Below are 113,185 nucleotides of genomic sequence, written 5' to 3'. Positions count from 1 at the left end.
CGGTCGTTGTCCTTGAGGATGGTTTCCACGGTCTGCCCGGTCTGGTCGGCGGTCAGTTCGGCCATGACCTTCTTCATGTGCAGGATCAGCTCGGCCTGGATCTTGATGTCCGACGCCGTGCCGCCGATGCCGCCGGAAGGCTGGTGCATGAGGATGCGGGCGTTGGGGGTGGCATAGCGCTTGCCCTTGGTGCCGGAGGAGAGCAGGAACTGGCCCATGGACGCGGCGAGGCCGGTGGCAACCGTGACAACATCGTTCGGGATGAACTGCATGGTGTCGTAGATAGCCATGCCGGCGGTGACGGAGCCGCCGGGTGAGTTGATGTAAAGGTAGATGTCCCTTTCAGGATTCTCCGCCGAGAGCAGCAGCAGCTGGGAGCAGATCGCGTTGGCGTTATCGTCGCGGACCTCGGAGCCGAGCCAGATGATGCGCTCTTTCAGCAGGCGGTTGTAAATGTAGTTATCCTGGGCTGCCGGATCGACCGTGGCCATCCGGGGTGCCCCTGCTTGCTGTGACATATGTACTTACCTCTCGCTGGCGACGGTGACGCCACTGGACGACATCACTGAACTTTCCTACAGCGACACTAACCGTTTTCACGCCCGCTTTGTTCGCTGGCGCCGGGCTGTTCGCTGACGGCGCACGATTGCCGGAACCCCTCGCGCCGGGTCCCGGATGCGGGGCGTTCGTGGCCCCCGAACCGACCGTGCCGGCCGGGCGTGGCCGCAGGCGGGGACTTAAAGCGGTCGGCCCCCGGATCGGTGATCCGGGGGCCGACTGTTCTACGTCTCAGGGACTGCTAGAACTTCACTGCTGCGGGGTCATCGCTCGGCGTGGCCTCGATGGTGGCTTCTTCCGAAGCTGCTTCGTCCTCAACGGTCTCGGCGGCCGGGGCAGCCTCGTCGCCGGGGCGGACGAAGTCGCTCAGGTCAACCTTGTTGCCCTCGGAGTCGGTGACCTCGGCCTGGCCCAGCACAACGGCCAGTGCCTTGCGGCGGCGGACCTCGGAAACCATCATGGGCACCTGGCCGCTCTGATCGATGATCTGGGCGAACTGGTTCGGGTCCATGCCGTACTGGCTGGCGGTGGTGACGATGTAGTCGATCAGCTCATTCTGGCTGACGTTGACTTCTTCCTTCTCAGCGATGGCGTCGAGGATGATCTCGTTCTGGAAGGCGCGCTCGGTGTTGGCCTTAACCTCGGCGCGGTGTTCCTCGGTGTCGTGCTCGCCTTCACCGTGGGCGTTTTCGGCGCTGAAGTGCTGCTCAAGCTGCTCTTCGACGATCGACGCCGGGACGGGAACCTCGACGAGCTCAACGAGCTTGTCCAGGACCTTGTCGCGGGCTTCGACGCCCTGGTCAACAACCTTGGACTCGGCGGCCTGCTTGGCAAGGTCCTCACGGAGCTCGGCCAGGGTGTCGAATTCGCTGGCGAGCTGGGCGAAGTCGTCGTCGGCGACGGGGAGCTCGCGCTCCTTAACGGCCTTGACGGTGACCTTGACCTGGGCGGACTCGCCGGCGTGCTCGCCGCCGACCAGCGTGGTGTCAAAGATGGCGTCTTCGTCGGCGCTGAGGCCGGTGACGGCCTCGTCGAGGCCTTCGAGCATGGTGCCGGCGCCAACCTGGTAGGACAGGCCGGAGGCGGAGTCAACATCGGCGCCGTCGATCGAGGCTGCGATGTCGATGGTCAGGAAGTCGCCGTCGGCGGCCGGGCGGTCCACGGACTTCAGCGTGCCGAAGCGGCCGCGGAGTTCGTCCAGGGCCTTGTCGACGTCGGCGTCCGAGGACTCGGCGGCAGCGACCTCAACCTTGATGCCGGCGTAGTCGGGCAGTTCGATCTCGGGGCGGATGTCAACCTCGGCGTGGAACTTGAGTTCGCCGTCGGTGGCGGACGGGTCCGGAACCTCGGTGATCTCGACCTCGGGACGGCTCAGGGGGCGGATGCCGGTTTCCTGCACGGCGGCCTGGTACCAGCCGTTGAGGCCTTCGTTGATGGCCGTCTCCAGGACGTAGCCGCGGCCAACGCGCTGGTCAATGAGCTTGGAGGGGACCTTGCCCTTCCGGAAACCGGGGACCTGGATCTGCGAAGCAACAGTCTTGTATGCCTCTGCGATGCTGGGCTTCAATTCCTCAAAAGGGACCTCAACATTGAGCTTGACCCGCGTGGGGGTGAGGTTCTCGACAGCGCTCTTCACAGTCTAAGTACTCCTGGTGTGGGGGGTATGGGGTTCTGCATTGCCACGTGCTGGCAGTGCTTGCAGAGTCGGGGTGACAGGATTTGAACCTGCGACTTCCTGCTCCCAAAGCAGGCGCTCTAGCCAAGCTGAGCTACACCCCGTAAGTGCACAGAACAGTCTACGGTCATACTGTGCTGATTTGCACATTTGACACCGGGGCCCTGAATTGGGTTTAGTTGTATCCGGCTTGAACAGCCGCCCGGAAGTTTTACTGGAGTTCCAGTGAGATCCCGGGGACGTAGCTTAATGGTAAAGCCTCAGTCTTCCAAACTGATTACGCGGGTTCGATTCCCGTCGTCCCCTCGGAATTATGACGAAACAAAGCCCCTCCGCGGAGGGGCTTTTTTCATGCCTTGGCCGTCGATTGCTCCACAGCTGCCCTTCTGGAGGCTCAAAAGGGCTGTTGCGGAGCAATGGATGCGGCCGGGCAGGCGTACCGGCTCAGGCCTGCTGGCAGGCGGGGCACCAGTAGAGCTTCCGGGCGCCGAGCTCGGTCAGCGCCACCGGCGTTCCGCAGTCGCGGCAGTCGAGTCCGTGCCGCCGGTAGACGAAGTGCGCCTCCTCCGGGGCGGGTAGAACGCCGCGGGCTTCGCCGGCTCCGGCCCCGTTCCAGTACTGCGGCGTCGTGGTGATAATCCGTCCGTCCCGGACGCCGTCGGACATCATGGCCGCGGTGTCGTCCCAGAGCCGGCGGGCCGCGTCCGGTGACAGTTCGGCGCCGGGCAGCCAGGGGTTGAGCCGTTGCCGGAACAGCAGTTCGGCCCGGTAGACGTTCCCGACGCCGGCGATCACCTTTTGGTCCATCAGCAGGGCAGCCAGCGGTGTTCGTTTGCCCGCCACGGTGGCGGTGAAGGCGTCCCGGTCGCCCGGAAGGTTCCGCAACGGGTCCGGGCCGAGCCGCGCCAGTACGGCCGCCGCTTCCACGTCCGTGATCGCCTCGCAGGTGGTCGCACCGCGGAGATCGGCCCAGCCGTGCACGCCGGCGAGCCGGACGCGGACGGCACCGACCGGCGCGGGCGGGCCCACGTACGCGGCGGGACCGGCCGCATCACCGTCGGCGTAGACTTCCCGCTCCCCCACTTTCCGGGGCGCGCCGATGCTGGACGCGCCGCGGAAGGTGGCGTCGCCGCCGAAATCCCAGGCGCCATAGAGCCCCAGGTGGACGTGCAGGAGAAGCCCGTGGCCGAACTCCAGGAAGAGGTGCTTCCCGTGCGCCACGGAGCCGGCGAGGGTGTGGCCGTCCAGCAGCGCCGCGCCCTGGGCAAACCGGCCCTGCGGACTGGAGACCGCGAGCCGCTCCCCCGCGAAAACGTCCCCGAACTGGCGGGCCAGCCGGTGGACGGAATGCCCCTCCGGCACTAGTCGATAACCTCGCCGGTGCGCTCGTACGTGGCGATCTTGCCGATCCGGCGGACGTGGCGCTCATCGTTGCTGAAGGGTTCGGCCAGGAACGCCTCGATGATTTCCGTGGCTTCGTCGACGCTGTGCTGGCGGCCGCCGACGGCTACGACGTTGGCGTCGTTGTGCTCGCGCGCCAGCTGGGCGGTGGACAGGTTCCAGGCCAGCGCGGCACGGACGCCCTTGACCTTGTTGGCGGCGATCTGCTCGCCGTTGCCCGAGCCGCCGAGGACGATGCCGAGGGCGTGGGTTCCGGCTTCCTGGTCCGCGACGACGGCGAGTGCGGCGTTGATGCAGAACGACGGGTAGTCATCCAGGGCGTCGTAGACCTTGGGTCCATGGTCCACCACCTCGTAGCCCTTGGCGCTGAGGTGGCTGACCAGGTGGGCGCTGAGCTCCATTCCGGCGTGGTCGGTGGCAATGTGCACGCGGGGCAGGTCAGAAATGGTCACGGCTGTTCCGTTCGGTTGCGGCGCCGGGCGGCGGCCGGGGGCGGTTGGGGTCTGGTCCAAGCGTACTAGGCCGGGTCTTCCGGGGCGGTGCCGCAGCCGGCCGGACACCGCACTGGGTGGTCGTGTTACACGGACCGGTCACGCCGTCGTACTCCACCGTCGTACTCCACCGTCGTACTCGACTGTCGATCTACACCGTGGATCTGCACCGCCGCGCCACACCGCCGTGCTACACCGCGGGGGTCCCGCCGTTCCGCCGGGCCCTGTCCGCCACCCGGGACAGTGTTTGGGCGATGTTGTCCGCCGCGGTGGCGCTGCCGCCGCTCACCGCCAGGCGGCGCCCGTCCGAGCGGTCGATGACCACCGCGGGGCCGCTGCTGACCAGCATCGCCGTGGTGTTGCCGTGGATCCGGTAGCCCCACCCGCCATAGTCCGCCGCCGTGACGTCCCTGGGCGTGGCGGCGTCGATGGCCGCGGCCGGAACCTCCATGACCCGGACGAACCCTGCCGCGAAGACGTGCAGGCCGCCGCGGTCAACCCGGATCCGGGCCACCAGGAACGCCGCGGCCACCAGGGCCGCCGCCACCAGGAGGACTGACAGCCACGGCACGGCAATGGTCAGGAGGGCGGCCGGCAGAAGCGTTGCGATGCCGAGCATGACGAAGATCGAGCTGCGGGCGTGGACCCAGAGGCTGACCCGGTCCCGGGCCAAATCAGGATCCTGTTCGCGCTCGAGCGCCTGCCGGACGGCGAGGTCGTCATCGACGGACCAGCGCTCGTCGGCTTTGAAGACGAAACCCATGACGATGCCCAGGCCGAGGGCCGCGCCGCTGCCGAGTGCCAGGACCGAGGCGTCCACATGCGATCCCCGCGCATCGGGCAGGCCCAGCTGGCCCACGAGCACGGCGGCGAGGACCGTGGTGACGAAGAGGCTCATGGACAGGCCGGCGCCCATCATGATGCGGCGCATCATTGCGGGGCGGGACAGCGGCACGGCCTGCAGCAGCACGGCCCAGCCGATGACCACGATCAGCGACGCCCCGGCTCCCACGACCGTGCCGAACGGCGCGAAGTCGGCGGCACCGGCGGCGGTCCAGCGGACGGCGAGCGGCTCGGGCAGATCCCGGCGCACCAGAAGCGCACAGACCACGAATCCTGCCGCCAGCATCAGGGGGAAACCGATGGCAAAGCGCAGCGCCCTGGCATCGACTGAGTCACGGATCTTTCCCATGCTCCAACGCTACCGCGGACGCACCTTGAGGGATCTGGGGACGTGCGCGCAGGTCAGGACGTGGCCGCCCCAACCGCACCCATCTGACACGAATGGCCGCTAAGGGCAGCGGCTGAGGGGCCATTTGTGGCAAATCGTAGACTGGGCAGACTGGGTGCAGAGGCCTTGGGCCGGACATTGTGATCGGGCTAACTTGCCAAGGGCGGCTGACGTGAAAGAATAATTTCACAGTATTGCCGGCGGCTGCGGCCGGCCGGCAGTATCCATCTTCTTCTGGAGGCCCCTTTGCCCGGTATGAACCTGACCCGCGCCGAAGCCCGCGAGCGCGCCGCCCTGATCGACGTCGATTCCTACGAGGTCAGCCTGGCCCTGACCCGCGGCGAGAAGGTCTTCGGCTCCACCACGGCCGTGAAGTTCCGCGCCAAGCCCGGCTCGTCGACCTTCATCGACGCCGTGACCCACGCCGTGCAGAGCGTGAGCCTCAACGGCCGCGAACTGGATCCGGCCGAGGTCTCCGACGGCGTCCGGATCCAGCTCCCGGACCTGGCGGCCGAGAACCACCTGATCGTGGTCGCCGACGCCCCGTACATGAACACCGGCGAAGGCCTGCACCGGTTCGTGGATCCGGTGGACAACGAGGTCTACCTGTACACCCAGTTCGAGGTCCCGGATTCGCGGCGCATGTTCGCCGTCTTCGAACAGCCCGACCTGAAGGCCAGCTTCACGTTCACCGTCACCGCACCCTCGCACTGGGATGTCGTGTCCAACTCCCCCACCCCGGTGCCGGTGGAGACCATCCCGGGCGCGGATGGGGGCGCCCGCTCCGTCTGGGAGTTCACGGCGACTCCGCGGCTGTCCTCCTATGTCACCGCACTGATCGCCGGGCCGTACCAGTCGGTGCGCAGCGAGGTCACGTCGGCGGCGGGCAAGGTCACCCCGCTGGGCATCTTCGCCCGCAAGTCGCTTATGCAGTACCTCGATGCGGACAACATCTTCGAGCTCACCCGGCAGGGCTTCGAGTTCTTCGAGGCCCAGTTCGGCTGCCCGTACCCGTTCGAGAAGTACGACCAGCTCTTCGTGCCGGAGTTCAACGCCGGCGCCATGGAGAACGCCGGGGCCGTCACCATCCTGGAAGGCTACGTCTTCCGCGGCAAGGTCACCGACGCCCAGGTGGAACGCCGCGCCATCACCGTGCTGCACGAGCTCGCGCACATGTGGTTCGGCGACCTCGTCACCATGCGCTGGTGGAACGACCTCTGGCTCAACGAGTCCTTCGCCGAATACATGTCCCACCTGGCCGCCGTGGAGAACACCGAGTTCGGCCACGCCTGGACCACGTTCGCCTCCGTGGAGAAGTCTTGGGCCTACCGGCAGGACCAGCTGCCCACCACGCACCCGATCTTCGCCGAGATCAACGACCTCCAGGACGTCGAGGTGAACTTCGACGGGATCACCTACGCCAAGGGCGCCTCGGTGCTGCGCCAACTCGTCGCCTGGGTGGGCCCGGAGCAATTCATGTCCGGGGTGCGGGAGTACTTCAGCAAGCACGCCTGGCAGAACACCGAGCTCAGCGACCTCATGGCCGAACTCGAGAAGGCCAGCGGCCGCGACCTGGAACGGTGGGGGCAGCTCTGGCTGGAGACCGCCGGCGTCAACACCCTGACACCGGAGATCTCGGCGGCCGCGGACGGCACCATCGAGTCGTTCGCCATCGTGCAGTCGGCGATCGAGAGCGAGCCGACCCTGCGCCCGCACCGCCTCGCCGTCGGCTTCTACAACCTCAACGGCGCCGGGAAGCTGGAGCGGGTGCACCGCGAGGAGCTCGACGTCGACGGCGAGCGCACTGTGGTTCCGGCCCTGGCCGGCCTTGCCCAGCCTGACCTGGTCCTGCTCAACGACGACGACCTCGCCTATGCCAAGGTCCGTCTGGACCCGAAGTCCCTCGCCACCGCAACGGCGCACCTGAAGGACTTCAGCCAGAGCCTCCCCCGCACGCTCGTGTGGGGCTCAGCCTGGGACGCGGCGCGCGACGGCGAATCCCCGGCCCGCGGGTACGTGGAGCTGATCCTCGCCAACATCGCCGAGGAATCCGATTCCTCCGTGATCCTGGTCCAGCTCCGGCAGCTGGCCACCACGCTGACCTTCTACGTGGCCGAGGAACACCAGGAGGCCACGGCCGTGGCCGCTGCCGACAAGCTCTGGGAGCTCGCCTCGGCGGTGCCTGCCGGCTCGGATGCCCAGCTGCAGTTCGTGAAGTCCTACGCCCTGCTGGCCCGCAGCGCCGGGCAGCTGGACACGGTGTCCGGGCTGCTGGACGGCTCGCTCACCCTCGACGGGCTGAGCGTGGACCAGGACCTGCGGTGGGAGCTGCTGGCCTCCCTCGTGGCAGGCGGCCGCGCCGGGCAGGAGCGGATCGACGAGGAACTGGAGCACGACAACACCTCCAACGGCCAGAACGCGGCGGCCCTGGCCAAGGCCGCCATCCCCACCCCGGAGGCCAAGGCCGAGGCCTGGGAATCGATTGTGGTCAAGGGCGATCTCTCCAACGCCCTGCAGGGCTCCGCGGTGACCGGCTTCACCCGTGTCCTGGACACGTCCCTGCTCGAGCCGTACGCCGAGAAGTACTTCGAGGCCGTCCCGGGCATCATGGCCAGCCGCACCCACGCGCTGGCCTCGCAGATCGTCGTCGGGCTCTACCCGGCCCAGCTGACCACGCAGGCCACGGTGGACCGCACGGATGAGTTCCTGGCCTCGCTGCCCGAGGGCAGTTCGGCGCTGCGCCGGATGATGCTGGAGAACCGTGACGGCGTTGACCGTGCCCTGCGGGCCCGCCAGGCCGACGTCGGCTAACGACCCCGGCACCGGACCCCCGGCAAGCCTGGAACCCCGGCACCGCCCCTGTGCGGCGCCGGGGTTCCGTCGTTCTAGGCTGGAGTCATGAACCTTGACGAACACCGCTATTCGTTGACCGTCCGCTGGACCGGGAACCTCGGGGCCGGGACGTCCACGTACCGCGGTTACTCACGCGACCACGACGTCGAGATCCCCGGCTTGCCGGTGTTGTACGGCTCGGCCGATCCGACCTTCCACGGGGACCGCGGGCGTTACAACCCCGAACAGCTGCTCCTGGCCGCCCTCTCGCAGTGCCACATGCTTTCCTTCCTGCACGTGGCCGTGAAGCACGGCGTCGTGGTGACGGCGTACGAGGACCGGGCCGAGGGCCTGATGCGGACCAACCGGGACGGCAGCGGGCAGTTCGAATCCGTCACGCTGAAGCCCCGGGTGACGGTGGCGGAACCGGCGGCACCGGATGTTCTCGAGGAACTCCACGTCGAGGCCAACAAGGTCTGTTTCATCGCGCGCAGCGTCAACTTCCCGGTGCTGCACGAGCCGACGGCTGTGGTGGAGGGCCAGGCGGACTGAATAATTCAGGCGGCGCCGTCAGCCGGGCCGGACGAGGCCCCTGACCGGTACGCGGAAACGATCCGGCGCTCCGCCTCCGGGCTCATCCCGGCCTTGCGTTCCCGGCCAAGTCCGCGGCGGCGTTCATCCGCCAGGGTGTCCCGCAGTGTGTCCATCCAGGGCCGCAGCCGCAGCCCGGCGGCCCGGGCGGCGTCATTGCTGCGGGTCGCGAAGCCCTCGTGGCCGGGCGGCAGCCACAGCGGCAGCGAGTCCGGACCGGCCCAGTAGTTCGCGCCGTGCGACGCCAGCCAGTCCTCGGGGACGACAACAACCTCGGAGTCGGCGTCGGCGAGCTGGCGCGCTTCCCCCAAGTAGGCGGCAAACGGCACCGGCTCACCGACGGCGTTCAGCGCCCCGGTGGTGCCGTTTTCAGCGGCGGTGAGGATCCAGGCTGCGAGGTCGCGGACATCGATGACCTGGGTGGCGTCGGCGGGGATGTCCGGGACAAGGACGGGATCATTGTCCCGGGCAAAACGGGCCGGCCAATACCCGTAGCGGTCGGAGCCGTCCCCGGGTCCGCCGATCAGGCCGGCGCGGCAGAGGTGCGCCTTGTCCCCTGCCAGTTCCCGGGTCAGGTGTTCGATCGCGGACTTGGCTTCGCCGTAGTTTTCCATGGTCAGCTCCGTGCCCGGAGCAAGCGGCGGGAGCACCTGGGCGTCCTCGGCCTCGCCGGCCACGGAATGGTCCGCATAGACCGAACAGCTGGAGATGAAGGTCCAGTGCCGGGCCGAGCCGGCCAGCGCCTCCAGTGCCTCCCGTGCCTGGTCAGGGTCCCGCGAGACGTCGACGACGGCGTCCCACCGGCCGCCGTCGGCGGCTGCCTCGTAGGCGGCTTTCCCCTGCGAGCGGTCAGCGCGCAGCCAGGTGGCGCCGTCGGGCGGTGCGGACGCGGTGCCGCGGGCCAGGCAGGTGACGTCGTGGCCGGCGGCCAGGGCCTGCCGGGATATTTCTGCTGACAGGAAGACCGTTCCGCCGAGGACCAGGATGCGCATGGGGCCACGCTACGGCGCTACTGTTGAAGTAGACCAGAGTGTTATGCGCCCGGCGAACGCCGGGCGCCCGTCCGGACGACCAGCCCTGCTGCCGCCCGGCAGCACGGCCGCAGTAAACAAGGAGTTTCCCCCGCCGATGATCAGCCTGACCACCATCGAACCCATCACCGCGCCGGATATCTCGGCCGTCAACCTGCCAGGCGGCCTCATCAGCCTGGGCATCGGCGTCGCCGTGTGGTTGGTGGCATCCTTCGTGATCACCGGAATCACCAAACGGGTTGCGGCGGGCAGCACACTGTTCAAGAAGTCACACTTCCGCTGGGTGGCTCCGGCGTTCCGCGCCCTGGACCACGAACGCCGCGTCCAGCGGGCAGAGACAATCGGTGCACTGCTCCGCAGCGTGGTCGGCGTCCTGATCGCCGTCCTCACCATCGTGTACGTGCTCAAGTACCTGAACGTGGACGTGGCACCCATCCTGACGAGCGTCGGAATCCTCGGTGTGGCCATCGGCTTTGGCGCCCAGCAGTTGATCCGCGACTTCCTCGCCGGCATCTTCATTACCTTCGAGGACCAGTACGGCATTGGCGACATCATCGAGACTTCCGAGGTGGTGGGCACGGTCGAGGCCATGAACCTGCGGATTACCCGGGTCCGGGCCGACGACGGCACCATCTGGTACCTGCGCAACGGCGAAATCCTGCGCGTGGGCAACCGTTCCCAGGGCACGTACATTCCGCCCGAGGCGTCCCCGGCGGACGAGGCCGACAGCGCACCTCAGCAGAAGGCCGGAGAATAGTGAAATGACGATTCCCAGCGCCAGCGAACCCAGCCAGCCCAGGCAGCTGCTGCAGAACGATCCGTTCAGCCAGCCCGGCTACACGGACAACTTCTATGACGCCGTGGGCGGCCACGAGACTTTTGTGAAGCTCATCGATGTTTTCTACGACGGCGTCGCAACAGATCCGCTGTTGCGCGCCATGTACCCGGAAGAGGACCTTGGCCCGGCCAAGCGCCGCTTCCTGATGTTCCTGGAACAGTACTGGGGCGGGCCGACGACGTACGGCGAGGAGCGCGGGCATCCGCGGCTGCGGATGCGCCACATGCCGTTCCGGGTGACGCCGGAGGCCAAGGAACGCTGGCTGTTACACATGCGCGCCGCGGTGGATGCCCTGGAACTGCCGCCGTTGTACGAGGGGACGCTCTGGGACTACATGGAGCGGGCCGCCCTGTCCATGGTGAACAGCCCGTCGGAGGCCTAAGCGCGGAGGCCTGAGCGCGGAGGACTGGGCGCGGAGGGTGCCGGAAGCGTCCTAGAGACCGGTACCGGTCCGGACCAGCACGTGGCCGCGGGGGCCGCTGAGCCGGAACCAGCGCCCGGCCCGGTAGAGCCGTTGCTCGCCCTCTGCCAGGAAGCCCAGGGTGAGCGCGGCGAACGCGGCCCCGGCCGGCAGGCCGCCGGCGTCGGGCAGTTCCCGGCCCCAGACCGTTGCCCTGGCGTTGTTGACGATCAGCGCGCCGGGCTTGTCCGGGATGATCGCGGCGATCTCCCTGATGCCGGCCTCGGCTGCGGTCCGCAGGGCGGCGTCCTCGACGGTGCCGAGCAGTTCCCAGCCGGCCCGCGGCGCGCCGATCCCGGCCCACGACTCGCTGACGGTCACCGGCGGGACGGGAAGTTCGACGTCGTCCTCCCCCGCCCGCGCCAAACGGTCCAGGACCGCGGACAGCGGCACCGTCACGTCAGTGTCCGCCGGCTGTGCCAGCGCCATGGTCCGCAGGCCCAGGATGGTGGGGGTGGATTCGCCCAGGAGCCGGGGCCGCAGCACGCAGACGTAGGCGGCCAGGACCGGGCCCGTGGCCTGAAGCCGGATGGCGCCGTCGTCAATGGACTTGGCGCGGGTGGCGAAGGTGCGCAGGTCGTCGAGGTCGCGGGGATCGGTGAACTGCAGGGGCTGGGTTAGGACATCAGACACACTACTGACTCTACCGGCTGCGCTTCTTTGGAGCGGCGCCGGGCGCCGTCTAGAGTCAAACCATGACTGAAGCCGAAGCCGGACTGTTGGGGCTCCCGACCCAGGACCCCACCTCCTCGCTCATCCAACTCCTCAACCTCGGCGAGCTCGAGGGCGCCCGGACGGACGAGGACATCTTCATGGGTCCCTCCCAGCAGCAGCCCCAGCAGCGCGTCTTTGGCGGCCAGGTGCTGGCGCAGTCCCTGATAGCAGGCAGCCGCACCGTCGATCCGGACCGCAGCGTGCACTCCATGCACGGTTACTTCCTCCGGCCAGGAGACGCCAACAAGCCGATCACATTCGGCGTGCAGCGCCTGCGCGACGGCCGGTCCTTCTCGGCCCGCCGGGTCCACGCCTATCAGGAGGGCATGCCCATCCTGTCGATGATCGCGTCCTTCCAGGCCGAAGACGAGGGGATCGAGCACCAGTCCGAGATGCCCGCCGGGATCCCGGACCCCGAATCGCTGCCCAGCACCGCCGACCTGCTGGGGAAGTTCGACCACCCCGTGGCCCGGCACTGGGCCTACGAGCGGCCGTTCGACATCCGCCACGTCGATCCGGCGCTGTATGTCTCGGCCAACGGACCCCGGGAAGCCCGGAACGCCGTGTGGATGAAGACCTTCGGTCCCATGCCCGACGACGCCGGCCTGCACCGGGCCGCGCTGGCCTACGCGAGCGACTACACCTTGCTCGAATCCATCCTCCGCAAGCACGGGATGAGCTGGATTACGCCGGGGATGTCCGTGGCGAGCCTGGACCACGCCATGTGGTGGCACCGGCCGGTCAGGGTCGACGAATGGCTCCTGTATGTCCAGGAATCGCCCAGCGCGCAGGGCGCACGGGGCCTGGCGACGGGCAGGATCTTCAGCCGGGACGGCCGGCACGTGGCGACGGTGGCCCAGGAAGGCATGATCCGCGTCCCGAACGACTTCGGGGACACCGGCCTCAAGAACACGCAGAAGGGCGGCGTGCAGGCCGCCGTCTAATCGCGGGCGGTGCAGCACCGGCTCCGCGAGGCCGGGGGCTGCTGACACTACCCTTCGGCGGGTGGCATACGGCGCCCGCGGCCCACATCGTCCTCGGCACACAAAAAGCCGGCTCCCCTTTGAACAGGTTCAGGGGGAGCCGGCTTTTTTGTGGCGCTGTAGGCCGTGCGGGCTTAGTCGCGGGTGAGGCGGCGGTGGGTTACCCGGTGCGGCTTGGCCGCGTCCGGGCCCAGGCGCTCCACCTTGTTCTCCTCGTAGGACTCGAAGTTGCCCTCGAACCAGTACCACTTGGAGGGGTTCTCCTCGTCGCCTTCGTAGGCGAGGATGTGGGTGGCCACCCGGTCCAGGAACCAGCGGTCGTGCGAGACGACGACGGCGCAGCCCGGGAATTCGAGCAGGGCGTTCTCGAGGCTGCTGAGGGTTTCGACGTCGAGGTCGTTGGTCGGTTCGTCGAGGAGCAGCAGGTTGCCACCCTGTTTGAGGGTCAGTGCAAGGTTGAGGCGGTTGCGCTCACCGCCGGAGAGCACCCCGGCCTTCTTCTGCTGGTCCGGGCCCTTGAAGCCGAAGGCGGCCACGTAGGCGCGGGACGGCATTTCGACGTGGCCGACCTGGATGTAGTCGAGGCCGTCGGACACGACTTCCCACAAGGTCTTGTTCGGGTCGATGCCGCCACGGCTCTGGTCGGCGTAGGAGATCTTGACGGAATCGCCGATCTTCAGTTCGCCGCCGTCGAGCGGCTCCAGGCCCACGATGGTCTTGAAGAGCGTGGACTTGCCGACGCCGTTGGGTCCGATGACGCCGACGATGCCGTTGCGGGGCAGGCTGAAGGACAGTCCGTCGATCAGGGTGCGGTCATCGAAGCCCTTCTGGAGGCCCTTGGCCTCCAGCACGAGCCCGCCCAGGCGCGGTCCCGGCGGGATCTGGATCTCTTCAAAGTCGAGCTTGCGGGTGCGGTCCGCCTCGGCGGCCATTTCCTCGTAGCGGGCCAGGCGGGCCTTCGACTTGGTCTGGCGCCCCTTGGCGTTGGACCGGACCCATTCGAGTTCCTCGGTCAGGCGCTTGGCCTGCTTGGCGTCCTTCTTGCCCTGGACTTCAAGGCGGGCGCGCTTCTTTTCCAGGTACGTGGAGTAGTTGCCCTCGTACGGGTACAGGTGGCCGCGGTCCACTTCGGCGATCCACTCGGCCACGTGGTCGAGGAAGTACCGGTCGTGGGTGACGGCAAGGACGGCACCGGAGTAGCTGGAGAGGTGCTGTTCCAGCCACAGCACGCTCTCGGCGTCCAGGTGGTTGGTGGGCTCGTCGAGCAGGAGCAGGTCCGGCTTCTGCAGCAGGAGCTTGCACAGCGCGACGCGGCGCCGCTCACCACCGGAGAGCAGGGTGACGTCGGCGTCGGCGGGCGGGCAGCGCAGTGCGTCCATGGCCTGTTCCAGCTGGGAGTCGATGTCCCAGGCGTCGGCCGCGTCGATCGCTTCCTGCAGCTGTCCCATTTCCTCGAGGAGGGCATCGTAGTCAGCGTCGGGGCTGGCCATTTCCTCGGAGATCGCGTTGAAGCGCTGGATCTTGCCGTAGATTTCGCCAACGCCTTCCTGGACGTTGCCCAGGACGGTCTTGTCTTCGTTCAGCGGCGGCTCCTGCAACAGGATGCCTACCGTGTAGCCGGGGCTGAGCCGGGCCTCACCGTTGGAGGGAGTGTCCAGGCCAGCCATGATCTTGAGAATGGTGGACTTACCGGCACCATTCGGGCCGACAACGCCAATCTTGGCCCCCGGGAAGAAGGACATGCTCACGTCATCGAGGATGAGTTTTTCGCCGACAGCCTTACGGGCCTTGGTCATTGTGTAGATAAATTCCGCCATGCCTACAAATCTAGTGGTTCGGCCGGGATAACTCACATTCCGTGAGCCCGGATCGGCCACTTGACGGCCGCCCTGTCGGCCGCCGACGGTTCTGCTCAGTCCCGGACGCCCACGAGGCAGCCGCCGGAGTCCAGGCCCGGCAGCACAGTGACGGCGACGGTGCCGGCGCGGATCTGGGCCACGATGCAGTTGCTGCCGTCGCGCACGGCGGCCTCGACGGCGTCGGCAGCCAGGCCGGTGGGCGTCCGCCCGGCGGTGACTTCCACGGCGTCGGCCGGAATCCCTGCGTTAACCAACGACGCGCGGATGTCCGCCGTTTCGGGCCGGCCCCCGCCGCCGACCACGGCGTCCAGGGCCGTCTCGACCGTGGATTTAGTGGTGGATTTAGTGGCGGATTCCCTGTCGGGTTTCATGCCGGGTTTCATATCGGGGCTGGCTGTCCCGGCCCCGCCGGCGGTCGGCCCAACCAGGTCGGGGGACACTGCCGGCGCCCGGGACACTGCGGAAGGTGTGCCTTCAGAATCCGCGGCTCCAGCGGCCCGGGCCCCGCTGCTACCGGCCGGCGTCGCACAGGCCGAGGCCGACAGCAGGAGCACCAAGGTGACGGCGGCCGCAACGGCCCAGCCGCCGCGACGGGCAGCCCCGCCCGCACTGGAGGTGGGCGCCGCCCGTCCCGCAGCGATTCTGGCGTGTTGCATCCGGCAATTCTGCCACGCGGTGGCGTCCCGTTCCGGTGTTCCGGTGCCCAATCCCGGCCTCCACGGCGCTGCCAGCCGGTCCTGCGGCATTCAGGCTGCGGCGCCTTTCAGTTCTCCGGTTTCCTGGTCCACCTCCTCTTCCTCACCGCTCTCGTCATCGATGAATGTCGCGTGCAGGTCGGCGCCGCCGTCGCCGTCCGCGCCGGCATCCCCTGGCTGGCTCTGCGGTCCGCCGCCGTCCCCGTCCCCAATGCCAGGCGCGCCGGGGGAACCTGTTCCGGCAGTCGTCTGGCTGCCGGCCCCGGCTGAGCGGGTGAAGTTGGCAGAGCCCCACATGAGGTCGTGGCCGACTGACTCCGCATTAATTTCGGCGTCGTGGTAGACCCTGCCGTCCTTCTCCCAGCTCCGCATCTTCAGCCTGCCAACCACGATGACCCGCTGGCCCTTCTTGATGCTGCAGCCGATGTTGCCGGCCAGTTGCCGGTATCCCTGGACGGTAAACCAGTTGGTGTTGCCATCCACCCAAGTGCTGGAGCCGCGGTCGTAGCGGCGCTCGGTGGCGCCGAGCCGGAAGGACGCCGTGGCCACGCCGCCGGGCGTGGTCGCGCTTCTGATCTCCGAGGCCACGAAGCCACGGACCGTAATGTTGTCGCTCATTCTCATGTCCTGTCTCGAATTGTCGTGCCCAGCCGGGCAGTTCCAGCATCCCGCCGCCGGCCACGGCCGGGGAGTGCCCGGCTGTGCCATGTGGAAAACCGGCTGCCGGCAACGGCGTGCGGGCCGTGTTGGGGACTAGTACGGTCCGGCAGGAGCGGCCACCGGCCGCCGTTGACCCGCACCGGCCGTCCGGCACTGTAAACTTTTTGAGGCGTCACCGGCAGCAGCCGGTGGGCACCAGCGCGCCCCAGTAGCTCAGGGGATAGAGCAGCGGCCTTCTAATCCGCCGGTCGGGGGTTCGATTCCCTCCTGGGGCACAAGAGAGCGGCTCTGACCTGCGACAACGCACGGTCAGGGCCGCTTCTTGTTTCAACTCATATTTCAAACAGAGCATCAGATCCACTTGTTGTGCTTGAACGTCAGGAACAGGATCCCGCCCATGCCGATCATGAGCGCGAGGGCCATCGGGTAGCCGAAGATCCAGTCGAGTTCGGGCATGTCGCGGAAGTTCATGCCGTAAATCGACGCGATCAGCGTCGGCGCGAACAGGATGGCAGCCCACGACGAGATCCGCTTGACCTGCTCGTTTTGGGCGAAGCTCGACTCCGTCAGGAGCCGCATTTCGTCGTTCTGCCGCTGGGCTACCAGGGCTGCGTTGACGGCCAGCGCATTCTGCAACAGTGCCCGGAAGGCAGTTACCCGCTCCCCCAGCCGGATGGCGTGGTCCAGGACGTCGCGGAAATGGTCCTGCAGTTCGGGGTCCGGCACCCCGTCTGGTCCGCTGCCCATAAGGCTCTGCAGGATTCCGGCCAGCGGGGCCGTGGCACGCTGGAACGTGATGACCTGCCGGGAGAGTTCATAGATTCTGCGCGATACGCCGGGATCGGCAGCGAACAGGTCGTCTTCGATTTCATCGATGTCGTTTTCCAGGCCTGCGGCCACCGGCTCGTACTCGTCCACCACCTGGTCCAGAATCGCGTACAACACCGCATCCGGTCCGAGCGCCAGGAACTCCGGCTCGGACTCCATCCGCCGGCGCACCCGGGCCAGGTCGGGAGACTCCGCCCGGCGGACAGTCACCACGAAGTCCGGGCCGGAGAACACATGGATCTCGCCGAACTCGACCTTCTCCACATCGTCCAGGTACCGCGCGGGCCGCAGCACCAGGAACAACGTCTCGCCATAGTGTTCAAGCTTGGCCCGCTGGTGGCCGGCGAGCGCGTCCTCCACGGCCAGGTGGCTCAGGTCAAATTCCTCGGCCACTGAGCGCAGCTCCTCGGCTTCGGGCCGGTAGAGCCCAATCCAGGCCATGCCCTGGCGCTGCCGCAGCAGAAAGTACGTCTCCTCGAGTCCTTCCGGGTCGGCGGTCCGGTGGCCGTCCACATAGACGGCGTTGTCAATGATCGTCACGGCCGCGCCTCCTCTTCAAGGCATTCGCTTTGCTGTGACGTTATACCGTCCCCCGGCCGGTGCCAACAGCCCGCATTGCCCCGCGCCCGCCGCTGCTTCCGGGAAGAACCCCGGAAGATTGCCGGAAAGATTGCCGGAAAAATTGCCGCCCACCGGTGGCAGCCAAAGACCACAAAAGCAAAGAAGTCGGTGTGCGGGGGATCGACCGGACCGTGCCGCACTACCCGGAGCCCCGCCAGCCCTCAGCACGCTTAGTATTGACTTGACGGGCAGGCCGGCAGCGAAAGCCTGTGCACCCTGCCCGCAATCGAAAGGTACGGCCGCCATGACCGAAACACCCCAAAGATTCAACCCCACCAATCCAGACGACGCTCCCGCCACCCGGTACGCGGAGGCAGCTGACGCCACAACCGGCCCATTGCCCGCCGAGCAGGTCTCCGGCGCCGGTGGCCTGGCGGGCAGCACCGATGTGGCCGCCACGACGGCGGGACGCGCCGAACCCTCCCGTGCCGAGGCATCCACGGAACCGGCTCCCGCACCCGCACCGGAAACGCGCCAGGTCACCCGTGCCGGAATGGTCTGGGCCGCGGTTGCCTGCGCACTGGTGGTGCTGATCCTGCTGATCGCGTTCATCCTGCAGAACCAGGAATACGTGCAGGTGAAGTTCTTTGGCCTCGAAGGCTCGGTCCCGCTCGGCATCGCGTTGTTCATCGCGGCAGTCGGCGGCGGAGTGCTGGTCGCCATCGCCGGAGCCGCCCGCATCATCCAGCTCCGGCTCGCCGCGCACCGTGTCCGACGCCAGGCGAGCCCGGGCACCCGCACTCGCTGACGCTGACGCCGACGCCGACGCCGACGCCGCCAGGCGCTACCCTCTTTTCCATGCGCGAAGCAGAACTCCGGACCCAGGCAGCCATCACCACCGCCGCGGCGGACTGGCCCGACGTCGAGCGTCTCTTCGGCGTCCGCGGCGAACCCTCACGCTGCTGGTGCCGGTTCTTCGCCTTGACCGGCCCCCAGTGGTCCGCCTCCACCCCGGATGAGCGGAAGAACCAGTTACGCGAAAAGTTCGGCGGCGGCCAGCCGGAGCCAGGGGTCCTGGCCTTCCGCGACGGGAATCCCGTGGGCTGGTGCGCCGTCGAGCCCCGCGGGTGCTACCTAAGGATCCTGCGCTCGAAGGTGCTGGCGTCGGCCCCCGACGCCGCCAAGGATCCCGGCGGGCACGAGGTATGGTCCGTCAGTTGCTTTGTGGTCTCCCCCGGCCACCGGCGGACCGGCGTGGCGCGAGCGCTGCTTGCCGCCGCCGTCGAACATGCCCTCGCGCACGGCGCAACCGTAGTGGAGGGATATCCGGTCGACCCCGCGCAACGGCCCAAGGCCGGCCCGGCGGATCTCTACCACGGCACCCTGGGGCTCTTTTTGGCCGCCGGCTTCACAGTGGCCAGCAATCCAGTGGTCAGCAATCCGGTGGTCAGCGGCGCGGTGCCGGGACGCGCCGTCGTCCGCCTGACGGTGCCCCCGCCCGGCGGGGGCCGCGGGCGCTAGGGCAGGGTCAGGATCACCGGCCCGTCGGCGGTGATGGCCACGGTGTGCTCGCTGTGCGCGGCGCGTCGGCCGTTTGCTGAGCGGAGGGTCCATTCGTCGTCGTCATGGTAGTAGTCGTCCTTGCGGCCGAGAATCAGCATCGGCTCGATGGCGATGACCAGGCCCTCGGTCAGTTTGATGCCGCGGCCGGGACGTCCGTCGTTGGGCACGGGCGGCTCGGCGTGCATGGTCCGGCCGATGCCGTGGCCGCCGTGGTCGGCGAGCAGCCCGTAGCCTGCCCGGCGCGCCGCCCCGCCGATCGCGTAGGCGAGGTCGCCCATCTTGTTCCCGATCCTTGCCGCGTCGATCCCCCTCGCCAGGGCGGCGTCCGTGGCGTCGATGAGGGCCTGGTCCACCGGGTCCGCGGTCCCCACGATGAAGCTGATGGCCGCATCGCCGCACCATCCGGCCAGGAAGGCGCCGCAGTCCACGCTCAGGAGGTCCCCGTCCTGGAGCCGGTACTCGTTGGGGATCCCGTGCACGACGGCGTCGTTGACGGATGTGCAGATGACCCCGGGAAACGGCACTGATGCCCAGCGCGGCCGGTAGTTCAGGAACGCCGGGGTGGCTCCGGCGTCGGCGATTGACGCTGCGGCGACATCGTCCAGCTCCTTGAGCGAAACGCCGACGGCGGCCGCTTCCCGGACCCGGGAGAGGGTGGTGGCGACCACCCGGCCGGCCTCGCGCATCAGTGCGATCTCTTCGGGACTCTTGATCATGGACATGGCATTCCCTTCCGACGCGGAGCCGCGGCTTGCTGGCTTCAACTCTAAAGCCCGCCGCGGCATGTCTACAGTGGCCTCATGACCACCACGGAACTGCTTGACGCGATCCGCGGCAGCCTTCAGGCTGCTGCCGATCCCGGCCGCGCCGCGGGGGCACAGGCTTACATGAAATCGCAGATGCCGTCCCTGGGCGTGAGGGTTCCCGAAGTCCGCGGCATAGTCAGGGCCGCGGCCGCGGACCACCCGCCGGCCAGCCTGGCGGAACTGCAGTCCACGGTGCTCGCGCTGTGGCGCAACGCCGGCCACCGTGAGGAACGCTACGCCGCGATCGAGCTCACGGGGCTCAAGCCCGCTGCCGGGCAACTGAGCATGCTGGCCATTTATGAGGAAATCATCCGCACCGGAGCCTGGTGGGACCTGGTGGACGGGGTGGCGCACCGGTTGGGCGCCCTGTTGCAGGCCCACCGGGCGGAACTGACGCCGGTGCTGGAATGCTGGAGCCGGGATGAGGACTTCTGGGTCCGGCGGGCCGCCATCACCGCACAGCTGGGGGCGAAGGCCGCCACGGACACGGCCCTCCTGGCCGCTGTGATCGAGGCCAACCTCGACGATCAGGAGTTCTTCATCCGCAAGGCGATCGGGTGGGCGCTGCGCCAATACGCCAGGACGGATCCGGCCTGGGTGCTGGCGTTTGTGCGGCGGCATGCCGACGAGCTCAGTGCGCTCTCGCGCAAGGAAGCGCTCAGGAACCTGCCGGCTAGATGATCGGCCGCGTGGTGACCGGCTCGTCCGACTTGGTGAACAGCAGCTTGGTCTTCGGGTCCAGGAAGATCAGGTACAGCGCGAACAGCAACGCGATGATCGCCGCGGCGTTGCGGGCCAGCGCCAGGGCCAGGCCCAGGTCCGCGGTCTGCAGGTACGGGAAGACATCGAGCTGGTCCGAGATCGCGTAGACCATGAAGAAGGACACGATGAAGTAGAGCGCCTTGACCTGCCAGTCGTCGCGGATGCCCGTGACGGCGAAAAGCGGGATGAGCCAGACGATGTACCAGGACTGGATCATCGGGGACAGCAGCACGACGGCGGCGAACGCCAGGGTGAGCCGGCGCATCAGGCGGTCGTAGTCGCCGCGGAAGATCTGCCAGGCGACGATCCCGACGGCGAGCAGCTTGCCGGCGTCGAACGCCCACTTGGCCAGTCCCCAGCCGTCGAGCCCGAAGGCGTTGGAGATGGAGGCCACGATCAGGCCCACCAGGCCGACGGGCGCGTACCAGATCCAGATGCTGCCCGGGGCGGACAGCCCGTTGATCCAGCCGAAGCCGAAGCCATTGACCCGGCTCATGAGATACAGCAGGGCCAGGCTGAGGCCGGCCGTGAGGGCCCAGAAGACGAACTTACGCGGCCAGCTGGCACCCTTGCCCGCCCAGAGCAGGCCAATGAACGGCAGGAAGACCACCGTGATGGGTTTGACGGAGATGGAGAGCGTGACCAGCACGATTCCGAGGACGACCCGGCGCGTGGCGCAGTAATAGAGGCCGGCCAGCGCCAGGCCGATCATGAGGGCGTCGTTGTGGACGCTGGCGATGAAGTTGGTGAGGAACAGCGGGTTGGCCGCCGTCAGCCACAGTGCCCGGTTCGGGTTCACGCCGTGCAGCTCGGCCAGTTTGGGCACGTAGATCACGCAGAGGACCACGCCCACCAGGGCCGCGATCCGGAACAGCATGATGCTGCCTTCGGGGTGCACGTTGGTGGCCCAGACCACGAACTGTTCGATCCATAGGAACAGCTGCCCGTACGGGACGGGGGCCTCGGTCCACATTCTGTCGGCGCCCAGCTGGAAGTAGTTGGACAGCGCCGAAATGCCATTTTCGTAGGGGTTGAAGCCCTCCACCATGAGCCGGCCCTGGCCGATGTACGCGTAGACGTCGCGGCTGAACAGCGGCACAGAGAACATCAGCGGCAGCCCCCACGCCACCGTCGCCTGGAGCGTGGCCTTGCGGGCACCGGCCCCCCAGACCCGGACGCGCTGGCCGAGCCGCAGCCAGGCGCGGACCAGCAGCATGCCGCCGAAGGCCAGCAGGACAATGCAGAGGGCGACGCCCCAGGCCTCGGTGCGCATCCAGATAAACAGCGGGACGCGGCGGAGTTCGGACGCGGGGGCAAGCCACCCGACGCCGATCGAACCGATCGTCATGAACAGGGAGCCCAGGAACCCGGCAAGGATCGGGGACCGCGGGTTGTCGACGTCGCCGACGGCCCCTTCCGACTCAGGGGAGGCCGCAGTCCGGGTGAGCGCAGTCCGGGCAGACGCAGAGGGGCGGGACGTGGACGGGCTGGACGTACCGGCAGCCGTTTCCCCCGCCGCAGGCACAGGCGCCGTCATGTCAGGATCGTCCAATCTGTTGTGGGCCACAATTCCGCCCACAGCCGGCCGCATTGTCCGGCCCGGGGCGCCGCGTTGAAGAAAGAAGTGCCGAAATAATTCGGCGGCCGCGTATTCGAAATCCTAGCACCGGACGGCTCTGTGGCGTCGGAACGGTAGGCTGGGCGGGTGCCTATTACTAACGAACGCATCGTCTGGATCGACTGCGAAATGACCGGCCTGGACACCAAGAATGATGCCCTGATCGAGGTGGCCGCCCTGGTCACCGATTCGGAGCTCAACATCCTGGGGGACGGGGTCGACGTCGTGATCAAGCCCGACGACGCCGCGCTGGCCCAGATGAACGACTTTGTCCGCGACATGCACACGCGCTCCGGCCTGCTGGCGGAGCTTCCGCACGGCAAGACGATGGCCGAAGCGCAGGCAGCCGTGCTCGCCTACATCAAGAAATGGGTGCCGGACCCGCGGAAGGCCCCGCTCGGCGGCAACTCGGTGGGCACCGACCGCGTGTTCCTTGTCCGCGACATGCCCGACGTGGTGGAGCACCTGCACTACCGGGTGATCGACGTCAGCACCATCAAGGAACTCTCCCGCCGCTGGTTTGCCCGGGCCTACTTCCAGTCCCCCGCCAAGCTGGGCGGCCACCGGGCACTCGGCGACATCAAGGACTCCATCGACGAACTCCGGTATTACCGCGAGGCCGTGTTTGTCCCCGCGCCGGGCCCGGACAGTGCCACGGCGCAGCGGATCGCCAAGCGCGTCATGGGCGGCGAAGCAGCCGAGCCCACCCCGGCCGGCTAGCGGCCACACACCCTCCCCCCTCGCTGCGGGGCCGATGAAACGTCGCCGGGGACGTGGCGCAGAAAGTAATCTGCGCCACGTTTCGCGGAAATTTTGGCGAAAATCGCAAAAGTGGCAAAACCACCCCCAAACAGCAGGTAAGCTATTTGTCGTTGCCTTTCCAGCCAGCCGGTTCGCCGGAGGGCCTGATATGGCACATGGTGGGCGTAGCTCAGTTGGCAGAGCGCCTGGTTGTGGTCCAGGAGGTCGCGGGTTCAACCCCCGTCGCTCACCCTCATGAAGGACGGCAGTGATTGTCCGACCTTTTCCAAAGGCCGCACCGGTTATCCGGTGCGGCCTTTGTTGTCTGTATGGGAAGGAATCGCAGTGAAGCGCAAGCTCTTTGAAGAAGACCACGAGATGTTCCGTGAGATGGCCGCCGAGTTCAATGCGCGCGCGGTCGCTCCCCACTACACCCAGTGGGACGAGGACCACATGATGTCCCGGGAACTGTGGTCCGCGGCCGGCGAGCAGGGCCTGCTGGGCCTGGCCGTGCCGGAAGAGTTCGGCGGCATGGGGATGTCCGATTACCGCTTCCGGACAGTGCTCGACGAAGAATTCGCCAGGAGCAACCACCTCGCGGTCGGCCTGGCCTTCCACCTGCACGATGACATGGTCCTCCCCCACCTGCTGGCCTACGGCTCCGATGACCTCAAAGCCCGCTGGCTCCCGGGCATGGTCTCCGGCGAAAAGGTCACGTCGGTCGCCTGGACCGAACCGGGGGCCGGCTCCGACCTGCGCGGCATCCGCACCAAGGCAGTCCGCGACGGCGACGACTGGCTGATCACGGGCCAGAAAACGTTCATCGGCAACGGCATCTCCGGCGACGCCTCCCTGGTCCTGGCCCGCACCGACGGCGGCACCGGACGCGGAAACCGCGACTCGTTCTCGCTTTTCATGGTCCAGAAGGGCGAGGGCTACAACACCGGCAAGCAGCTGGACAAGATGGGCCTCAAAGCCTCCGACACGGCCGAGCTGTTCTTCGACAACGTCCGTGTCCCGCACGCCGACCTCGTCGGCGAGGAGGGCAAGGGCCTGCAGTACGCGGCCGAACAGCTCCCCCAGGGCCGGCTGGCCATCGCCGTGGCAAGCTCCGCCGTCGTGCGCGCCACCTACGAGGCGACTGTCCGCTATACGAAGGACCGCAACGCGTTCGGCGAGCGGATCATCGATTTCCAGAACAGCCGCTTCGAACTTGCCGACATCCTCACGGAGGTCGAGGTCACCGAAGCGTACGTGGACCAGGCCATCCTGGCGTTCAACGCCGGAGAGCTCGACGCCGCAGGCGCTGCCCGTGCCAAACTGTGGGCGTCCGAGCGCGCCAAGTCCGTCACGGACCGCTGCCTGCAGCTGCACGGCGGCTACGGCTACATCATGGAATACCCGGTGGCCCAGGCCTACCTCGCCGCCCGGCTGCTGACGATCTTCGGCGGCACCAACGAAATCATGCGCGACGTCGTCGGCCGCACCATCGCCGGCTGAGACGCCGCGACTCCACCAGCACCCGAGGAACTTTTCTGATATGACCGTCCTGCCCATCACGATCTGGGGCGAGCCCGTGCTGCACCGCCGGGCCGCGGAAGTCGAAGTCTTCGACGACGAGCTCCGCACCCTGATCGCCGACATGTTCGAGACCAACGACGCCGCCAACGGCGTCGGGCTGGCGGCTCCCCAGGTGGGGGTCGGCAAGCGGCTCTTCGTGTACAAGTACGACAACGACGACGGCGCCCCGCCCACCGGGGTCGTGGTCAACCCTGTCCTGACACTTTCCAAGGTCTCCGGCGCCCTCCCGGACCCCGACGAGGAAGAGGAGGGCTGCCTGTCCTTCCCCGGCGGCCAGTATCCGCTCAAGCGGGCCGAATGGGCGAGGGTCCAGGGCTTCGACGGGGACGGGAAGCCGGTGGAATTCGAGGCGACCGGCTGGTTCGCCCGGGTCATCCAGCATGAGTACGACCACCTCGACGGCAAGCTCTACGTCAACCGGTTGATTGACCGCTATTCGCGCCGGGCCATGAAGCAGGCCAAGCGCAGCGGCTGGGGCGTTCCCGGCCTGACCTGGATGCCGGGAGTGGACCCGGACCCGTTCGGCCACTGACGGCCACTGACGGCTGGATGCTGGCGGGGCTGGTGGAAGACCGGCGGGCTGGCGCCCGGCCGGGGTCAGCTCCCCGGGGTCCGGTCGACGGCGGCCAGGATGGCGGCGCCGAGCTCGGCCGGCTTGGTGAACTGCGGCCAGTGGCCGGTGGGCAGGTCCACATAGTCGACCTCGCGGATCCGTCCGAGCTCGGCCACGTACGGGTGGCCGCCGGCGATCATTTCCGTCAGCATCGCGGACGGGAATTCGCAGGCGATGACGGTGACCGGGACCTCGTAGCGGCGTTCATCCGTGAGCTGCTGCCGGTCCTGGGCCACGCCGCGGGGCTGCGGGATGGCACGGGCACGGAACATGGCGCGCAGCTCGTCGGTCAGGTCGGTGAGGTCCTCGTCCTCGAAGAGCTCCCACGGCGGCAGCGGCACGTCGTCGCCGTCGGCCGGAAGTTCGTCATTGATGACCCCGCCCTCCCCCAGTGGTCCGCTGTCCACGTAGATTGCCCGGGCCACCCGGTCCGGGCGGGCATCGACGGCGCCGTGGATGATGGCTCCGCCGCCGGAGTGGCCCACCAGGACCACGGGTGCGTCGAAGGAATCGATCTTCGCCACGACGGCGTCGATGTGCGTGCGCAGGCCGATGCCGGCGCGCGGCGCACCGGCCGACTCCAGTCCCGGCAAGGTCAGCGGGTAGACCTTGTGCCCGGCCGCGGCCAGCGGCGGGGTGACGTCCGCCCACGACGAGGCGTCCAACCAGAATCCGGGTACGAGGATAATGTCCATGCCGGTACCCTACCGGTGGAGTTCCAGCTCCACCACCTGATAGGGGTCCTCGCCCGGGACGAGGTTGTGCATGGTGATGCGTCCGCCCGGGCCATCCGCCGGGTGCAGGTGGATCTGCCAGCCCCAGTCCGGGCCGGGCGGCGCCGGATAGGAGCCGTCGAGCCGGAGGACACCGTCGGCGCCCACCGTGCCGGAAAACTGCATCAGCGCCTTGCCCGTGTGCCAGGAGTCCGCCCACACCGCGGTGGCGGGATCCGCGTCGGACGCCCCGCCGGCCAGGAGCAACAGGCCTTCCTGCGGGTTCTCACCGTCTGACCAGGTGTAGGCGACACTCGCGAAGTGCGCCGCGGTCACCTTCACCGTGGCGGTGGCCGCCGAACCCTTGTACTCGTCTGTGGGCATGAGCCGCAAGCGGTTTTGTCCCTGCCAGGTGCCAAGGAACGGCGTCATGTATTTCACAATGTCCATGCTGCAGTCTACTGAGCCAATCGATCCCGCTCAGTCCCCCGGCGGCTTTTCCAGGCTTGCCGCGAAATCCGGGACATAGCGGAACAGTTCCCGCGGCGGACGCGTGTAGTTGACGGCTTTCGGCCGCTCCGGCAGGGTCACCGGCTCTGTCCGTACTTCTTGGTAGTCGATGCTGGAGAGCAGGTGGGCGATGAGGTTGATCCTTGCCCGGCGTTTATCTTCGGCTTCCACCACGTACCAGGGTGATTCCGCGGTGTCCGTCTGCACGAACATGTCGTCCTTGGCCCGCGAGTAGTCTTCCCACCGCAGGATTGCCTCCCGGTCCATCGGGGAGAGCTTCCATTGCCGCATGGGATCATCCAGTCGGGATTTGAACCGCCGTTCCTGTTCCGCATGGCTGATCGAGAACCAGTACTTGAAGAGCAGGATCCCGTCCTGGATGAGGAGCCGTTCAAAAACCGGGCACTGGGCCATGAAGCGTTTGTGCTCTGCCGGGGTGCAAAAGCCCATCACGTGTTCGACGCCGGCACGGTTGTACCAGGAGCGGTCCATCAGGACGATTTCCCCGGCGGCGGGCAGATGCGCCACATAGCGCTGGAAGTACCATTCACCACGTTCGCGCTCCGTCGGTGCCGGCAATGCGACTATCCGGGCAAACCGCGGATTCAGGAACTCGGTGACCCTTTTGATCGCACTCCCCTTGCCCGCTGCATCCCGCCCCTCGAAGATAATGAGGACCCGCGCCCCGGTGCTCTGGACCCACTCCTGGAGCGCAACCAGTTCTGCCTGGAGCCGCAGGAGCTCGGCCTCGTAGATTCCGGCGTCGAGCCGCGGCGGCCGCCGTGCAGAGCCCTTCTTGTGGCCGGTGTGCCCCTTGCCTGAATCGTCCGTGCGATGTGCCATGGTTTCCGTTCCAGCATTCCGGCGCGCGCGGTTTGTCCCGCCGCGCCCATTCTCGCCGGGCAGGAGAACGGCTGCAAGGGCCCTCCAGCCCGGAAGCCGCGACGGGTCCTCACCGCGGCACGATCGTCTGCTGCCCGGGGCACAAGGTCAGGATCCGTTTCATCGCTTCCTTCTCTGCGGCAGTGACCCAGAGCCGGTAGGCCGCCTTGACCGAGATTTGGCGGGCCACATAGTGGCAGCGGAAAGCCTTGTTCGGCGGCAGCCAGGTGGCGGCGTCTGAGGCGCTCTTGTCCTGGTTGGCGGGACCGTCGACGGCGATCAGGTTGAGGGGATCGTTGGCCAGGTGTGCGCGCTGCTGCGCTGTGAGCTGCTGGGCGCCCTTTTGCCACGCGTCCCCCAGCGCCACGACGTGGTCGATCTGCACCGCGGCACTGGTTTCGGCGCCGCGCCGGAACGCGATCATGCGGCCGGTGTACGGTTCCTGGAACGTGCCGCCGGCCACCTGGCACCGGGAGCCGCTGGCGAATTCGGCGGCCGCCAGGTCGCGGCGGAGGATGTCGTTGCGCGTATCGCAGCCGTTGCGGTCGACGTCGAGCCACGCCTGGCCGAAGGCGCCCCGGTCATAGTTGTTCTTTGCCGCCCGTCCCTTGACCGCGAGGGTGTCGAGCACTCCGGCAGCGCTTCCCTCCGGCACGGCCCGGACGGCGTCCACTGCGTTCATCCACCCGGCGGCGACCACGGGGGCCGCACTGGGGCCGGCGATCTGCGGCTCCGCGGCAACAAACTGGCCGGCCGTGAAGAACCAGGCGAGGCCGCCGAGGACGGCCAGGCCTGCTGCGGCCAGGAGAATCCAGGCCTGGCGGGAGTGGCGGCGGGCGCGGCGGAATTCCATCCAGGTGACGGTCATGTGGGCGGCCGCTCGCGGCGTTCTGGCTGCACGCCCTGAGCCTACGTGGACGGACCGCCACCGGGGCGGTTGTCCACAGTGTTGGGGACCGGTGGCGGAACGCCGGGGCCTATTGCTCCCGTGTGACCCGTTTCAGGTCTTCGTTGGCCAGATCCAGAAGGCCCTGGAGCTGGGTCACCCGGTCCTCGTTGACTTCACCGGACTGGCGTTTGACCAGGGCGTCGTCCAGCAGCCGCTTCGCTTCTTTCGCGTTGCTCCGCGCGACGTCCAGCGCGTGTTCCAGGGTGGTCTCGTGTTCAACAGCCGGGTTCGGTTCCATGGCTCCATTGTGGGTCCCTTTCCCGGCCGATTCCAGTGCATCGGCCGGGAAAGGAGGAACCAGTCCCGGTCAGGGACCTTGGCCCGGGTTAGACCTCGACGGGCAGGCCGGCGGCCTCGAGGATGGACGCGGCGTCCTTGGCGGGGAAGGACGGCGGGTTGACCCCGGCCATTTCCTCCATGACGCGGACCACCTGGCAGCTGTAGCCGAACTCGTTGTCGTACCAGACGTACAGGACGAGGTTCTTGTCGTTGGAGATCGTGGCCAGTCCGTCGACGATGCCAGCCCGGCGTGAGCCGACGAAGTCTGTGGAGACAACCTCGGGCGAATCGATGTAGTCGATCTGCTTGCGCAGCTCGGAGTGCAGCGACATTTCCCGCAGGTAGTCGTTGACCTCGTCCTTGGTGGTGCCGTTCTCCAGGTTCAGGTTCAGGATGGCCAGCGAGACGTCCGGGGTGGGGACGCGGATGGAGCTGCCCGTGAGCTTGCCGAGCAGTTCCGGCAAAGCCTTGGCGACGGCCTTGGCGGCACCTGTCTCGGTGATCACCATGTTCAGCGCGGCCGAGCGTCCACGGCGGTCACCCTTGTGGAAGTTGTCGATCAGGTTCTGGTCGTTCGTGAAGGAGTGGACCGTCTCCACGTGGCCGTGGACCACGCCGTAGCGGTCGTTGATCGCCTTGAGCACAGGGGTGATGGCGTTCGTGGTGCAGGACGCCGCCGAGACGATCGTGTCCGAGTCGGCGATGGTGCCGTGGTTGATGCCGTGCACAATGTTCTTCAGATCGCCCTTGCCCGGTGCGGTGAGGAGAACGCGGGCAACACCCTTGCTCAGCAGGTGCTGGGACAGGCCCTCGGCGTCGCGCCAGCGGCCCGTGTTGTCCACGACGAGCGCGTCGTGGATGCCGTAGGCGGTGTAGTCCACCGTAGAGGGGTTGTCCGAGTAGATGACCTGGATCTGGACGCCGTTGGCCGTGATGGTGTCGTTTTCGAGGTCAACCTTGATGGTGCCTTCGAACGAGCCGTGGACGGAGTCGCGGCGCAGCAGGCTCGCGCGCTTGCTGAGGTCGTTATCAGAACCGCGGCGGACCACGATGGCGCGCAGGCGCAGGCCGTGGCCGCCGCCCGCCTTTTCGATCAGGAGCCGGGCCAGGAGCCGGCCGATGCGGCCGAAGCCGTAGAGGACGACGTCGGTGCTGGTGCGGTCGTCGCCGCCGCGCTTGCCGACAACCTCGGCGAGTTCGGCGCGGAGGAACTCATCCAGGCTGGCGCCGTCGCCCTCGGCGCGGTACTTCTCGGTGAGGCGGGCAATGTCGATCGCCGCGGCGCCGAGGTCCAGCTTGGTCAGGGCCTCCAGCAGCGGGGCCGTCTCCTCGAGGCGCAGTTCTTCCTTGCTCATCCGGCGGGCGAAGCGGTGGGCCTTGAGGATATTCATGGTGGACTTGTTGATCAGGCTGCGTCCGTGGATGGAGGTCACCACGTTGTTCTCGCGGTACAGCCGGCCGATCACGGGGATCATCGCCTCGGCGAGCGCCTCACGGCCCATCCACGTATCAAGACAAGAATCTGACGTCTGGCTCACAGAACTACCTTCCTAGAATCCACCCCCTACGTCCTCGTAGGGGGAAGTCGGCCGCCGGAGGGTGTCCGGTACCGGGCACCGGCGGGGATTCGGTCCACCCCGGGCGCCTCATCGAGCGCAAAGAAAAACCGCCGGCTGCGAACGCAGACCCGGCGGCAGAACTTCTACGTTCACCATCAATTCTACGGGCGGCCAGGCCGGGTGGGGTGCCTGGTGCGCGTGAATTGACTCACACACCGTCCGGGGCCATAGAGGAGCCGGCCAAACCACTCACTCCGGGCGCCAGCCGGGCTGCGTCCTCCAGGATCATGTCGACGGCCTTTTCCGCGATCATGATGGTCGGCGCCTGCGTGTTGGCACTGACCAGGCGGGGCATGACCGAGGAGTCAACGACCCGCAGCCCCTCCAGCCCGTAGACCTTCAGCCGGGGCGAGACGACCGAATCGTCTGTGGTCCCCATGGCGCACGTGCCGACCGGATGGTAGGAGGTCCGTCCGTAGGAGCGCACGAAATTCACGTATTCGTCGCGGGTTGCCACGCGGGAGCCGTCGCCGATGTGCTCCTTCTTGATGAACGCCGCCATCGATGACTGCTCCATGATCTGCCGGCTCTGCTGCACGCCGACGATCGTCATCTCCAGGTCATAGTCGTCCGCGAGGAAATTCGGATCGATGAGCGGCGACTGTGTGGGGTCTGAGGATGCGACCCGAACTGTCCCCCGGCTGCGGGGGCGCAGGAAATAGGAGTTCAGCGTCATGCCGAAGCCGGGCTGCAGCGACGCTATGCCCGGCTCCGACCTCGCTGCGGGCAGGAAGTGGAACTGCAGGTCCGGGGATTTCTCATCTGTGTTGGCGTAACTGAACCCACCCGCTTCGACGAGGTTGGATGCGAACGGTCCCGAACGGAAAGCCAGATACTCGAGGCCCGCCAGGACGGTCGCCGGGCGTACCCGATTGAACCGGTCCAGGCTGTGGTCATCGGTGAGTTCGTAGATGATGTCAAGGTCAAGGTGGTCCTGCAGGTTCTTCCCGACCCCGGGCAGGGCGTGGACCACGTCGATGCCGGCGGCAGCAAGGTCTGCCGGGTCGCCAATGCCTGAAAGCTGCAACAACTTGGGCGAACCAAACGCTCCGCTAGCGATCAGCACCTCGCGCCGGGCACCGTAGGTTCGCGCGACTCCGCCTTCAATCGTCTGGATGCCGACGGCGCGGCCGTTCTTGATGACCACCTTGGAGACGGTCACGTTGACGCGCACCGTGAGATTGGGCCGCTTGCGCGCGGGTTTCAAATAGGCGACGGCTGCGCTGCACCGGCGGCCGTTCCTGGTGGTGGTCTGGTAGAAGCCAACGCCGAGCTGCTTCGCCCCGTTAAAATCGCTGTTGTAGGGCAGCCCGAACTCCTGGCCCGCCTGCACGAAGGCCGCCGAGAGCGTGTGCGGACGACGGAGGTCAGAGACGCCGAGGGGCCCTTGGGTTCCATGGTGCGGTCCTGAGAGTCTGGTGTTTGATTCCGAGCGGATGAAATACTTGGACACCTCGGCGGCGGACCAGCCCTCGCATCCGTAGTCCGCGACCCACCCGTCGTAGTCCCCAGCCACGCCCCGGGTGAAGACCTGGGAGTTGATGGAGCCGCCGCCGCCGAGTCCCCGGCCCTGAGGAAGCGCGATGCTGCGGCCGTTGCTGTGTTTTTGCGGAACACTGTTGTAAGCCCACTGATACGGGCCCCCCTTGAGCCTCGGGAAGCCCGCGGGCATGTGAATGAACGGATGGCGGTCGGATCTTCCTGCCTCGAGCAGGAGCACGCGTATCGAAGGGTCTTCGCTAAGTCTGCCGGCCAGGACGCTGCCGCCTGTGCCACCACCGGCGATGACATAGTCGTATGCTGCGTCATCCGGCACTATGACTCCTCAACCATCGCATGCACCGTTACCTGAAGCGTTCATTGAAGTGTCGGGGCCCGCCGGGATGATGTCAAGCATGCCTCAAGGTTTTCCCAAGCTTGCAACCGTGCACGCACGAGCCCGGCGGCCGGCACCGGTGACGGCCGGATCCTGCTCCGGGCAGGGCAGGGTAACCCGGCGGTTTGGGTGGATGGGTTGACCGATACGCCGGGTTCTGAGGGAATCGGCGCTCATGCTGGGCAGTGGGCTAGGTCAGGGGCAAATCAGGGGCATCCAAGCGCACCAGACCATCGGTCAGTGCAGCTGCTTTCGTGTCGTCGTCAGGCCACAGGTGGGCATAGGTTTTGAGAGTCTCGGTGGCGTCCTTGTGCCCCAGGCGGTGGGCCACAGCCACAGGGGACATGCCCCCGGCGATCAGCTGTGAGGCGTGATAGTGCCTGAGCTCGTGCCACCCCGTTCCGGCGCCCGGGACGATGTCACGGATGTGCCGCCACGCCTCCCCCGCCGTGTGCCGGGTGATGGCACGACCGTCCGAATGGAACACCAAGCCGCCCACACCTTGCGGGCCCTCCCGGAGTTCCTTGATGACCTGTATGGAGTGGTCCCCGATGTGGATGCGCCGGCGGCTGGCCTTCGTCTTGGGCGGCCCCCAGGAGGGATCGCTCGAGTTGTTCCCGATCAGTTGCCTGTCGATGCTGATCATGGCGTTGTCGAAGTCGACCCGGTCCCAGGTGAGGCCGCGCAGCTCGGAGGACCGTAGACCGGTGGCCGCGCAGAAGACGACCATCGGACGGTATGGCTTCCAGATCTCCTTGGCGAGCCGCTGCACCGTCGCCGTCTTGAGAGGGATCACTGCCTCGTCCTCGATCGTTGGCAAGCGGATCGAAAGGCAAGGGCTCTTCTGCAGGTTGCCGTCCAACACTGCAGCCTTGAACATGGCGGCGAGGTAGCCGTAGGTGACCTTGACTGTTGACGGGGCCAGGGTCTCCGCCCACTCCCCCACCGCAGCCTGCACATCCTCCCGGTGCACGGCGTCCAGCGTCATGTGCCCGAGGGTGGGGATGATGTAGAGCTTCAGCTTGGCCGCCACCTGCTCCTTCGATGACGCCCGGTGATGCAGCTGAGCGCCCTGCCACTTCTCCGCGTAGTCCGAGAGCAGTACCTTCTTCCGCAGACGCACGTACGTGCCACGGTTTATCGACGACACCTGTTCGGCGAGGAAGTCCTCGGCCGCGGCCTTCGTGGCGAAGCTCTGCCGCTGCTTCGTGCCGGCGGGGGGCGTCCACTCTGCCCGCCACCGCAAACCCTTCCCATAAAAAGGGGTGCGCGACTTGTCCTTCCGGATCCATCTGGCATTCCAGGGTCTTGCGGCTCGGACGTGATGTGTACGTGCCGGCAAGGATCCTGTCGACTCTCGTGTAGGCGCTGGGTGAACCGCGAGCTCCTAGAGCATTACGAAGAGATCTTCGCGGGGCGAGAGTCTGTTGGCGTGATCAGCAGTCATAAGGCATTGGGCTCACTAATGAAGCAGCGATTCCGCATCGGCGATGTGGTCGAGCACGTGCTGCCGATGCAGGCCGTTTTCCTGAAGGCCGCGGAGCGTAAGAATTCTCAGCACTACCCGGACGTGTTCCAAAAGGTCGTTGACACTATCGAGCCAATCAAGCCGGGTATGCCCTACCTGGTGTCCGGGGGGCTCTTGGCAAAGTATTACTGCCACGTCATCAAGTCACGCGGAGGCGTCGCCATCGACACTGGGTCCGTCCCGGAAATCTGGCTGAACATCCCGAACCGCGGGCTGCCCCAGGACTACATCGACCAGTGGAAATGGGTTTAGACCTCGGCATGACCTTAATCGGATAAGCCCCCATCCTCCTACAGGGAGGATGGGGGCCGTTTTTGTCGTCTCAAACTTAGGGGTGAACGTTCTCCGCGGCCGTGAAGAATTCCTCGAGGTCAGCCCTGAACATGAGGGGAAGCATTCGGTCAACGGTCCGGTCCGGCCAATCCCACCAGGCAATGGCCAAGAGCCGCTCGATGGTTTCGGGAGGGAATCGGTACCGGATGATTCTGGCGGGGTTGCCTCCGACGATTGCGTACGGAGGGACGTCCTTTGTGACCACCGCGTGGGCCGCGATGACGGCGCCGTGGCCGATCGTGACCCCCGATGTGATGAAAGCGGACGTGCCTATCCAAACATCGCTGCCGATGACGACGTCGCCGCGAGAGTCATGGTCAATCAGCCCAGTGGCAGAGGGCCACCACCTATCCAACGTTGGGAAGGGGTAGGAGGAAACAGTGTCAATCCTGTGGTTGCCCAGGGCGATCCCGACACCGGATGCGATCGAACAGAACTTGCCAATCTTGAGGTGTGCCGTCCGTTCGAAGACAGACACATTGCCGTAGGTGTGATCGCCGATATCCCACCCGTGTTCGGCGATATCGTTCGCTAGCAAGGTCCTACTCAACCGGGGTGGGCGCCCCCGGTTCTCCCAGGACACGGAAGCGAGGGTGAACATGACGTTCGGGTTGATAAGCGACCGCCCCTGAAAAACTGGCTCCTCGCCCGCGGCTGAGATGCGTTCTAGTCGTCCGGTCACGCGGCCGGTTGCGTCGGCGAAGCACACGGAGTTTCCCTCGATGACCCACTGATTTTCGTTGCGGTGGTTGTATCCCTCGAGACTGCCGTCCGACTTGAGCCTGAGTGCACTGCTCAGTTGGCGCTCGTTGGACCGGAAGTCCCAAATCCCCTCGATGAGCTCTGTGGCGAACTGCTGCGCTCTTTCCTCTGTCGCGTCCGTGTCGGAGGCGCGGCTGAGGGCGGGCGTTTGTGCTGAAGCGGGCATGCTGGAATCCTACATGCCCTAGACCACGGGGCCGGCCGCATACCGGTAAGATTTCTACTTTGCAACTTGCAGCAAACCACATGGAACGAGAATTTTTATGCGCCTTAAGATTGTGCCGATTCGGGAACTGGCGTCCCAGAACGGACTAATAGCGTCTGAGATATTTCCGCCACAGCGAAGTGCGCGAGAAAGCACGGTCGAATTCACCAACATCGACGAGGTCGATTTCCCCCGCAGGGACGTCGTAAAGAAGAACTATGCGGGAGTCGCCGTTGACTACGCATCAACGATTCATGCGGTGCTGGACAACGCCTACATCCTTGACGACGGTGTCATTATCTATGGCGGAGCGATCGTAGCCGAGACCCTCCCGGCCTCCGTCCAAAGGAATCTCAACAAATACAACCACCTGACCCCTGCGGGCGACGGCGAGTGGGACGTGGACCTGTCGGGCGCGGTTCAATGCGACGACCTGCCAAAGTACTCAATTGCCCGCTACGGCGTCGAGTACTACGGTCACTGGCTGACAGAGGTCCTGCCTCGTCTCCGTGAGCTGCGGTACTCGGCCAGCATCCTGGGCTCCGATGTGCTTCTTCCGAAGTCGGTAAATCCGGGGGTCCCGAACGGCATGTGGCCAACCATGAAGGCATCGGCCGCCGCCGTTGGTGTTGATCTCAGTGACGCCACCGTAATCCCTGCCGGGGGAATGAGGGTGAAGAGTCTTCACTACATCAGCCCGATGGGGCACTGGGGCTCCATTCGCCGCGAAGCGACTCGTACGTTCAATGAGATCCTGGAGCGCGCACCGAAGCCAAGTGGTCCGAGGCGCCTGTATGTGACGCGCAACGATACCGGCAATCGACGCCTGGAAAACGAAGACCAGATCTTTTCGCTGCTGCAGCAGCATGGCTTCGAGATGTTCCGCCCATCTGATCATTCATTCATGGACCAGGTTTCAGCATTCGCCTCCGCTGACGCCATTGCCGGGCCTCTGGGATCAGCGCTGACCAACACGGTCTTCGCACCTGACTCCGCCAAAATTCTGCCCCTGATCCCCGAACTGTGGGACGACCTGTTCTTCTTCGACCTCGCATGTTTGAAGGGCCAGCCCTGGTTCGAACTCCGCGGCCCGGTCACCACCCAAACGCATCCTCTGTATCAGCGAAATGATTTCCGGGTGGACCCGGTCGCCATGGGAGAACTCCTCGACCGGGTCTTCGGCTAGACACGGCAAGGCCCCACGCGCCTTTCCGGCGCCGGTGGGGCCTTGTTGCTGTTTCCGGGCAATTCCCTAAACAGCCAGAGCACTATTCAGGGTTGGTGACGGCGGTGGGGCGGCGCGCTCGTCCGGATACGATTTGCCCATGGCATCGTTCACCCTCGACGGAGCAACCTACGAAATAATACCTCCGCCCGGATCCCGGTCACCCTCCGCAGGAAACGCGGTCGTGGGAGCACGGGAGCTATCCGAAGGTCATGGCTGGCATCCCGCTGGCCGGCGGCTCCACGGTGGACGTGTACGCCGTCGCCGAGCGCTGGAACCCGTCGTATGTCCTTGTAGCCTGGGCCGACGGCGCCGGGCACAAACACTGGGCATAGGTGCCCGCCGGCAACATCCGCCGAGTCACAGACTCAGAATGGGACATCGAAGAATACCGCCGATGCCCTGACAAGCTCTGTGGCATCCGTTGGAGCCACCGCCTCCCCGGGTTCCTGCCAGCGTAGGCCCGACTGGCGCCAATCCGGCTGGCAGTCCGGACGATCAAGCGACGGGCTTCGGCTCAGGTAGCACCAGCTTCCCTGATGAGAGCGCGGCCAACGTGCCCGGATTGACAGTCATCGTGAGGACGCCGCCGTAGTTGCTGACCGCCTTTTGGCGGCAGGGTGCGATGAGTAGCCGCATTGTGTAGGAGCCGTTGAGCATTGTCGCCGTGCTCGGGGTCCAGTGCGGCATGGCCCACGGAATGAGTTGCACCCGGGCTTCCAGCGTGGGCCCTACTTGCCTGATATAGGCGATGTCTGCTTCGGCGTAGACCGCGTAGACCTTCCCGTCGGGTGTCCCGAAGACCGTCGCGTGCCAGATCAATCCCGCGCCGATAACTGTGTAGCTGAACGTCGAACCGGTCTTTTTGTAGAGCCGGACCTCACTATCGGGTGCAGGGAACCTTACCGTGGCGTAGGCGTTGGCTGCCGTGTCCACGCATGCACCGGTGACGACGATCCCGGCTCCTCCGGTCAGCACTTTCACGGCGGCATTGCCGGGCGTCACTGGCAACGTAACTGCGGTACCCGTGCCGTCTAGCCAGGTCACGCCCTTGTCTTCGCTGTAGAGGTAGCAGAGGTCGCGGCTGGACTCGGGGTCGATGGTATCCCGCCACGTCCACCACATATGTACGCGCCCCGTCGATTCGTCATAGACAATGCGAGACGGGTAGGCCGACATATCTTTCGTACCGGGCCCGGACCAGTCGTGACCTTTCAGGATCATGCCCTCACGCGTCCATGTTTTGGTTGTCGTGGAATACCGGTTCAGCATGAGGTCGCCATCCGAGCTTGTCCCAGCGCGGTAGAAGAATAGGAGGTTCCCGTCGAGGGTTTGCACAAATCGAGGGTATGTGACTTCGGTTTCGTCGGACCCCACCATGCCCGGGTTTTCCCAGCCCGTGATTTCATTCGGGACCGTGGAACGGATGTACCTCAACGGAACACGGTGGTGGTTGCCGGAAATGTGGATGTACCCGGCCCCGTCGAGCATGATCGCGAGGTTGTTGTGCTCATCGGCCGGCGCCGGGGCCACGAGCGGGTTGCCGGGCAGGGTGCCGAGGTTGAAGACCTGCCAGGTGGAGTCACCGTATTTCATCTTCGCTACGTAGGGGTTCATGTCGGCGCCCCAGAAAACCGCGTAGATCCAATCGCCAGGAACGCGCACAACGGAGTCCTGGTTGGTGACGTTGCTGTTGATCGGCACTATGTCGGTGAGCGCTATAGGGAACTGGTCGAACCGCATGAGCGTTGAATTTACCGCAACCGGCCAGGTGAAGGTGGCTTCCGCCGCTTTGGATGCGTGCGCGGCGCCGAGCGCGATAATCCCGGCGGCCGGCATAAGCAGTACGGAGCGGCGGGTAACTGACCCGCCCTGCTGAGAGGGTGTAGTAGGCCGCATCATGACGAAACGCTAGTCGCTCGACCTTTGGTTTTTCTTGGAAGACCTCGGCAGAAGTCCTATTGACGCCACTCACACGGCCATTAACTCAGCGCGTCCGCGGTAGCAGGTAGCTGTCAGGGGCAACTGAGGGGCAAACAGCCCAACCAGACCCCATCAAATGCCGTCAAATTGGATCGAAAGGGGGCGGCCAATAACCCTCAAAATAACCAAAAAATGGCTAAATCATGCGGGAAACGGCGGTTTGAGTGGATGGGTTGACCGATACGCCGGGTTCTGTGTTCCCGCGCTGTTGCCGGCGCGGGAGTAGCGGCCATCCATCTACGGACGCCGTTGCCGACGCCCTCCAGCGGCCTACCCGGACACTCGGGCGAGCAGCCCTCGAACGTGTCCTGTCTGGCCTTGCTCCGGGTGGGGTTTACCTAGCCTTCCCGGTCACCCGGGAAGCTGGTGGTCTCTTACACCACCGTTTCACCCTTACCTGCCCTGCAGCCTGTGCAAGCACACGCCGCACGCAGGCGGTCTGTTCTCTGTGGCACTGGCCTGCGGGTTACCCCGAGTGGGCGTTACCCACCACCCTGCTCTGCGGAGCCCGGACGTTCCTCGAGCCACTTGCGTGACGCGCGGCCGCCTGGTCAACCCATCCGTTGTCCATTCTACGGTCACGGCGAACGCATCCGGTGACAGGTCCGCACCGCGGCCATTTGGGGCGGCCCGTGGGAGAATTGGAGCAGGATTCCTGCTAGTCAAGGAAGAGATCCCAATGAACTGGATCGCCATCATCATTTGGCTGCTCGCGGTCATCCTGGTGGTGATTATCGCCAAGATGTCGATCAAGATTGTGCGCCAGTACGAACTAGGCGTCCTGTTCCGGCTGGGCCGGGTGGTCGCGGTCCGGGTCCCCGGGTTGCGGTTCATCATCCCGGTGGTGGACCGGCTTCAGCTGGTGAGCCTGCGGATCGTGACGATGCCGATCCAGTCGCAGGGCATCATCACTCAGGACAACGTCAGCGTCGACATCTCGGCGGTGGCCTATTACCGGGTGATCGACGCTGTGAAGTCCGTTGTGGCAATCGAAGACGTAGCGGCGGCCATCAACCAAATCGCCCAGACCACTCTGCGCAAGGTCGTGGGCCGGCACAGCTTGGACCAGACGCTGTCCGAGACCGAGCACATCAACAGTGACATCCGGAAAATCCTGGACGCCCTGACCCTGGAGTGGGGTGTCGAAGTAACCCTCGTTGAACTCAAGGACATCCAGCTTCCGGAGAGCATGAAGCGGGCGATGGCCCGCCAGGCGGAGGCCGAGCGGGAGAAGCGGGCCAAGATCATCGCGGCCGAAGGAGAGGCGATCGCCGCCGTGGCGCTCGGCGCGGCATCTGACACCATGATGGCCCACCCGGTCGCCCTGCAGCTGCGGAATCTCCAGTCCCTCGTGGAGATCGGGGTGGACAAGAACTCAACCGTCGTCTTCCCGGCGCCCCTGATGAGCACCATCGCCGAACTGGCCGCCTTCCTGGCCCGCGAGGACCATGTGGCCAGGACAACGATGTCGGCGCCTGCACCCGCAGCGACACCGGCGGAATCACCGGCGTCACCGATCAAGGCCGCGTAGCGCGTGAACCTGGGAGTAGCGCCCCGGACCGGCGCGCCTATTATCGAGGGATGGACGAGTCTGCCCTGACCCGGCGCCGCCTGCTGGGGCTGGCAGGGATCGGTTTGGGCGCCTCCGCCCTCGCGGCGTGCACGGGCGGGCTCGCGCCCACCGAAACGTCCCGGCCGGCAAGCCCCGCGCCAGCGAGCCCCACGAGCCCGACGACACCGCCCGCCCCCGCCGGCCCGCTGACGGTCCGGACCAGCACGGGTTCGTTCGTCTCGGCTTACCGCCCGGGGACCGCGAGCCACTGGTCGCTGGCGACGCCGGAGCTGCCGCCCGGCGGCGCGCCGCCCGAACTGCCCCTGGCCGTGTTTCTTCACGGACTGGGCGGCAGCCACACGGCTCTGCTGGAGGACCTGGCGGCCCACGAGGCCCTGCAACGGCACCTCGACGCCGGCGGCGCGTCCTTCGCGATCGCGGCCGTGGACGGCGGAAACACCTGGTGGCACCCGCGCGCCGACGGCAGTGACACGCAGTCGATGCTGGTGAGGGAATTTGTACCGTTCCTCGGCGGCCAGGGCTTCGACCTTGGCAGGATCGGCCTCGTCGGCCTCTCGATGGGGGGTTTCGGTGCCCTGCTGCTCGCCTCGCAGGGCCGGCTACCCGGGGTCCGGGCCGTCGCGGCCATGAGTCCTGCGGTCTGGGACCATTACGATCCGCGCCAGGATACCGCGTTCGACGGTCCGGACGACTTCGCCGCCCACGACGTCTTCGCACTCCGGCCCCGGCTCGCAGCTCTGCCCAAACGGATCGACTGCGGCACCGGGGACGAGCTTGCCGCCACTGTTCGCCACTACCGGGCGGGACTCCCGGGCGAAATCGAGGGCGGCTTCCAGCCAGGCGGCCACGACTACGGCTACTGGCGCACCATCCTGCCCGGCGTCGTGTCCTTTCTCGGCTACAACCTCGCCTGAACCGCCGCCAATCGCCGACCCCCGGGCCCTGGACGGCCGTCCCGGGAAGGCAGCCGCCGGTAAGATCGTACGGTGCTAATTCTGCTGCCGCCCTCCGAGGGCAAGACTCCCGCGACCGGCGGGGACGCCGCCGACTGGGCCGCGTTGAGCTTTCCAGCCCTCAACAGCTCCCGCGCCAAGGTCCTCGAGGCGCTCGGTACTGTCAGCGCCCACGAGGACGCCCTGGCGCTGCTGGGCGTCGGCGCTTCCCTGAGTGCCGACGTCGAACGCAACACACGGCTGCACGCAGAACCTGCCGCCCCGGCCCACCAGGTGTATTCCGGGGTGCTCTTTGACGCCCTCGGCTACAACTCGCTGACCCCGGCGCAGCGAAAGAAGGCCGACGAATCGGTGCTGGTGGTCTCCGCCCTGTGGGGCGCCATCCGCTTCGCGGACCGTGTGCCGGCCTACCGGCTGTCGATGGGGACTTCGCTGCCCGACGTCGGACGGCTTGCCTCCTTCTGGAAGCCGCAACTGGGCGACGCGCTGGCCGCGGCCGCCGCGGGCCAGCTGCTGGTGGACTGCCGGTCCAGCACCTATGCCGCGGCCTGGACTCCCCCGCCGGAACAGACGGTGGCCGTGAACGTCTTCACCGAGACCGCCGGGGTGCGCAAGGTGGTCAGCCACTTTGCCAAGCACACCCGGGGCGAGCTGGCACGCCATTTGCTCAGCCGCCGGGGCAAGGCGCCCCAAACCCCCGCACAGCTGCAGAAGGCGGCGGCGGAGAAATGGGTTGCCGAACTCGTTGCGGGCACGGCCCGGAAGCCGCACACCCTGAACATCATCCTGCCGGGCTAGGAACTGCTCAGGCCCAGTCGGCCGAGCGGACCAGGATGCAGCCGGAGTCGGGGCAGAACACGATGTCGTCCTCGGCCGCGGCCTTGATCTCGGCCAGGTCGCCCGGGCTCAGGTGCATGCCCGAGCCTTCCGAGGTGCCGTGGAACAGCCGGGCGGCGCCGACGCCACGCTTGGCCAGGGTCTTCTCATAGACGGCGAGCATTCCGGCGTCGAGTCCGGCGGCGAACTCGGCACGCTGCCCTCGCACCACCGTGGCTTCGGCGGCGATCTCGGCCAGCTGCTCGTCCAGCTCGGCACGGATGGAGCCGAAGGAGCCCTGGATGTCGTCCACGATCTGCTGCTGGGCCGCCTGGCGGGCGCGGAGCGAGTCGAGCCGTTCGAGGACTTCGAGCTCGACGTCCTCGAGGTCCGAGCGGCGCTTGTTCAGGGAGACGAGGTCCCGCTGCAGGGCCACGAGGTCCTTGGACAGCCCCGTGCCGCTGTTGAGCCTGGCCTCGTCGCGTTCGATCCGGGAGGCAACCTGCTCGACGTCGGCCTCTGAGCGCTTGAGTTCCAGTTCAGCGTCGTGGACGGCCACCTTGGCGGCACCGAGCTCACCGTTGGCCACGCTGAGGGCGGCTTCCAGGTCCGTGATGCGGGAATCGCTTTCAAGGCTTCGCCGGCGGTTGGACAAGGACTTGAGCTTGGCATCGAGTCCCTGCAATTCGAGCAACTTCAACTGTTCCGCCGGTGCTGCCTTGGCCACTATTTACCTCCGCTAAATCCAATCCGGCCGAAGCCGGGCACCGTCCCGGCGCTCCTTAGACTCTAGCGCCTAGCGTACTCCCCGGCCTCGCTACACTCACCCGGGGCCCCTCGCAGGCCAGGCTTAGCCTGGAGTCAGAATGAAGTCCCACGGGTCGCTGTTGGTGGCACTGACCCGGATCTCGACGTCGTGGCCCTGGTCGGTGAGCACATTGCCCAGCGCTTCGGCGGCCGCAGGCAACCACAGCCATTCACTGGCGAAGTGGGAAACGTCGATCAGGTACGGCCGGTCGTTGACCGCCGCCTCCCGGGCTTCCGATGCCGGGTGGTGCCGCAGGTCCGCCGTGACGTAGACGTCCGCGTTGCTGGCCCGGACCTCGCCGAAGAGGGAATCGCCGGCGCCGCCGCAGACAGCCACCCGCCGGATCAGCCCGTCCCGGTCCCCCGAGACCCGGACGCCGCCGGCCACCGAGGGCAGGATGCCGTACACGCGGGCCGCGAAATCACCCAGCGTCAGGACCTCTTCAAGGTCGCCGACGCGGCCGATGCCTTCCTCGGGGAGCCCGTTCGCTGCGGGCGTCAGCGGGGCCACGTTCTGCAGGCCCAGCGCGTCGGCCAGGACGTCGGAAACTCCCCCGACGGCGGAATCACCGTTGGTGTGTACGGTCAGCAGCGCGGTCCCGGACTCGATGAGGCGGTGCACGGCCTTGCCCTTGGCCGTGTTCGCGGCAACGGACGTCACGCCCTTGAGCAGCAGCGGATGGTGCGTGATGAGCAGCTCGGCACCGAAGTCGATGGCCTCCTCGATCACGTCAAGGGTCGGATCGACCGCGAACATGACCCGGTGCACCTCGGCGTTCGGGTGGCCGGCCACCAGGCCCACCTCGTCCCAGTCCTCGGCGAGGGATTCGGGCCAGAGCTCCTCCACTGCCAGCTGGATCAGGCCCAGCGTCGCGGCGCCCGTGGCCTCCCCGGTGCCGCTATCGCCGTCGACGGCGGCAGCAGGGCGGTCGGATTCCGCTGAAACATCGGTGTTCACAGGTTCCATACCCCCATTTTTACCCTATCCGCGGGCGGCCCGGTCACTCGTAACACTCTCGTAAGGTGGGTGGGGAATCATCGGGGCCCTCGAACCATTGAAGAGATCATGAGAACTTTTGTCCTCGGCGGAGGCTGCTTTTGGTGCCTCGACGCCGTCTACCAGAAAACCAAGGGTGTCAGCTCCGTCGTGTCCGGCTACACCGGAGGCCATGACCGCAGCCCCGACTACTACTCTGTTTGCTCCGGGACCACAGGCCACGCCGAGGTAGTGGCGGTGACATTCGACGAGGACATCATTCCCGCCGAGGTCATCCTGGACATGTTCTTCGCCCTCCACGACCCCACCACGTTGAACCGGCAGGGCTACGACGTCGGGACCCAGTACCGTTCCTCAATGTTCTACGAGACCACCGAGGAGAAGATCCTGTTCGAGGAGGCGATCGAGCGGAACCAGGCCCTGTGGCGGCACCCGATCGTCACCGAGGTCAGCCGTCTGCCGCAGTTCCATGTGGCCGAGGAAATCCACCAGGACTACTTCGCCAAATACCCGGAGCAGGGCTACTGCCAGGTCATCATTAACCCGAAGCTGGCCAAGGCGAGGAAATATTACTCTGCATGGCTTAATGCTTAGCTAGGGCCTGTTGGCGCTCGTTAGGCTGACCTCAGTCAACCCTCTTCAAAGACAGGCATACATATATGGCACCGATCTATGACGATGTAACCGCGCTGGTAGGCGGAACTCCGCTGGTCCGGCTGAACCGGCTGACCGAAGGCCTTGACGCCACCGTGGCCGTCAAGCTGGAGTTCTACAACCCGGCCAACAGCGTCAAGGACCGGATCGGCGTCGCGATTGTTGACGCTGCCGAGAAGTCCGGTGCCCTCAAGCCCGGCGGCACCATCGTCGAAGGCACGTCCGGCAACACCGGAATCGCCCTGGCCATGGTGGGCGCGGCCCGCGGCTACAAGGTCATCCTGACCATGCCGGAGACCATGTCCACCGAGCGCCGGGTCATGCTGCGCGCGTACGGCGCCGAGATTGTCCTGACCCCCGGCTCCGAGGGCATGCGCGGCGCCGTGGAGAAGGCCCAGGAGATCGTGGCCAACACGGAGAACTCCATCTGGGCCCAGCAGTTCGCCAACGAGGCCAACCCGGAGATCCACCGCCGCACCACGGCCGAGGAAGTCTGGGCCGACACCAACGGCAAGGTGGACATCTTCGTCGCCGGCGTCGGCACCGGCGGCACCGTCACCGGCGTCGGACAGGTCCTGAAGGAACGCAAGCCGGAGGTCCAGATCGTCGCCGTCGAGCCTAAGGACTCCGCCATCCTCAACGGCGGCGCCCCGGGCCCGCACAAGATCCAGGGCCTCGGCGCGAACTTCATTCCCGACATCCTGGACACCAGCGTCTACGACGAGGTCATCGACGCCACGCTGGAAGATTCCGTCCGGGTGGCACGCGATCTCGGCATCAAGGAAGGCATCCTGGGCGGCATCTCCTCTGGCGCCATCGTCTGGGCGGCCCTGGAGCTCGCCAAGCGGCCGGAGAACGCCGGTAAACTCATTGTTGCCGTGGTGTGCGACTTTGGTGAGCGCTACATCTCCACCGTGCTGTACGACGACATCCGCGGCTAAGTCCGCTGACCCACGATTGCCCAGAAAGGTCTTTGTGAGCTTCTTCGCAAGACTGAAGGAAGACCTCGACGCCGCCCGGTCCCACGACCCGGCGGCTCGAGGTTCTTTTGAGAACTTCTTCGCCTATTCCGGCCTGCACGCGATCTGGTTCCACCGCCTGACGCACCGGCTGTGGCAAAACCCCGCCCTGCGCTTCCCGGCGCGGCTCATCTCCCAGCTCGCCCGGTTCCTGACCGGCATCGAGATCCACCCCGGCGCGACCATCGGCCGGCGCTTCTTCATCGACCACGGCATGGGCGTGGTCATCGGCGAGACGGCCGAGATCGGCGAGGACGTCATGATCTACCACGGCGTGACCCTCGGCGGCCGCTCGCTCGCCAAGATCAAACGCCACCCCACCATCGAGGACCGCGTGGTGATCGGCGCGGGCGCCAAGATCCTGGGCCCCATCACTATCGGCCGGGACAGCGCCGTCGGCGCCAACGCCGTGGTGGTCAAGGACGCCCCGGCCGAATCAATCGTCACCGGCGTGCCGGCCACCTGGCGGCACCGCGACGCGCAGCGCGAGACCAAGCCCGCCGTCGACCCGGCCGAATACCTGATCGAATACCGGATCTAGTCCGGCTCCAGAGCGGCTCCAGACGGAACCGGGTATCTCTAGGCAGCCCTGCCCGGGAACCGCTTGTAGATGTTCCACAGGACGGCGTCGAACGCCCGGTCCGGCAGCAGGTGGCGCAGCAGCAGGATCCCGCGGGCGCTGGCACCCACGGGGTACCGGGTCCTGGGCCGCCGGGCGGTCGCTGCGTGCAGGATCGCCTCGGCCACGAGCTCCGGCCGCGACGACGTTGCGGGGTTGTCCGTCGTGCCCAGCGCCGCCGCCACCACCTTCGCCTGGGCCGAATAAGGGCCGTTTCCGGAGCTGGACAGCAGCCCCTGCGCCGCAATGGCGCCCCACTCGGACTGGGTCCCGGCCGGCTCGATGATGGCCACATCGATGCCGTGCGGCTTGAGCTCGATCCGCAGCGAATCGCTCAGGCCTTCCACGGCGAACTTGGTGGCGTGGTACCAGGCGCCGAGCGGCTCGTACATTTTGCCGCCGATGGATGAGATGTTGATGATCCGGCCCGCGCGTGCGGCCCGCATGGCCGGGATCACGAGCTGCGTCATGCGCGCCAGGCCGAAGACGTTCACGTCGAACTGCCGCCGGCCCTCGGCCAGTTCCACCTCCTCGAGCGATCCGTACGTCCCGTAGCCGGCGTTGTTGACCAGGACGTCGATCCGGCCGTGCGCGGCCAGCACGTCCCCGACGGCGGCGCTCATCGAGGCCTCATCGGTCACGTCCAGGGCCACCACCTTGACCCCGGACGCCTTCAGCGGTTCCATTAGCTCCACCCGGCGGGCCCCGGCATAGACGGTGAAACCGGCCGAGGCAAGCTTTTTCGCGGTTTCGAAACCGATCCCGGTGGAGGCACCGGTGACAAACGCTACGGGCTGGGGCATGGGCTGAACTCCTTGGGCGCTGAACTCCTGGGGCAGGAGCAGCCGGAAACACGGACGGCCGGCGCCTCCCAGAGTAACTGGAAAGTGCCGGCCGTCGCGTCGGAACCGGGGTGGGTCAGTGGGTGTCGACTGCCTCGATCTCGGACTTGTCCTCGCCCCAGAGGGTGTGGAACGTGCCCTCGGCGTCGACGCGGCCGTAGGTGTGCGCCCCAAAGAGGTCGCGCTGGCCCTGGATGACGGCGGCCGGCAGGCGCTTGCGGCGCAGGCCGTCGTAGTAGGCCAGCGAGGAGGAGAACACCGGCACCGGGATGCCGAGCTGCACCGCGGTGGACACCACGCGGCGCCAGGCCGGGAGGACCTCGGCGATCGCCTTGGTGAACGCCGGGGCGAAGAGCAGGTTGGCCGGCTTCTCCGCGGCGGCGTAGGCCTTGGTGATCTCCTTGAGCAGCTCCGCGCGGATGATGCAGCCGCCGCGCCACAGCGAAGCGATTTCATCCAGCTTCAGGTCCCAGCCGTATTCCTTGGCCGCGGAGGTGAGCATGTCCAGGCCCTGGGCGTAGGAGACCAGCTTGGAGGCGTAGAGCGCCTGGCGGACGTCCTCGACGAAGCTCTCGGGGACCTCGACGGCGGCCTCGCCGCCGGCCAGCAGCTCCTGGGCCAGCACGCGCTGCTCGGCCTGGGAGGACAGGGCCCGGGCGAAGACGGACTCGGCGATGCCCGACGTCGGCGAGCCGAGTTCGAGCGCGGAGATGACCGTCCAGCGGCCGGTGCCCTTCTGGCCGGCGGCATCCACCACGACGTCGACGAACGGCTTGCCGGTCTTCGCGTCGACGTGGCCGAGGACCTCGGCGGAGATTTCGATCAGGAAGGAAGCGAGGTCGCCCTTGTTCCACTCTTCGAAGATCTTGGCCTGCTCGGCCGGTTCGATCCCGGCGCCGGAGCGCAGGAGGTCGAAGGCCTCGCCGATGACCTGCATGTCGGCGTATTCGATGCCGTTGTGGACCATCTTGACGAAGTGGCCGGCGCCGTCGGTGCCGATCCAGGCGCAGCAGGGCTGGCCGTCGACGTGGGCGGCGATCTTTTCCAGCAGCGGGCCGAGGGCGTCGTAGGACTCCTTGGAACCGCCCGGCATGATCGAGGGGCCGTTGAGGGCGCCTTCCTCGCCACCGGAGACGCCGATGCCGACGAAGTGCAGGTCCTTCTTGGCGAGCGCAGCCTCGCGGCGGCGGGTGTCCTCGTAGTGCGAGTTGCCGGCGTCGATGATGATGTCGCCCGCTTCCAGCAGCGGCTCGAGCTGCTCAATCACGGAGTCGACCGGCTTGCCGGCCTTGACCATGATCAGCACGCGGCGCGGCTTCTCCAGCGAATCAACGAGTTCCTGGAGGGTCTCGGTGCGGACGAAGTCGCCCTCATCGCCATACTTGGCGAGCAGGGTGTCTGTCTTTTCCACGGACCGGTTGTGCAGGGCAACGGTGAAGCCGTTCCGGGCCAGGTTGCGTGCGAGGTTGGCCCCCATCACCGCGAGGCCGGTAACACCGATGTGTGCTGACATCAAAACTCCAATTCATTTCTGTACACAATGATTTCTGTAGACCACGTGTACGGCGATTCGTCTCAGACGTTCATCTAGGACCCTGCGGGTTGCGCCGCGGAGGGCGGAACCCGCTCTTAAGGATTGTGGCTGTCCTTAAACCATATGTATTTCCGCGGGCTGCGGGAAAGCCGCGCCCACGGAGCGGAATACTGCGCGTCATAAACAGTCTATGATCACCGGCGTCCGCCCCTCCGGTCAGCCCGGACCAGGCCCACCGCATTATGCTTACGACTATGTCAACCAGCCTCCACCACCGTGCCATTGAGCACCTCGGGACCCGGATCGTGGCCGGCGAGCTTCCGCCCGGGCACGTCATGCTCGCCGAGCACCTTGAGGACGAACTCAAGGTCTCCCGCTCGGTGGTCCGGGAGGCGGTCCGGGTCCTCCAGTCCCTGGGCCTGGTGGAGACCATCAAGCGCGTCGGCATCCGCGTGCTGCCCTCGAACCGGTGGAACCCCTTCGACCCGCTCGTGATCCGCTGGCGGCTGGCCGGCGAGGGCCGCGGCGCCCAGCTGCGCTCCCTGGCCGAGCTCCGCACCGCCGTCGAGCCGGTGGCCGCCGAGCTGGCCGCGGCCAACGCCCCCGAGGAGCTCCGCCGCGAACTCGTGGAGATCTCGCACGCCATGCGCGACGCCGGACAGGCCGGGGACGTGCCCCGGTTCCTCGAGCTGGACATCCTGTTCCATTCCCTGCTGCTGACCGGCTCCGGCAACGAGATGTTCGCCAACATGGTGGGCCAGGTGACCGAGACGCTGACCGGCCGCACCATCCACGGCCTGATGCCGGACCACCCGCGCGAGACCGCGCTGCGGTGGCACGTCGAGGTCGCCGAGGCCATCGCCGCCGGGGATGCCGCCGCCGCCCGCGAGGCCTCGAACCGGATCATGCGCGAGACCATCTCGGAAATGGAGCCGAGTTGGAAGAACCAGCCGCGGGTGTTTGTCCCGGTCGAGCGCCACTAAGCCACTGGCCGTCCGGGCGCCGGCGGCGGCGCCCCTCACGCCGGGACCGGCCTGAAGTCCAGCAGCACCTTCCCGGAAACGGCCGCGTTCCTGGCGACCTCGAACGCTTCCAGTCCGCGGTCCAGCCCAAAGGTGTGGGTCACCACGGGATCCACCCGCAGGGAGCCGTCGGCGAGCGCTGTTAGGACGTCGTCCATTTCGTCATTGAAGCGGAAGGAGCCCAGCAGCTCCAGCTCGCGCGTGATGGCCAGGGAGATCAGGACCGGCTGCGGGCCTGAAGGCAGCAGGCCCACCATGACCACCCTGCCGCCACGGACCGCGCCCTGGATGGCCGAGGCCAGGCCGTGGTGGCTGCCCGAGGACTCGATGACGACGTCCGCTTCAACCGCGGCGATCGCCCCGGCGTCGTCCCCCTTGAGGACCATGTCGGCTCCCACGGCACGGGCTATCTCCAGCGGCCGCTCGTGCATGTCCACGGCCACGATCCGGCCGGCGCCGGCGCGTTTGAGGACGGCGACGGCGAGGGCCCCGATGGGGCCGCTGCCGATCACCAGCGCCGTCTTTCCCGCCACGACCCCGGCGCGCGAGACGGCGTGCCAGGCGACGCTGGCCGGTTCCGCCAGGGCCGCGGTCCGCAGCTCCAGCCCGGCCGGCAGCGGCCGGAGCATCCGGGCCGGCAGCGCGGCGAAGCGGCTGAACGCCCCGTCCGTGTGGGGAAACCGTGCGGCGCTGCCCAGGTAGGTGCAGCCCGGTGACAGGTTGGGACGCTCTGCCGGGTACCGGGCGCCGCCCGGGCCCGGCGTGGCGGGATGCACCGCGACGGCCGTGCCGGGCGCGGGCCCCGAGCCGTCAGCGGCCGCGCGGATCACGGTCCCCACGATCTCGTGGCCCAGGACCATGGGAGCCTTGAGGACGGATTCGCCCGCGGCGCCGTGCAGCCAGTAGTGCAGGTCGGAGCCGCAGATGCCGCCGAAGGCCACGTCGACGACGGCTTCATCGGGCGCCGGTGCGGGCACGGGGATGTCCTCGATCCGCAGGTCGCCCGCCGCGTGGGCCACCACCGCCGCGGCCGTGGCCGGAAGTTCTGCCACCGCGCCCATCAGACCACCACTGTCATTCCGCCGTCGATGAAGATGGTCTGGCCGTTGACGAAGTCCGACCCGTCGGAGGCCAGCCACACGGCGGGTCCGGCCAGGTCCTGCACGGTCCCCCAGCGGTGCGCGGGGGTCCGGCCCAGGATCCAGGCGTTGAACTGCTCATCGTCGACGAGGTTTTGCGTCATCTCGGTGTGGATGTAGCCGGGCGCGATCCCGTTGATCTGCAGGCCCGAGGCGGCCCATTCCGCGGTCATGGCCCGGGTCAGGTTCCGCAGTCCGCCCTTCGCCGCAATGTAGGGGGCGATCGTGGGCCGGGCAAGGTCGGTCTGGACCGAGCAGATGTTGATGATCTTGCCCCGGCCTCGCGGGATCATGTGCCGGGCCGCTTCCCGCCCCACCAGGAACGCGCTGGTCAGGTCCGTGGCGATGACCCGTTCCCAGTCGGCCACGTCGAGCTCAAGCATCGGGACCCGGTGCTGGATGCCGGCGTTGTTGACCAGGATGGCCAGCGGGCCCACGTTCTCCTCCACCCAGGCGATCCCCCGGGCGGCTCCGGTGTCGCTGGTGACGTCGAAGGCGCAGCTGTGCACCCGGCCCGGCGCGTAGTCCGCGGCCATCGCGGACTCGGCGGCCTTGAGCCGCTCGGGGTTGATGCCGTTGAGCACCACGGTGGCGCCGGCGTCGGCCAGCGCCCGGGCCAGGGCGTTGCCGATCCCCCGGCTCGAACCGGTCACCAGGGCCACACGCCCGGTCAGGTCAAAAAGTCCACTCATGGTTCACTGATCCTCATTTGGTCTTTGCTGCTGGAATGGCTGTCGTGTTGGTTGTGGTGTTGCCTGTCGTGGTGGCGCTCCCGCTGCCGGTGCCGCTGAGATTGGCGATGGCCTGCCGCACCACGGCGAGGTCCCGGTCCCCCAGCCCCTGGCGCTTGAGTTCCGCGTAGAGCTCGACGCCGGCGGCCGCCATCGGTACCGCGGCACCGGCCGCTGCGGCGCTTTCGAGCACGAAGGAGAGGTCCTTGTGCATGAACTTGGCGGGTCCGGTGGGCTCGTAGTCCTTGGCGGCGAGCCGTGGCCCCACGATGTCCAGGACCCGGCTGCCGGCCAGTCCGCCCGCGAGCACCTCGAAGAGGGCCGGCACTTCCATGCCGGAGCGTTCGGCGAGCTCCGCGGCCTCGGCGAGCGCCGCCGTCGTCGTTCCCACGATCAGCTGGTTGCACGCCTTGGCGAGCGACCCCGATCCCAGCGGTCCGAGCCGCCGCACCGTGCTGCCCATCGCGCCGAAGAGCGGCTGAAGCCGGCGGAAGTCATCTTCGCTGGCGCCCGCCATGATGGCGAGGGTCCCGTCCCCCGCGCCCTGGGTCCCGCCGCTGACGGGCGCATCGACGACGACGGCGTTGCCTCCGCTTGCCTCCGCGACCCGCGCCCCGAAGTCCCGCACGCCGGACGGCGAGACGCTGCTCATAACCACGACGGCGGTTCCGGGCGCGGGCGGGCTGGCACCCCAGCCGGCCAGGAGCGCGGCACTCGCCTCCTCAATGTCGGACAGATCCGGCAGCATGAAGACAATGACGGGCTGGTCGCGGAGCGCCTCGACCCGGGCCACGCGCGAGCCGCCCAGGGCCTCGAAGGCGTCCAGCGCCGCCGGCGAACGATTCCAGGCGGTGACGGTCCATCCTGCCGCGAGGAGGTTGGCGGCCATCGGCGCGCCCATCAGTCCGAGGCCGACAAACCCGGCCTCCCTGCGGTCCAGCTCCATGCGTTGCCTCACTTCGTCGTGGTTAATCTTGAAATTCTGTTCAGCATCCTAGCCTCCATTCAGTATGATGAACACTATGACGACCAAAACCACCGTCGCGATCGCCGTCCCGCTCGAAGCAGAGCTGGTGGACCGCATCCGCGCCGTAGATCCGTCCGTGACCGTCCTCTACGACCCCGAGCTCTTGCCGCCGGAACGTTTTCCCGCCGACCATTCGGGTGACCCGGATTTCCGCCGGACGCCGGAGCAGGAAGTGCGGTACTGGGACATGCTCAACAAGGCCCAGGTCCTGTACGGGCTCCCCAACGAAAGCCCGGCAGGCCTCGCCCGGATCGCCGGCAGCAATCCCCGGCTCGAGTGGATCCATGCCATGGCGGCCGGCGCCGGCGGTGCCGTGAAGGCATCGGGGCTGGATGCCGCGACGCTGCAGAAGTTCAAGGTCACCACCTCGGCCGGGGTGCACGCCCTGCCGCTCGCCGAGTTCGCCGCCCTGGGCATCCTCAACGGCTTCAAGCGCAGCGCCGAGCTGGCCCAGGACCAGGCGGCCAAGCTCTGGCCCGAGCTCCGCACCCCCACCCGCCTGGTCAACGGCTCCCGCCTGGTGGTCACCGGACTGGGCGAAATCGGGCTCGAGACCGCACGGATCGCCCGCGCCCTGGGCATGAGCGTCAGCGGGACCAAGCGCACCGTGGAGGCCATCGACGGGATCGAGACCGTCACTGGCAACGACGGCCTCGCCGGCCTGCTGGGCAGCGCAGACGCCGTCGTCAATACCCTGCCCGGCACGCCGTACACCGAGAAACTCTTCAGCCGCGACGTCTTCGCCGCCATGAAGCCCGGAACGGTCTTCGTCAACGTGGGCCGCGGCACCGTGGTGGATGAAGAGGCGCTCCTGGAGGCACTGGGCAACGGCCAAGTCTCCTATGCCTGCCTGGACGTCTTCGCCGTGGAGCCACTGCCGCAGGACAGCCCGCTGTGGTCCCACCCCAGGGTGATGGTGTCCCCGCACACCTCGGCGCTCAGCGCCGCCGAAAACCGGCTGATCACCGAACGCTTCTGCAGCAACCTGCGGACCTACCTCGACGGCGGCGAACTCCCCCACCTGGTGGACACGGTGCACTTCTACTGAGTCCACCCTTACCCAGCCCTGCGGCCAGCGCCGCAGCGACACAAGGGCGGCCCCGCCGGAAACGGCTGGGCCGCCCTTGGCGTTGGGCGACGCGGGTTCGGCTCGGCGACGCGCATATCGGCGGGTTCGGCCCCCGTCCCAGAAACGGCCGTGGCCCCTTCCTGGGTGGAAGGGGCCACGGCCTGGGGTGCCGCGGACGGCGGGTCTTGAGCCGGATGCCGGCTAGTGCGCATCCTCCGTCAGGAGAAGGTCGCGTCCCACCGTCTCGGGCGTGAAGAAGGTGGTGACGAATGAGATCAGCGCCAGGACCAGCGAGTAGATGGCGAGCACCAGCCAGGAATGGTCCGTGGCGGCCAGCAGTGCGGCGCCGACCAGCGGGACGAGCCCGCCGGCCAGGACGGCGGAGAGCTCCCGGCTCATGGCCACGCCGGTGAAGCGGTACTGCGAGCCGAAGAGTTCAGGCAACAGCGGGCACTGCGGTCCGAGCATGGACTGGACGCCGAGGGCGATGCCCACCACCATGACAATCCAGACCAGCGTGACATTGCCCAGCGTCACCAGGTAGAACGCCGGCAGCGCGATGAGCGCCTGGAACAGCGCGCCGTAGCGGTAGACGGGCACCCGGCCGAACCGGTCGGACAGCGCGCCGAACGTGATCACCATGACCGCCGCGAAGCCCGCGGCGATGAGCAGGCCGACCGGACCGATGAACTTGTCGCCGGGAAAAACGCCGTCCTTGGCCGCCAGGAACGCGATGAGCAGTGCCGAGTAGATCGAGGAATTGCCGTTTTCGCCCATCCGCAGGCCGATGCCGATCAGCACGTTCTTCTTCGAGTGCTTCCACAGCTGGCCGATGGGGTTCTTGACCACATTCTTGTGCTTTTCCAGTTCCTGGAAGACGGGCGTTTCCTTCAGGCGGAGCCGAATGAAGATGGCCACCACAACCAGGAGCACGCTGGCCAGGAAGGGCACCCGCCACAGCCAGCCTTCCAGGACGGCCTTGTCGGCCATGGCAATGAGCGCAAACGTTCCGGCGCCGAGCAGGGTGCCCAGCTGGATGCCGACGAACGGGAGCGAAGCGAAGAAGCCACGACGGCGGCGCGGCGCGACTTCGGAGATCAGCGTGGTGGCGCCGGCCTGTTCGGCGCCGGCACCCAGTCCCTGCAGGATGCGCAGCGTCACCAGGAGCACAGCGCCCAGCATGCCAGCCTGTTCGTATGTCGGCAGCAGGCCGATGGCGAAGCTGGCGGTCCCCATCAGGCCGATGGTGAGGATCAGGACCATCTTGCGGCCGAACCGGTCGCCGATGTAGCCGAAAACCATCCCTCCGAACGGCCGGGCCGCGAAGCCCACGCCGTACGTGGCAAAGGATGCGATCAGGGCCCCGTCCTCGCCGAGCGGCTTGAAGAACAGCGGGCCGAAGATCAGGGCCGAGGCCAGGCCGTAGATGTAGAAGTCGTAGTACTCCAGCGCGGAGCCCACGGAGCTGGCAAGCGTTGCCCGTCGCAGCTGTTCCGGATCGACGACGGCGCCGTCCGCTTCAGCGAGCGGTGTATTAGTACTAGTTGTCACAAGCACTCCCTCAAGAACACTCCAGACCCCCGTTGGTCTGGTGGGTGTGAGCAACCCCTAAAGGAGTCGATCACTATGCTGAACAGAGTACAGCATAGTGATCGCCTAGCCAATGAATAATCAGATTTATTCCGGGGGCCTCCCGGGCCGTCCCGCGACAGGGTCCCTAGCCCATGGGATTGCCGAGGGAACGGGCGAGGTCCTGGAGTTCCTTGACCATCATGGCGCCCTGCTCGTTCGAGTAAGTCGCCTTCAGCGCGGTGACCGAAAGGCCGAGGCTGGGCCCGTGGGCGCCCCGGGTCGGGACGGCAACGGCCAGGCACACGACGCCGGTGGTGGATTCCTCGTCCTCGAACGCGTACCCCTGCTCCCGGATGAGCGTGAGCTGCGCCTTCAGTTCGGCTCCCGTGCGCAGCGACTTCGGCGTCAGGACCGGAAGGGCAGCGTCGTCGGGAAACATCTCGTCGACGTCATGGTCATGCAGCCGCGCGATCAGGGCCTTGCCCACGGCACAGAGGGACACGGGCATCTTGTCGCCGATGTTGGACGTCAGGCGAACCGCCGGGTGCCCTTCGTAGCGGGCGAGGTAGATGACATTGGTTCCGTCCAGCATGGCGATCCGGACCGTTTCCCCCGAGAGCGTCGGGGCCTGTTCACAAAATCGGTAGAACTCCTGGACCTCGTCGAGCCGGCTGAGGTAGGCAGCGCCGAGCTCAACCAATTTCCGGCCGAGGGTGAACTCCGCACCCTGGCGGTTGATCAGCCTCGCCTCCTCGAGCGCGAGCAGGAGGTTGGAAGTGGAGGACTTCGGGATTCCCAGTTCCCTGGCCAGATCACTGAGCGTGAGCCGACCCGTCGCGGAAGCCGCCAAGGCTTCCAGCACGGCGGCGGCACGGGTGACAGCCGGTGCGGGTGACGCGCTCCCCAATCCGTCGGAGGGTCGGGAAACTCGGGAATCGGCCATGATTCTCCTTCAGGTATCGCGCGCCAGTCGCCGCGCCACTCGTTCGAATGCCGTCCAGTCAGCTGAACAGTAACCATCATAATGTCTGGCACCGTGAACCGGGACCCGGCCGGGGCCCGCACACCCGCCTCCATACTCCCCTGTCAGCGGTCCTCGCCGGGGACCGCCGGCCCGTCAGGCGGCAGACACCACGGGATTCGTCAGCTCGCCGATGCCGGCGATGTGGCACGTGACGGAGTCGCCGGGGACGATCGGCGCGCACTCAGCGGGGAAACCCGTCAGCACCAGGTCGCCCGGGTGAAGGGTCATGAAGGAGGTGAGGTAGGTGAGGATTTCCTCCACCTTCCAGCCAAGGTCGGCGGAGCTGGCTGCCTGGAGATCCTGCCCGTTGTGCCTGATGCCGATCGCCAGGTCTTCAGCCCTCAGGTCTGTGACGATCCAAGGCCCCACGGGCGTGAACGTGTCCTGGCTCTTGGCGCTGATCCACAGCTCGTCGGAATCCTGCAGGTTCCTGGCGGAGACGTCGTTTCCGATCGTGTAGCCCAGGACTGCGCCCATGGCGTTCCCGGGCGTCAGTGCGCGGGCCCTGCGTCCGATGACGACTGTCAGTTCGGCCTCCGGCTCGACGCGGCCCACACCCGGCCGGAGCTCAACGGCGTCCCCCGGGCCGACCACGCTGGTGGCCGCCTTGTGGAAGGCCTGCGGCGGAAGTCCGCGGCCCGCGGCACCCGTATTGTGCGCCATGCCCAGGACGTTGGCCGGGACACACGGCGCGAGGAACGTGAAGGACGATTCCTCCACCGTCGCGCCCACTTCCCAACCGCTGCGGGGCAGGCTGCCGGCATTGGCAGCGGAACCGGGGAATGGAGAGGTGGTCACCGTCCACACCTTGCCGGCCGCACTGCCAAAGTCCGCTGCGTCGTTGGCGACGAAGAAGTTTTCGTCCCCGGCAGCAGGGGAAAGGGGGCGGACTCTGGCGATTCGGCGGGCACTCGTGGCGGTCATGAAAACATCCTAGGCGGCGGGGGTCCGGGGCCCTCGATTAGGCCATCGACTGGCGTAATTCTGGCGCACAGAAACACCGCCGGTGTTTCACATTTCCAATCGTTCACGGTATATTCATTACAAGCCTTCCACCGCGGCATCCCCCAATAGTCGCGGTGGAAGGCTTTTCCAATGCCCGGGTGATTACAGTGTCCGGGGCCCCATTATGAGCGGGCCTGATTCGCCGATCGATGCCCGCGCCGGCACCTACGCGGCGTCCGCAACGGCCCCCCGCAGCCGCCAGCCCCCGCCGAGGCCGTCCCGGATCAGTTCCATGGTGGTCAGGGCCGAACCGCGGTTGCGGCCGAGCCTTGCCTGGACCTGCCACACCTCGACGTCCACGCGACTCAGGCCCTTGGGCATCCGGCGCTCGGCTTCCCACCAGCTGACCCGCTCGAACCAGCGCACGGGCTCGGCCCCGATCAACCATTCCCTGCCGCCGCGGACGACGGCCAGGGGCCGCCCGTCCGGGCCTGTTTTCACCATCACGTGCTCCATGCCCGTCACAGTAGGGCGGAGCCCTGACATTTTCGGATCGAAGACATGTCGGGCCCGCCCGGGCGGCCTCCGGTCGTTAGTCGGCGGCGTGCACCGCAACGGTCTTTAGTCGGCGGCGTGTACGGCCACGACGCGCGGCTGGCGCAGGCGGATGAAAACGTCTGCGGGCTGACGGTTCTTGCCCCTCAGCGTAATGCCGGAGATGCTGACGCCCTCCGGCAGCAGAAAGCTTTGGCGCACGACGCCGTGCGCACTCTTCGACCACGCCTGCCGGCTTAGTCCGTAGGTGGAGCTATGCCGGAGACCGAGCTCCTCGGGATCAATGTCTTCGACTCCGTGAAGCTGGTAGGAGACGACAGCAAATCCGCCTTGGAGCCTGCTGGCCGATTCGTACTCGAACTCGAACTCGACCAACCCCGCCTTGACCGCCGAATTCAACGGAAACGTAATCGCCGTCTCCTGGGTCAGGCGCAGGGGTTCCGCGCCCGGCGCGGAATGCTCGTGCGGCACAGGTTCGCCGCGGACGATGTCCTCGATGAGACTCGGCCATTTTTCCGCCGAAATGTCGGCCGACCGCACCGCCGGAAGCCTGTCCAGCCGCGCCAGGGAAGCTGCAACGCGCTCATGCGGGGTCTCGTTCAATGTCGAGTCCTGATCGCCGTGACGGACTTGGAAGAACATGTGCTCCCGGGAGTCAAGGATGGTCGGCATCACCTGGTCTACACCGTGGTGCGGACCGGGCGTAACGATCGAGAGGCTGCGCTGGCGCGGGTCGAACGCTGACACGAAGGCCATCCCCTGGGCGGACTTCGGGTGGTAGAACTCCCGGAGGTTTACCAACTCATGTTCGCCCCTGTAGGCCGTCAGGCCGAGTCCGAATGAGATGGCCATCCCCACATGGTTCAGGGTCCGGTACACCTCAAGTTGGGTCAGGTAGTCGACGGCGAGCAGGTCGTCGTCGTCGAGGCGGAACCACGCGACCGGCTGCACGCCGGCGTCGGCGTCAAACTTACTGGCAAGGTCCTGCTCAATCAGGGGCTTGACTTCTTCGATGCCTGTTCCCCGCACGACGTCGTTCCATTCCACCGGAACCAGAAACGGATACCTGGCCGCGGCCGCGAACAAAATTTCCTGATGCCGCTTCGGGAGCAACTCGGAATACATCACGAAGTGTTTGTAGTCATGGTTTTCCGCCATCGCGGAAAGGGCAGGCACGGCCTTCTCGAAGAACATCTCAGCTCGAAGACTAAGGCGCTTTTCGGAGAACAAGTACTGCATGTAGTCCTCCGGGGTCTTGAAGACGCCGCTCCGAGACGTTTTCCAAGAGTGCGATCCGGGAGAGAAAAGGCTGTAGCGCGTGACGCCGTAAAACATGGTTGTCCCCAATGGTCCTTCGATACTGAACAAATCACTTAACCCTACTCTGCGGGGTTCCCCAAGACGAGGTGAGCGCCCTTCGCCCCAGGTCACCAATGTCAGACATTTCGCGGCAGATGGTGACGTTCGACGGGTGCCGGCACACGCGGCGCCCTGCGAAGGGCCAAGGGGAATCCAAGATGGCTGAATCGAACGCTCAGAAACTGGAAAAGGCGAAGCCAGTTGTGCTGGATTCGATCGTAAAGGGCGTGTCGACCAATCAGTCGCAGGCTGTGCAGCGGCTGGCCAACGCCTATGCCCTCCTCGAAGGGACCGTAGGGCTCATCAGCGGCCCCGAAAAGCGCCCGAACGGGTCACCTGGAAGCACAAAACCCCGCCCTTGCGGACCATGAGGTCCGGAATGACGGGGTTTTCTGTGGTGGGTCCTACCGGGATCGAACCGATGACATCCACGGTGTAAACGTGGCGCTCTACCAGCTGAGCTAAAGACCCAAACCGCGGTTTCCGCGCTTGAGCGCTTCAACCAACGAACAGTTACTGTACCGGATGTCACCGGCCCAGCGCCAATCGGCCCGGCCGTCGCTACAAGGGCGGCAGCTCGGCGGCGAGCCAAGTCAAGGCCCCGCTGACGCCTGCCTCCAGCTTGATGGTGGCAAGGCCGTCGCCGCGGGTCGGTCCCCTGTTGATGATGACGACGGCTTTGCCCTGCTTCGACGCGTGGCGGACAAAACGCAGGCCGCTCATCACGGTGAGTGAGGAGCCGGCCACCAGGAGCGCCCGGGCGGCGTCGACCATGGCGTAGGAGCGCTCCACCCGGTCCTTGGGCACGTTTTCCCCGAAGTACACGAAGTCCGGTTTCAGGGTGCCGCCGCAGGCGAAGCAGCGGGCGACGACGAACGACTCAATCAGTCGGGTGTCCTCGACGGCGGCATCGGCGTCCGGCGCCATGTCAACCACCCCGGCGGCCTGCGCCCGTTCGAGGAACCCGGGGTTGAGTTCCTCCAGGACACCCGCCAGCATCCGGCGGCTGAACCGCCGGTGGCAGTCCAGGCACACCACCTGGTCGAACCGGCCGTGCAGGTCCACCACGTTGACGCTGCCGGCGTCCTCGTGGAGCCGGTCCACGTTCTGGGTGATGAGTCCGGTGAGCAGCCCCTGCTGCTCCAGCCGGGCTACCGCGGCGTGGCCCGCGTTGGGATCCGCCCTGCGCAGGTGTGACCAGCCGATGTGGTTGCGGGCCCAGTAGCGCTGCCGGTTTCCCGGCTCGCCGATGAATTCCTGGTAGGTCATAGGGGTCCGCGGCGCGGCGCCGGGCCCGCGGTAGTCCGGGATCCCTGAATCCGTACTCAGGCCGGCGCCGGTCAGCACGGCAAACTGGCCCCCGGACAGGAGTCCGTGGATGTCCTGCAGGGCCTCGAGTTCGGTGCGCTGGAGCTCCGCGGCGGTCCCGGCGGCCGTGACCGGCGGGAGACTGGCAAACCCGGTCATGCCGATTCCTGGCCGCCGCTGCCTCACCGGGTCAGTTCCCGCCGAGTCCTGCGAGGGCAGCCCGGTATTCGGCGAAGTCCCGGGCCTGGCCGCGGGGATTCACCACGACGTAGCGGACGATTCCCGCCGCGTCGATGATGAAGGTGCCGCGCAGCGCCATGCCGCTGTCAGGGTCGAACACGCCATAAGCCGAGGCCACGGCGCCGTGCGGCCAAAAGTCGGCGAGCAGGTCGAAGCCGTAGCCTTCCTTTTCGGCATAGGCCCGCTGGGCGAACTTGCTGTCCACCGAGACCGCCAGCACGACGGCATCGGCAGCCTCGAACAGTGCCAGGTTGTCCCGGATTTCGCACAGTTCCCCGGTACAGATGCCGGAGAACGCGAACGGGTAGAAGACCATGACGACATTGCGGCCGCGGAGGTCCGAGAGGCGCACCGGTTCGCCGAATTGATTGGCGAGCTCGAAATCCGGTGCGGGATCGCCGACGCCGGGTACCCCGCCGGGAACAGGACGCACGGCGGCGGGCAGCGCAGCGGCAGACACCGCAGAGGCCTCGTGCTGGACCGCCTGGGTCACTTGTTCTTCCGCGTGACCAACCGGGTGGCGCTCCAGTCCTTCGAGACGCCGGCGGAGGTGGTGTAGTGAAGACCTGCAGTGGGCGCGGCGTCCTGGATGTCCGCGGGCGAGACGTAGCCGTCCCGGCCGGACTTGGGGGTCAGGACCCAGACCACGCCACCCTCGGTGAGAGTGGTCAGCGAGTCGACCAGCGTGTCCACAAGGTCTCCGTCACCTGCCCGCCACCAGAGAATGGCGGCGTCGACCACCTCGTGATCGTCCTCATCGAGAAGCTCAGAGCCCGTGAGATCTTCGATATCGTCCCGCAAGTCGAAGTCGACATCGTCGTCATAACCGAATTCCTGAATCAGGTCCCCGTCTTTGAAACCCAGTTTCTCCGCCACATTTACCGAAGTGGCGGCGTCGGCCTCGCTCACGTGTTGCTCCTATGCTTTTTGAATTGCTTCATGTTTTCAATGGCACTAGTGATTTCCATTACTCCAAGCCAACACCCTTTGAGCTCTCGCTTCAAGCTGTTGGCACCGCGATCCGCCATATTCTGCGTCACACGAGGCGATCCGGAGGCTGCAGGGCAGCGCTTCGTCACACAACCAGTATGCCCGTGAAATACGGCGGCGGGTCCATACGGCGGCTACGCATCCACCAGTCCGCACGGCTAGAGTGGCTGATGACGACTACGCCTGCGCGGGCAACCGCCCGGCTGATACAGGCAGGCGTACCGTGATTGGACCTTGCCCGGCGCATACGACCGGGCTGTTGTAACCGATATGTCGCACACGTCGCGTTCACGCCAGGCAGTCACCCTGCCCGGAGCTGAGGGTGCCGATAGATGCGCTCAAAGAGAGGTTGGACGTGGCTGCAGGAGAAGATACCTCCCATATCCTCAGCGGGTTGACAAACCAGCTGCCTGATCGTGATCCGGAAGAGACCGCCGAATGGCTGGAGTCCCTGGATACCCTGATTCAGGAACAAGGCACCGAACGTGCCCAGTACATTATGCGCAGCCTGCTCCAGCGGGCCGGCGCGCAGAGCGTGGGTGTTCCGATGGTCACCACCACGGACTACGTCAACACCATCCCGGTCGACCAGGAAGCGGCATTCCCTGGCGATGAAGAGATCGAACGCAAGTACCGTGCCTGGCTGCGCTGGAATGCCGCCGTGATGGTGCACCGGGCACAGCGGGCGGACATCGGCGTCGGCGGCCACATCTCCACCTACGCCGGTGCCGCGACCCTGTACGAGGTCGGTTTCAACCACTTCTTCCGCGGCAAGGACCACCCTGGCGGCGGCGACCAGGTCTTCTTCCAGGGCCACGCCTCCCCCGGCATGTACGCCCGCGCCTTCATGGAGGGCCGGCTCTCCGAGGAGGACCTGGACGGGTTCCGCCAGGAGAAGTCCAAGGAAGGGCACGCCCTGTCCTCCTATCCGCACCCGCGCCTGATGCCGGAGTTCTGGGAATTCCCCACCGTCTCGATGGGCATCGGCCCGATGAACGCCATCTACCAGGCCCAGTCCAACCGGTACCTGCACAACCGCGGCATCAAGGACACCTCGGACCAGCAGGTCTGGGCATTCCTGGGCGACGGCGAAATGGACGAGCCCGAGTCCCGCGGCCTGCTGCAGCTCGCGGCCAACGACAAGCTCGACAACCTCAACTTCGTCATCAACTGCAACCTCCAGCGCCTCGACGGTCCCGTCCGCGGCAACGGCAAGATCATGCAGGAACTCGAAGCGTTCTTCCGCGGTGCCGGCTGGAACGTCATCAAGGTCGTCTGGGGCCGCGAGTGGGATGACCTGCTGGCCAAGGACGAGGACGGCTCGCTCGTCAAGATCATGAACGAGACCGTCGACGGCGACTACCAGACGTACAAGGCCGAATCCGGCGCGTTCGTCCGCGAGCACTTCTTCGGCAAGACCCCGCAGACCAAGGAAATGGTCCAGGACCTGACCGACGACCAGATCTGGAACCTCAAGCGCGGCGGGCACGACTACAACAAGGTCTACGCCGCGTACAAGGCCGCGACCGAGTTCAAGGGCAAGCCCACGGTCATCCTGGCGCACACGGTCAAGGGCTACGGCCTGGGCACCCACTTCGAGGGCCGCAACGCGACCCACCAGATGAAGAAGCTCACCCTCGCGGACCTCAAGGCCTTCCGCGACCACCTGCGCATCCCGATCACGGACGAGCAGCTCGAAGCGGACCTCTACCGGCCGCCGTACTACCACCCCGGCATGGACTCCCCGGAGATCCAGTACCTGATGGACCGCCGCAAGCAGCTTGGCGGCTTCGTCCCCGAGCGGCGCTCCAAGCACGCCGACGTCACCCTCCCGGATGAGAAGGTCTACGAAGTCGCCAACCGCGGCTCCGGCAAGCAGCACGCCGCCACCACCATGGCATTTGTCCGGCTGCTCAAGGACCTCATGCGGGACAAGGAGTTCGGAAAGCGGATTGTGCCGATCATCCCCGATGAGGCCCGCACGTTCGGCATGGACGCGTTCTTCCCGACGGCGAAGATCTACAACCCGAACGGCCAGAACTACCTCTCCGTGGACCGCGAGCTCGTCCTGGCGTACAAGGAGTCCATCTCCGGCCAGATCGTGCACGCCGGCATCAACGAGGCCGGGTCCGTGGCAGCCTTCACCGCCGCCGGTACGTCGTACGCCACGCACGGCGAGCCGCTCATCCCGGTCTACGTCTTCTACTCGATGTTCGGGTTCCAGCGCACGGGCGATTCCTTCTGGGCAGCCGCCGACCAGATGACCCGCGGGTTCATCATCGGCGCCACGGCAGGGCGCACCACGCTGACCGGTGAAGGCCTGCAGCACGCCGACGGGCACTCCCCCATGCTGGCGGCAACCAACCCCGCCGTCGTCACCTACGACCCGGCATACGGTTACGAGATGGGCGTCATCATGCGTGACGGCCTGAACCGGATGTACGGTCCCGGCGAAGCCGGAAAAGAAATTGAGGACAACGACCCGTCGCGGAACGTGATGTACTACATCACGGTCTACAACGAGCCGATCGTGCAGCCGCCGGCACCGGCGGAACTCGACGTCGAGGGCATCATCAAGGGCATCTACCTGCTGGCGCCGGCCAAGATTGACGGCCCGCGCACGCAGATCCTGGCCTCGGGCGTGTCTGTTCCCTGGGCCCTCGAAGCCCAGCGGGTCCTCGCCGAGGACTGGGGCGTCTCAGCGGACGTCTGGTCCGTTACCTCCTGGACCGAACTGCGCCGCGACGCCATGGCCGCCGAGGAAGATTCCTTCCTCAACCCCGGCCAGCCCGCCCGCGTCCCGTTCGTCACCCAGCAGCTCGCCGGTGCCACCGGGCCGATCGTTGCGGTCACCGACTACATGAAGGCCGTACCGGACCAGATCCGGCAGTTCCTCCCGAACGAGTTCGCCTCGCTCGGCGCGGACGGCTTCGGCTTCTCCGACACCCGTGCCGCGGCACGCCGCTTCTTCAAGAACGACATCCACTCCATCGTGGTCCGTTCCCTGCAGATGCTGGCCCGCCGCGGCGAGGTCGACGCCCAGGCGCCGGCCCAGGCGATCGAGAAGTACCGTCTCCTGAACGTGAACGCCGGCACCACCGGCAACGCGGGCGGCGACTCCTAACCGCGCTCCGGCGCAAGGGCGAATCTCCGACGGCGGCTCCCACCGAAAGGTGGGGGCCGCCGTCGGGCGTTTAACCGCCCCGCCTGCCTTGTTTCGCGCGCCTTGGACTGCTGCGGGACGCTGTGATGCAGGACAAGGGCAGTTGTAGCCTTCGCACAAATGGAGCTTGGGCGGCCCGCCCCGTATGCTCAATGCATGGCAGAGCCGATCACCACTCCCGAAAAACGCAAGCCGAGCTCGAGGGCGATGACTCCGGAGAAAGCCGAAACCCTCAAGAAGCTCCGGGCCAGCGTGGGCCAGTTGTCGACGACGACGCTGCGCCAGTTGGAGAAGTCCCTGCCGTGGTACGGCCGGCTGAACTCGGATGAACGTTCCGCCCTGGGCATGGTGGCCCAGAACGGCATCGCGGCTTTCGTCACCTGGTACGAGCGGCCGAGTTCGCCGTCGTGGATCCTCTCCGACGTCTTCGGCACCGCCCCCACCGAACTGACCCGCTCCATCAGCCTGCAGAAGGCGCTCCAGCTGATCCGGATCGTGGTCGAAGTCGTCGAGGACCAGGTCCCGGTGATCGCCCCGGAAGCGGACCAGGGGGCCCTCCGGGAAGCCGTGCTGCGCTACTCGCGGGAGGTCGCGTTCGCGGCCGCCGACGTTTACGCCCGCGCCGCGGAATCCCGCGGCTCCTGGGATACCCGGCTGGAGGCCCTGATTGTCGATGCCATCCTCCGCGGCGAAAACACCGACGCGCTGCGGTCCAGGATCGCGGCCCTGGGCTGGAAAGCACAGGAGCGCTTCACCGTCATGGTCGGGAATTCCCCGTCCGAACCAAGCGCCAGCTACGTCAGCGAACTGCGGCGCACCGCCGGGCGCTTCGCCGAGGACGCCCTCGTGGGAATCCAGGGCGACCGGCTCATCCTGATCCTCGGCGGGGTCCACGACCGGGAGACCGCGTACCTGAAGCTCAGCGAACTCTTTGCCCCCGGCCCGGTGGTCTACGGCCCGGAGGCCGGGTCCCTCCTCGAGGCCAGCGGCTCCGCCCAGTCGGCCTTTGCCGGCCTCACCGCGGCCCGTGCATGGCCGTCCGCGCCGCGCCCGGTGGCGGCCGATGACCTGCTCCCCGAGCGGGTGATCTCCGGCGACGACGCCGCCCGCCGCTCGCTGGTCAAGAACATCTACCGCCCCCTGCTCGCCGCCTCCAACGGGCTGGTGGAGACCCTCGGCACGTACCTGGAACTGGGCCATTCGCTTGAGGCCACGGCCCGGGAACTCTTCGTCCACGCCAACACGGTGCGCTACCGGCTCAAGCGCGTCTGCGACGTCACCGGCTGGGATCCGCTGCTGCCGCGGGAGGCGTTCGTGCTCCAGACCGCCCTCGTCGTGGGCCGGCTTTCTACCCCGCCTAAGGCCCCCACGGAGCGGCAACCTCCCCGCAACGGCTCCTGAACCGTTGTAGACTTCCTACAAACTGACCCAGTGAGCTTGGTGCATGAAAACACGAATGTTCACGCGGTAATTTGGAAAGCTGGTTACGTGCTTGCAATCGTTTGCCCTGGACAGGGCTCCCAGACCCCTGGTTTTCTGGCCCCCTGGCTGGAACTGCCACCCGTCGCAGGCCTCCTGGCCTCCCTCAGCGAAATAGCAGGCATCGACCTCACCGCGCACGGCACCACCTCCGATGAGGAGACCATCAAGGACACCGCGGTCGCGCAGCCCTTGATCGTCGCTGCGGGCCTGGTGACCGCAAAGTCGCTGTTCGACGTCGAACTCGGCACACTTCCCGTCATCCTCGCCGGCCACTCCGTCGGCGAAATCACCGCGGCTTCCCTCGCCGGCGTCCTGTCGGAATCTGAAGCCATGACGTTTGTCCGCGAACGCGCCAACAGCATGGCGGCCGCTGCTGCCGCCACCCCGACCGGCATGAGTGCCGTCGTGGGCGGCGACCCCGCCGAGGTCCTGGCAGCCATTGGCGCCGCGGGGGCCACGGCCGCCAACGTCAACGGGGCGGGCCAGATCGTCGCCGCCGGCACCTTGGAGCAACTGAAGGCCCTGGCGGAGAACCCGCCGGCCAAGGCCCGGGTCATTCCGCTGAAGGTCGCCGGCGCGTTCCACACCTCACACATGGCCCCCGCCGGCGCGGCCCTGCAGGCCCTGCGTCCGTCGCTGCACCCGAAGGACCCGCAGGTACCGCTGCTGTCCAACTTCGACGGCGCGGAAGTCACCGACGGCGCCGCCGCCGTCGACAGCCTGATCGCCCAGGTCTCCCGACCGGTCCGCTGGGACCTGTGCATGGAGACGATGGTGCAGCGCGGGGTGACCGGCGTGATCGAACTGGCTCCCGCCGGGACACTGGCCGGCCTGGCCAAGCGCGGCATGCCCGGCGTCAAGACAGTCACCGTCAAGACCCCGAACGACCTTTCCGCGGCCCTGGCCCTATTTGCAGAACTGGAGGGAGGGGCATGAGCGTTCCCACTCTGAAGCAGGCACCCGTGCAGGCAAACACCCGCATCATGGGTATCGGCGCCTACCGGCCCAGCGTGATCGTGACCAACGAGGACGTGTGCCAGTGGATCGACTCCTCGGATGAGTGGATCCGCCAGCGCACGGGCATCATCACCCGGCACCGCGCGCCCGCCGATGTCAGCGTTATTGACATGGCCGAGGGCGCCGCACGTGAAGCCCTGCAGAAGGCCGGCATCGAGGCCTCCCAGCTCGGCGCAGTGATCGTCTCCACGGTCACCCACCCGTATGCAACCCCGTCCGCTGCAGCGAGCCTCGCCGACCGCCTCGGCGCGACGCCGGCCCCGGCCTTCGACATCTCGGCGGCATGCGCCGGCTACTGCTACGGCATTGCCCAGGGCGACGCCCTGGTGCGCTCCGGCGCCGCCTCCTACGTCCTGGTGGTCGGTGCCGAAAAGCTCTCCGACGTCATCGACAACACGGAACGGACCATTTCCTTCCTGCTTGGCGACGGCGCGGGCGCCGTCGTGATCGGCCCCTCCGACACCCCGGGCATTGGCCCCTCGGTGTGGGGTTCGGACGGCAGCAAGTGGGATGCCATCGGCATGACCCACTCCATGCTGGACATCCGCGAGCTCGCCCTGACCGGCAAGCACGGCGCCGCCGTCAGCGATGAGGAAGCGGCCGTGACCGACGCGTCCCTGTGGCCGACCCTGCGCCAGGACGGCCAGACTGTCTTCCGCTGGGCCGTGTGGGAGATGGCCAAGGTGGCCCAGCAGGCCCTGGATGCCGCCGGCATCCGGTCCGAGGACCTCGCCGCGTTCATCCCGCACCAGGCCAACATGCGCATCATCGACGAGATGGCCAAGAAGCTGCAGCTGCCCGAGACCGTCAAGATCGCCCGCGACATCGCCGACGCCGGAAATACGTCGGCGGCGTCCATCCCCCTGGCCACCCACCGCCTGCTTGAGGAAAACCCCGAGCTCAGCGGCGGGCTGGCGCTGCAGATCGGCTTCGGAGCCGGTCTGGTCTTCGGCGCCCAGGTGGTCGTGCTTCCCTAGGCAGCCACCGCTTTTCCGAACTAAATACGTTTCGCCCGTATCACCCTTGCACCGCATGTCCTTCTTTCAGGGCTCGCCCGCATGCTGTGCTCGCAAGCATTCCCGCACCAAGCCGAACCCTCGGTTTGAATCATTTCCGCCCTTAGGCTGCCGGCAATTCGCCGGCAGCCGAGGGCAATAACCAGAAAAGGAGCCATCAATGGCTAGCAACGAAGAAATCCTGGCCGGCCTGGCTGAAATCGTCAACGAAGAGACCGGCCTGGCCACGGAGGCTGTCGAAATGGACAAGTCCTTCACCGAGGACCTGGACATCGACTCCATCTCGATGATGACGATCGTGGTCAACGCCGAAGAGAAGTTCGGCGTCCGCATCCCGGACGAAGAGGTCAAGAACCTCAAGACCGTCGGTGACGCCGTCAGCTTCATCGCTAACGCCCAGGCCTAGTCTGGCTTCCGCCGGCAACGGCGGACCCCGGTGCCGGTCCGGGCGCTGCAGCAGCGCCCGGACCGGACCACCAGCAATAGAACGACCCCAACGTTTTCCCCTCGCAGGCCCCGGCCATCCCCTTCGCGGTTCCGGATACGGCAGGCGCACCGACAGAGAGTGATCCCATGGCACGCAAAGTAGTCATTACCGGTCTGGGTGCCACCACACCCATCGGCGGCGATGTCCCCACAATGTGGAAGAACGCGCTCAAGGGCGTCTCCGGCGCGCACACGCTTGAGGACGACTGGGTGGCCAAGTACGAGCTGCCTGTCCACTTCGCCGCACGCGCCTCCACCCCTGCCCTGGACGTCCTGACCCGGGTCGAGGCCAAGCGCATGGACCCGTCCACCCAGTTCGCCGTGGTCGCATCCCGCGAGGCGTGGGCCGACTCCGGCATCACCGAAATCGACCACGACCGCCTGGCAGTTGCCTTCGCGACCGGCATCGGCGGCGTCTGGACCCTCCTGGATGCCTGGGACACCCTGCGCGAAAAGGGTCCCCGCCGCGTCCTGCCCATGACCGTGCCCATGCTGATGCCCAACGGCCCCGCCGCGGCGGTCAGCCTGGACCTGGGCGCCCGCGCCGGCGCCCACACCCCCGTCTCCGCTTGCGCGTCCGGCACCGAGGCCGTGCACGTGGGCCTGGACCTGATCCGCGCCGGCAAGGCCGACGTCGTCGTCTGCGGCGGCGCCGAAGCCGCCATCCACCCGATGCCGATCGCCGCCTTTGCCTCCATGCAGGCCCTCTCGCGCCGCAACGACGATCCCGAGCACGCCTCACGCCCCTACGACCTTGACCGCGACGGCTTCGTCATGGGCGAAGGCGCCGGTGCCCTGGTGCTTGAGGCCGAAGAACACGCCCTGGCCCGAGGCGCCCGGATCTACGCCGAACTGGCCGGCACGTCGGTCACCGCCGACGCCTACCACATCACCGCCCCGGACCCCCAGGGCCTGGGCGCCACCCGCGCGCTGAAGGCTGCCATGTTCGACGGCCGCATCCAGCCCGAAGACATCGTGCACGTCAACGCGCACGCCACCTCCACCCCGGTGGGCGACAAGCCCGAGTACGCGGCCCTCAAGGCCGCCCTGGGCAAGCACGTGGACTCCGTCGCGGTCTCGGCCACCAAGTCCCAGATGGGGCACCTGCTCGGCGCCTCCGGTGCCGTGGAAGCCGTGCTGACCGTCATGGCCATCTACGACCGCAAGGCGCCCGTGACGATCAACCTCGAGAACCAGGATCCGGAAATCCCGCTCGACGTCGTCACGTCGGCCCGGGACCTGCCGGCCGGCAGCATCGCCGCGCTGAGCAACTCGTTCGGCTTCGGCGGCCACAACGCCGTGATCGCGGTGCGCAGCGTGTAGCTGCTCCTTCCCGCTCCCCCGCCCGGAACGCAGATGGCGGCAATGTTCTTCATGAACATTGCCGCCATTGCTCGTTTGGCGCCTAGCTATGGAATTGCTGCAGTGGTGCGCCCGGTGAAGACCTAGCCGACCTGGTGGAGCCAGCGCACTGGGGCGCCTTCGGCGGCGTGCCGGAACGGCTCGAGTTCCTCATCCCAGGCCTCGCCCAGGGCGAGCGAGAGCTCGTGGTAGACGGCCGAGGGGTCGCCGGCGCCGGATTCGTAGGCGTAGCGGATGCGGTCCTCGGACACCATGATGTTGCCGTGGACGTCGGTGGTGGCGTGGAAGATCCCCAGCTCCGGGGTGTGCGACCAGCGGCCGCCGTCGACCCCCTGGCTGGGTTCCTCAGTGACTTCATAGCGCAGGTGCGCCCAGCCTCGCAGAGCGGACGCCAATTGAGCCCCCGTGCCCGGCGTTCCGGTCCACGACAGCTCGGCCCGGAACATTCCGGGCGCGGCAGGCTGAGCGGTCCACTCCAGGTCCGTCCGCTTGTCCACGACAGACCCTATGGCCCACTCGACGTGGGGGCACAAGGCAGTCGGGGCCGAGTGAACGAACAACACACCGCGGGTCAGTGCAACAGACATTCCATCCTCCATAGCTGTAGGTACGTCTTCCCCAACGACCTGTGCCTGGATGTCTGTCTGTTGCGCGGATCCGAAATTGTGCCGGCGGTCCCTGCCAGACTACTAATATACAACCGGGTTCAAAGCTGGGACGTGTTGCATTCCAGCTTCAAGTTCAACTTGAAACTTCCCGGGCGTGAGTTTTATTCTGCCCTACCCCTCCTAATTACGCCAGTGCGATTCGGCGCGTCTTTTGCGGCGCGCCGTGCCCGGTTCAGCAGACCTGTAGACGGACCCTGGTCCGCTTGGCGCCGGGCCCGTTTGCGGGCGGAATCCCGGGCAGGAATCCGCGCCGGCTTGTGGGCCTCTCCGGCCGCCCGGACGCGCCGCGCCGGCGATCCTCAGGCCCGGGGGTGGGCCTGCTGGTAGCTCTGCCGCAGTCTCTCGACGGACACGTGGGTGTAGATCTGGGTGGTGGCAAGACTGCTGTGCCCGAGGATTTCCTGCACGGCGCGCAGGTCTGCCCCGCCGTCGAGCAAGTGGGTCGCTGCGGAGTGCCGCAGCGCGTGCGGCCCGGTGGCGGCGGTGTCTCCGAGCCGTTCCAGCATCTCCTTGACCACGCTGCGGACCTGGCGCTGGTCCACCCGTCCGCCGCGCGCGCCCAGGAAGAGCGCCGGGCCGCTGGTCCCGGTTGCGAGGACCGGCCGGCCGCGACGGAGCCAGTCGTCGACGGCGAGCGCAGCCGGCAGCCCGTAAGGCACCGTACGTTCCTTGTTGCCCTTGCCAAGCACCCTGAGGGTTCTGCGGTCCGGGTCAAGGTCGTCGACGTCCATGCCGGCGAGCTCGCCGACCCGGACGCCGGTGGCGTAGAGCAGCTCCACCATGGCGCGGTTGCGCAGGGCCAGCGGATCCCCCTCGGCCGAGGCGGATTCGGCGTCGTCGACGAGCCGCCGGACCTGTTGCTGGTGCAGGACGCCGGGCAGGGACTTCTCGCGCTTGGGGGCCTTGAGCCGCAGGGCCGGGTCGGCTTCGATCAGCTCCTCGCGGACAGCCCAGGCGGTGAAGGCCCTGGCGGTAGCGGCGCGGCGGGCCAGGGTGGCGCGGGACTTCCCGGACTCGCTCTGGGCGCCAAGCCATCGCCGCAGCGTCCCGAGCTCCAGCCCGGCAAGGTCGCGGACCCCCTCGGTTGCGGCGTGCGCCAGCAGGCTTTCGACGTCGGAGAGATAGGCCCGCACTGTATGGGCGGACCGGCCCCGCTCGGCTTCCAGGTAGCGGCCGAAGCGTACGGCGGCGATCTGCATATCGCCGTCGGTCGCGGCAGGCGGGGCAGCGGGGGGATCCTGTGTAGACACCCTCTTACTCTGGCAGTATTCCCCCGGCATTCAAGGAGCCGGTCGGCGAGCCGCTTCTTCCCGGTGAAGCCAGCCATCCCAGTCCGCCTTCCCTGAGCGTTTCCAGCCGCCGTGCCGGGATTCGGCCAGCCCCAGCAGCGTGAGCCGGCCAAGGCCTGCGCGGACCGAGTCCGGGCTCAGCCCGGCGACCGTGGCCAGCTTCTCAACCGAGGTGGTGGTCCGCAGCGGCAGGGCATCGAGCAGGATCAGGTCCTCCAGGGTCAGGCCATCGTGGGCCCGGGACCGGCCTGCCTTGTCCGGGGGCATCGCCTCGCCGCTCGGGGAGGCGAGCTCGGCGATCTCCCCGGCATCCGTGACGCACACCGCGCCGCCTTCACGCAGAAGCCGGTGGCAGCCGGCGGAGTTGGCGCTGTGGATGGATCCGGGCACGGCGCCCACGGCCCTGCCCAGGCTCTCGGCATGATGGGCCGTGTTGAGGGCACCGGAGCGCCACCGGGCCTCGACCACGACCGTGACGGAGGCCAACGCCGCAATGAGTCGGTTCCGCTGCAGGAACCGGTAGCGGGTCGGCGCGGACCCGGGCGGGACCTCGGCCAGGACCGCGCCGTGGTTCGCCACGGTCCGCAGCAGGTCCTCATTGCCGGCTGGGTAGAAGCGGTCCACTCCCCCGGCCATGACGGCAATAGTGGGCAAACCGCCCGCGCTTCCGGCCAGGGCCGCCCTGTGGGCATGGGCATCAATCCCGTAGGTTCTCTCACCCTCTTGCGCGTGTTGCCCACGCGCAAACTCCGCACTGTCCCTATGGTGTGGTCATGAATGCTGAGACGAGGTGGAATCTTCATTTCGTGACGGACCGATTCGCGTGGTCTGAGGATCCTCTCTTGGAGCGTCTCGGCCTTTCGCCACTCCGCATGGACGTTGGGAGGCCGTTTCTTCTCAGCGAAGGAGGAACCCTGCACACGCCGGTGAATGCATTCTTCGCGAGTGGGCGGATGCGAAATCTCTCCGCCGGCACAAACAGGAAATACGCATTTTCACTCAAGACTTGGCTAAACTTCCTGCAACTCCGCGGGAAGGAGTGGGGAATGGCGCGCGAAGAGGACCTTTTCGACTTCCGTTTTTGGCGAACTACGGACTTGCGAAATCCTGGAAGGGTCTCTGGCTCGACATGGCAGGGGGACCTCGCGGCCGTCCTCGCCTTTCACGATTGGGCAACAGAGCGTTTATGCGCTGCACGATTGCTTCCGCTGGCTGAACGGGGTTCATGGGACGGCCGCGCTAGGTCTCGTGACCCCAGGGCGGGATCAACCCGCATACGCTCTACCGATGTGAAGTGGCTCACCCCCGGAGCGTTTCGGCTCTGGCGGGACGTAGGTATCCACGGACTAACGCCTGGTGGATCGGAGCGTACGCGATGGCGTCCTCGTATGCAGGGCCGCGACGCCTGCTTTGTGGAGGGGCTCTACAGCAGCGGGCTCCGCATCCAAGAGCTTTCCTCCTTGGTATTACCCGAACTGCCGGAGGCAGGAGACGGAAGAGGGTTTGTCACTGCCCGGCTTGCCGGACGATGCGCCAAAGGCGGCCGAGGTCGAAAGTTCTGGATGGGGCGATCTGCCTTAGAAGGCATCTGGGACTATGTGGAGACTGAGAGAGCGGCATCGGTACGCATAGCCCAAGCCGAGGGGTTGTACGAAGAGCTCCGAGAACGACTGGTTGTCAAAGGAACCAGCTCCCCTGGAGTGATGAGAGTTGTCAGAGAAGAAGGATCATCTGCTCGGCTACGTTTGGAGGACTTTTCCCCGTCAGATCGAACGAAGCTTTTCAGGGAGACAGCAACCGGACTAGAACCTCTGTCGTTATGGCTGAACGAGCGCGGCCTTCCTCGCAAGAAAATGGCCTGGTATAAGACGTTTGCTCTGGCGAATGCCCGGGTGGAGAAGTTCGGCATTCAGCGCTTAGTGTGCCATCCTCACATGCTCCGTCACAGCTTTGCGTTGCGATGGTTCGCGGTTGGAAGGCTAATTTGGGAACGCGGCGCCAGAGCATCCGACCGCTCAGAGGACTTCCGTAATCAGTTCGGTGATACTTGGTCCTTGGTACAGACCATGCTCGGCCATGGGGACGTGGCCACGACTAAAAACATCTACTTGGAGCCGTTCCTTGGCCTGGATGTGCAGTTCCTTCTCGCCCACAGCGCCCAAGATCCAGAGGCCGGCACGGCGTGGGAGTTCGTCCGGGACGACCCACGAGTCCGATTTATCTCACCATCTGAGGTTCGTTAATGGCACAAAAGGCTTCCCTTCCAGCAGCGGGATACGAGACCCCGGAGCTTATCTGGTTCGAAGATGGACTTCCAGTGGTCAGATTCTTCCCTGAACATGGCCACCAACACTACGACTTCCGGTTCGGAAGACTTGGCCTTCCCGCTCTGATCACCAACGAACTTTCTGAGGGTTTCGCCAAGGCCACAGGTCCTGCTGGCACTCGACGTACCTACTCCTCAGCAAGGAGCGCATTTGCATTGCTCCGGATCTTCGCAAAAGCGGTTCGCGACACCAGCCCGATCCCAACCTCCTTGCATGAGCTCACCGCGTCGGACCTGCACAGGGCGAAGCTTTCTAGTAGCTCCCATTCTCATTATGTGACGATGGTGCACACCCTCAGACTGGTCCTGCGTGGGACCACGAACCTCGACAACAGCTTCAGGGATGCCCTCTACCTTCCTGTGCGTGCCAGGGAGTCTGTATCCCCTGTAAGCGCATATTCGAATGCCGAAATGGCACTTATTCGCCGGGCTGCACGGAAGATCGTTCGAGCCGCATTGACTCGTGTTCGTGCGTCCAGGCAGACTGCGGCGATTTACTTGGCTTCTAACGGGATACCCGCTCACGGTCAGGTCGCCGCGGGAGAAAACCAGCGAGCCTCTCTTCTGGCGCACATCGTCTCGCATGGGGGCTTGCCCCGTCTGCGTGGTGGCGCCCTTGCAGTGAGCGGATCCGGATCCCTCATCGCTGAGTTGCATCCAAGCCAAGAGGAAACTTGGGCCTTGGCTATACTCCTGATCTGCTTAACTGGATTGAACCTCTCAACTGTTGTTGACCTCACGACCGAACATGTTAGGGCATCAGCGGCTGGTGAAATTCCTGTGGCCCATTTACGAGGCATAAAGGCCCGAAGAGGACCTTGGAATTCCGAGTTGGATCTAACCTTTGTGGGGAAAGCTCGGCGTTCGTTCGCAGATGATCTCGGGACTCCATATGGGGTCTACCAGATCGCACTGGAACTGGGGCAAGATATGCGTCGCCATACTGGGGATGAAGCGCTGTTTATGGTATTCAGTCCCAAGCGTCGAATGGAGACCTCGTCCGGTTTCGGTTACAAACGACTTTCATCGAATTGGGGGACTAAATTGAGGGGGTTCACCGACGTTCATGATGGGCCTGGACTTGTCGACACAAGGCGGATTCGGCGTTGGTTCTTAGACCGTCATCAACGACCGGTTGCGCAAACCGTCAACGCGGTGGCATCGATTTATCTCGCGAAGGATTCATCGACGGTTTCGGCGTATCAGGGTGTCGTAGAGGTAGCGCTCGAAGAAGAATTTCAACGGATCCGCGATGAAAACCTTCGTCGTGTTCTAACCACTGCTGACCGGATGGAAGCAACTCGTGATCCTTTAGCAGTGGCCAAGCGATTTGATATCGATGTAGCAGCACTCTCCAAGCTTCTTTCCGGGGAACTGGATACGGTAACAAGCGCCTGCATTGACAACAATCAGTCGCCATATTCACCTCTGGGGCAGCCGTGCGAGGCCTCGTTCTTGTTATGCCTGGGATGCCCGTGTTCTCGTTCAGAACCGCGCCACCTACCGGTGCAAGCCTCCACACTAGTCGAGCTCCGCAATCTACGGGCGACCACGGCGGAGGCCGAGTGGCAACGCAAATTCTCCGTGGCAACTGCACGACTAGAGGACTTGATGGCCCTCCAACGCGCAGACCCAGAGGTGGAGGCTGCACGAGCCACTGACAAAGACTTACGGATGATTAGGGCCCTAGTGGCAGGCGACCTCGACCTATGACGGCACTTGAACCCTGCGTTGAGGATCTCACTCCAGGGCCACAGACTCCGGTCTTGGCGAACCGGCCGCTAAGGGAAGGAACCGAGCTCGCCGCGCTTTCACGCTTCGGGGATAACCGTTGGGACTTCACTCCTGGGATATTCGAAGATCACTCTGCCATGACGAGCGTCAACTTCGCTTCATTTGCACTCCCCTGGCAAGGTGCTGTGAAACGCTACTTCTGGACGCTCATAAACGAGGACGAGCCCCGACTACTTGCCGCCGCCAAGGTTGGACTGAGGCCATCGCTGCGCACTATTAGCGCTATCAAAGCTCCCCTCGCCCGTCTTTTCAGCTGGGTCGAACGAGAAGGCATTCACCATTTTGGCCAGCTGGGTGGCGCCCATCTCGACGCATTCCTAGCCCACATGGGATCCACCGACTTGTCGTATGACTCCAAGCAAGACACGATTTCCGAGGTGCGCCGGCTCTGGGCATATCGCGGTTTTGTCGACCCTCTGATTGCTCTTCCCGACTCTCCGCCGTGGAGCGATGCCCCCGCTCGAGACCTCTTGGGCCCGAGGGCGCCGATCGATTCGGCCAACCGGACCCCTCGCATCGCCGAGTCCACCCTGGTGCCGCTGATCGGCTGGGCCGTGCGGTTCGTAGACGATGTCGCTCCGGATATTCTGGCCAACTACCGTGAATTCCGCGAAATCGTGGGGAACGCACCTCGGCGCCAGCGATCGGGAATCGCCCAGTCCAGCAGTGAGAACAACCGACACGCCCAGTCCAGCAGTGAGAACAACCGAAAGGAACGGCTGACGCGCGTACTAGGCGATCTCTCCCAAGCCGGATTGGGCGTCCCGGGGCGTGTCGAGCTCGACGGTACCCGAACTGTGAGGTGGGGGTACCTGGGACGTCTGACTCACAGCACTGGCCAATCTCACTCGACCTACGACCAAGAGATTGTCAAGGGTTCTGGTCTACCAATTGACGACGATGCCTATCTCATGGCCGGATGTCGGATCCTCATCGACGGTACGCCTTGGCACGACGGTCCAATGAAATACGATCAAGCTGCTAGCCACGCAAACTTGCTCCTTGCTGCCTGTTTTATCGTTGTTTCCTATCTTTCAGGCATGAGACCGGGCGAAGTTCTCACGCTTCGCCCTGGATGCCTTTCCTCCGACCCTGAGACAGGTCGACTCACCATCACCGGCACACGGTGGAAAGGAGCCACCGACGAAACGGGCTCCAAGTCCCCAGAAGGAGCCCGACGAGAAGTCCCGTGGGTTGTACATCCGGTTGTGGCCAGGGCAGTCGCAGCCCTGGAGGAACTTCATGAGCACGCGTTCCTGTTCCCGAAGGACATCCGTCCTAGGTCCTCATACAAGAAGGATCAAGCCATCGCGCCACGTGCCGGGCAGGCAAAGACCTCCAGCCAAATGGCCGTAGGCATTGAGCGCTTCGTCAGCTGGGTAAATGCGTTCTGTGAAAAACATCATCGATCTGATCGAATACCTGATGACCCGAATGGACTCCTAAGCCCTAGCCGCTTCCGGCGGACACTGGCGTGGCACATCGTGCGTAAGCCCCGAGGCCTGGTCGCTGCGGCCATCCAATACGGTCATGTCAACGTCCAAATTACGAAGGGTTACGCGGGTAACTACGACTCGGGGTTTCCAGACGACATTGCCTTCGAGCAGTGGTTAGAGCGTCTGGACCGGATTAGAGATTTGGAAGAGTACATAGACAGCGGCGGGACGGTCAGCGGCGCTGCGGCCGGTGAACTTGAAAGAAGGGTACGCGAAACTCAGTCCAAATACGCCGGACGAGTCATCCACACTGGACGACAGGCGGAGAAGTTACTCCGGGATCCAGTCCTGCAAATCTTCCCAGGAAACGCAGTACATTGTGTTTTCGATAGGGCCAAGGCTTTGTGCATCGCGGAGAACCAGGACGCCCCAAGCCTAGGCGAATGCCGCCGTGGCTGCCAGAACATCGCCAGGACCGATGGGGACATCGCGACGCTGGAAGAGACTCTAAAAGGTCTTCCTGACGAGACGTTAGCGCCTCGAATTCGCCACCTGCGGATCGCATCGGTCCGTCAAAACATCAACGGGATCATCGCCGATCACGAAGAGGGCACCCCATGATCGTCGATGATCCTAAACATGTCAGAGCTGCATTGGAAAAGGCTATGGGCGACTTGCTCGAAGGCCGGGCGCCTGGCCCCCTCACAGGCATACGGGTAGTCGAACTCGCCGGCGTAAAGAGACATCGACTCACGCACGATAACGCAGACCTAAACCAACAATTTCAACAACGGGCACGAGAAATAAATCAGAGCAAGCCCGAGGTCGAGCGGCTTCGGAATCAACTTATCGAAGAGCGTGAACGCTCTAGGCGCATCGCGAGTGAACGGGATGAGCTTGCCCGTCGCGTACAAAACTACGCAACTGCCCTCCTCATTGTCAGCGAGGAACGGGATCAGCTGAGGAGCCGACAGGAGGATCTCGGCAATGTCACGCGCCTCCATGAGAGATGAGAACGTTTGACGGTGACGCTCAAGAAGAATGTACGGCCGCGGGGCCCAATGAACCGAAGTCTACTCGCTAATGCCGAACACCCCGGGTTCAGCGCTACGGCGCCAGGCCGGCCGGTCATCGGCAGCGGTCGGAATTCATCGACGTCGATGCGCACTGCAGACTGTGGTGTGACCGGTGTTCGAATTCGGCCTTGAGGACCGTGATTTCGCATGCCGAAGGGCCCAAGACGCGTACACATGCTTAGACGAGTCCTCGACTGGAACTTCCGACAATCCCGTTTGTTAGATGGCGGCATTGGGGGCAGCAAGTTTACCCGGCGGATTCCGGCTGTTTAGTCGTAGCGGCGTGCGACGGAGGAGTGAACAGATCCAGAATGTCCACTTCGAGAACCTCAGCAATGTCCCACAAGCGTTCGTATGCAACACTCTTACGGCCCCACTCGATGCCAATGACCATGTTCCGGCTAAGTTTTGCTTCCAAAGCTAAGGATTCCTGGGTCAGCGCACGCTGGAGCCGGAGCTCCCGGATGCGCGAACCGACCTGCTGGCGGCGCGTCTCCCATCGTTGCTGGTCTTCAAGGACGGTCTGGGAGGGTCTAGTAGGCACACCCAATGCCACTTGAATGAGTCCGTAAAGTCTGCTCCACTAGTGAGACATGAGATCTATATCACCGCCCAGCAGGAAGGCATACCCATGAGTGTGGCCGTCATTCTTGATCTGCGCGACGACGTGTCAGTGCCTCTCTTGAAACTCTTCCTGAGCTATGTACCGGAGAATTTCGACGACACGACAGACCTCCGTTGGAAGTCCGGTACCGACGGGTTACCTCACTTCTTCGTGATTCCGCTACCCCTGCCTTCAGGAGACGACCAGACGACGAGAGTCTGCTCCGCCTGAACGGCTCGGTTTTTGGACCAGTACTGACAGCTAAACTCTGGGATCATGAACGCAACGGACTGAGAGGAGCGATCCGATGTCTGGTGTGGATGAGGACTCCCAAGCGTCCAGGGAAGAAACCATTCTGCGCATACAGGCTGGAATCCGGGCGGCCCAACTCCGGGTCGCCTTCGACAAGATCCGTGGGCGAGAGACTCCGGAAGCGGTGGTGCGGCTGGCACAGCGGACGCCCCCGCCGCTGCCGTCCCCATTCGATACGTTGAGAACGCCGGACGGGAAGCTCCGCAGAGATCCGGAGGCTCGGAGAGAATTGGCCCTCCATGTGCGACGCAATATCCTCGCCGCGCAGTTGAGGGTCGCCCTCGACGAGGCGCGCGGCCGACTGACGCCCGAGGCCGTGAAGCGCCTGGCCCAGAGAAAGCTACCGACATTGATGTAGTCCCCGGCGTGCCTGAGACGGGTGGGTATGTGCCCCGCCTCGCAAATTACCGCCGCCGCCACGAGGCATCTGTGGGAAGATCATGCCGATAAGTCAGCAGCCGGATACGGGCACAAACCGAAGCAGGGACATGGAAATAAGACGAGCCAACCGGGGTGACCAGGTGGCAATAGGCAACCTGATACTCCCCTGGGACCGCGACAACGGTCACAGGTACCAGGATGGGCGTGGTCGGGTCAGCGAACGTGAGTTCGTCGCCGAGGACGCCGAGGGGATAGTGGGCTGGATTTCGGGACAACACGACGCGAAGGTGTGGCAGTTTCTCGCTGCGTACGAGAACCAGCCCGACAACTTGGCCTGCTCACTTATCGTGAAGTTTTTCGTGCAAAAAGAGAGGCGGCGCCAGTACATCGGCGCCGATCTTCTGGCGGTATTCGAAAGAGACGCCCAAGATTTCGGACGCGATCTCGTTGTGGTGTCGCCCGACGAAAACGGGGAGAAAGAGCGGCTTCTTAGCTTCTACCGTAAACACGGGTATGAGTTCATGGACCCTTGCAGCGATTATTCGACGAGGCCGGCCTGGTTCATGGCGAAATCCTTGCCGGTCCTGCGGTAGACAATGGAGCCTGGTTCAATGGATGAGCTGACTCCGGACATGGAGATGAGTTCCATTGAGGCCGCCGCGTACCTGAGCGGTCCCGCGGGCTACACCCTCAATGCGAAGTTTGTGAGCGGACTCCGTTACCTCGACGTTGGTCCGGTTGTAGAAAAGCGCGGCAGCCGGCTCGTTTACCGCAAGTCAGCGTTGGACGCCTTCCTTAGCGAGAACGGTCCGGACCCTGAGGTCTGGATACAGGGTGGCTGGAAAAAGGTCGCCGACCAGTTGCGCGGGATAGCAGAAGTCACTGGGGATACTGGTTTTGACCAGATGATTGAGACCCTGGACATACGTGGCCCCCAGGACGGCTGGGATCCCGACCAAGCGGAAAAGTAGAATCTTCGTCCTAAGCCTGCAAGGGTTCGTCGCAGGCTTTGCAGGCCTTGCGCTCCCCCACGCGTTCTCTTCGATGACCAGCAGCCTCTTGGGGTTCTCGTCCCAGACGTTGCCCACGGAGTTGCACCAGGCCGGGTGGTAGACCTTTCCCGAGCTGACCACATGCACCTGGCCGGGACCGACCCTTGATGATCCATCGCTGCGGCGGGAGGCCGGTTCGATAGAGCCTAGCTCCCCCAGTTCTGTGGACTCCTGCTTGGCTTTGGCTGCTGCCTTCCACGTACGACGCTGCCGTGTTGCCATCAGAGCTTTGAGTGTGTCAAGTATTCGTGGCCCCGCCGGGACGGTCAAAGCTGGCCCCACCTGCTCCAATTCCTTTGAGCGAAGTGCGGTGCCAGCCGCGAGGGCGGAGACAAATATGGGAAGGCCGTTGCCTCACGATCGGGGTAACGGCCTTCCCGCTCTATTGCCTAGGGAAACCCCTATATCGGTCCAAATCTAATCGCCGCTGGTCCAGGAAGGACGAAGTGGGCCCTCATCAGATTCGATCGGGCCACACCATCCTCGTGAGTGACCGCGCTGCTTTAGAACTCGTTCAACAGGATTCATCCGAAACACGTCGTCCGAAGAGAATGCTCCATAGGTCGCTGACCCCGGGCGGCGGAAGAGACCTAGCGCCCACAGAGTGATCCGGGCGTAGGCCGGAGCCCCCGGACGAAGGCTCCACGACGCCATTTTATAATCCTCAGCCATAACTCGATTGTCACAGACAATCCTTTGAGGTGTCTCGTCCTCCCTTAGGTCTCAATGCTGGCGGGCCGGAGGGCCGCCGGAACCTTGTCATTGCGACAACTCCTGTTGTTCTCCCTGTCCCCGGAAAACTCCACCTACTTCCGCTCGGGATGGCTCTGGACCGGGAAGGTTGTTCCTGAAGCTCCTGCGGCATCTGACGCGATCCTTCGGCCAGGAGTCTGTGATTAGGCTGATTTCTGGGTTCGGGTGGTGTGGGCGAGACGATATGAATCGGTGCCTGTTTCGATGATGGCGCCGTTGAAGGTCAGCCTGTCCACGATCGCGGCGCAGAGGCGTGGGTCGGTGAAGGTTTTGGTCCAGCCGGAGAAGGATTCGTTGGAGGCTATGGCGATGGAATTCTTCTCCTCCCGTTCGGTGAGGACCTGGAACAGAAGTTCGGCGCCGCGGCGGTCCAGTTCCATATAGCCCAGTTCGTCGATGCAGAGCAGGTCGACGCGGCCGTAGCGTGCGATGGTCTTGGCCAGGACTTTCTCATCCGCGGCCTCGACGAGTTCGTTCACAAGCCGGGTCGCCAGGATGTATTTCACCCGGTAGCCCTTCTCCGCCGCCGCGGTGCCGAGGCCGATGAGCAGGTGGGATTTTCCGGTCCCGGAGTCCCCGATCAGGCACAGCGGCGATCCTTTGCGGATCCAGTCCCCGGTGGCGAGGGTGTGGATGGTGGCGGGGTTGATATTCGGGTTCGCGTCGAAATCGAAATCCCCGAGCCATTTGTCCCGGGGAAAATTCGCGGCCTTCACGCGGCGGATCGAGGAGCGCCGGTCCCGGTCATCACACTCGGCCAGCAACAGCTCCGCCAGGAACCCCTGGTAGGAGAGTTGTTCCTTCCCGGCGACGGTAAGGGCCTCATCCAGGACCGCCCGGACGGTGGGCAGGCGCAGCCGGCGGCAGGCCTGGTCCACGGCTGCGACCGCGGCCTGTTCGGTCAGGCCGCGCCGCCGGCGCAGGGTCGGAGTGATGGTCGTAGAGGGTGCGGCAGGGCTCATGAGATGTTCTCCTTCGACGCGGATGCTTGTGTGGGTTGTGGGCGTTTGGCCAGCAGCTCGTCATAGGCGCTGACCGAGGGCAGGGGTCGGGTGTCCGGCGGGAGCCCGGCGATGACCGCCGCCGGATCCATGAGCCGGCGCTGGGTAAGGCTGACAACCCGTTGCACATTCACTTCATCGTGAGCACCGAGATGACGGTCCGAACCGGACCCAGCACCGGAGAGGCTTGAGATGTGTCTGCGGGCTTCGACCGCAACGACGTCGGCACTGACAGCACCCACCCCCAGCGCCGCGGTGATCCCGGCCTGGACATCATCTGCGTCCATGGAGCGGTGGAGCAACAGGACATCGATCAGTTCACGGGTCCCGTCCGCATCGCCATTGACCCGCCGGGAGGCAGCCCAGAACGCCTCGTGGGCGCTGGTGAACGCGCCGGACTCCCGCGCCCGGGCCAGCGCGGTGGAACCGGGCAGCGCGCCTGGTTTGGTCTTGAGGACCTCCAGATAGTGGTCCAGCTGCACGGATTGCCCGTTCTTGGCAACGATCCGCGGATGCCTGGCGACCACGGCACGCCCGTCGAACACCACGACCTCGGACGCTCGTAGCGACACCCGGACCCTCCTGCCGATGAACCGGGCCGGGACGGAATACTTCACCATCCGCACCGTGATCATCGAAGACCGGTCCACCCGCGGTGTCAGCACCAGGCCCGGGTCGAAGAGCTCTGCCGGCATTGGCGCCAGGAACGGCTGTTCGAGGGCGAAGTCCTGGCCAATGGTGCGGATCCTGTCATCAATCCGCCGGCCAGCGTCCAGGACTTCCCAAGCCCGAATCCGGTCGTTGAGCTCATCCAAAGACCCAGCAACAGGCATTGGGGAGAGCCGGTTGCGGCGGAACCAGCCCACCTCCCCCTCGACTCCGCCCTTCTCATGCGCCCCGGCGATGCCGGGCTGGCAGTAGAAGGGGTCGAAGCCGTAGTGAGAACGGAACAGCACCCACCGGTCATTTTCCAGCCGCTGCCGCCCCTGCCCGAACACCACCGCGGTAACAGCGCTGGTGAGATTGTCATAGCGGATGTGTTTCGTCGGGATTCCGCCCAAGACATTGAAGGCTTCGATGTGGCCTTCGAGGAAAGCTTCCTGCGCCTGCGTCGGATAGATCCGGTGGATGGCCCTACCCGAGCTCGACAACCGGAAAACGAACATATGGCACTTCGTTTTCACCCCGTTCAGCACGACCCAGACTTCACCGAAATCCACCTCAGCCTCAGCGCCCGGGGCATGCTCCTGCGGGATAAACACCTCAACCCGACGGCCGGCCTCGACATCGATCTGCGCCCTCCGGACCCGCACATAGTCACGCACCGTCGAATACGACAACTCCTCCGCGCCGTGCTCTTCAACGAGCCTGGCCAGAATCCTGCGCGAGGTATGGCGCTGCTTGCGCGGCGCCGTCGTGTCCTCGGTCAGCATGGCATCGATTGCCGGCTTGAACGGCTCCAGCCGCCAGGCCACCCCCTGCCTGGGCTTCCGCTCCGGAGGAGATGCCGATTCCAGCGCCTGCCGCACCGTCCTTCGATGAACTTTGTGCTTGGACGCCAGCGCACGGACCGAGAGGCCCTCGACCCGTGCGTCCCTTCGGATCAGTGCGAACAACTCCACTCTCGACTCCATCCAGACCAGCCTTCCGCCGCATCCATCCACTGATGAATCCAACGTTGAAGGCGGGGCCACATATAACCGTCACAAGTGCCCGGCGAGTCACGAAGTGGGGCCAGAAATAACCGTCCTACCGGGGCCATCCAAACCTGTCATAGTCAGAGCTTCCCGCCGTCGATGAAATCGAGAGCAGCGGCTGGGCAGAGTTGGTAGTCATCCAGGGCGTAAATCTTCATGGGGAAAGTCATGCCAGCCGCTTCAGATGCACCCGGGGCCCTCCGGGCCGACCTGCACATCGCAGCGGCTCTGATTTTTCACATCCGGATAGAGGCGGGACAATAGGCACACTATTGCGACGGCGATGCTCAACGGAAGGTACGGTCAGTATGGGGGTCAGCAAGCGGCATCACACGGTTCCGAAGTTTTATTTGAATGGCTTCGGATCCAAGGACAGCGCAGACAGCACGCCACAAATAGGCGCGGCTGGTCGCGATGGAAAGCGGCTGGTCATACCCACCACCCATGCGACTGTCCGGACGAACTTCTACGCTCTGTCGGGGCATCCTGACGGAGCCGATGTCTTTGAAAAAGACTTGTCCCAGCTGGAAGGTGATGCAGCAAACGTCATCAAGAAGGCAGTTGACGGGACTTGGCCACTGTCTCGTGAAGACCGTGAGATTCTCGGCACCTTCCTAACCTTTCAGTTTCTCAGGGGCCCGGACACCAGAACGTCGATGGATCAGACGCATGGAACAGTGCTGTCAAAGGTAATCACACAGATGGGCGCGGACGGTGTCCGGGATACGCTGAGCAAGGCAGGCAAGGAAGTCGACGATGCCGTGGTGGCCAGGCTACTTCAGCAGGCGGCCCAGCCGGGTGGGATAAGCATGAAAACCACCCCCCTGGGCCATATCCGCCACATACTCGAACTCGTTCCCGAGCTGTTGCTCTATTTTGTCGGGCGCCCTTGGGCTCTTGTCAGGTTCAACCGCAAGAAGCTGCTGACGTGTGATACGCCGGTGGCACTCGTGCATAACCCCGAATTGAAAGACGTGTTTAGAGGGGTGGGGGTGGGGACTGCCTGGGGAATTACGGTTCCTCTCACCAGAGAAGTTGGCCTTCTCCTGAGTCATCCTGGGCCAGTTTTTGAGGAAATGGCTGGCAAGAAAGCACCGGAAGAAGTGGCCGGGGACATTGTTGCCGGAAGACATGATCACAACCAGCCTGGATCAACGAAGATGGCTCATCTTTTCAACGGACACACGATCGCCAACGCCCGCAACTGGCTCTTTCACCATCCCGATGATGCCGATCTGATTCCGGATGAGCTGCCCGGCCCCCGCGATCGGGAAGTCGAGTCTGAAGTAATTTCGAGCTAGGATCTGCCCGACGCTCAGCCAGCCAGGTCAGATGGGTCCGGTCGTCGGGACGGCAGCCCACATCCTCATATAGTCCTATCCAGGACTGTCCAGGTTCCGAATCGACAGTGGTAGCCGTCAGCACGTGGCTTTGTTCACCGCTTCCCCCTCCGTTGAGCAGTGGAACTCTGTTTTGCAGGTTTCGGTGCAGGCTGAAGAAGCGTCTGGGTCATGGACCGCGGAGGCCGTTCTGTGCTCGCGAAGAGCTCAGCCGGCAGAGGTGAGTAGTCGTAGTCGTAGTCGTTGACGGTGAGGGGGTAGGCCACGACCCGCGACATCTGCCACAGTGAACGCACAATGCTGATACCGATTTGGCTGATTGCCAGGTTTGTAGCGGGATCGGAGTTGTCTGTCCGCAGTGTCAGACCAGGGGTCGTGTTCTTGCCTCCGCGCTCGTGGAGGACGTAGGTCACAGATTCGGCGTTGATCACGGCCGCTGCATCATTCCATTGCTCCGGCGTGAGGTTTGTCGGAGGCTGTTCGGCGAGGTGCAGCACGACACTGAGGTCATCCCGAGGGGCAACTGTGGCGCCATGTTTGAGCTGATTGTTTCCCTGGGCGCCGTTATAGCCGCCGTCCGAATAAAACTGCGCGAAGAAAGTGAGCCAGGCTGTTAGGAATTCCAGGTGCCGCCGCATTTCCAGTTTGGATTCCTCAGATTCTTCATGACGAAGCTCCTGAGGAAACATCACTTTGGAGACGGCATGCCGGGCTGCCCCTCCAAGCAAAGGTTTTATGGGATCGCGGAGGTCCGAGCTCAGTCGCATGTTGAGCAGCTTCGTCATAGGACTGCTGCCCGTAGCTCTTTCCTGACCGGCCACAAACAGCCGCAGCGCAGTTTCGATTACGTGCTGCATCAAGGTGTAGGACTCTATTGAGGCCATCGTTCTGCTGCTAAGAGTGTCGCCCGGCGGGACGTCCAGTGCGAACTTCTTGTCCTTAAGCACTGACCGGAACTGTCCGAAAAGGGACGCCTGATCCGTACGGTCCCACGTCACCGAACCAGATTGCATATCAGCAAGTGCAACTATCCCCCAGAGCCGGCGTTCGAAGTATTCTGCGGGATCAACCCTGTAGTAGTGCTCCTTCAGGACCTCTTCCACTGCACCCGGCGTAGCCGAGGATGCATCCGTGTCGACCTGGTGAATGCTCAAAGGATCGTTCAGCGCCATCAGGCAAAACTATCTGACCAGCAGTCCCTCGCGCAGGATTGTCAGTACCTGTGGCTAGGGTGAGTCAAATGCCCGTGGGCACTAAAAAAGGGGGGCCAATGCCGCTGGTGGCGTTTCTCGACGGGGAACGAATCGAATCCTACCTAGCCACGGATGAGCACTGGGATCTGGTGAAGAGCGAGTACAAGAGCCGGTCCTTGCTCATGCGGTGCGGCGTACCTGGAATCCCTCGCACGTCCCGGCGCGGTCTCAAGCACTTCGCTCACAAGGCCGGCGTGCAGTGCGGCCTCACCGACTGTTGGAGCGAGTCCCCGCAACATCGCATGATCAAAACCCTGATCGCACAGGCCGCCACAGACGCGGGCTGGCAGGTGAGTGTCGAGTGGAGCGCTGAGGGACGGGCGTGGACAGCGGATGTCCTGGCCGAGCTCGATGGCAGGCGCATGGCATTGGAGGTTCAGTGGTCGCGCCAGGACGCCGGGGAGTTCAGACGCCGACAGGAGCGCTACGCCGCTGACGGCGTTGAATGCTTCTGGTACGTCCACCGGCGAAACAAGGACGAGGCCAGGCGCTCCGGCGTGCCCCATATCGTGTTCGAGGGCGACGATGCCCCGTTTGATGTCCTTGTCGAGAAGGCGTTCCAGCAAGCCGCAGCGACCAGTCTTCACGCACACGTCACCGCTCTTCTGCTGGGGCTGTACCTTGACCGGATACAGGCGCGGATCACCACCGTGACGATTCAGCATCTGACTGACAACTGCTGGGCCTGCAAACAGCCATCCACAATCTGGAGGATAAGTGCTGCATCCCTCCGGTCCCGCTGCCAGGAGACAACCGACGCCGCCCGGACACACTTTCCTTTATGGCCCACCGAACGCATCGAGACTCTGATTGCCGGCGACGTCGCAGCGGTTCTGGGCAAAGGCGACCTTCCGCCGCTGGCTCCGTTGCGGATGCACCATTCGAAGAAGGCAGGCAAAACCTACTTAGCCTACGGGTGTGCTCATTGCAGACCCGGTTTTTTCGGTGATGCTTTTCTGGAGCTGGAGACCCGCTGGAAATCCGTGACCATACCCGTGACTGCCCGTATTCCACTGGCTGATGGGATTCTCACCCAGGTCCATCTGTGCGCGGAGAAGGGCTTCGGACTATGCAGCCAGGACCCGTCAGGGAGCCAGCAGCCGACGTTTGACGGGTACATCCCTGGCCAACATCAGCGCCGGCAGCTGACGCGCACAGACTCAGTCGACGTTGCGCTGGTGGGAACAGAGATCTCAGCGAGAGACGCAGTGGCCATCATGACGGGGCATCGGTATCCGGACCACGGGGGATCAAGGTCCAGCTCCTGGTCCTCAACGCGCAAGAAGGAAAAGCCGCAACCAGGCGAAATCACCTCCTGCGACTGGTGTGGCAGACAACCGCACCCCCAGTACGAGTGTCTTTGGCGCCGGCTCAGGGCGAAAGCAAACGTAAGCCCTGGCTCCCGGCATTACTCAGATGGCGTTTACGAGAGAATCTCCAAGGGAAGGACCCCTGAAGACGCGGGAACGGCGATGATGAAGCGACTATTTGATCGGTGCGTACCGATTCCGCGCGGTAAATGAGCCCGGGCGGGGTCGCTTGAGGACATGGGCAACGAAGCTGAACCAATCAGCATGACCGTCTACCCGAAAACGGACGGTACCTGGTGGGTGCGGATCACTGATGCCCAGGGCAATGTAGAGGACAAGGGGCCGATCTCTTGGAAGGGTGAGGGAACCTTCCACAGTAACGGCCTGAATTCCTTGGTTTCTTGGCTGCCGAAGGGCTACGTGTACCAGAGTTGGCAAGAGATGGATGTCGGGTCACACACTGCCGTCCTGTACCGGCAGGCTTCTTGGTTCGGCTAGACACGCGAGGAGGGATTGTTCCACGGGGCGTTCAGGCCCCAGCGCGTTCAGCCTTCTGGAAAATAAGCTGTTCGACCTGCTCGGGCTCAATACCGAGGTCTTCTGCCCATTCGGCCAGGCATTCGGTGTAACGGCGGTAGCTGCTGGCGCTGTTCCAGTTGAGCCACAGCGGGCCGATCTCTTGGCAGTGGTTCTTGAACCATCTCGCCACGATGCTGTCCATGATCGGGGTGGTAGCCACCTGGTCTGAAGCCTTAGTAGCGAAGCTGATGAACTTTGTCGCGAAGGCGGGACCCCACTGAGCGAAGAACTTCCTGTCGGCTTGTCGTTTGTGTACGACGTGCTCGAACGCAGCGGTCCCACCATCGGCCATCGAGATCTGAGAGAGGGTGTGCAGTTCGACCGCGAAGTGCTTTCCCGTTTCAGGGTCCGCGTTCAGACGGATTACCCGTTCGGCACGGTACGGGCCAAAGTTGGCTTTAGCGTAGCCCCAGAGGTAGCTGGCGACATATGCGTCGAGTGCCGAGTCAGGGTCTTGGACGAGCTTGAACGTCTCCAGGACGCCAGGGCGGTCGATGGGATTCGGAAGGGCTTCCAAAATGCGGCTGTTGCCGAGGTACTTTTGCCAGTTCTTCTTCTCCCACTCGAAGGCCTCCTGCGGCGGACGGCCCTTCGCGTCCCACTTCTGGAATCTTCTTCGCAGGTCATCGGGCACAGCTATCATTGTGGATCTCCCCCGGGTAGATGGTCCACATACCTTCGCATGCCACCAGGGTTTCCGGTTAGTCGATATGAGTGGCGAAGACGTAGGAGCCGACTCTGCGCCACGGGCGAAGCTGAAGGACCGAGATTGACGGGTCCCCTACTAATTTCCTGATAGACATAAGGCTGGCTGTCCGTACACGCGGTGATTTTCTAGGAGTTTTCATGTCCAAAAGCATGTTCGAGGTCTACTTGAACGAGGTGACGGACGAAGCTCTGAGGGCGAGGCTGAAGGCCGAATACGAGCGCACCACGAAGAAGTTCGGGCTGGTCTTTGAACGGCACTCTCCCGAAGGCATCCGGATGCCCCAGACACCGGTGCGCCGCGGTCGCACGGTCATCCGGGAAGCCGACGGCACCTTCCACAAGGTTCGCGCCATCAGCGGCGACGCTGTGACTCTTGTGGACGAAGGCGGGAACGTGACCGAAGAAAAGCTCACGAACGTGACCGCTGCCCGGCAGTTCGGCGAAGTCGTCTTTCCGGGTCTCAGGAGCGTGGGGTCGGTTCGCACCGGCAACACGGAAGACGCCGCCCATGTGGTGATCAACGGAGAGAACTTCCACGCCCTCGAAATGCTTGGGTACACCCACCTTGAATCGGTGGATCTGATCTACATTGACCCGCCCTACAACACAGGGAATAAAACCTGGCAGTACAACGACCACTACGTCGCCGAGCAGGACAGCTTCAAGCACTCGAAGTGGCTGAGCTTCATGGAACGCCGGCTGACGCTGGCGAAAAAGCTGCTGAAGCCCACGGGTGTCATCATCGTCGCCATCGGCGACGAGGAACACCACCGGCTGCGGATGCTCATGGACCAAATCTTCGGCGACCAGAACTTCATCTCCAACGTGGTCTGGCAGGGCGGCCGCAAGAACGATTCTCGTTACGTTTCCAACGGAAACGATTACATGTTGGTCTATGCCCGGAGCGAAGCCAACCTCGCCTCAGAAGGTATCCGATGGAGAGACCTGAAGCCAGGCGCCGATGACGTGCTCCTCGCGGGGGCTGAGGCATGGGAGGCCTCAGGCTACAACCCCGAGGAGGCAACCAAGCTTCTGAGGGCATGGTTCAGGACGCAGCCCAAAGATCATGACTCGAGAAGCCACGGTAACTACAACTACAACAACATCGACTCTGATGGTCGTGTCTTCTATGCCAGTGACATGCGTGCCCCTGAAGCACGTGATAACAGGTGTCGAACCCCGCTGATTCACCCGGTGACGGGCCAGGAATGCAAAGTTCCGCCAAATGGCTGGATGTGCGAAGAGGCGACGCTATTCCGTCTCGTAGCTGAGGATAGGATCTATTTCGGTCCAGATCATGATCGCCTGCCCAGCCTCAAGAAATTCCTAGACGAGTCAGGTGAACAGGTGCCTGAGGCTATGTTCCAGTCGGACCGGAGGTCTGCTTCCAAGTACTTGCAGACCATGCTCGGCGACAAGCGCTTTCCGTTCCCTAAAGACCACAACGTGCTTATGCGTTGGATACGGCTTGCTGCGCCAAAGGACGCTGTGGTTCTGGACTTCTTCGGAGGTTCCGGCACCACGGCAGAGGCCGTCATCCGACTCAACGCTGAGGACCAAGGCACACGTCAGTGCATCCTGGTCACCAACAACGAGCTGTCAGCCAAAGACGACGCCGCCCTGCGCAAGGCCGGCTACGGTCCTGGCTCCGAAGAATATGAAGCAAAGGGAGTGTTCAACCACGTCACCAAGCCGCGCGTCGAGACCGTCGTGACGGGGACGCGCCAAGACGGCTCTGCCTATTCTGAGGGCCTGCCAGCCAACGTAGAGTTCCTTGAGCTCGCCTATCTCGAGGAGAGTCGGGTTCACGCCGCTCTGGAGTACGAACACTTAGCGCCTGTGTTCTGGCTGAAGTCCGGTGCAGTGGGCGCCGTGGTGCAACGCGCCGCGGGTTCTGATGCTTATGAGTGGAACGAGGAATCATCGATGGCTGTGCTGTTCGATGCCGGCAAGGCAGCCGAGCTGGCTGAGGTCCTTGCCACCAAACAGAACCGGGTCAGGCACGTCTTCATCATTACTGACTCTCCCGAACAGGGTGACCTCGCCGGGGAGGCGTTCGGCGACGAGCTCACCGTCGAGCCTATCTACGGCTCATATCTTGACGCCTTCCAGATCAACCGGAGCGACTCGTGAAATTCACCCTTGCCGACTACCAGTCCGACGTCGTTGAGGAAACACTCAACGAAATCAGCACCGCCACCCAACGGCTCCGCACCAACGGTGAACGCAAGACCGCGATCGGCATCAGTGCTCCCACAGGCGCAGGGAAGACCGTGATTGCCTCGGCTGTGCTGGAGGGGTTGTTCTTCGGAACGGAGGACTCCGATCCGCGTCCGGAAACCACCGTTCTGTGGCTGACCGATGACGGTGAACTCAACGAGCAGTCCCGCAAGAAGATCTTGGCGTCTTCGGACCGAATCAACATGAACATGCTCCGGACCGTCGAAGCTGATTTCGACCAGGCTGAGTTCGGCCCAGGGCTCGTCTATTTCCTGAACGTCCAAAAGCTCGGAACCGGCGCCACGCGCCACATCCAGACCGGCGACGGGCGCCGGTACTCCTTGTGGGAAACCATCGGAAACACCATCAAGCAGCGAGGCAGTGGCTTTATTGTCCTGGTCGATGAAGCCCACCGTGGAGCAACAGACCGGACCCGCCCGACGATTCTGCGCCGAATCCTCGACGGCGCCACCATCCAAGTGCCAGGCGGCAACGACACTTCCCGCACGATCGTGAACCCGCCGGCGCCTATCGTGATCGGGCTGTCGGCAACGCCGAAGAAATTCCAGGACGCCATGCACGATGCCTCCGGCCGGTCCCTTGTGCAAGTGGCGGCCGACGTCCAAAAGGTGCGGGCTTCCGGCCTCATCAAAGAGCGCATCAACGTCAGCTACGCTGTGGACGACCAGCCCAGCGATGACACCCTGATCCGTCAGGCTGTGGCTGACCTGGACCGTTCCGACCGGCAATGGCAGGAATGGGCCCGTGCCACGGGGGCTTCGTCCTATCCGGTGCCGCTTCTGGCCATACAGGTTCCCGACCTTACGTCGGCGGCCAAGATCGGCGAGATCGTCCAGACACTCACTGAAGCCTCTGACGCCTTCGATGACGCTGACTCCGTAGCCCACGCATTTGGCGAGCACGCACCCATCACGACGACCACCTGGTTGAGTGGTGTCGAGATGCCGCGGGTGGTCCAGTACATTGCTCCGACCTCGATCTCGCAGTCCGGGAACCTCCGTGCCGTGATCTTCAAGCAGGCCTTGACCACCGGATGGGACTGCCCCCGCGCCGAGGTCATGGTGTCCCTGCGCACCGCGCAGGAACACACACAGATCGCCCAGCTCATCGGCCGGATGGTCCGCAACCCCCTGGCCAAGAACATCGAGGAGCCTGAATTCGATGATCTGAACTCCGTGGATCTGTACCTGCCACACTTCAACAAGGCCGAAGTGGCGCAGGTCGTGAAATCCTTCATGGATTCGGCTGATATCGAGGTCCCGGTGCAACTGAATCCCAAGCGGATGACACGGAACCCGGATGTGCCGGCCGCCGTCTGGGATGCCATCGGGGGGCTGACCCGGGAGCAGAAGCCGGTCCGCCGGTTCAGCTCCAACGTGAACCGTCTGGTGCGTCTTGGCGCCCTGCTGGACAACGCAGACTTCAAGCACCCCGGCGGATCTTCTTACACCGAGGAGTCACGCAATGTGGTCGTGGAGACACTCGCCTCCGTGTACGGCCAGAACAAGGTGGCCATCGACAAGGTTGCTGCTTCACTGCTTGAAGTCAGCTTTGAAATGTCGACCTTCGACCAGTACAGCGGTGCCAATACTGGGACCATCGCCCGCACGGCTGCTACCAGTCAAAAGAACCTGCGTCAGCTCCTGGAGGAGGCCAAACGACGGCTCCCGGACGCTGCCGCAGCCTGGTACAGCACGTCCTTGGTCATTGCCGGGGACCTGGAGTGGGATGAGGTCGTCGTCCGGACTGTCGCCCTGGCCCGGTCCGCCGAGGCCCGGGACGCGCTGGAGGCCCAGTGCGGTGCACGCGTGGAATCCTGGCGGCGCAACACCGCCGGCTCGGTCGCACGCCTGAAGTCGACGCAACGCCAGGAATTTGAGACTATCTTCGCTCCCATCGGTTCGGCACTGACGAGCTACCTCGGTATGCCTGAGACGATCTCCCAGAAGACGGAACTCCTGAACAAGGAGACCGGGCGGGTCGAGGAGCTACCGCTGTATGCGGGCCACCTATACGCTTTGCCTGAAACCAAGCTGTTCCCCGACACATTTACCGGATGGGAAGAAAGCGTCCTCGAAGCCGAGCAATCTGCTGGCACGCTGTTGGGCTGGTACCGGAATCCTGTCGGCGGTAGCCACGCGCTGTCGGTGCATTATCTGGACTCCGAGGTGTCCAAAAACCTCTACCCCGACTTCCTGTTCTTCCATGATGACGGTGATGATGGCGTGGCCATCGACCTGGTGGATCCGCACAACCACTCTCTGGCGGACACCGCACCAAAGTGGGCTGCCTTGGCGCGGTACGTCCGGGAACACGACGGGGATTTCCGCCGAGCGGCGATTGTCATCAAGGACTCTGCGGGAGTGCTGTCGGCGATCCAGCTGTCCGGCCAAACCGACGACAGCCTAGAGAAAAAGTTGGCCGCGGCGTCATCAAAGGAAGCCATAGAGCAGTTGTTCCGCGAGCTGGGCGGGGCGTACTAGCCAATTTGGAGATATTGACTGAATAAGACCAACTAGTGCCAACCAAGTGACGCAGACGACATATGCCATGAGGAATCTGCATCTGGACAAACGAATAAAATTTGGGGGAACTGCGTGACGCAGATAGTAGACGAAGAGCGAACCGAGGCTCTAACGATGTTTTCGTTTGAGGAGCTTCTGCACGAGATCGAACTCAAGCGAGAGTCGGCCCGCCAAGGGACCGAAAGCTGGGACCGGCTTCATGCTGTTGCCGTCGAACTTGCCGGCTCATCAGACGACGACACAAATTGGCTGGATCCCCGGCGGAGCTGGCGCCTAGAGAGGATCTCCATAGCCAACTATCGCGGGATCTCTAACGAGAAACCTCTTGTGCTTGTCTTTGACCCCACACCGGGGATCACGGTTATACATGGCCTAAACGGTGCGGGTAAATCCAGCATCAGCGACGCACTTGACTTGGCGCTCAGCGGGACAACACCCGCTGGTACGGGCGGCACGGCTGGAAACGCTGCCCTGTGGGATCCTGTACATCTCGCGAGAGGAGCATCGTCGGCACGTGTCGAGGTGGCTCTCTCTTCGCAAAGTGATCGACTAGTTCTTGAGGCAGTCCTAGGTGAAACAGGAGAAGTCGAGTCCCATGTGGCTCGCCTTGAAAGCGTGGACGGTTCGGAACAGGTCGATCTCGGTTCGAACTGGTACCAAGCATTGGCCAGCCATCAACCCGTATTTGCTTATGCATCGCTTGAGCGGCGCGTTCAGTTGAGTAAAGACCTTGCGAGCTACTTCGAAGGCCTGTTGGCACTGGGAGGGAGTTTCAGTGCCCTCCAAGAAACGATCACCCTCCGTGGGAATGCGTCCACAGAAGCACTAAGTAGGTGGCGCGGCGCAAAAGTTGAGGCCATGCGTGCTCTCGCGCAGATCGACCGCGATCGGCGTTCTTCAGGGAATGTGACGCCCCTCGATCCGGTGCCTGAGCCAACCATAAACGATTCCAAAGAGGAGTGGCTGAATAACGCTGGACTGCTGGAGCCCGGTCTTGACTCCGATTCGTTGCCGACTGACAGCTGGGAACAACTTTCGCGGGTGGCCAGGACAATACAAGCCACGATTCAGGATTTTGAAAATGCCGGCAGTTCTGTGGAGCAAGTTCTCGCGGGAACATTGGAGCAATTGCATGAAGAGGCCAAGAACCGTCATCTGGAAGACGGCACTTGTCCTGTTTGTGCGACGGCCAACACGGGGTGGCTGACAACTCTGAATGAGACCGTCAAGAGGAATCACAATCTGGCATCCCTGAGGACCAAGGTCGCCGCGGACACGAAGGCTCTGGCAGCCGTTGTCCATGAGTTGCTTACAGCAGTCCTCAAGGTCGGTTCTCAGGCGGACGAAGCTGACCCTATAAGAAAGTTGAGCTCCAGCGGGCAGGAGCTGTTGACCAAATTCGACTTGGCACGCGAGAGCCGGATTGCCGCTCAGCACGCGGTCCTGACTGCAACGGCAGAACTCGCGGCTTGGCTTTGCTCCGATGAGGCGAAAGCCTTGGTGAATGAGGCCGTGATACGTACCGATGCAACCAAGCAATGGCGCATTGCTAGAGCGCGGGCAGTCGAGAAATTCACGGCCATTTGGGAAACGGATGGCAGTTCCGCTGCAGAGTCGGCCATGTGGACGGCCACCTCAAGCAGGGTTGACGACCTCCGAAATCATTTGCGCAAGAGGCGAACCGACGCGCTTGAAGGAAAAGCCGGCGCGCGCGTACTCGAACTCCTGTCCGATGCTGAGCTAAAGCTGAAGAAAATCAATGCCCTGGCGACCAAAGCATCGATGGAACTTGTCGATCAGAACGGCAATCGTGTCGACCTCGGTATGCTCAGTGCGGGACAGAGAAACGCTGTCCTTCTGGCCCCCCTGCTCGCGTCCGTGGACGCCGGACCTTTTGAGTTCCTCGTTCTCGATGACCCGGTCCACGCATTTGACGAGCTCAGGATCGATCGGCTCGCTGGTTCGCTGGCTTTGCTCGCTGAAACGCGCCGAGTGATCGTCCTGACACACGATGATCGGCTCAAAGAGCATTTGGCGGCTAGGGCCCACACATGCGACACGCGGTTAGTGGAACGCTCCGCTGCCACTGGGGCGGTTGAAGTCGATGACAGCCGTCATCTCTGGGACCAATTGCTGCTCGACGCGCGAACAATTTTTGACCTATCTCTCGAAAAGACCGGATCTACGAGGGATGTTACGGATGGAATTCGCGGGTTGTGCAGAATGAGTATTGACAACGCGCTCAGAACCTTCGTCCTTCGGAACGCAGTCCTCTTCGGAAGGGATACAGAAACCGACCTCACGATGCTCGACAAGAAATACACGACAAAGGAACGCCTCACGGTCGCCGCGACCTTCTGGCAGGGGGAGGCTCCCGACGTCAATCCTGTCTCGCGCGCCGTTCAGAAATGCCAGACACCTTTGGAATTCTGGAATCAATCCGTCCATGGAAATTCTCAACTAACCGATGCCACAAAAGAGGAGATCCGCGCGGCGCGGGATGCCTGCAAGATATTGGCTGCTGCGTCATGACCAGAGAGGGTTTGACGAGTGGTTCTGGAACGCGCCTGGCAGTCATGAATCTGCGCCTCCGGATAGAGAAAGTTGCAGCTCAGGCTGTGGTTGACGCATTCCCGAGCCATTCAGTCAACGTGGCCCAATCCAATGTAGGCAACCGACTGGCGTTCGTACTCGTTGCCTATGAGTCCCGAGTGACCCCATCGGAACTACTCGGTCTTTTGCGTCTCGCGCGCCACGTCTATCGGCGAACTTCGGACGTTCTCCATGGGCGGTCGAGCATGGTGAACTTTCCCGCAGTGCTCTTGGCCGAGTGGGATGTCATCGTATCGCGTCTCGAGACAATAAGCAGGGTAGGTCTCCCGACTGTCGAGAACACCGTCTTGGATCGCTGAAGGCGCGAAACAAGCGGGAAATCGCCCAACCCCGGGGGACTTTCGCATTACACGCCTAGCTGGCCGGGCGCCCGCGGGTCCGGCCCGTCCTCCAGCCTGGAAGGGCATCATCCAAATGCTCAATCTTCCTGGGTTCGAGCTCGCCAAGGCGACGCTTCTGTCGCTGGGCATGTAACCACACGCCCAGGGTGTGTTCCCGCTCAGAAGCGCATTTCTTGTGGCGGGGCCAATCGTTGCCCTCGGCGCGAAACTCCACGAGCTGAGCGAGCAGTCCGTACCACCTGACTTCCCCGGCCGCTGCCCTCGGGTTCCTGTCCCATCCGGGGACTCGGCCGAGCCCTTCGCTGTATAGGGCTTGAAGGGTGCCTTGGGCAGCTTCGCGCCGGCGGTCAGAGAACCACCTGGCCATGGACCGTTCGTGCTTGTCCTTTGAGCTGTCACAGGGGAACCGGCGCTCGGATAAAACCCAGGCAATGGTTTCTTCCATGCGGGAGAGTGCCGCAGGGGAGGGCGCAGATCCATAACCAGCCGCGGCCAGGTGGGCTGCCTCCAATTCGGGATCCCGGCGGCGTGCGATGACGAGGTGGTAGCCGACAGTGGCGGGCTCGGCGCCAACGAGGTCAGCGATGCGTTTCCGGCTTAGCCCGAGCCGGTACATCAACACCCACTCGGCGTCAGGGGCGCGCCGCAATCGCTTGTCCATGGTGGGAGACATCCTGCCACAGTGCCGGCCCGAAAAGGTTGCCCCGACAGATGTATGTACGAAAGAGGTTGGTATCGCCTGACCGGTCGGATCGGCGACGCCTGTACTGAACCACGAGGGCTTGGGCATGAGCCTATGTAAAGAATGTAAAAAATATAAAACTGCATAAACGACGGTCCGTGGAGAACCCCTTGGGCCGAGCCCCTCCTCCATCAACTGCTTGCCGGTCACGATATTGCATCGCAGCGGAGTCGGCGGATGCTCGCTTCGCAGTTGGCGGCGTTCGCCACCCAGAGACGTATTTGACGCCCGAAACTGTCTAAATTGCAAGCTTTTCGCAGATCAGGGGCTAGATAACGTCTGCTGCGGGGGTTTCGTTGTTCTACCAGGCTGTGCTCATGGGGATCTGCTCACTCCCCGCGGCTTTCCCGGTCCTTTTCGGCCCGATCTCTGTCAATGAGATCCTGCATCGTCCAGCAGCTTGGCAAGACGGTCGAGGAGACGTCGAGCCAGTCGATTCAATGCAGTGCGGCCCGCGAAGTACCTCGCCAGAGGTGGACTCACGGCGTAGTAGCTTCGTATGAAAGCGCGCCCGAACGAATGTCCGGCTAGGCGCTCATCTCGGAAACGGCGAAACACAAGGACGGGTTCTGCATCGTAGGATCCGTACACAGCGGTCGCGATATAGCAGCCACTCTTCTTCGATGGATTATATATATTCCGCAGTGATTCTGCCCCGCGGGCGGTGTCGGGCGATGACAGCACCAGCCTCGCAAGAGCAAACTCATCTGCCCACCTGAGTTGTCCGGCAACCTCGATCATCTTGGACGCGAGAGGGTTGCTGTTCGAACCAGCCCATGGGCCTTCCGACATCACCCTGAGAAAAATCTCGCGCCAAAGCGCCTTGTCGGGGGCTGGCGTCGAATAGAAATAGTCGTCGATGGCCTTGCATCCCTTGACAATGGCTTCGCCGGCATCACGATAGCCCGCAAGGCCGCCCGCCGTGGTGTCGACCGCCATGGCCTGGTCGATGGTTGTGACCAAATGCGAACGGCTATCGGTGCTCAAATTTCCCCCTTCTACGACTGGTTGGGCCCCCGTTAGCAGTCCAGCGTCTATGCGATAGCTAATTGGTTTTCTTGCGTCCAGGTTTCCCAGTACTGGTTGGGCGTCATGCCGTCCAGGGATCCGTGGGGCCGTTCATGATTGTAGATAGCTTTCCATTCGTCGGCCAAATACTTTGCTTCGGCCATGGTTTCCATGATTTCTCCGGTGAGTTGTTCCCTTCTGAATTGGGCGTTGAAGGATTCGATGAAGCCGTTCTGCCAGGGTGATCCCGGGTCGATGAACGCTGTGTCGACACCGGCGGTGTTGCACCAGTCGATCAGTGCTGCGGCGGTGAATTCCGGCCCGTTGTCGCACCGGACGCAGGCAGGTGCTGTGCCGGTTTCGGCGATGATGTTCTCCAGCGCCGCGACCACGTCGGCGGCTTTGAACGATCTGCGTGGGATGATCGCCAGCGCGGTGCGGGTGTATTCGTCGATGACGTTGAAGAACCGGATGTGCCGGCCGCAGGAGGTCACGTCGGACTGGAAGTCGAAGCTGACCACGTGCATCGGATATTCGGCTGTGAGGCGTTTCTGGTCCCCGGCGCCGGGCCCGGTCCGGCGCTTCTTCCGCGCCCTGGGTTTGCAGGTCAGCCCTTCGTCGCGCCATAGTACGAAGATATAGGAAGTTCTAGGGGGTTCTAGGAAAAATCCTAGAACCCCCTAGAACTTCCTAGAAGTCGGTAGAACTGCGGTGTTGACCGCCGCGAGACTCTGTGGCCAGAACCTGGTTTAGAGACCCAGGCCGCCCCCTGCCCGCGATCGCTGCCTTCCGTGCAGACGGCCTTCCCCGAGCTAGCAATTGGGGTGGCCGGTTCGGTAGTTGAACGTCGGGTCGGTCTGATCACATTCGGCTGCCGGCTGCGTCGGTGAACGCGGCGATGACTGCGGCGGGTTCATGTAGGTGGTCGACGGGGCGGCCATGGTCCGCGAACGATGTTGTTGGGGAGGTCATCCAAAAGATGATGCCCTGGCCACTCCGGCCGTACTCGGTGGCGATCTCTTTCAAGTCTTTGAACAGAGGGCGAACTCTCTTCGGCGCCTCGGGGCCGGGTGAAGGTTCAAACAGGAATCCCGGGTACAAGGTCTCGCCGCGGTACAGGACCCCGAAGTCTGGCAGATCTGTGGCGCTCACTTGTCCGAGGGCGGCCCGGGCTTCACTCTCGGTGAGAAGCCCGAACTCCCGACCGATTTGCTTCACCACGTTGATAGAGGCCTGAACAGACCGGGCCAGTTGCGGCGAGACGTCGCCGTCCACGCTCTCCAATGCGCGGAACAATGCTGCCATCGGTTCTGCAGACCGGGCGCGCGCTGTGTCACCGGCCCCTTGCTGGTCGGAAGGTCCTGCAGGTTCGGCCATAGTCTGTTCCCTGTCATGCCAAAAGGTGCCTTGCTATGTGACGATAGACCATCCGTTGGCGGCCGGAAAGCGCTGCGGTTTGCGCCTTACACTCCGGGCGGAGTTGTCTTGGCAGGCCAGCGTAGAAACGTGTTGGGCGCGGCGCCCGCCTTTGTTGAGCGTTGGTGCCTTGGCGGTTATGAACCTCTGGGAGATGATGAATGCAGTGGACTGAGAGGGTGAGGCAAATGTCTGATGTGGATCACGAAGCCCGAATACCCAGGAAGGAAACCATCCTGCGTATACGAAGGGGAATCCGGGCAGCTCAGCTTCGGATTACCCTCGACGAGGTCCAGGGACGTCAGACGCCGGAGGCGGTAGCGCGGCTGGCACGGCTTACGCCCCCGAAGCTGCCTTCACCCTTCAACACGTTGACAACGCCCGACGGGAAGCTCCGGACGGATCCCGCGTCACGGAGAGAAATGGCTCTCCACGTGCGCCGTAGCATTCGGGCTGCGCAATCAAGGGTTGTTCTGGACGAGCGCGGGGGCCGGGTGACGCCCGATGCAGTGACGAGGCTGGCCCGGCTGAAGCTTCCGAAATTGGAATCGCCATAGACTTCGGCCGCCCATATCGGCTCCTGGGCGGACGAGGTGCTGAGGCTGGACGGACACGCCGAAGCAATTCATGAGTCGACGGTCCGAGTCCGGGAGCTCCTTATAGTGGCAACCTCGACGCCACGAATCATCAACGACCGCCTCCGCCCATCCCCCAGGTCCCGCTCACTGACCGGGTAGAGCTGGCATCAGTTCTTCCATTCCAGCGATTCCGGCATCGAGGGCAATCTGCTGCATCCAGACATCAACCTGCAATCTGCGCTGATCTGCCTCACGGAGGTCGAACGTCGGATTCACAACCAGTTCCGTGCCACGTGACACTCCGGTCTCGTCGAGTCTGCGTAGACTCGAAACATCGAGTAGAGCTCGAACATCGAAGCGTGTTCTAAAGTCGCAACTCGGTGGCTGAGGAACCAGAATCGAATCGATGCCGGCAAGATTGGCGACCGCGTCGATCACAGCATCCGAGACAAGGGTTTCGAGGATCGCGGAGAGAAGCCCGTGGAGTCGTTCGATGCTCAGACGCCAGTCCGGACGAACTCCGGCACTCTCCTTGAAGGCGTTCGGACGCATTTGGACATCCAAGGTCAGCGTGAGCGCCGAGTCGGGGGCGCCGTAGGACTCCGGAAGCGTCAAACAAGCCATCGACTCGATCACGTTCTCTCGGTCTTTAAGGCTCCGCCAGACGAGATTTGCTCTTCTGGCGCGGTTGAGCCCGTAGAGATCGAAGGGGTCGAATCCATCCCCACCGAAGTCTCCGTTGGACCTCACCAGCGCGGCACTCAGCGGCGAGTTGTTGAGCGCATTGGCCAGAAGCTTGACTGCTCGCTCGGACAGAGGGCGCCATGATGCAGTCTCACTGATAGGAACGATGAGACCGCTCCTCAGCCCGAAGTCAGAGCCTTGGCTTCCGAGCCGAACCGAGCTCAGTTCGAAGGCTGGAAGCGACATCCGTGTGCCGATGTTGTGTTGCTCCGCTTCGCGGAACAATTGGGCAAGCCTGGCGCGGTCCGCGGCCTTCGAGGTCCGCCCATGCTCACGGACGGGGGCAGCGCCTCCGAGAAGGATCGGCCGAGGGGCTCTGTCCGTGTTAATGCGTATGACAAACACGTACCGATCGTTTTCGTCCGGAAGAGGAACGGCAATGATTTCCGGCCCCCACGGGGGCTCAAGGCTGTTCTGGCAGGCGTTGGCGATCTGTTCCAACGTCTTGGCCGGGGCACCGACGACGCGTTCGCCTTCGTTCTGTTCCCTGATCCCCACGAGGACTAGTCCTCCGTAGCTGTTCGCCATTCCGGCAATCGTCTTGGTGATGTTGGGTGACCACGTCTCTTTGAACTCAAGAGTCAGGCTTTCCAACGCTCCGCCCGCGACGAGCTCGCGGATCCTCTCAAGGGTCACGTCTGCCGCGGCACACGCGAACAGTGTTGCTGTTGTTGTCATATGTTCGATCATGCCCTGTTTCGGGACGCGCTGTTGGGAACCGGCCAGCGGGCACGGACGAGGCGTCCGGAAACCATCTGGAGCACGCAACACGCCGTTCACGATGACTGGCTCAATCCGCAGAGGGGCTCACATTGAGTCCCCACTTCGAGGACGTCGTCATTGGTTTCCACGCAGGATGAGACCCACTACTTGTCCCCCCAGTCTTGGGTCGTCCGCCCAAGCGTGTTCACCTAAGATGCTCAGCGACGCCCGCCTTGGGTGTAACCGACCAGAACGGCCGAGATGGAAGCCTGCCTGCAAGCAACAACAGAAATTAGCTAACAGAACGTACGCACCGCCGGAGACGATGGTGAAGCCACGCTGGGCCAGCGAGTAGGCGAGGTCGCCGGTCACCGATGCCCCGTAGCTGGTGCTGTCCCGGGAGCCCACGAGGGCTATGGACCGGGCCGCCGGGGGTAGCTCCTGTTCCACGCCGCGCCACCACAGGCAGAGGGGCTCCTGCAGTCCCAGGTCCGCCAGCTGCCGCGGCCACAGGTCATCCGTGGGAATGATGAGCCGTCCGCCGAGCCGCTGCACGGTGGCCAGGTCCCGCTCCGGTGCGAGGTCGGGCACGCGCGGGGCCCAACGCTTCAGCGCCTCGCTGAGGCCGGACCAGCCGCTGCCGGAGCCGCTGTCCGCCAGGATTCCGGTGACCTCCTGTTCGAGCCCGGGACCGGCGGCCAGAGCGCCGCTGGCAATCCGCAGGGCGTCCTGCGCTCCCGCTGCCTGGACCAGCGCCAGCGCCGCCGCGTCCTGCGGCTCGAACAGGCGGGACAGGGCGGCCCGGGCTGTTCGTTCGTCATCGATCATGGTGCTGCCTTTCACGGGGCTGGGGTGGGCTTCGTATGGCCGGCTCAGGGTGAGACCGCGGCGGCCTGGCGGAGGCCCAGCGCCTGCCCGACGTCGTCTGCGTCCGGGACGTCGTGCCGGGACAGGTCCGCAAGAGTCCAGGCCAGGCGCAGCACGCGGTCGTAGCCGCGGGCTGTCAGCACTCCGCGCTCCAGCGCGTAGTCCAGGATGCGGGTGGTGGGGGCATCGAGCCGGAGGGCCCCGCGCAGCAGCCGCCCCGGCACCTGGGCGTTGGTTTCCATCCCGAATGGCAGCAGCCGGTCCAGCTGGCGGGTCCGGGCCGCACGGACCCTTTCCGCGATGCTGGCGGTACCTTCCTCGGCCGCAGGCTGGCCGAAGCCGGCGAGCGAGACCCGCTCGACTTCGAGCTGGATGTCGACCCGATCCAGCAGCGGCCCGGACATCCGGGCCTGGTACCGGCGGCGCATGGTGGGCGTGCAAATGCAGTCCACTCCTTTGCCCGTCGCCTTGCCGCAGGGACAGGGGTTGGCGGCAAGGACCAGCTGGAACCGGGCGGGATAGGCCGCGGACCCGGCCGAGCGGTGGATGACAAGCTCTCCGCTTTCCAGCGGCTGCCGCAGGGCGTCCAGGACGCCGCGGTCGTACTCCGGGGCCTCGTCCAGGAAGAGCACGCCGCGGTGCGCACGGGACGCTGCCCCGGGCCGCGGCAGCCCGGACCCGCCACCGATGATGGCCACCGACGTCGCGGTGTGGTGCGGGTTCTCGTAGGGCGGGCGGCGCAGCAGCTGCACGGAGCCCGACGGCAGCGAACACAGCGAGTGAATGGCGGTCACCTCCATGGCCTCGGTATCGCCGAGGTCCGGCAGCAGCCCGGGCAGGCGCTCGGCGAGCATCGTTTTCCCGGCGCCTGGCGGTCCGGTCAGCAGCAGGTGGTGGGCACCGGCTGCGGCCACTTCCAGGGCACGCCGGGCCGCGGCCTGGCCGGAGACATCGCACATGTCCGGCACCAGGGCGGGACCGGTGCCGGGGTCGGGGTGGCCGGAGTCCTCGGTCTCGGGTTCGAAGTCGAGGGCGAGCTCCTGCGGGTCCGCGCCGCAGTCGAACGCGAGCCGGGCCAGTGTGGCGTAGCCCCGGACTTGCGCGCCGGGGACCAGCTCGGCCTCGGCCACGTTTGCCCGGGCCACGACGACCTCGGGGTAGCCGGCCCTGACCGCGGCCATCACGGCCGGGAGGATGCCGCGCACGGGCCGCAGCCGGCCGTCCAGGCCGAGTTCGGCGATGAAGACCGAGCGGCCGGTGGGCCGGACGTCGTTCGCCGCCAGCAGCACGGCCATGGCGATGGCGAGGTCGAATCCCGAACCGCGTTTGGGCAGGGATGCCGGGATGAGGTTGGCCGTGATCTTCCGGCGGCTCAGCGGGATTCCCGAGTTCTGGGCCGCGGAGCGGATCCGTTCCTTGGCCTCGTTCAGTGAGGCGTCCGGCAGGCCCAGGATCACGAACGCCGGCAGGGTCTGGCCGATGTCGGCTTCGACCTCCACGATGTAGCCGTTGAGGCCCACGAGGGCGACGGAGTAGGTCCGGCCCAGGGCCATCTACCCCACCCCCTTGAGGTGCTCAAGGGCGGGCTCGCCGATGCCGTCGTCGACCACGGCGATCACGTCCACCCGGCACAACGGCATCCGCAGCCCCTGGGCATGGCACCACGCCGCTGCCAGCCGGTGAAGCCGGGCGAGCTTGTCCGCGCCGACAGCCTCGAAGGGATGGCCGTACGCGAGGGATTTGCGGGTTTTCACCTCGGCGATGACCAGCGCGTCGCCGTCGAGCGCGACAATGTCGATCTCGCCCTCGGGGCAGCGCCAGTTCCGCTCCACGATCCGCATGCCGTGGGCCTGAAGGAAATCGGCGGCGAGCTCTTCACCGCGCCGGCCGAGCACATCCTTAGCTCTCATGCCTCCAGCGTGAAGCGCCGCCGCGGACGAACACAGGGCAGACTTCGGCTATGTGGAAAACGTCGCCGGGCTGCAAGCGCACAAGCCTGATGAGACGAATATCCGCAGCGCGTTCAGCGCTGCCGATCGCATAATCAAGCCAGGACGAAAAGAGCTGCAGGAGGAACAGGAATGAAAGTACTTTTCCTCGATATTGATGGGGTCGTCAACCGCGTGGGTACGAGACAGCGCTATCGCGGCTTCACGGGCATCGATCCTTTCCTGGCGTCCAAGGTCGGCCGGATCATCCTCGACACTGATGCAGCCGTTGTTCTTACGTCCACATGGCGGCATTTCCAAGGCGGCCGTGAAGAAGTCGACCGGTACGTATACAAGACCTTTGACGTTACTCCGACTGCAGACACAGGTTTTCGTGGCGAGGAGGTGAAGATGTGGCTGGACCGGCATCCGGAAGTTACGCGGTATGCCATCGTCGACGATGACACTGACTTCTATGCCGATCAGCCCTTGTTCAAAACGAGCTGGCAAACGGGAATCACCGACGAGGTTGCGCAGCAGGTAACCGAATTTCTAAACAGCGGAGATAACCCATGAGTGAACACCTACCCACGTTGGGAAACTTCGCCGAAGCGCCTGCCGAAGGCCCGGGATCCCGGGCGGATCCTACCGGCGATCAAATCCGTGGCGGTATTGACAGGACGTGTTGAGGCGATTGTCAGGCAACGAAACGTAGCCAATGCCCGCACGGCCCACCTAGGCTCTTTCCCAACCCCCGCGAATTCCGCGGGGCGCCCGTATTCTCTCCTGAGGATCGGCCGAAGGATCGGCTATGGAATATCGAGCGGCCCAACCGCTGGAGACGCAGCGGCTTACGGAACCGGGTCCGCCCGGCGGGCAGGCTGGCCCCAGCTGGCCCCCACCAGCGCGGGCTGAGCCCGTGCCGCCACCAGTGCGGCTTGAGCCTGGGTACGGGCCGGCGCCAGCACGGCCTGAGCCCGGACCGGAGCCTGAGCAGCCGGCGGCAAAACGCACGCACCGGCTGCGTCGGCTCCTCGCCAGGGTCTTCAAGCTCGTCCTCGCCATGCTGGTCATCACGGAGCTCGCCGCCGTCTCCTTCATCTGGTTCGCTCCCCCGCGTACTGCCTTCATGCTGCAGACCGGCGGCCCGATCGCCTACCAGTACGTATCCCTGAACCACGTCAGCCGCTATGTCATTGCCGCGGCCGTCGCCCACGAGGACCAACAGCTGGGAACGCGTGTGGGCGCGTTCTCCGTTGATGATTTCCGGGACAGGGCCGTCGCCTACCTGCAGGGGAGGGATGACCCGAGCGGTTCCACGGTCCCGCAACAGCTCGTGAAGAACATCTTCCTGTGGCCTGACCCGAATGCCCTGAGGAAGGGTCTGGAGGCGGGCCTCGCGACCGAGTTCAGCCTCACGCTGACCCCGCAGCGGATCATGGAGCTTTATCTGAATTACGCGCAGTTCGGTCCAAACCTGTACGGAATCTGTGCGGCGAGCTGGTACTACTTCGACGAACCGCCGTGGAACATGTCCGAGTACCAGGCCGCGCAATTGATGGGGGTTCTGCCACTGCCCACCCTCGTCACCCGGGCGGCGGAAGGTGGCATCTATCTGGGCCCGGGTGTCCACCCCAAAGTGTGGGACTACGTCAACGGTGCGGCCAACGTGTGGGTCCCCCTGCAGATCGAAGGGCTCGGCGGATGGAAGGCGGCCGTCGCAACCATCGGAATAGGCGACACAGCGGCCGACCACGCCGCCGAGCGGGGAGCCGCAACCCCGGATGGCTGCGTTTCGTATCCGGAGAGCGTGCTGGACCTGCTGCGGCAGCAGGGCATTGCCCTGGACCGCAACGGGAACCCCGCGCAACCCAAGGGTTAGGAATCGTGGATCAGTTGCCCAGGTCCTCGACCTTGGGCAGGGCGAGTTCCTCGCTGCGGGGCAGTTCCTCGACGTTGACGTCCTTGAACGTGATGACGCGGACGCTCTTGACGAACCGGGCGGAGCGGTAGACGTCCCATACCCAGGCGTCCTGCAGGGTCAGGTCGAAGTAGACCTCGCCGTCGGCGCTGCGCGCCTGCAGGTCAACGTGGTTGGCAAGGTAGAAACGCCGTTCGGTCTCGACCACATAGCTGAACAGCCCGACGACGTCGCGGTATTCGCGGTAGAGCTGTAGCTCCATGTCGGTCTCATAGTTTTCAAGGTCCTCGGCACTCATGGTTCCATCTTGCACCATCCGGCGCCGGCCGCGCGCCACACGACGGGCCGGCCGCGCGCCACCGGCGGGCCGCACCCCCACGCCGGAGCGGCTAGAGCAGCTGCCAGCTGACCCGGTGGTACGGCGTGGGACCGCCGGTCCGGAGCGCTTCCTTGTGCGATGCGGTGCCGTAGCCCTTGTTCACGTCCCAGCCGTAGGCCGGGTATTGGGTGTGCAGCTCGCACATCATCGCATCGCGCTCGACCTTCGCGATGATGCTGGCCGCGGCGACGCTGAGGCACTGCATGTCGGCTTTGACCAGTGTGTGCACCGGGGCGTCGCAGCCGGGTTCGGCGGGGGCATCGTCAAACAAGGAGGGCTGCAGATCCGGCGAGAGCCAGTTGTGGCTGCCGTCCAGCAGGACAACCTCGGGCCTGACGCCGGCGGCGAGCACGGCAAACCAGGCCCGGTTCCCGGCAAGCCGGAGCGCTGCGATGATCCCGAGTTCGTCGATCTCGGTCGCGGACGCATGCCCTACGGCGGAGGCGACGCTCCAGTCCCGGACCAGCGGCACCAGCCGTTCCCGGTCCGCGACCTTGAGGAGCTTGCTGTCCCGGACATCGGCCAGGAGCTTCTGCTGCTGCAGGTCCACGACGGCGATCCCCACGCTGACGGGACCGGCGAGGGCGCCGCGGCCGACCTCGTCGATGCCCGCGAGGAGCCGTGCGCCGGAGCTGCGGAAACGGCGTTCGTAGTCGAGGGTGGGGGCTGCTGACATGACGGGCGGCTTACTTTCCGGCCGGGGCGGGCACGCTGCGGAAGACGTCCGGGTAGTTGTCCAGGGCCGACATCCTGTTCAGCGGCCACGCGATGACGGCGGCCTTGCCTTCAATGTCGGATTCGTTGACGAAGCCGCCGTTGGTGTCCATATGGGCGCGGGAATCCGCGGAGTGGTTGCGGTTGTCGCCCATGACCCAGACCTTCCCCGCGGGCACGACGACGTCGAAGTCGCGGACCTGGGGAATCTCCGCGGAATTGATGTATTTCTCGTCCAGCGGCACGCCGTTGACGGTGAGCTGTCCGCCGGCGTCGCAGCAGACCACGTGGTCGCCCGGGAGCCCGATGACGCGCTTGACCAGGTGCTGTTCGGAGTTGTCCGGCAGCAAACCGACGAACGTCAGCCCGTCCTGCACCCAGGTGAACGGGCCCTTCGTCTTCTCGGCCGCGGGGGCGAGCCAGCCCTGGCTGTCCCGGAACACCACTACGTCCCCGCGCTGGAGCGCCATGGGCTCGGGCACGAGGAGGTTCACGAAGATGCGGTCGTTCACATCGAGGGTATTGACCATGGATTCGGACGGGATGTAGAAGGCCCGGAACAGGAAGGTCTTGATGAGGAAGGAGAGCACGATCGCCACGATGACCACCGTGGCGACCTCCTTCAGCCACAGGAAGAGGGGGCTGCGCCCTTCACGGGCCTTGGCCTTCCTGGCCCGGCGGGACGTCGGGCCGGCGTGGGCGGGGCCGGCGTGGGCGGGGCCGGCGGCCCGGTCCCGCTCCGCCCCCTCGGCCCCGGCCCGGTCCGGCCTGGCAGCCTCCGTCCGGGCAGCCTCCGTCCGGGCAGCCTGGATGCGGTCAGTCTCGGTCCGATCAGCGCGCTGCGCTCCGGCGCTGTCGTCCTGCGACGCCGACGCAGAAGCCGACGCCGGAGCCGGCGCACCAGCCGGTGGATCCGCCGGCTCGTCCGCCGGGATCGCCGAGGCGGTAACCCGGGGTCGGTCCTGGCCCTGCGGATCAGGAGTGCGCGGTTCGGTCTCGGGCATCTACTGTCCGTTCGTCGTCGTCGTTGTCGCAGCCGGTTCGGGCCGCGCTACTGCTGCAAATCTATCAAGCGGCCAGATGATATGTACCGGCCGGCCAATGACGCGTTCCAGCGGCACCATGCCGCCGCCGGGGGCGCCCAGCAGGCTCCGGGAATCGGCCGACATGGAGCGGTGGTCGCCCATGAGCCAGAGCCGCCCGGCGGGCACCTGGACGGCGAACTTCACGTCGCTCGGAGTGTCCCCCGGATACACATACGGTTCCGCAACTTGCTGGCCGTTGACTGTGAGCCGGCCGCCCGCATCGCAGCAGACCACACGGTCGCCGGGCAGTCCGATGACGCGCTTGACATACGTGGTGTCGCTGCCCGCCAGGCCGAGCCAGCGTCCGGCTTCGGCGAGGGCATCCACCACGGGGCCGTTGCCGCTGTTGAGCGGGGCGAAGGAGCCGCGCCCGTCAAAGACGACGACGTCGCCCCGGCCCAGGGGCTCAGCCTGGAAGCCGGCCCGCGCCACCACGATCCGGTCCCCCGTGTGCAGGAGCGGCTCCATGGAGGCGGACGGGATGAAGAAAATGTCCACCCACAGCGAGCGGACCACGGCGCTGATGGCCACGGCGAGCACCAGGGCCAGCAACGCAAAACGCCAGCCCGGTTTCCTGGGCTGGCGTTTTGGCTGTTCCATGTTCCGTATCCCCTGGCGCTGTCGTGAACTAATGTGCGCTGTTGCGGATAGCTCGGGCGCCGCACTAGCTGACGCACCGGGTACGGTCCGTGGATCCGCGGTGAAAGACTGCGTTGGAAGTCTGGGAAGACTTACTTGGCGGTCTGGAAGTCGCGCTTTTCCTTGATCTTCGCGGCCTTACCACGCAGGTTACGCATGTAGTAAAGCTTGGCGCGGCGCACGTCACCCTTGGAGACGAGCTCGACCTTGTCGATGATCGGGGAGTGCACCGGGAAGGTACGCTCCACGCCGACACCGAAGGAGACCTTGCGGACGGTGAAGGTTTCGCGGACGCCATCGCCCTGGCGGCCAAGGACGAAACCCTGGAAGACCTGGACGCGGGAGTTCTTGCCTTCGATGATGTTCACGTGAACCTTGATGGTGTCACCCGCGCGGAACTCGGGAACATCGGTGCGCAGCGAGGCTGCATCTACGGAATCGAGGATATGCATTGATCCACTCCTGGTGAACGCCACAGGTCACTCACGTTGGGTTACGGCGGCCAAGCCCGGCGGCATGCGCCGCCCGGAAATTTCCGCCGAAAGTTTGTCAATCCGGCCCTGTCAGGAGTAGACGGGGCCGGGGTGCCGGGCTGTTGGTAGCGCTCCCCCTGTGGCAGGTTCGCAACCCAGCAGGCACAAGGACTAATTTTGCCACATTTTGTGCGGGTTAGCCCAATCCCGGCGGTTAGGCGTCGGGACGGCGCAGCAGGCGGCCATCGACGACGTCGTACCCCAGGTCGGAGAAGGCCGTGCGGTCCGCGCGCGGCAGCTTGCCGGCGTCGAACTCCACGAGGAGGTCGGGGCGGCGTTCGGCGGTGCGCCGGTACTGCTCATGGCGGCGCCACTGGGCGATCTTGCCGTGGTTGCCGCTCAGCAGCACGGCCGGGACGTCCCGGTCCCGCCAGCTGGAGGGCTTGGTGTAGACGGGGTACTCGAGCAGCCCGTCCGAGTGGGACTCCTCCACGAGGGACTCGGGGTTGCCCACGACGCCGGGCAGCAGCCGCCCGATGGCCTCGACCATGGCCAGCACGGCGACTTCGCCGCCGTTGAGGACGTAGTCCCCCAGGCTCATCGGGCGCACCGTGAAGTGCTCCGACGCCCATTCCAGGACCCGTTCGTCGATGCCTTCATAGCGCCCGCAGGCGAACACCAGCTGGTCTTCCTCCGCCAGTTCGTGCGCGGTGGCCTGGGTGAAGCGCTCCCCCGCCGGCGACGGGACGATCAGCACGGGTTTGCCGGCCGACCCGGGAGGGCCCGCTGCGCCGGCGTCGCTTGCGGCCCTTGCGTCCCCGGCGTCCTCGGACCGCCCGGCGGCCACGGCGGTGAGGGCCTGCGCCCAGGGTTCGGGCTTCATGACCATGCCGGCGCCGCCGCCGTAGGGGGTGTCATCAACCGTCCGGTGCCGGTCGGTGGTGAAGTCCCGCAGGTCATGGACCTTGAGGTCCAGCAGGCCGTCCTGGCGGGCCTTGCCGATTAGTGACAGCTCCAGCGGGGCCAGGTATTCCGGAAAGATGCTGACGACGTCGATTCGCATCTACGCGTTGCCCCCGGCGGCGGTGCCCTGCGCTTCGGGGTCCTGGGTTTCCTGGGCTTCGGGGACCCGGGTTTCGGGCGCCTGGGTATCGGGCGCCTCGTCCGTGTTGACCTCGAACAGTCCGGGCGGCGGGGTGACGAGGACGTACTTTTCAGCCACGTTGACCTCGGGCACAATCTGCTCGACGAACGGGATCAGGACTTCCTTGCCGTCGTCCGTGGTGACCACCAGCAGGTCCTGGACCGGCAGCGTGTGCAGCGCCGAGACCTTGCCGACCACGTTGCCGCCCACCCGGACTTCCAGGCCCACGAGCTCGTGCTCGTACCAGCCCTCGTCGTCGTCCTCGGCGCCGATGTCGTCGGTTTCGATGAACAGCTTCGCGCCGCGCAGGGTCTCGGCCTCGTTGCGGGTTTCGATCTCATCGAAGGCCAGCAGCAGTATGTCCTTGTTCCAGCGGGCGCTGAACACCGTCAGCGGCCCGGCCGAGGCGGGTTCCACGATGAACTGCGTGCCGGGGACAAAACGGTCGCCGGGCGCGTCGGTGAGCACCTGGACGGTCACTTCGCCGCGGATGCCGTGGGGCTTGCCGATTCGTGCCACCTGGAGCTGCATCTGTTCCTCTGTTCGGGGTTGGTGATTCTGTGTTCTCTGGTGCGGAAATGCGGGAAAACAGTCCGGCCCCTCCACCATTATCTGGTGAAGGGGCCGGACTCAAGACAAGTAGTGCTGAAAGCGTTACCGGCGGCGGTCGGTGTCGACGACGTCGACCCTGACCGGCTCGCCGTCCGCCAGCGCCGCAACCACAGTGCGCAAAGCGCGTGCGGTCCGGCCCTGCCGGCCGATCACCCGTCCGAGGTCGTCCTGATGAACGCGCACCTCGAGGGTTTCCCCGCGGCGGTTGTTCTTCGCACTGACCTTGACGTCCTCGGGGCTGTCAACAATCCCGCGGACCAGGTGTTCGAGCGCTTCTGCCAGCAATTTACTCAGCCTCGGTGGTCTCTGCTTCGGCGGCGTCGGCGGGAGCCTCGGCAGCTTCGTCCTTCTTAGCCTTCTTGGTGATGGCTTCCGGGATGATCACGGAACCCTTTTCCGGGGTAACGAAGGCAGCCTTGGGAGCCTTGGTCTTCAAGGTTCCCTCCTGGCCGGGGAGACCCTTGAACTTCTGCCAGTCACCGGTGATCTTCAGGATCGCGGCGACCTGCTCGGACGGCTGTGCGCCGACGCCGAGCCAGTACTGGGCACGGTCCGTGTCGACCTCGATGTACGAGGGCTCTTCGGTCGGGTGGTACTTGCCGATCTCTTCGATAGCACGGCCATCACGCTTGGAGCGTGAGTCCATGACGACGATGCGGTAGTACGGTGCGCGCATCTTGCCGAAGCGCTTAAGGCGAATCTTTACGGCCACTTTTGTGGTCACTCCTGTTTCTGAAACGGGGTCGAGCCCGGCGTTCTGCACCCGTGGGGCGGGCCGTACTTGGGGGTTCTAAGGGACAAGATCCAGACGCGGAGAGAGGGGCCACGCAGATCGAGTACCTGTTCATTGTGCCAGATCACCGGCAGGATTTCGACTTGACACGGGCCCGGCGCACCGGCGCGCGTCCTGGCAGCGGCCTTGGGGGCCGGTCAGGACGTCCAGACGTAGAGGCCGGACCTGGTGGCGGGGTCGACGGCGGCGGCGAGCTCGGCGATCCGGCGGACGTAGCCCCGGGCCTCGTCCGGGCCGAAGGGCATGTCCTCTTCGGCGGCCCAGTTGGCGGCGACATCCTCCAGGACGTCGCCCTCCCCTTCCGTTTCATAGCTGAGCAGTTCCGCCAGCGTGCGGACCATTGCCGCCGGGACGCCGAGCAACGAGTCGCTGGCCACGTCAACCATGGCCAGTTCATAGTCCGCGCCCGGGGCGTGCACGGCGACGCCGGCGAGGTCGCCCAGCCGCTCCACCTCGAAGTCACTGATCTCCGGGATGCGGACGGCCCCCTGCGCGGCCGGGGCGCCGCCTTCCAGTGCGCCGGCGCGCTTGAGGGCTTCTTCGTGGGTGGACACAAAGAGTTCGGTGAATCCCATGCAGCTGGTCCTTAGGGTTCGGCGGTCCACGGACCGCTGTTTTCGACGTCGCTTCAGCCTAGTCGCTTCAGCGCGCGGCGACGCCCCGGCTGCTGGACATGCCCTCCGCGACGGGCCGAGGCCCGCCTCCCTTGCGTGCGGACATGCCCTCCCCCGGCCGCGAGCAATGGACATATGGCAGGAGTGTCCATTCCCGGCTGTGAACTGGTCCCCGAAAGTTGGACTGGTTGGTAAGAGCCTAGGCTGCGAGGGCCTGGGTCCGGTATTGCAGCGGGCTCAGGCCCTCGAG

General features: G+C 65.1%; 107 protein-coding genes, 5 tRNA genes, 1 other RNA gene and 3 pseudogenes (1 of these 116 cut by a window edge). 48 read left to right on the top strand and 68 right to left on the bottom strand.

Annotated elements, in window-relative coordinates:
• The 3 genes from C560_RS0103300 to C560_RS0103290 all read right to left on the bottom strand — a co-directional run.
• Positions 1-491: the 5' portion of an ATP-dependent Clp protease proteolytic subunit gene (locus C560_RS0103300; RefSeq protein WP_018773375.1), read on the bottom strand. 148 nt of this gene lie to the left of the window's left edge; the window shows 491 of its 639 coding nt (coding positions 1-491); the start codon lies at positions 489-491; the stop codon falls past the left edge of the window.
• Between the two features lie 308 nt (positions 492-799).
• Positions 800-2,194 carry a trigger factor gene (gene tig, locus C560_RS0103295; RefSeq protein WP_026537114.1) on the bottom strand — a complete coding sequence of 465 codons (1,395 nt, stop codon included), beginning with the start codon at positions 2,192-2,194 and terminating at the stop codon, positions 800-802.
• A 68-nt stretch (positions 2,195-2,262) separates the two neighbouring features.
• Positions 2,263-2,337, bottom strand: a tRNA-Pro gene (locus C560_RS0103290).
• Between the two features lie 131 nt (positions 2,338-2,468).
• Here C560_RS0103290 and C560_RS0103285 point away from each other — a divergent pair.
• Positions 2,469-2,539, top strand: a tRNA-Gly gene (locus C560_RS0103285).
• A 138-nt stretch (positions 2,540-2,677) separates the two neighbouring features.
• Here C560_RS0103285 and C560_RS0103280 read toward each other — a convergent pair.
• From C560_RS0103280 to C560_RS0103270, 3 genes are all read right to left on the bottom strand, one after another.
• Positions 2,678-3,595: an Fpg/Nei family DNA glycosylase gene (locus tag C560_RS0103280; protein WP_026537113.1), complete on the bottom strand. Its 918-nt coding sequence runs from the start codon at positions 3,593-3,595 to the stop codon at positions 2,678-2,680.
• On the bottom strand, positions 3,595-4,086 hold the full coding sequence (locus C560_RS0103275) for a ribose-5-phosphate isomerase (protein WP_018773378.1): 492 nt from the start codon (positions 4,084-4,086) through the stop codon (positions 3,595-3,597). Before C560_RS0103275 ends, C560_RS0103280 begins: the two co-directional genes overlap by 1 nt.
• A gap of 229 nt (positions 4,087-4,315) precedes the next feature.
• Positions 4,316-5,317, bottom strand: coding sequence for a hypothetical protein (locus C560_RS0103270; protein ID WP_018773379.1), 1,002 nt, complete (start codon positions 5,315-5,317; stop codon positions 4,316-4,318).
• 294 nt (positions 5,318-5,611) lie between these two features.
• Here C560_RS0103270 and pepN point away from each other — a divergent pair, with 294 nt between their 5' ends.
• Positions 5,612-8,167, top strand: coding sequence for an aminopeptidase N (pepN, locus tag C560_RS0103265; protein WP_043422453.1), 2,556 nt, complete (start codon positions 5,612-5,614; stop codon positions 8,165-8,167).
• A gap of 87 nt (positions 8,168-8,254) precedes the next feature.
• On the top strand, positions 8,255-8,740 hold the full coding sequence (locus tag C560_RS0103260; RefSeq protein ID WP_026537111.1) for an OsmC family protein: 486 nt from the start codon (positions 8,255-8,257) through the stop codon (positions 8,738-8,740).
• A gap of 5 nt (positions 8,741-8,745) precedes the next feature.
• Here the strand turns inward: C560_RS0103260 and C560_RS0103255 are convergent, their stop codons facing one another.
• A complete protein-coding gene (locus tag C560_RS0103255; protein ID WP_026537110.1) occupies positions 8,746-9,771 on the bottom strand; it encodes an NAD-dependent epimerase/dehydratase family protein in 1,026 nt (341 codons plus the stop codon).
• A 136-nt stretch (positions 9,772-9,907) separates the two neighbouring features.
• On the opposite strand from C560_RS0103255, the gene C560_RS0103250 reads away from it, so the two are divergent.
• On the top strand, positions 9,908-10,567 hold the full coding sequence (locus tag C560_RS0103250) for a mechanosensitive ion channel family protein (protein ID WP_018773383.1): 660 nt from the start codon (positions 9,908-9,910) through the stop codon (positions 10,565-10,567).
• Positions 10,568-10,571: 4 nt separating this feature from the next.
• Positions 10,572-11,030, top strand: a complete 459-nt coding sequence (locus tag C560_RS0103245) for a globin (protein WP_026537109.1) — start codon at positions 10,572-10,574, stop codon at positions 11,028-11,030.
• Positions 11,031-11,081: 51 nt separating this feature from the next.
• On the opposite strand, the gene C560_RS0103240 is transcribed toward C560_RS0103245, so the two are convergent.
• Positions 11,082-11,741, bottom strand: coding sequence for a hypothetical protein (locus C560_RS0103240; protein ID WP_026537108.1), 660 nt, complete (start codon positions 11,739-11,741; stop codon positions 11,082-11,084).
• Between the two features lie 62 nt (positions 11,742-11,803).
• Between C560_RS0103240 and C560_RS0103235 the strand changes: the two genes are divergently transcribed.
• The gene (locus C560_RS0103235; RefSeq protein ID WP_026537107.1) at positions 11,804-12,766 is read left to right on the top strand and encodes an acyl-CoA thioesterase; all 963 of its coding nucleotides are present in this window, start codon (positions 11,804-11,806) and stop codon (positions 12,764-12,766) included.
• Positions 12,767-12,939: 173 nt separating this feature from the next.
• Here C560_RS0103235 and ettA read toward each other — a convergent pair whose 3' ends face one another.
• The 3 genes from ettA to C560_RS0103220 form a co-directional block, all read right to left on the bottom strand.
• Complete coding sequence (gene ettA, locus C560_RS0103230; RefSeq protein WP_026266424.1) at positions 12,940-14,622, bottom strand: energy-dependent translational throttle protein EttA; 1,683 nt, start codon at positions 14,620-14,622, stop codon at positions 12,940-12,942.
• Between the two features lie 95 nt (positions 14,623-14,717).
• Positions 14,718-15,035 carry a DUF6993 domain-containing protein gene (locus tag C560_RS0103225; RefSeq protein ID WP_231494244.1) on the bottom strand — a complete coding sequence of 106 codons (318 nt, stop codon included), beginning with the start codon at positions 15,033-15,035 and terminating at the stop codon, positions 14,718-14,720.
• Positions 15,036-15,410: 375 nt separating this feature from the next.
• Complete coding sequence (locus C560_RS0103220) at positions 15,411-15,977, bottom strand: single-stranded DNA-binding protein (protein WP_026537105.1); 567 nt, start codon at positions 15,975-15,977, stop codon at positions 15,411-15,413.
• Between the two features lie 244 nt (positions 15,978-16,221).
• On the opposite strand from C560_RS0103220, the gene C560_RS0103215 reads away from it, so the two are divergent.
• Positions 16,222-16,294 (top strand) — tRNA-Arg (locus C560_RS0103215).
• Positions 16,295-16,370: 76 nt separating this feature from the next.
• On the opposite strand, the gene C560_RS0103210 is transcribed toward C560_RS0103215, so the two are convergent.
• On the bottom strand, positions 16,371-17,387 hold the full coding sequence (locus tag C560_RS0103210) for a magnesium and cobalt transport protein CorA (protein WP_026537104.1): 1,017 nt from the start codon (positions 17,385-17,387) through the stop codon (positions 16,371-16,373).
• A gap of 325 nt (positions 17,388-17,712) precedes the next feature.
• Here C560_RS0103210 and C560_RS0103205 point away from each other — a divergent pair, with 325 nt between their 5' ends.
• The gene (locus tag C560_RS0103205; protein ID WP_026537103.1) at positions 17,713-18,216 is read left to right on the top strand and encodes a LapA family protein; all 504 of its coding nucleotides are present in this window, start codon (positions 17,713-17,715) and stop codon (positions 18,214-18,216) included.
• A gap of 50 nt (positions 18,217-18,266) precedes the next feature.
• Positions 18,267-18,929: a GNAT family N-acetyltransferase gene (locus C560_RS0103200; RefSeq protein ID WP_043422452.1), complete on the top strand. Its 663-nt coding sequence runs from the start codon at positions 18,267-18,269 to the stop codon at positions 18,927-18,929.
• Here C560_RS0103200 and map read toward each other — a convergent pair.
• Positions 18,926-19,693 carry a type I methionyl aminopeptidase gene (map, locus tag C560_RS0103195; RefSeq protein ID WP_026537101.1) on the bottom strand — a complete coding sequence of 256 codons (768 nt, stop codon included), beginning with the start codon at positions 19,691-19,693 and terminating at the stop codon, positions 18,926-18,928. The two genes, C560_RS0103200 and map, sit on opposite strands and share 4 nt — an antisense overlap.
• Before the next feature lie 78 nt (positions 19,694-19,771).
• Between map and C560_RS0103190 the strand changes: the two genes are divergently transcribed.
• Positions 19,772-20,458, top strand: a complete 687-nt coding sequence (locus tag C560_RS0103190; protein WP_026537100.1) for a DNA alkylation repair protein — start codon at positions 19,772-19,774, stop codon at positions 20,456-20,458.
• Here the strand turns inward: C560_RS0103190 and mptB are convergent.
• Positions 20,451-22,076, bottom strand: a complete 1,626-nt coding sequence (gene mptB, locus C560_RS0103185) for a polyprenol phosphomannose-dependent alpha 1,6 mannosyltransferase MptB (RefSeq protein ID WP_197026101.1) — start codon at positions 22,074-22,076, stop codon at positions 20,451-20,453. The two genes, C560_RS0103190 and mptB, sit on opposite strands and share 8 nt — an antisense overlap.
• A 168-nt stretch (positions 22,077-22,244) precedes the next feature.
• Here mptB and orn point away from each other — a divergent pair, with 168 nt between their 5' ends.
• The 4 genes from orn (at position 22,245) to def (ending at position 25,011) form a co-directional block, all read left to right on the top strand.
• Positions 22,245-22,877: an oligoribonuclease gene (orn, locus tag C560_RS0103180; RefSeq protein ID WP_026266426.1), complete on the top strand. Its 633-nt coding sequence runs from the start codon at positions 22,245-22,247 to the stop codon at positions 22,875-22,877.
• Between the two features lie 200 nt (positions 22,878-23,077).
• Positions 23,078-23,150 (top strand) — tRNA-His (locus C560_RS0103175).
• A gap of 93 nt (positions 23,151-23,243) precedes the next feature.
• Entirely contained in the window at positions 23,244-24,398 is a 1,155-nt protein-coding gene (locus C560_RS0103165) for an acyl-CoA dehydrogenase family protein (protein ID WP_018773397.1), read from the top strand.
• A gap of 40 nt (positions 24,399-24,438) precedes the next feature.
• Entirely contained in the window at positions 24,439-25,011 is a 573-nt protein-coding gene (def, locus tag C560_RS0103160) for a peptide deformylase (RefSeq protein WP_026537098.1), read from the top strand.
• A gap of 65 nt (positions 25,012-25,076) precedes the next feature.
• On the opposite strand, the gene C560_RS0103155 is transcribed toward def, so the two are convergent.
• From C560_RS0103155 to C560_RS0103120, 8 genes are all read right to left on the bottom strand, one after another.
• Positions 25,077-25,787 (bottom strand): alpha/beta fold hydrolase, encoded by a 711-nt coding sequence (locus tag C560_RS0103155; RefSeq protein WP_026537097.1) that lies wholly within the window; start codon positions 25,785-25,787, stop codon positions 25,077-25,079.
• 9 nt (positions 25,788-25,796) lie between these two features.
• The gene (locus tag C560_RS0103150; RefSeq protein ID WP_026537096.1) at positions 25,797-26,255 is read right to left on the bottom strand and encodes a DUF1579 family protein; all 459 of its coding nucleotides are present in this window, start codon (positions 26,253-26,255) and stop codon (positions 25,797-25,799) included.
• Positions 26,256-26,285: 30 nt separating this feature from the next.
• The gene (gene ppk2, locus C560_RS0103145) at positions 26,286-27,158 is read right to left on the bottom strand and encodes a polyphosphate kinase 2 (protein ID WP_026537095.1); all 873 of its coding nucleotides are present in this window, start codon (positions 27,156-27,158) and stop codon (positions 26,286-26,288) included.
• Positions 27,159-27,267: 109 nt separating this feature from the next.
• Positions 27,268-28,065 carry an HNH endonuclease family protein gene (locus C560_RS0103140; protein WP_026537094.1) on the bottom strand — a complete coding sequence of 266 codons (798 nt, stop codon included), beginning with the start codon at positions 28,063-28,065 and terminating at the stop codon, positions 27,268-27,270.
• 109 nt (positions 28,066-28,174) lie between these two features.
• Positions 28,175-28,384, bottom strand: coding sequence for a hypothetical protein (locus C560_RS0103135; RefSeq protein WP_026537093.1), 210 nt, complete (start codon positions 28,382-28,384; stop codon positions 28,175-28,177).
• An 88-nt stretch (positions 28,385-28,472) separates the two neighbouring features.
• Positions 28,473-29,963: a glyceraldehyde-3-phosphate dehydrogenase gene (locus tag C560_RS0103130; RefSeq protein WP_081627256.1), complete on the bottom strand. Its 1,491-nt coding sequence runs from the start codon at positions 29,961-29,963 to the stop codon at positions 28,473-28,475.
• Between the two features lie 229 nt (positions 29,964-30,192).
• Entirely contained in the window at positions 30,193-31,860 is a 1,668-nt protein-coding gene (locus C560_RS21140; RefSeq protein WP_043422448.1) for a GMC family oxidoreductase, read from the bottom strand.
• 250 nt (positions 31,861-32,110) lie between these two features.
• Entirely contained in the window at positions 32,111-33,166 is a 1,056-nt protein-coding gene (locus tag C560_RS0103120) for a tyrosine-type recombinase/integrase (protein ID WP_026537092.1), read from the bottom strand.
• Positions 33,167-33,385: 219 nt separating this feature from the next.
• On the opposite strand from C560_RS0103120, the gene C560_RS0103115 reads away from it, so the two are divergent.
• Positions 33,386-33,700, top strand: a complete 315-nt coding sequence (locus tag C560_RS0103115; RefSeq protein WP_155855731.1) for a hypothetical protein — start codon at positions 33,386-33,388, stop codon at positions 33,698-33,700.
• 76 nt (positions 33,701-33,776) lie between these two features.
• Here the strand turns inward: C560_RS0103115 and C560_RS23940 are convergent, their stop codons facing one another.
• Positions 33,777-34,709, bottom strand: a complete 933-nt coding sequence (locus C560_RS23940) for a CatB-related O-acetyltransferase (protein ID WP_269320011.1) — start codon at positions 34,707-34,709, stop codon at positions 33,777-33,779.
• A gap of 97 nt (positions 34,710-34,806) precedes the next feature.
• On the opposite strand from C560_RS23940, the gene C560_RS0103105 reads away from it, so the two are divergent.
• The gene (locus C560_RS0103105; RefSeq protein ID WP_026537089.1) at positions 34,807-35,934 is read left to right on the top strand and encodes a glycosyltransferase family 61 protein; all 1,128 of its coding nucleotides are present in this window, start codon (positions 34,807-34,809) and stop codon (positions 35,932-35,934) included.
• Positions 35,935-36,185: 251 nt separating this feature from the next.
• Positions 36,186-36,308 carry a hypothetical protein gene (locus tag C560_RS23935; protein WP_269320010.1) on the top strand — a complete coding sequence of 41 codons (123 nt, stop codon included), beginning with the start codon at positions 36,186-36,188 and terminating at the stop codon, positions 36,306-36,308.
• 163 nt (positions 36,309-36,471) lie between these two features.
• Here C560_RS23935 and C560_RS22585 read toward each other — a convergent pair whose 3' ends face one another.
• Together C560_RS22585 and rnpB are read right to left on the bottom strand one after the other, a co-directional pair.
• Complete coding sequence (locus C560_RS22585; protein WP_081801604.1) at positions 36,472-37,875, bottom strand: BNR repeat-containing protein; 1,404 nt, start codon at positions 37,873-37,875, stop codon at positions 36,472-36,474.
• A gap of 246 nt (positions 37,876-38,121) precedes the next feature.
• An RNA gene (rnpB, locus tag C560_RS22605) (RNase P RNA component class A) lies at positions 38,122-38,515 on the bottom strand.
• 120 nt (positions 38,516-38,635) lie between these two features.
• Here rnpB and C560_RS0103090 point away from each other — a divergent pair.
• From C560_RS0103090 to C560_RS0103080, 3 genes are all read left to right on the top strand, one after another.
• A complete protein-coding gene (locus C560_RS0103090; protein ID WP_026537088.1) occupies positions 38,636-39,487 on the top strand; it encodes an SPFH domain-containing protein in 852 nt (283 codons plus the stop codon).
• A gap of 50 nt (positions 39,488-39,537) precedes the next feature.
• The gene (locus C560_RS0103085; protein WP_026537087.1) at positions 39,538-40,443 is read left to right on the top strand and encodes an alpha/beta hydrolase; all 906 of its coding nucleotides are present in this window, start codon (positions 39,538-39,540) and stop codon (positions 40,441-40,443) included.
• A 72-nt stretch (positions 40,444-40,515) separates the two neighbouring features.
• A complete protein-coding gene (locus tag C560_RS0103080) occupies positions 40,516-41,280 on the top strand; it encodes a YaaA family protein (RefSeq protein ID WP_026537086.1) in 765 nt (254 codons plus the stop codon).
• Positions 41,281-41,287: 7 nt separating this feature from the next.
• On the opposite strand, the gene C560_RS0103075 is transcribed toward C560_RS0103080, so the two are convergent.
• Both C560_RS0103075 and C560_RS0103070 read right to left on the bottom strand, forming a co-directional pair.
• Complete coding sequence (locus C560_RS0103075) at positions 41,288-42,025, bottom strand: zinc ribbon domain-containing protein (RefSeq protein WP_018773409.1); 738 nt, start codon at positions 42,023-42,025, stop codon at positions 41,288-41,290.
• Between the two features lie 123 nt (positions 42,026-42,148).
• Positions 42,149-43,072, bottom strand: coding sequence for a Nif3-like dinuclear metal center hexameric protein (locus tag C560_RS0103070; protein ID WP_026537085.1), 924 nt, complete (start codon positions 43,070-43,072; stop codon positions 42,149-42,151).
• Positions 43,073-43,171: 99 nt separating this feature from the next.
• Between C560_RS0103070 and msrA the strand changes: the two genes are divergently transcribed.
• The 3 genes from msrA to epsC all read left to right on the top strand — a co-directional run bounded on the left by msrA (position 43,172) and on the right by epsC (position 45,316).
• Positions 43,172-43,696, top strand: coding sequence for a peptide-methionine (S)-S-oxide reductase MsrA (gene msrA, locus C560_RS0103065; RefSeq protein WP_018773411.1), 525 nt, complete (start codon positions 43,172-43,174; stop codon positions 43,694-43,696).
• 65 nt (positions 43,697-43,761) lie between these two features.
• Entirely contained in the window at positions 43,762-44,697 is a 936-nt protein-coding gene (cysK, locus tag C560_RS0103060) for a cysteine synthase A (protein ID WP_026537084.1), read from the top strand.
• A 34-nt stretch (positions 44,698-44,731) separates the two neighbouring features.
• The gene (gene epsC, locus C560_RS0103055; protein ID WP_018773413.1) at positions 44,732-45,316 is read left to right on the top strand and encodes a serine O-acetyltransferase EpsC; all 585 of its coding nucleotides are present in this window, start codon (positions 44,732-44,734) and stop codon (positions 45,314-45,316) included.
• A 38-nt stretch (positions 45,317-45,354) separates the two neighbouring features.
• Here the strand turns inward: epsC and C560_RS0103050 are convergent, their stop codons facing one another.
• Positions 45,355-46,197 (bottom strand): oxidoreductase, encoded by an 843-nt coding sequence (locus C560_RS0103050; RefSeq protein WP_026537083.1) that lies wholly within the window; start codon positions 46,195-46,197, stop codon positions 45,355-45,357.
• A 115-nt stretch (positions 46,198-46,312) separates the two neighbouring features.
• The gene (gene gndA, locus C560_RS0103045; RefSeq protein ID WP_018773415.1) at positions 46,313-47,749 is read right to left on the bottom strand and encodes an NADP-dependent phosphogluconate dehydrogenase; all 1,437 of its coding nucleotides are present in this window, start codon (positions 47,747-47,749) and stop codon (positions 46,313-46,315) included.
• A gap of 275 nt (positions 47,750-48,024) precedes the next feature.
• Between gndA and C560_RS0103040 the strand changes: the two genes are divergently transcribed.
• Positions 48,025-48,753, top strand: coding sequence for a FadR/GntR family transcriptional regulator (locus C560_RS0103040; RefSeq protein ID WP_018773416.1), 729 nt, complete (start codon positions 48,025-48,027; stop codon positions 48,751-48,753).
• Positions 48,754-48,788: 35 nt separating this feature from the next.
• On the opposite strand, the gene C560_RS0103035 is transcribed toward C560_RS0103040, so the two are convergent.
• From C560_RS0103035 to C560_RS21130, 3 genes are read right to left on the bottom strand one after another with little or no spacing between them, the layout of a single operon-like run.
• On the bottom strand, positions 48,789-49,853 hold the full coding sequence (locus tag C560_RS0103035) for an L-idonate 5-dehydrogenase (protein WP_026537082.1): 1,065 nt from the start codon (positions 49,851-49,853) through the stop codon (positions 48,789-48,791).
• Entirely contained in the window at positions 49,853-50,623 is a 771-nt protein-coding gene (locus C560_RS0103030; RefSeq protein ID WP_026537081.1) for an SDR family oxidoreductase, read from the bottom strand. The genes C560_RS0103035 and C560_RS0103030 overlap by 1 nt, the downstream gene beginning before the upstream one ends.
• 13 nt (positions 50,624-50,636) lie before the next feature.
• Entirely contained in the window at positions 50,637-51,608 is a 972-nt protein-coding gene (locus C560_RS21130) for an NAD(P)-dependent oxidoreductase (protein WP_043422444.1), read from the bottom strand.
• Positions 51,609-51,672: 64 nt separating this feature from the next.
• On the opposite strand from C560_RS21130, the gene C560_RS0103020 reads away from it, so the two are divergent.
• Positions 51,673-52,737, top strand: coding sequence for a D-2-hydroxyacid dehydrogenase (locus C560_RS0103020; protein WP_043422443.1), 1,065 nt, complete (start codon positions 51,673-51,675; stop codon positions 52,735-52,737).
• 222 nt (positions 52,738-52,959) lie between these two features.
• On the opposite strand, the gene C560_RS0103015 is transcribed toward C560_RS0103020, so the two are convergent.
• The 5 genes from C560_RS0103015 to C560_RS0102995 all read right to left on the bottom strand — a co-directional run bounded on the left by C560_RS0103015 (position 52,960) and on the right by C560_RS0102995 (position 58,285).
• Entirely contained in the window at positions 52,960-54,309 is a 1,350-nt protein-coding gene (locus C560_RS0103015; RefSeq protein WP_155855730.1) for an MFS transporter, read from the bottom strand.
• Between the two features lie 166 nt (positions 54,310-54,475).
• Positions 54,476-55,273, bottom strand: a complete 798-nt coding sequence (locus C560_RS0103010) for an IclR family transcriptional regulator (RefSeq protein WP_018773422.1) — start codon at positions 55,271-55,273, stop codon at positions 54,476-54,478.
• Positions 55,274-55,447: 174 nt separating this feature from the next.
• Positions 55,448-56,278, bottom strand: a complete 831-nt coding sequence (locus C560_RS0103005; protein ID WP_026537078.1) for a fumarylacetoacetate hydrolase family protein — start codon at positions 56,276-56,278, stop codon at positions 55,448-55,450.
• A gap of 246 nt (positions 56,279-56,524) precedes the next feature.
• The gene (locus tag C560_RS0103000; RefSeq protein ID WP_026266430.1) at positions 56,525-56,815 is read right to left on the bottom strand and encodes a hypothetical protein; all 291 of its coding nucleotides are present in this window, start codon (positions 56,813-56,815) and stop codon (positions 56,525-56,527) included.
• A gap of 105 nt (positions 56,816-56,920) precedes the next feature.
• Positions 56,921-58,285, bottom strand: a complete 1,365-nt coding sequence (locus C560_RS0102995; RefSeq protein WP_155855729.1) for a glycosyltransferase — start codon at positions 58,283-58,285, stop codon at positions 56,921-56,923.
• Positions 58,286-58,371: 86 nt separating this feature from the next.
• Between C560_RS0102995 and C560_RS23280 the strand changes: the two genes are divergently transcribed.
• Positions 58,372-58,584 carry a hypothetical protein gene (locus C560_RS23280; protein ID WP_155855728.1) on the top strand — a complete coding sequence of 71 codons (213 nt, stop codon included), beginning with the start codon at positions 58,372-58,374 and terminating at the stop codon, positions 58,582-58,584.
• A gap of 24 nt (positions 58,585-58,608) precedes the next feature.
• Here the strand turns inward: C560_RS23280 and C560_RS0102990 are convergent.
• From C560_RS0102990 to C560_RS0102975, 4 genes are all read right to left on the bottom strand, one after another.
• Positions 58,609-58,684 (bottom strand) — tRNA-Val (locus tag C560_RS0102990).
• A 90-nt stretch (positions 58,685-58,774) separates the two neighbouring features.
• The gene (locus tag C560_RS0102985; protein ID WP_026537076.1) at positions 58,775-59,707 is read right to left on the bottom strand and encodes an NAD-dependent protein deacetylase; all 933 of its coding nucleotides are present in this window, start codon (positions 59,705-59,707) and stop codon (positions 58,775-58,777) included.
• A gap of 4 nt (positions 59,708-59,711) precedes the next feature.
• Positions 59,712-60,206 (bottom strand): peroxiredoxin, encoded by a 495-nt coding sequence (locus C560_RS0102980; protein ID WP_043422540.1) that lies wholly within the window; start codon positions 60,204-60,206, stop codon positions 59,712-59,714.
• A 44-nt stretch (positions 60,207-60,250) separates the two neighbouring features.
• The gene (locus C560_RS0102975; RefSeq protein WP_018773429.1) at positions 60,251-60,670 is read right to left on the bottom strand and encodes a DUF3052 domain-containing protein; all 420 of its coding nucleotides are present in this window, start codon (positions 60,668-60,670) and stop codon (positions 60,251-60,253) included.
• Positions 60,671-61,106: 436 nt separating this feature from the next.
• Here C560_RS0102975 and aceE point away from each other — a divergent pair, with 436 nt between their 5' ends.
• The 6 genes from aceE to fabF all read left to right on the top strand — a co-directional run bounded on the left by aceE (position 61,107) and on the right by fabF (position 69,238).
• Positions 61,107-63,875: a pyruvate dehydrogenase (acetyl-transferring), homodimeric type gene (gene aceE, locus C560_RS0102970; protein WP_026537074.1), complete on the top strand. Its 2,769-nt coding sequence runs from the start codon at positions 61,107-61,109 to the stop codon at positions 63,873-63,875.
• Positions 63,876-64,070: 195 nt separating this feature from the next.
• Positions 64,071-65,315: a PucR family transcriptional regulator gene (locus tag C560_RS0102965; RefSeq protein ID WP_026537073.1), complete on the top strand. Its 1,245-nt coding sequence runs from the start codon at positions 64,071-64,073 to the stop codon at positions 65,313-65,315.
• 87 nt (positions 65,316-65,402) lie between these two features.
• Complete coding sequence (locus C560_RS0102960; protein ID WP_026537072.1) at positions 65,403-66,332, top strand: ACP S-malonyltransferase; 930 nt, start codon at positions 65,403-65,405, stop codon at positions 66,330-66,332.
• Positions 66,329-67,390: a beta-ketoacyl-ACP synthase III gene (locus tag C560_RS0102955; RefSeq protein ID WP_026537071.1), complete on the top strand. Its 1,062-nt coding sequence runs from the start codon at positions 66,329-66,331 to the stop codon at positions 67,388-67,390. Before C560_RS0102960 ends, C560_RS0102955 begins: the two co-directional genes overlap by 4 nt.
• A 199-nt stretch (positions 67,391-67,589) precedes the next feature.
• Positions 67,590-67,835, top strand: coding sequence for an acyl carrier protein (locus C560_RS0102950; RefSeq protein WP_018773434.1), 246 nt, complete (start codon positions 67,590-67,592; stop codon positions 67,833-67,835).
• Between the two features lie 167 nt (positions 67,836-68,002).
• The gene (gene fabF / locus C560_RS0102945; protein WP_026537070.1) at positions 68,003-69,238 is read left to right on the top strand and encodes a beta-ketoacyl-ACP synthase II; all 1,236 of its coding nucleotides are present in this window, start codon (positions 68,003-68,005) and stop codon (positions 69,236-69,238) included.
• A 122-nt stretch (positions 69,239-69,360) separates the two neighbouring features.
• On the opposite strand, the gene C560_RS0102940 is transcribed toward fabF, so the two are convergent.
• From C560_RS0102940 to C560_RS21125, 3 genes and pseudogenes are all read right to left on the bottom strand, one after another.
• On the bottom strand, positions 69,361-69,864 hold the full coding sequence (locus C560_RS0102940; RefSeq protein ID WP_026266435.1) for a DUF3145 domain-containing protein: 504 nt from the start codon (positions 69,862-69,864) through the stop codon (positions 69,361-69,363).
• Positions 69,865-70,244: 380 nt separating this feature from the next.
• On the bottom strand, positions 70,245-71,144 hold the full coding sequence (locus C560_RS0102935) for a tyrosine recombinase XerC (RefSeq protein WP_026537069.1): 900 nt from the start codon (positions 71,142-71,144) through the stop codon (positions 70,245-70,247).
• Positions 71,145-71,225: 81 nt separating this feature from the next.
• A pseudogene (locus tag C560_RS21125) lies at positions 71,226-71,942 on the bottom strand (DNA-processing protein DprA); the annotation flags it as partial.
• 65 nt (positions 71,943-72,007) lie between these two features.
• Between C560_RS21125 and C560_RS24075 the strand changes: the two are divergent.
• The 3 genes from C560_RS24075 (at position 72,008) to C560_RS23275 (ending at position 77,411) form a co-directional block, all read left to right on the top strand.
• A complete protein-coding gene (locus C560_RS24075) occupies positions 72,008-73,477 on the top strand; it encodes a site-specific integrase (RefSeq protein WP_081801602.1) in 1,470 nt (489 codons plus the stop codon).
• Positions 73,478-74,241: 764 nt separating this feature from the next.
• A complete protein-coding gene (locus C560_RS23565) occupies positions 74,242-75,273 on the top strand; it encodes a hypothetical protein (protein ID WP_197026100.1) in 1,032 nt (343 codons plus the stop codon).
• 158 nt (positions 75,274-75,431) lie between these two features.
• The gene (locus C560_RS23275; RefSeq protein ID WP_197026099.1) at positions 75,432-77,411 is read left to right on the top strand and encodes a site-specific integrase; all 1,980 of its coding nucleotides are present in this window, start codon (positions 75,432-75,434) and stop codon (positions 77,409-77,411) included.
• A 149-nt stretch (positions 77,412-77,560) separates the two neighbouring features.
• Here C560_RS23275 and C560_RS0102910 read toward each other — a convergent pair whose 3' ends face one another.
• Positions 77,561-77,794, bottom strand: a complete 234-nt coding sequence (locus C560_RS0102910; protein ID WP_026537068.1) for a hypothetical protein — start codon at positions 77,792-77,794, stop codon at positions 77,561-77,563.
• A 319-nt stretch (positions 77,795-78,113) separates the two neighbouring features.
• The gene (locus C560_RS24070; protein ID WP_051533009.1) at positions 78,114-78,410 is read right to left on the bottom strand and encodes a helix-turn-helix domain-containing protein; all 297 of its coding nucleotides are present in this window, start codon (positions 78,408-78,410) and stop codon (positions 78,114-78,116) included.
• Between the two features lie 42 nt (positions 78,411-78,452).
• Between C560_RS24070 and C560_RS0102900 the strand changes: the two genes are divergently transcribed.
• The 4 genes from C560_RS0102900 (at position 78,453) to C560_RS0102885 (ending at position 80,134) form a co-directional block, all read left to right on the top strand.
• The gene (locus C560_RS0102900; RefSeq protein WP_043422437.1) at positions 78,453-78,701 is read left to right on the top strand and encodes a hypothetical protein; all 249 of its coding nucleotides are present in this window, start codon (positions 78,453-78,455) and stop codon (positions 78,699-78,701) included.
• Between the two features lie 76 nt (positions 78,702-78,777).
• Positions 78,778-79,140: a hypothetical protein gene (locus C560_RS0102895; RefSeq protein ID WP_026537066.1), complete on the top strand. Its 363-nt coding sequence runs from the start codon at positions 78,778-78,780 to the stop codon at positions 79,138-79,140.
• Between the two features lie 130 nt (positions 79,141-79,270).
• Positions 79,271-79,756: a GNAT family N-acetyltransferase gene (locus C560_RS0102890; protein WP_197026098.1), complete on the top strand. Its 486-nt coding sequence runs from the start codon at positions 79,271-79,273 to the stop codon at positions 79,754-79,756.
• A gap of 18 nt (positions 79,757-79,774) precedes the next feature.
• Entirely contained in the window at positions 79,775-80,134 is a 360-nt protein-coding gene (locus C560_RS0102885; RefSeq protein ID WP_026537064.1) for a hypothetical protein, read from the top strand.
• Between the two features lie 977 nt (positions 80,135-81,111).
• On the opposite strand, the gene istB is transcribed toward C560_RS0102885, so the two are convergent.
• Complete coding sequence (istB, locus tag C560_RS0102880) at positions 81,112-81,930, bottom strand: IS21-like element helper ATPase IstB (protein WP_026537063.1); 819 nt, start codon at positions 81,928-81,930, stop codon at positions 81,112-81,114.
• Complete coding sequence (gene istA, locus C560_RS0102875; protein ID WP_026537062.1) at positions 81,927-83,603, bottom strand: IS21 family transposase; 1,677 nt, start codon at positions 83,601-83,603, stop codon at positions 81,927-81,929. The genes istB and istA overlap by 4 nt, the downstream gene beginning before the upstream one ends.
• A gap of 371 nt (positions 83,604-83,974) precedes the next feature.
• Here istA and C560_RS21105 point away from each other — a divergent pair, with 371 nt between their 5' ends.
• Positions 83,975-84,967: a DUF4238 domain-containing protein gene (locus C560_RS21105; protein WP_051532980.1), complete on the top strand. Its 993-nt coding sequence runs from the start codon at positions 83,975-83,977 to the stop codon at positions 84,965-84,967.
• Between the two features lie 134 nt (positions 84,968-85,101).
• Here C560_RS21105 and C560_RS0102860 read toward each other — a convergent pair whose 3' ends face one another.
• Positions 85,102-86,178, bottom strand: coding sequence for a hypothetical protein (locus C560_RS0102860; protein WP_026537061.1), 1,077 nt, complete (start codon positions 86,176-86,178; stop codon positions 85,102-85,104).
• Between the two features lie 98 nt (positions 86,179-86,276).
• On the opposite strand from C560_RS0102860, the gene C560_RS22570 reads away from it, so the two are divergent.
• Together C560_RS22570 and C560_RS0102850 are read left to right on the top strand one after the other, a co-directional pair.
• Positions 86,277-87,782 (top strand): competence protein CoiA, encoded by a 1,506-nt coding sequence (locus C560_RS22570; protein WP_197026097.1) that lies wholly within the window; start codon positions 86,277-86,279, stop codon positions 87,780-87,782.
• 24 nt (positions 87,783-87,806) lie between these two features.
• Positions 87,807-88,067, top strand: coding sequence for a hypothetical protein (locus C560_RS0102850; protein WP_026537060.1), 261 nt, complete (start codon positions 87,807-87,809; stop codon positions 88,065-88,067).
• A 31-nt stretch (positions 88,068-88,098) separates the two neighbouring features.
• Here the strand turns inward: C560_RS0102850 and C560_RS0102845 are convergent, their stop codons facing one another.
• The gene (locus C560_RS0102845) at positions 88,099-88,782 is read right to left on the bottom strand and encodes an 8-oxoguanine DNA glycosylase OGG fold protein (protein ID WP_043422434.1); all 684 of its coding nucleotides are present in this window, start codon (positions 88,780-88,782) and stop codon (positions 88,099-88,101) included.
• 212 nt (positions 88,783-88,994) lie between these two features.
• Here C560_RS0102845 and C560_RS21095 point away from each other — a divergent pair, with 212 nt between their 5' ends.
• From C560_RS21095 to C560_RS22915, 3 genes are all read left to right on the top strand, one after another.
• Complete coding sequence (locus C560_RS21095; RefSeq protein WP_051532978.1) at positions 88,995-90,989, top strand: site-specific DNA-methyltransferase; 1,995 nt, start codon at positions 88,995-88,997, stop codon at positions 90,987-90,989.
• On the top strand, positions 90,986-93,580 hold the full coding sequence (locus C560_RS0102835) for a DEAD/DEAH box helicase (RefSeq protein ID WP_026537058.1): 2,595 nt from the start codon (positions 90,986-90,988) through the stop codon (positions 93,578-93,580). Before C560_RS21095 ends, C560_RS0102835 begins: the two co-directional genes overlap by 4 nt.
• 156 nt (positions 93,581-93,736) lie before the next feature.
• Entirely contained in the window at positions 93,737-96,154 is a 2,418-nt protein-coding gene (locus C560_RS22915) for an AAA family ATPase (protein ID WP_155855726.1), read from the top strand.
• Positions 96,155-96,589: 435 nt separating this feature from the next.
• Here the strand turns inward: C560_RS22915 and C560_RS23755 are convergent, their stop codons facing one another.
• The 8 genes and pseudogenes from C560_RS23755 to C560_RS0102795 all read right to left on the bottom strand — a co-directional run bounded on the left by C560_RS23755 (position 96,590) and on the right by C560_RS0102795 (position 104,543).
• Positions 96,590-96,943 carry a helicase associated domain-containing protein gene (locus tag C560_RS23755; protein ID WP_231494269.1) on the bottom strand — a complete coding sequence of 118 codons (354 nt, stop codon included), beginning with the start codon at positions 96,941-96,943 and terminating at the stop codon, positions 96,590-96,592.
• A gap of 747 nt (positions 96,944-97,690) precedes the next feature.
• Positions 97,691-98,305 carry a CFI-box-CTERM domain-containing protein gene (locus tag C560_RS23270; protein WP_155855725.1) on the bottom strand — a complete coding sequence of 205 codons (615 nt, stop codon included), beginning with the start codon at positions 98,303-98,305 and terminating at the stop codon, positions 97,691-97,693.
• Positions 98,306-98,352: 47 nt separating this feature from the next.
• Positions 98,353-98,955 (bottom strand): annotated as a pseudogene (locus C560_RS21090) (integrase core domain-containing protein); the annotation flags it as partial.
• Positions 98,956-99,187: 232 nt separating this feature from the next.
• On the bottom strand, positions 99,188-99,703 hold the full coding sequence (locus tag C560_RS0102815) for a hypothetical protein (protein ID WP_155855724.1): 516 nt from the start codon (positions 99,701-99,703) through the stop codon (positions 99,188-99,190).
• Between the two features lie 761 nt (positions 99,704-100,464).
• Complete coding sequence (locus C560_RS0102810) at positions 100,465-101,742, bottom strand: AlbA family DNA-binding domain-containing protein (protein WP_197026096.1); 1,278 nt, start codon at positions 101,740-101,742, stop codon at positions 100,465-100,467.
• Positions 101,743-102,072: 330 nt separating this feature from the next.
• Positions 102,073-102,594: pseudogene (locus C560_RS21085) on the bottom strand (DNA-processing protein DprA); the annotation flags it as partial.
• 44 nt (positions 102,595-102,638) lie between these two features.
• Complete coding sequence (locus C560_RS0102800; RefSeq protein WP_026537053.1) at positions 102,639-104,186, bottom strand: YifB family Mg chelatase-like AAA ATPase; 1,548 nt, start codon at positions 104,184-104,186, stop codon at positions 102,639-102,641.
• On the bottom strand, positions 104,187-104,543 hold the full coding sequence (locus C560_RS0102795) for a YraN family protein (RefSeq protein WP_026266436.1): 357 nt from the start codon (positions 104,541-104,543) through the stop codon (positions 104,187-104,189).
• Positions 104,544-104,595: 52 nt separating this feature from the next.
• Between C560_RS0102795 and C560_RS23930 the strand changes: the two genes are divergently transcribed.
• From C560_RS23930 to C560_RS0102785, 3 genes are all read left to right on the top strand, one after another.
• Entirely contained in the window at positions 104,596-104,718 is a 123-nt protein-coding gene (locus C560_RS23930; protein ID WP_269320009.1) for a hypothetical protein, read from the top strand.
• Entirely contained in the window at positions 104,715-105,137 is a 423-nt protein-coding gene (locus C560_RS0102790) for an HAD domain-containing protein (protein WP_026537052.1), read from the top strand. The genes C560_RS23930 and C560_RS0102790 overlap by 4 nt, the downstream gene beginning before the upstream one ends.
• 487 nt (positions 105,138-105,624) lie before the next feature.
• Positions 105,625-106,443 (top strand): transglycosylase domain-containing protein, encoded by an 819-nt coding sequence (locus C560_RS0102785; RefSeq protein WP_231494243.1) that lies wholly within the window; start codon positions 105,625-105,627, stop codon positions 106,441-106,443.
• Between the two features lie 10 nt (positions 106,444-106,453).
• Here C560_RS0102785 and C560_RS0102780 read toward each other — a convergent pair whose 3' ends face one another.
• The 10 genes from C560_RS0102780 to C560_RS0102735 form a co-directional block, all read right to left on the bottom strand.
• The gene (locus C560_RS0102780) at positions 106,454-106,780 is read right to left on the bottom strand and encodes a DUF2469 domain-containing protein (protein ID WP_018773443.1); all 327 of its coding nucleotides are present in this window, start codon (positions 106,778-106,780) and stop codon (positions 106,454-106,456) included.
• Positions 106,781-106,871: 91 nt separating this feature from the next.
• Complete coding sequence (locus C560_RS0102775) at positions 106,872-107,537, bottom strand: ribonuclease HII (RefSeq protein WP_026537050.1); 666 nt, start codon at positions 107,535-107,537, stop codon at positions 106,872-106,874.
• A gap of 10 nt (positions 107,538-107,547) precedes the next feature.
• Positions 107,548-108,579 carry a signal peptidase I gene (gene lepB / locus C560_RS0102770; protein ID WP_026537049.1) on the bottom strand — a complete coding sequence of 344 codons (1,032 nt, stop codon included), beginning with the start codon at positions 108,577-108,579 and terminating at the stop codon, positions 107,548-107,550.
• On the bottom strand, positions 108,580-109,260 hold the full coding sequence (gene lepB, locus C560_RS0102765; RefSeq protein ID WP_026537048.1) for a signal peptidase I: 681 nt from the start codon (positions 109,258-109,260) through the stop codon (positions 108,580-108,582).
• Positions 109,261-109,391: 131 nt separating this feature from the next.
• The gene (gene rplS, locus C560_RS0102760; protein ID WP_018773447.1) at positions 109,392-109,751 is read right to left on the bottom strand and encodes a 50S ribosomal protein L19; all 360 of its coding nucleotides are present in this window, start codon (positions 109,749-109,751) and stop codon (positions 109,392-109,394) included.
• 235 nt (positions 109,752-109,986) lie between these two features.
• Positions 109,987-110,835 carry a tRNA (guanosine(37)-N1)-methyltransferase TrmD gene (gene trmD, locus C560_RS0102755; protein WP_026537047.1) on the bottom strand — a complete coding sequence of 283 codons (849 nt, stop codon included), beginning with the start codon at positions 110,833-110,835 and terminating at the stop codon, positions 109,987-109,989.
• Positions 110,836-111,447: a ribosome maturation factor RimM gene (gene rimM, locus C560_RS21080; protein ID WP_026537046.1), complete on the bottom strand. Its 612-nt coding sequence runs from the start codon at positions 111,445-111,447 to the stop codon at positions 110,836-110,838. It lies immediately after the preceding gene.
• Positions 111,448-111,570: 123 nt separating this feature from the next.
• Entirely contained in the window at positions 111,571-111,813 is a 243-nt protein-coding gene (locus tag C560_RS0102745; RefSeq protein ID WP_018773450.1) for an RNA-binding protein, read from the bottom strand.
• A gap of 1 nt (position 111,814) precedes the next feature.
• Positions 111,815-112,240 carry a 30S ribosomal protein S16 gene (gene rpsP / locus C560_RS0102740; protein WP_026266438.1) on the bottom strand — a complete coding sequence of 142 codons (426 nt, stop codon included), beginning with the start codon at positions 112,238-112,240 and terminating at the stop codon, positions 111,815-111,817.
• 218 nt (positions 112,241-112,458) lie between these two features.
• A complete protein-coding gene (locus C560_RS0102735; RefSeq protein WP_026537045.1) occupies positions 112,459-112,896 on the bottom strand; it encodes a hypothetical protein in 438 nt (145 codons plus the stop codon).
• Between the last annotated feature and the right edge of the window lie 289 nt (positions 112,897-113,185).

The organism is Arthrobacter sp. 9MFCol3.1, assembly GCF_000620385.1.
Taxonomy (GTDB): domain Bacteria; phylum Actinomycetota; class Actinomycetes; order Actinomycetales; family Micrococcaceae; genus Arthrobacter.
The sequence above is the reverse complement of the archived record's forward strand: the minus strand, read 5'-3'. Positions and strand labels throughout refer to the sequence as shown.

What these genes read in the sequence shown, in the direction of transcription:
- C560_RS0103270 (WP_018773379.1), bottom strand. Translation starts at nt 5,317, where the DNA reads ATGGGAAAGATCCGTGACTCAGTCGATGCCAGGGCGCTGCGCTTTGCC.
- pepN (WP_043422453.1), top strand. Translation starts at nt 5,612, where the DNA reads ATGAACCTGACCCGCGCCGAAGCCCGCGAGCGCGCCGCCCTGATCGAC.
- C560_RS0103260 (WP_026537111.1), top strand. Translation starts at nt 8,255, where the DNA reads ATGAACCTTGACGAACACCGCTATTCGTTGACCGTCCGCTGGACCGGG.
- C560_RS0103255 (WP_026537110.1), bottom strand. Translation starts at nt 9,771, where the DNA reads ATGCGCATCCTGGTCCTCGGCGGAACGGTCTTCCTGTCAGCAGAAATA.
- C560_RS0103250 (WP_018773383.1), top strand. Translation starts at nt 9,908, where the DNA reads ATGATCAGCCTGACCACCATCGAACCCATCACCGCGCCGGATATCTCG.
- C560_RS0103245 (WP_026537109.1), top strand. Translation starts at nt 10,572, where the DNA reads ATGACGATTCCCAGCGCCAGCGAACCCAGCCAGCCCAGGCAGCTGCTG.
- C560_RS0103235 (WP_026537107.1), top strand. Translation starts at nt 11,804, where the DNA reads ATGACTGAAGCCGAAGCCGGACTGTTGGGGCTCCCGACCCAGGACCCC.
- ettA (WP_026266424.1), bottom strand. Translation starts at nt 14,622, where the DNA reads ATGGCGGAATTTATCTACACAATGACCAAGGCCCGTAAGGCTGTCGGC.
- C560_RS0103225 (WP_231494244.1), bottom strand. Translation starts at nt 15,035, where the DNA reads ATGAAACCCGACAGGGAATCCGCCACTAAATCCACCACTAAATCCACG.
- C560_RS0103220 (WP_026537105.1), bottom strand. Translation starts at nt 15,977, where the DNA reads ATGAGCGACAACATTACGGTCCGTGGCTTCGTGGCCTCGGAGATCAGA.
- C560_RS0103205 (WP_026537103.1), top strand. Translation starts at nt 17,713, where the DNA reads ATGACCGAAACACCCCAAAGATTCAACCCCACCAATCCAGACGACGCT.
- C560_RS0103200 (WP_043422452.1), top strand. Translation starts at nt 18,267, where the DNA reads ATGCGCGAAGCAGAACTCCGGACCCAGGCAGCCATCACCACCGCCGCG.
- map (WP_026537101.1), bottom strand. Translation starts at nt 19,693, where the DNA reads ATGTCCATGATCAAGAGTCCCGAAGAGATCGCACTGATGCGCGAGGCC.
- C560_RS0103190 (WP_026537100.1), top strand. Translation starts at nt 19,772, where the DNA reads ATGACCACCACGGAACTGCTTGACGCGATCCGCGGCAGCCTTCAGGCT.
- mptB (WP_197026101.1), bottom strand. Translation starts at nt 22,076, where the DNA reads ATGACGGCGCCTGTGCCTGCGGCGGGGGAAACGGCTGCCGGTACGTCC.
- def (WP_026537098.1), top strand. Translation starts at nt 24,439, where the DNA reads ATGACCGTCCTGCCCATCACGATCTGGGGCGAGCCCGTGCTGCACCGC.
- C560_RS0103155 (WP_026537097.1), bottom strand. Translation starts at nt 25,787, where the DNA reads ATGGACATTATCCTCGTACCCGGATTCTGGTTGGACGCCTCGTCGTGG.
- C560_RS0103150 (WP_026537096.1), bottom strand. Translation starts at nt 26,255, where the DNA reads ATGGACATTGTGAAATACATGACGCCGTTCCTTGGCACCTGGCAGGGA.
- ppk2 (WP_026537095.1), bottom strand. Translation starts at nt 27,158, where the DNA reads ATGGCACATCGCACGGACGATTCAGGCAAGGGGCACACCGGCCACAAG.
- C560_RS0103140 (WP_026537094.1), bottom strand. Translation starts at nt 28,065, where the DNA reads ATGACCGTCACCTGGATGGAATTCCGCCGCGCCCGCCGCCACTCCCGC.
- C560_RS0103135 (WP_026537093.1), bottom strand. Translation starts at nt 28,384, where the DNA reads ATGGAACCGAACCCGGCTGTTGAACACGAGACCACCCTGGAACACGCG.
- C560_RS0103115 (WP_155855731.1), top strand. Translation starts at nt 33,386, where the DNA reads ATGAAGCAGCGATTCCGCATCGGCGATGTGGTCGAGCACGTGCTGCCG.
- C560_RS23940 (WP_269320011.1), bottom strand. Translation starts at nt 34,709, where the DNA reads ATGCCCGCTTCAGCACAAACGCCCGCCCTCAGCCGCGCCTCCGACACG.
- C560_RS0103105 (WP_026537089.1), top strand. Translation starts at nt 34,807, where the DNA reads ATGCGCCTTAAGATTGTGCCGATTCGGGAACTGGCGTCCCAGAACGGA.
- C560_RS23935 (WP_269320010.1), top strand. Translation starts at nt 36,186, where the DNA reads ATGGCTGGCATCCCGCTGGCCGGCGGCTCCACGGTGGACGTGTACGCC.
- C560_RS22585 (WP_081801604.1), bottom strand. Translation starts at nt 37,875, where the DNA reads ATGATGCGGCCTACTACACCCTCTCAGCAGGGCGGGTCAGTTACCCGC.
- C560_RS0103090 (WP_026537088.1), top strand. Translation starts at nt 38,636, where the DNA reads ATGAACTGGATCGCCATCATCATTTGGCTGCTCGCGGTCATCCTGGTG.
- C560_RS0103085 (WP_026537087.1), top strand. Translation starts at nt 39,538, where the DNA reads ATGGACGAGTCTGCCCTGACCCGGCGCCGCCTGCTGGGGCTGGCAGGG.
- C560_RS0103070 (WP_026537085.1), bottom strand. Translation starts at nt 43,072, where the DNA reads ATGGAACCTGTGAACACCGATGTTTCAGCGGAATCCGACCGCCCTGCT.
- msrA (WP_018773411.1), top strand. Translation starts at nt 43,172, where the DNA reads ATGAGAACTTTTGTCCTCGGCGGAGGCTGCTTTTGGTGCCTCGACGCC.
- cysK (WP_026537084.1), top strand. Translation starts at nt 43,762, where the DNA reads ATGGCACCGATCTATGACGATGTAACCGCGCTGGTAGGCGGAACTCCG.
- C560_RS0103050 (WP_026537083.1), bottom strand. Translation starts at nt 46,197, where the DNA reads ATGCCCCAGCCCGTAGCGTTTGTCACCGGTGCCTCCACCGGGATCGGT.
- gndA (WP_018773415.1), bottom strand. Translation starts at nt 47,749, where the DNA reads ATGTCAGCACACATCGGTGTTACCGGCCTCGCGGTGATGGGGGCCAAC.
- C560_RS0103040 (WP_018773416.1), top strand. Translation starts at nt 48,025, where the DNA reads ATGTCAACCAGCCTCCACCACCGTGCCATTGAGCACCTCGGGACCCGG.
- C560_RS0103035 (WP_026537082.1), bottom strand. Translation starts at nt 49,853, where the DNA reads ATGGGCGCGGTGGCAGAACTTCCGGCCACGGCCGCGGCGGTGGTGGCC.
- C560_RS0103030 (WP_026537081.1), bottom strand. Translation starts at nt 50,623, where the DNA reads ATGAGTGGACTTTTTGACCTGACCGGGCGTGTGGCCCTGGTGACCGGT.
- C560_RS21130 (WP_043422444.1), bottom strand. Translation starts at nt 51,608, where the DNA reads ATGGAGCTGGACCGCAGGGAGGCCGGGTTTGTCGGCCTCGGACTGATG.
- C560_RS0103020 (WP_043422443.1), top strand. Translation starts at nt 51,673, where the DNA reads ATGATGAACACTATGACGACCAAAACCACCGTCGCGATCGCCGTCCCG.
- C560_RS0103010 (WP_018773422.1), bottom strand. Translation starts at nt 55,273, where the DNA reads ATGGCCGATTCCCGAGTTTCCCGACCCTCCGACGGATTGGGGAGCGCG.
- C560_RS0103005 (WP_026537078.1), bottom strand. Translation starts at nt 56,278, where the DNA reads ATGACCGCCACGAGTGCCCGCCGAATCGCCAGAGTCCGCCCCCTTTCC.
- C560_RS0103000 (WP_026266430.1), bottom strand. Translation starts at nt 56,815, where the DNA reads ATGGAGCACGTGATGGTGAAAACAGGCCCGGACGGGCGGCCCCTGGCC.
- C560_RS23280 (WP_155855728.1), top strand. Translation starts at nt 58,372, where the DNA reads ATGGCTGAATCGAACGCTCAGAAACTGGAAAAGGCGAAGCCAGTTGTG.
- C560_RS0102965 (WP_026537073.1), top strand. Translation starts at nt 64,071, where the DNA reads ATGGCAGAGCCGATCACCACTCCCGAAAAACGCAAGCCGAGCTCGAGG.
- C560_RS0102955 (WP_026537071.1), top strand. Translation starts at nt 66,329, where the DNA reads ATGAGCGTTCCCACTCTGAAGCAGGCACCCGTGCAGGCAAACACCCGC.
- C560_RS0102950 (WP_018773434.1), top strand. Translation starts at nt 67,590, where the DNA reads ATGGCTAGCAACGAAGAAATCCTGGCCGGCCTGGCTGAAATCGTCAAC.
- fabF (WP_026537070.1), top strand. Translation starts at nt 68,003, where the DNA reads ATGGCACGCAAAGTAGTCATTACCGGTCTGGGTGCCACCACACCCATC.
- C560_RS0102940 (WP_026266435.1), bottom strand. Translation starts at nt 69,864, where the DNA reads ATGTCTGTTGCACTGACCCGCGGTGTGTTGTTCGTTCACTCGGCCCCG.
- C560_RS0102935 (WP_026537069.1), bottom strand. Translation starts at nt 71,144, where the DNA reads ATGCAGATCGCCGCCGTACGCTTCGGCCGCTACCTGGAAGCCGAGCGG.
- C560_RS24075 (WP_081801602.1), top strand. Translation starts at nt 72,008, where the DNA reads ATGAATGCTGAGACGAGGTGGAATCTTCATTTCGTGACGGACCGATTC.
- C560_RS23275 (WP_197026099.1), top strand. Translation starts at nt 75,432, where the DNA reads ATGACGAGCGTCAACTTCGCTTCATTTGCACTCCCCTGGCAAGGTGCT.
- C560_RS0102910 (WP_026537068.1), bottom strand. Translation starts at nt 77,794, where the DNA reads ATGGAGGCGCGTGACATTGCCGAGATCCTCCTGTCGGCTCCTCAGCTG.
- C560_RS0102895 (WP_026537066.1), top strand. Translation starts at nt 78,778, where the DNA reads ATGTCTGGTGTGGATGAGGACTCCCAAGCGTCCAGGGAAGAAACCATT.
- C560_RS0102890 (WP_197026098.1), top strand. Translation starts at nt 79,271, where the DNA reads ATGGAAATAAGACGAGCCAACCGGGGTGACCAGGTGGCAATAGGCAAC.
- C560_RS0102885 (WP_026537064.1), top strand. Translation starts at nt 79,775, where the DNA reads ATGGATGAGCTGACTCCGGACATGGAGATGAGTTCCATTGAGGCCGCC.
- istB (WP_026537063.1), bottom strand. Translation starts at nt 81,930, where the DNA reads ATGAGCCCTGCCGCACCCTCTACGACCATCACTCCGACCCTGCGCCGG.
- istA (WP_026537062.1), bottom strand. Translation starts at nt 83,603, where the DNA reads ATGGAGTCGAGAGTGGAGTTGTTCGCACTGATCCGAAGGGACGCACGG.
- C560_RS21105 (WP_051532980.1), top strand. Translation starts at nt 83,975, where the DNA reads ATGGGGGTCAGCAAGCGGCATCACACGGTTCCGAAGTTTTATTTGAAT.
- C560_RS0102860 (WP_026537061.1), bottom strand. Translation starts at nt 86,178, where the DNA reads ATGGCGCTGAACGATCCTTTGAGCATTCACCAGGTCGACACGGATGCA.
- C560_RS22570 (WP_197026097.1), top strand. Translation starts at nt 86,277, where the DNA reads ATGCCGCTGGTGGCGTTTCTCGACGGGGAACGAATCGAATCCTACCTA.
- C560_RS0102850 (WP_026537060.1), top strand. Translation starts at nt 87,807, where the DNA reads ATGGGCAACGAAGCTGAACCAATCAGCATGACCGTCTACCCGAAAACG.
- C560_RS21095 (WP_051532978.1), top strand. Translation starts at nt 88,995, where the DNA reads ATGTCCAAAAGCATGTTCGAGGTCTACTTGAACGAGGTGACGGACGAA.
- C560_RS22915 (WP_155855726.1), top strand. Translation starts at nt 93,737, where the DNA reads ATGTTTTCGTTTGAGGAGCTTCTGCACGAGATCGAACTCAAGCGAGAG.
- C560_RS23755 (WP_231494269.1), bottom strand. Translation starts at nt 96,943, where the DNA reads ATGGCCAGGTGGTTCTCTGACCGCCGGCGCGAAGCTGCCCAAGGCACC.
- C560_RS0102815 (WP_155855724.1), bottom strand. Translation starts at nt 99,703, where the DNA reads ATGGCCGAACCTGCAGGACCTTCCGACCAGCAAGGGGCCGGTGACACA.
- C560_RS0102810 (WP_197026096.1), bottom strand. Translation starts at nt 101,742, where the DNA reads ATGACAACAACAGCAACACTGTTCGCGTGTGCCGCGGCAGACGTGACC.
- C560_RS0102800 (WP_026537053.1), bottom strand. Translation starts at nt 104,186, where the DNA reads ATGGCCCTGGGCCGGACCTACTCCGTCGCCCTCGTGGGCCTCAACGGC.
- C560_RS0102795 (WP_026266436.1), bottom strand. Translation starts at nt 104,543, where the DNA reads ATGAGAGCTAAGGATGTGCTCGGCCGGCGCGGTGAAGAGCTCGCCGCC.
- C560_RS0102790 (WP_026537052.1), top strand. Translation starts at nt 104,715, where the DNA reads ATGAAAGTACTTTTCCTCGATATTGATGGGGTCGTCAACCGCGTGGGT.
- C560_RS0102785 (WP_231494243.1), top strand. Translation starts at nt 105,625, where the DNA reads ATGCTGGTCATCACGGAGCTCGCCGCCGTCTCCTTCATCTGGTTCGCT.
- C560_RS0102780 (WP_018773443.1), bottom strand. Translation starts at nt 106,780, where the DNA reads ATGAGTGCCGAGGACCTTGAAAACTATGAGACCGACATGGAGCTACAG.
- C560_RS0102775 (WP_026537050.1), bottom strand. Translation starts at nt 107,537, where the DNA reads ATGTCAGCAGCCCCCACCCTCGACTACGAACGCCGTTTCCGCAGCTCC.
- lepB (WP_026537049.1), bottom strand. Translation starts at nt 108,579, where the DNA reads ATGCCCGAGACCGAACCGCGCACTCCTGATCCGCAGGGCCAGGACCGA.
- lepB (WP_026537048.1), bottom strand. Translation starts at nt 109,260, where the DNA reads ATGGAACAGCCAAAACGCCAGCCCAGGAAACCGGGCTGGCGTTTTGCG.
- rplS (WP_018773447.1), bottom strand. Translation starts at nt 109,751, where the DNA reads ATGCATATCCTCGATTCCGTAGATGCAGCCTCGCTGCGCACCGATGTT.
- trmD (WP_026537047.1), bottom strand. Translation starts at nt 110,835, where the DNA reads ATGCGAATCGACGTCGTCAGCATCTTTCCGGAATACCTGGCCCCGCTG.
- rimM (WP_026537046.1), bottom strand. Translation starts at nt 111,447, where the DNA reads ATGCAGCTCCAGGTGGCACGAATCGGCAAGCCCCACGGCATCCGCGGC.
- C560_RS0102735 (WP_026537045.1), bottom strand. Translation starts at nt 112,896, where the DNA reads ATGGGATTCACCGAACTCTTTGTGTCCACCCACGAAGAAGCCCTCAAG.